Origin of the sequence: Lederbergia ruris, from assembly GCF_018332955.1 — a bacterium.
Taxonomy (GTDB): domain Bacteria; phylum Bacillota; class Bacilli; order Bacillales; family Bacillaceae_C; genus Lederbergia; species Lederbergia ruris.
Genome location: NZ_BORB01000005.1, coordinates 1 through 115,343 on the forward strand (window position 1 = coordinate 1; position 115,343 = coordinate 115,343).

At 37.6% G+C, this 115,343-nt stretch carries 116 protein-coding genes, 1 other RNA gene, 2 pseudogenes, 1 riboswitch and 1 other annotated feature (1 of these 121 running past the window's edge); of the genes and pseudogenes, 101 read left to right on the plus strand and 18 right to left on the minus strand.

The genetic code is table 11. From position 1 onward, the window contains the following. From KI363_RS03980 to purU, 28 genes and pseudogenes are all read left to right on the plus strand, one after another. Positions 1-407 (plus strand): annotated as a pseudogene (locus KI363_RS03980) (IS21 family transposase); the annotation flags it as partial. Continuing rightward, the gene (gene istB / locus KI363_RS03985) at positions 407-1,129 is read left to right on the plus strand and encodes an IS21-like element helper ATPase IstB (protein WP_057989004.1); all 723 of its coding nucleotides are present in this window, start codon (positions 407-409) and stop codon (positions 1,127-1,129) included. The pseudogene KI363_RS03980 and the gene istB, both read left to right, overlap by 1 nt. Positions 1,130-1,250: 121 nt before the next feature. Then, on the plus strand, positions 1,251-2,582 hold the full coding sequence (locus KI363_RS03990) for an ABC transporter substrate-binding protein (RefSeq protein WP_212965578.1): 1,332 nt from the start codon (positions 1,251-1,253) through the stop codon (positions 2,580-2,582). A 274-nt stretch (positions 2,583-2,856) separates the two neighbouring features. Next, a complete protein-coding gene (locus KI363_RS03995) occupies positions 2,857-3,453 on the plus strand; it encodes a YphA family membrane protein (RefSeq protein ID WP_158322303.1) in 597 nt (198 codons plus the stop codon). A 201-nt stretch (positions 3,454-3,654) separates the two neighbouring features. Then, complete coding sequence (gene der / locus KI363_RS04000) at positions 3,655-4,965, plus strand: ribosome biogenesis GTPase Der (protein ID WP_158322304.1); 1,311 nt, start codon at positions 3,655-3,657, stop codon at positions 4,963-4,965. A 30-nt stretch (positions 4,966-4,995) separates the two neighbouring features. Then, on the plus strand, positions 4,996-6,051 hold the full coding sequence (locus KI363_RS04005; protein ID WP_158322305.1) for an NAD(P)H-dependent glycerol-3-phosphate dehydrogenase: 1,056 nt from the start codon (positions 4,996-4,998) through the stop codon (positions 6,049-6,051). 270 nt (positions 6,052-6,321) lie between these two features. Next, positions 6,322-6,522, plus strand: coding sequence for a DUF2768 domain-containing protein (locus KI363_RS04010; protein WP_158322306.1), 201 nt, complete (start codon positions 6,322-6,324; stop codon positions 6,520-6,522). A 51-nt stretch (positions 6,523-6,573) separates the two neighbouring features. Beyond that, positions 6,574-7,275 (plus strand): YphF family lipoprotein, encoded by a 702-nt coding sequence (locus tag KI363_RS04015; RefSeq protein WP_158322307.1) that lies wholly within the window; start codon positions 6,574-6,576, stop codon positions 7,273-7,275. Between the two features lie 153 nt (positions 7,276-7,428). Further along, complete coding sequence (spoIVA, locus tag KI363_RS04020; RefSeq protein WP_158322308.1) at positions 7,429-8,907, plus strand: stage IV sporulation protein A; 1,479 nt, start codon at positions 7,429-7,431, stop codon at positions 8,905-8,907. A 304-nt stretch (positions 8,908-9,211) separates the two neighbouring features. Continuing rightward, positions 9,212-9,484 carry a non-specific DNA-binding protein Hbs gene (gene hbs, locus KI363_RS04025; protein ID WP_057988285.1) on the plus strand — a complete coding sequence of 91 codons (273 nt, stop codon included), beginning with the start codon at positions 9,212-9,214 and terminating at the stop codon, positions 9,482-9,484. Between the two features lie 172 nt (positions 9,485-9,656). Further along, positions 9,657-9,881, plus strand: a complete 225-nt coding sequence (mtrB, locus tag KI363_RS04030) for a trp RNA-binding attenuation protein MtrB (protein ID WP_158322309.1) — start codon at positions 9,657-9,659, stop codon at positions 9,879-9,881. A gap of 101 nt (positions 9,882-9,982) precedes the next feature. Then, entirely contained in the window at positions 9,983-10,780 is a 798-nt protein-coding gene (locus tag KI363_RS04035) for a heptaprenyl diphosphate synthase component 1 (RefSeq protein ID WP_158322310.1), read from the plus strand. Next, positions 10,780-11,487 (plus strand): demethylmenaquinone methyltransferase, encoded by a 708-nt coding sequence (locus KI363_RS04040; protein ID WP_158322311.1) that lies wholly within the window; start codon positions 10,780-10,782, stop codon positions 11,485-11,487. Before KI363_RS04035 ends, KI363_RS04040 begins: the two co-directional genes overlap by 1 nt. Before the next feature lie 19 nt (positions 11,488-11,506). After that, positions 11,507-12,469, plus strand: coding sequence for a heptaprenyl diphosphate synthase component II (gene hepT / locus KI363_RS04045; protein ID WP_158322312.1), 963 nt, complete (start codon positions 11,507-11,509; stop codon positions 12,467-12,469). An 86-nt stretch (positions 12,470-12,555) separates the two neighbouring features. Continuing rightward, positions 12,556-13,002: a nucleoside-diphosphate kinase gene (gene ndk / locus KI363_RS04050; RefSeq protein WP_158322313.1), complete on the plus strand. Its 447-nt coding sequence runs from the start codon at positions 12,556-12,558 to the stop codon at positions 13,000-13,002. A 70-nt stretch (positions 13,003-13,072) separates the two neighbouring features. Then, positions 13,073-13,846, plus strand: a complete 774-nt coding sequence (locus tag KI363_RS04055; protein WP_212965579.1) for a CheR family methyltransferase — start codon at positions 13,073-13,075, stop codon at positions 13,844-13,846. An 83-nt stretch (positions 13,847-13,929) separates the two neighbouring features. Continuing rightward, a complete protein-coding gene (aroB, locus tag KI363_RS04060) occupies positions 13,930-15,024 on the plus strand; it encodes a 3-dehydroquinate synthase (RefSeq protein WP_212965580.1) in 1,095 nt (364 codons plus the stop codon). 115 nt (positions 15,025-15,139) lie between these two features. Beyond that, the gene (locus KI363_RS04065; RefSeq protein WP_212965581.1) at positions 15,140-16,027 is read left to right on the plus strand and encodes a hypothetical protein; all 888 of its coding nucleotides are present in this window, start codon (positions 15,140-15,142) and stop codon (positions 16,025-16,027) included. A 25-nt stretch (positions 16,028-16,052) separates the two neighbouring features. Beyond that, the gene (locus KI363_RS04070; protein ID WP_212965582.1) at positions 16,053-17,315 is read left to right on the plus strand and encodes a tetratricopeptide repeat protein; all 1,263 of its coding nucleotides are present in this window, start codon (positions 16,053-16,055) and stop codon (positions 17,313-17,315) included. 26 nt (positions 17,316-17,341) lie between these two features. Beyond that, positions 17,342-17,899, plus strand: a complete 558-nt coding sequence (locus tag KI363_RS04075) for a ReoY family proteolytic degradation factor (protein ID WP_158322318.1) — start codon at positions 17,342-17,344, stop codon at positions 17,897-17,899. A 131-nt stretch (positions 17,900-18,030) separates the two neighbouring features. Next, complete coding sequence (locus KI363_RS04080) at positions 18,031-18,480, plus strand: YpiF family protein (protein WP_158322319.1); 450 nt, start codon at positions 18,031-18,033, stop codon at positions 18,478-18,480. A gap of 530 nt (positions 18,481-19,010) precedes the next feature. Further along, a complete protein-coding gene (locus KI363_RS04085) occupies positions 19,011-19,523 on the plus strand; it encodes a QcrA and Rieske domain-containing protein (RefSeq protein WP_158322320.1) in 513 nt (170 codons plus the stop codon). A gap of 17 nt (positions 19,524-19,540) precedes the next feature. Beyond that, positions 19,541-20,215: a menaquinol-cytochrome c reductase cytochrome b subunit gene (gene qcrB / locus KI363_RS04090; protein ID WP_158322321.1), complete on the plus strand. Its 675-nt coding sequence runs from the start codon at positions 19,541-19,543 to the stop codon at positions 20,213-20,215. A 36-nt stretch (positions 20,216-20,251) separates the two neighbouring features. After that, complete coding sequence (locus tag KI363_RS04095) at positions 20,252-21,031, plus strand: menaquinol-cytochrome c reductase cytochrome b/c subunit (RefSeq protein WP_158322322.1); 780 nt, start codon at positions 20,252-20,254, stop codon at positions 21,029-21,031. Positions 21,032-21,102: 71 nt separating this feature from the next. Then, a complete protein-coding gene (gene lhaT, locus KI363_RS04100; protein ID WP_246516748.1) occupies positions 21,103-21,699 on the plus strand; it encodes a lipoprotein heptaprenylglyceryl N-acetyltransferase LhaT in 597 nt (198 codons plus the stop codon). 73 nt (positions 21,700-21,772) lie between these two features. Beyond that, positions 21,773-22,561, plus strand: coding sequence for a sporulation protein YpjB (gene ypjB, locus KI363_RS04105; protein ID WP_212965583.1), 789 nt, complete (start codon positions 21,773-21,775; stop codon positions 22,559-22,561). A gap of 66 nt (positions 22,562-22,627) precedes the next feature. After that, a complete protein-coding gene (locus KI363_RS04110) occupies positions 22,628-23,314 on the plus strand; it encodes a zinc metallopeptidase (RefSeq protein ID WP_212965584.1) in 687 nt (228 codons plus the stop codon). A gap of 129 nt (positions 23,315-23,443) precedes the next feature. Then, the gene (gene purU, locus KI363_RS04115) at positions 23,444-24,346 is read left to right on the plus strand and encodes a formyltetrahydrofolate deformylase (protein WP_212965585.1); all 903 of its coding nucleotides are present in this window, start codon (positions 23,444-23,446) and stop codon (positions 24,344-24,346) included. Between the two features lie 86 nt (positions 24,347-24,432). On the opposite strand, the gene KI363_RS04120 is transcribed toward purU, so the two are convergent. Beyond that, on the minus strand, positions 24,433-25,308 hold the full coding sequence (locus tag KI363_RS04120) for a YitT family protein (protein ID WP_158322373.1): 876 nt from the start codon (positions 25,306-25,308) through the stop codon (positions 24,433-24,435). A 265-nt stretch (positions 25,309-25,573) separates the two neighbouring features. Between KI363_RS04120 and KI363_RS04125 the strand changes: the two genes are divergently transcribed. From KI363_RS04125 to nth, 15 genes are all read left to right on the plus strand, one after another. Beyond that, complete coding sequence (locus tag KI363_RS04125; RefSeq protein WP_158322326.1) at positions 25,574-25,915, plus strand: nucleotide pyrophosphohydrolase; 342 nt, start codon at positions 25,574-25,576, stop codon at positions 25,913-25,915. After that, positions 25,912-26,715 (plus strand): 4-hydroxy-tetrahydrodipicolinate reductase, encoded by an 804-nt coding sequence (gene dapB / locus KI363_RS04130; RefSeq protein ID WP_212965586.1) that lies wholly within the window; start codon positions 25,912-25,914, stop codon positions 26,713-26,715. The genes KI363_RS04125 and dapB overlap by 4 nt, the downstream gene beginning before the upstream one ends. A 71-nt stretch (positions 26,716-26,786) precedes the next feature. Beyond that, positions 26,787-27,503, plus strand: coding sequence for a bacillithiol biosynthesis deacetylase BshB1 (gene bshB1, locus KI363_RS04135; RefSeq protein WP_212965587.1), 717 nt, complete (start codon positions 26,787-26,789; stop codon positions 27,501-27,503). Further along, on the plus strand, positions 27,500-28,627 hold the full coding sequence (bshA, locus tag KI363_RS04140) for an N-acetyl-alpha-D-glucosaminyl L-malate synthase BshA (protein WP_212965588.1): 1,128 nt from the start codon (positions 27,500-27,502) through the stop codon (positions 28,625-28,627). The genes bshB1 and bshA overlap by 4 nt, the downstream gene beginning before the upstream one ends. A gap of 27 nt (positions 28,628-28,654) precedes the next feature. Continuing rightward, complete coding sequence (locus KI363_RS04145; RefSeq protein ID WP_212965589.1) at positions 28,655-29,872, plus strand: CCA tRNA nucleotidyltransferase; 1,218 nt, start codon at positions 28,655-28,657, stop codon at positions 29,870-29,872. Further along, entirely contained in the window at positions 29,833-30,813 is a 981-nt protein-coding gene (locus KI363_RS04150; RefSeq protein WP_212965590.1) for a biotin--[acetyl-CoA-carboxylase] ligase, read from the plus strand. The genes KI363_RS04145 and KI363_RS04150 overlap by 40 nt, the downstream gene beginning before the upstream one ends. Before the next feature lie 295 nt (positions 30,814-31,108). Continuing rightward, the gene (panB, locus tag KI363_RS04155; RefSeq protein ID WP_158322332.1) at positions 31,109-31,942 is read left to right on the plus strand and encodes a 3-methyl-2-oxobutanoate hydroxymethyltransferase; all 834 of its coding nucleotides are present in this window, start codon (positions 31,109-31,111) and stop codon (positions 31,940-31,942) included. Position 31,943: 1 nt separating this feature from the next. After that, the gene (gene panC / locus KI363_RS04160; protein ID WP_158322333.1) at positions 31,944-32,795 is read left to right on the plus strand and encodes a pantoate--beta-alanine ligase; all 852 of its coding nucleotides are present in this window, start codon (positions 31,944-31,946) and stop codon (positions 32,793-32,795) included. 12 nt (positions 32,796-32,807) lie between these two features. Further along, entirely contained in the window at positions 32,808-33,191 is a 384-nt protein-coding gene (panD, locus tag KI363_RS04165; protein WP_158322334.1) for an aspartate 1-decarboxylase, read from the plus strand. Positions 33,192-33,309: 118 nt separating this feature from the next. After that, positions 33,310-36,111 (plus strand): ATP-dependent DNA helicase DinG, encoded by a 2,802-nt coding sequence (gene dinG, locus KI363_RS04170; protein WP_212965591.1) that lies wholly within the window; start codon positions 33,310-33,312, stop codon positions 36,109-36,111. A 201-nt stretch (positions 36,112-36,312) separates the two neighbouring features. Continuing rightward, entirely contained in the window at positions 36,313-36,792 is a 480-nt protein-coding gene (locus KI363_RS04175) for a cell wall elongation regulator TseB-like domain-containing protein (RefSeq protein WP_158322336.1), read from the plus strand. A gap of 17 nt (positions 36,793-36,809) precedes the next feature. After that, positions 36,810-38,000, plus strand: a complete 1,191-nt coding sequence (locus tag KI363_RS04180; RefSeq protein ID WP_158322337.1) for a pyridoxal phosphate-dependent aminotransferase — start codon at positions 36,810-36,812, stop codon at positions 37,998-38,000. 39 nt (positions 38,001-38,039) lie between these two features. Next, positions 38,040-39,332 carry an asparagine--tRNA ligase gene (asnS, locus tag KI363_RS04185; protein WP_158322338.1) on the plus strand — a complete coding sequence of 431 codons (1,293 nt, stop codon included), beginning with the start codon at positions 38,040-38,042 and terminating at the stop codon, positions 39,330-39,332. 139 nt (positions 39,333-39,471) lie between these two features. Continuing rightward, on the plus strand, positions 39,472-40,164 hold the full coding sequence (locus KI363_RS04190; RefSeq protein WP_158322339.1) for a DnaD domain-containing protein: 693 nt from the start codon (positions 39,472-39,474) through the stop codon (positions 40,162-40,164). Positions 40,165-40,173: 9 nt separating this feature from the next. After that, on the plus strand, positions 40,174-40,824 hold the full coding sequence (gene nth, locus KI363_RS04195) for an endonuclease III (RefSeq protein ID WP_158322340.1): 651 nt from the start codon (positions 40,174-40,176) through the stop codon (positions 40,822-40,824). Between the two features lie 117 nt (positions 40,825-40,941). Here the strand turns inward: nth and KI363_RS04200 are convergent, their stop codons facing one another. Continuing rightward, positions 40,942-43,596 (minus strand): penicillin-binding protein 1A, encoded by a 2,655-nt coding sequence (locus KI363_RS04200; protein ID WP_212965592.1) that lies wholly within the window; start codon positions 43,594-43,596, stop codon positions 40,942-40,944. A gap of 24 nt (positions 43,597-43,620) precedes the next feature. After that, positions 43,621-44,232: a Holliday junction resolvase RecU gene (gene recU, locus KI363_RS04205; RefSeq protein ID WP_158322342.1), complete on the minus strand. Its 612-nt coding sequence runs from the start codon at positions 44,230-44,232 to the stop codon at positions 43,621-43,623. Between the two features lie 413 nt (positions 44,233-44,645). Between recU and KI363_RS04210 the strand changes: the two genes are divergently transcribed. The 3 genes from KI363_RS04210 to KI363_RS04220 all read left to right on the plus strand — a co-directional run bounded on the left by KI363_RS04210 (position 44,646) and on the right by KI363_RS04220 (position 45,911). Continuing rightward, positions 44,646-44,846 carry a hypothetical protein gene (locus tag KI363_RS04210; protein WP_158322343.1) on the plus strand — a complete coding sequence of 67 codons (201 nt, stop codon included), beginning with the start codon at positions 44,646-44,648 and terminating at the stop codon, positions 44,844-44,846. Between the two features lie 189 nt (positions 44,847-45,035). Then, entirely contained in the window at positions 45,036-45,398 is a 363-nt protein-coding gene (locus KI363_RS04215; RefSeq protein ID WP_158322344.1) for a YppE family protein, read from the plus strand. 57 nt (positions 45,399-45,455) lie between these two features. Further along, positions 45,456-45,911, plus strand: coding sequence for a YppG family protein (locus tag KI363_RS04220; protein ID WP_212965593.1), 456 nt, complete (start codon positions 45,456-45,458; stop codon positions 45,909-45,911). 95 nt (positions 45,912-46,006) lie between these two features. On the opposite strand, the gene KI363_RS04225 is transcribed toward KI363_RS04220, so the two are convergent. After that, positions 46,007-46,468 (minus strand): Hsp20/alpha crystallin family protein, encoded by a 462-nt coding sequence (locus tag KI363_RS04225; protein WP_212965594.1) that lies wholly within the window; start codon positions 46,466-46,468, stop codon positions 46,007-46,009. A gap of 452 nt (positions 46,469-46,920) precedes the next feature. Here KI363_RS04225 and KI363_RS04230 point away from each other — a divergent pair, with 452 nt between their 5' ends. From KI363_RS04230 to KI363_RS04245, 4 genes are all read left to right on the plus strand, one after another. Then, positions 46,921-47,205, plus strand: coding sequence for a CotD family spore coat protein (locus KI363_RS04230; protein ID WP_212965595.1), 285 nt, complete (start codon positions 46,921-46,923; stop codon positions 47,203-47,205). A gap of 136 nt (positions 47,206-47,341) precedes the next feature. Continuing rightward, complete coding sequence (gene gpsB, locus KI363_RS04235; RefSeq protein ID WP_158322348.1) at positions 47,342-47,647, plus strand: cell division regulator GpsB; 306 nt, start codon at positions 47,342-47,344, stop codon at positions 47,645-47,647. A 73-nt stretch (positions 47,648-47,720) separates the two neighbouring features. Then, positions 47,721-48,105, plus strand: an RNA gene (rnpB, locus tag KI363_RS04240) — RNase P RNA component class B. A gap of 111 nt (positions 48,106-48,216) precedes the next feature. Then, positions 48,217-48,387, plus strand: a complete 171-nt coding sequence (locus KI363_RS04245) for a hypothetical protein (protein ID WP_191967466.1) — start codon at positions 48,217-48,219, stop codon at positions 48,385-48,387. A 52-nt stretch (positions 48,388-48,439) separates the two neighbouring features. Here the strand turns inward: KI363_RS04245 and KI363_RS04250 are convergent, their stop codons facing one another. Next, complete coding sequence (locus tag KI363_RS04250; protein WP_212965596.1) at positions 48,440-49,528, minus strand: bifunctional 3-deoxy-7-phosphoheptulonate synthase/chorismate mutase; 1,089 nt, start codon at positions 49,526-49,528, stop codon at positions 48,440-48,442. Between the two features lie 510 nt (positions 49,529-50,038). Further along, positions 50,039-50,266, plus strand: a binding site (T-box leader). A 46-nt stretch (positions 50,267-50,312) separates the two neighbouring features. Here KI363_RS04250 and aroC point away from each other — a divergent pair. The 10 genes and pseudogenes from aroC to KI363_RS04300 all read left to right on the plus strand — a co-directional run bounded on the left by aroC (position 50,313) and on the right by KI363_RS04300 (position 62,553). Further along, the gene (gene aroC, locus KI363_RS04255; RefSeq protein WP_212965597.1) at positions 50,313-51,485 is read left to right on the plus strand and encodes a chorismate synthase; all 1,173 of its coding nucleotides are present in this window, start codon (positions 50,313-50,315) and stop codon (positions 51,483-51,485) included. A gap of 17 nt (positions 51,486-51,502) precedes the next feature. Further along, positions 51,503-52,579, plus strand: coding sequence for a histidinol-phosphate transaminase (gene hisC, locus KI363_RS04260; RefSeq protein WP_212965598.1), 1,077 nt, complete (start codon positions 51,503-51,505; stop codon positions 52,577-52,579). Positions 52,580-52,598: 19 nt separating this feature from the next. Then, the gene (locus KI363_RS04265; protein ID WP_212965599.1) at positions 52,599-53,702 is read left to right on the plus strand and encodes a prephenate dehydrogenase; all 1,104 of its coding nucleotides are present in this window, start codon (positions 52,599-52,601) and stop codon (positions 53,700-53,702) included. Positions 53,703-53,714: 12 nt separating this feature from the next. Further along, on the plus strand, positions 53,715-55,004 hold the full coding sequence (aroA, locus tag KI363_RS04270) for a 3-phosphoshikimate 1-carboxyvinyltransferase (protein ID WP_158322353.1): 1,290 nt from the start codon (positions 53,715-53,717) through the stop codon (positions 55,002-55,004). Between the two features lie 47 nt (positions 55,005-55,051). Further along, positions 55,052-56,133 (plus strand): annotated as a pseudogene (locus KI363_RS04275) (type III polyketide synthase). Between the two features lie 2 nt (positions 56,134-56,135). Further along, the gene (locus KI363_RS04280) at positions 56,136-56,651 is read left to right on the plus strand and encodes an isoprenylcysteine carboxyl methyltransferase family protein (RefSeq protein WP_212965600.1); all 516 of its coding nucleotides are present in this window, start codon (positions 56,136-56,138) and stop codon (positions 56,649-56,651) included. Between the two features lie 129 nt (positions 56,652-56,780). Beyond that, a complete protein-coding gene (locus KI363_RS04285) occupies positions 56,781-60,386 on the plus strand; it encodes a dynamin family protein (RefSeq protein ID WP_212965601.1) in 3,606 nt (1,201 codons plus the stop codon). A gap of 12 nt (positions 60,387-60,398) precedes the next feature. Beyond that, positions 60,399-61,232, plus strand: coding sequence for a sulfurtransferase (locus tag KI363_RS04290; RefSeq protein WP_212965602.1), 834 nt, complete (start codon positions 60,399-60,401; stop codon positions 61,230-61,232). A 96-nt stretch (positions 61,233-61,328) separates the two neighbouring features. Then, positions 61,329-62,237, plus strand: a complete 909-nt coding sequence (locus KI363_RS04295; RefSeq protein WP_212965603.1) for a 5'-3' exonuclease — start codon at positions 61,329-61,331, stop codon at positions 62,235-62,237. A 25-nt stretch (positions 62,238-62,262) separates the two neighbouring features. After that, the gene (locus KI363_RS04300; RefSeq protein WP_246516749.1) at positions 62,263-62,553 is read left to right on the plus strand and encodes a DUF6123 family protein; all 291 of its coding nucleotides are present in this window, start codon (positions 62,263-62,265) and stop codon (positions 62,551-62,553) included. Positions 62,554-62,564: 11 nt separating this feature from the next. On the opposite strand, the gene KI363_RS04305 is transcribed toward KI363_RS04300, so the two are convergent. Further along, entirely contained in the window at positions 62,565-62,954 is a 390-nt protein-coding gene (locus KI363_RS04305; protein ID WP_158322359.1) for a reverse transcriptase-like protein, read from the minus strand. Between the two features lie 82 nt (positions 62,955-63,036). Here KI363_RS04305 and KI363_RS04310 point away from each other — a divergent pair, with 82 nt between their 5' ends. Both KI363_RS04310 and KI363_RS04315 read left to right on the plus strand, forming a co-directional pair. Then, entirely contained in the window at positions 63,037-63,711 is a 675-nt protein-coding gene (locus KI363_RS04310) for a reverse transcriptase-like protein (protein ID WP_212965604.1), read from the plus strand. Positions 63,712-63,715: 4 nt separating this feature from the next. After that, positions 63,716-63,901 carry a zinc-finger domain-containing protein gene (locus KI363_RS04315; protein WP_158322361.1) on the plus strand — a complete coding sequence of 62 codons (186 nt, stop codon included), beginning with the start codon at positions 63,716-63,718 and terminating at the stop codon, positions 63,899-63,901. Positions 63,902-63,937: 36 nt separating this feature from the next. Here KI363_RS04315 and cspD read toward each other — a convergent pair whose 3' ends face one another. Next, a complete protein-coding gene (cspD, locus tag KI363_RS04320; protein ID WP_057988184.1) occupies positions 63,938-64,141 on the minus strand; it encodes a cold-shock protein CspD in 204 nt (67 codons plus the stop codon). A gap of 237 nt (positions 64,142-64,378) precedes the next feature. Here cspD and mntR point away from each other — a divergent pair, with 237 nt between their 5' ends. From mntR to KI363_RS04375, 11 genes are all read left to right on the plus strand, one after another. Then, on the plus strand, positions 64,379-64,819 hold the full coding sequence (mntR, locus tag KI363_RS04325; protein ID WP_158322362.1) for a transcriptional regulator MntR: 441 nt from the start codon (positions 64,379-64,381) through the stop codon (positions 64,817-64,819). Between the two features lie 62 nt (positions 64,820-64,881). Beyond that, positions 64,882-66,780: an ABC-F family ATP-binding cassette domain-containing protein gene (locus tag KI363_RS04330; protein WP_158322363.1), complete on the plus strand. Its 1,899-nt coding sequence runs from the start codon at positions 64,882-64,884 to the stop codon at positions 66,778-66,780. 109 nt (positions 66,781-66,889) lie between these two features. Then, complete coding sequence (locus KI363_RS04335) at positions 66,890-68,011, plus strand: conserved virulence factor C family protein (RefSeq protein ID WP_158322364.1); 1,122 nt, start codon at positions 66,890-66,892, stop codon at positions 68,009-68,011. A 74-nt stretch (positions 68,012-68,085) separates the two neighbouring features. Continuing rightward, entirely contained in the window at positions 68,086-68,517 is a 432-nt protein-coding gene (locus KI363_RS04340) for a BrxA/BrxB family bacilliredoxin (protein WP_212965605.1), read from the plus strand. 350 nt (positions 68,518-68,867) lie between these two features. After that, the gene (locus KI363_RS04345) at positions 68,868-69,950 is read left to right on the plus strand and encodes a Gfo/Idh/MocA family protein (RefSeq protein ID WP_212965606.1); all 1,083 of its coding nucleotides are present in this window, start codon (positions 68,868-68,870) and stop codon (positions 69,948-69,950) included. 24 nt (positions 69,951-69,974) lie between these two features. Next, positions 69,975-70,697, plus strand: coding sequence for a ThuA domain-containing protein (locus KI363_RS04350; protein ID WP_212965607.1), 723 nt, complete (start codon positions 69,975-69,977; stop codon positions 70,695-70,697). Between the two features lie 53 nt (positions 70,698-70,750). Continuing rightward, positions 70,751-71,947 (plus strand): Gfo/Idh/MocA family protein, encoded by a 1,197-nt coding sequence (locus tag KI363_RS04355; protein ID WP_212965608.1) that lies wholly within the window; start codon positions 70,751-70,753, stop codon positions 71,945-71,947. A 271-nt stretch (positions 71,948-72,218) separates the two neighbouring features. After that, positions 72,219-72,818: a YpjP family protein gene (locus KI363_RS04360; RefSeq protein ID WP_246516750.1), complete on the plus strand. Its 600-nt coding sequence runs from the start codon at positions 72,219-72,221 to the stop codon at positions 72,816-72,818. Positions 72,819-73,273: 455 nt separating this feature from the next. Continuing rightward, complete coding sequence (locus KI363_RS04365) at positions 73,274-73,960, plus strand: anthrax toxin lethal factor-related metalloendopeptidase (RefSeq protein WP_158322369.1); 687 nt, start codon at positions 73,274-73,276, stop codon at positions 73,958-73,960. 20 nt (positions 73,961-73,980) lie between these two features. Beyond that, positions 73,981-74,775 carry a thymidylate synthase gene (locus KI363_RS04370; RefSeq protein ID WP_212965609.1) on the plus strand — a complete coding sequence of 265 codons (795 nt, stop codon included), beginning with the start codon at positions 73,981-73,983 and terminating at the stop codon, positions 74,773-74,775. After that, entirely contained in the window at positions 74,772-75,257 is a 486-nt protein-coding gene (locus KI363_RS04375; protein WP_158322371.1) for a dihydrofolate reductase, read from the plus strand. The genes KI363_RS04370 and KI363_RS04375 overlap by 4 nt, the downstream gene beginning before the upstream one ends. Before the next feature lie 95 nt (positions 75,258-75,352). Here the strand turns inward: KI363_RS04375 and trhA are convergent, their stop codons facing one another. Continuing rightward, complete coding sequence (gene trhA, locus KI363_RS04380) at positions 75,353-76,003, minus strand: PAQR family membrane homeostasis protein TrhA (RefSeq protein WP_158324413.1); 651 nt, start codon at positions 76,001-76,003, stop codon at positions 75,353-75,355. A 139-nt stretch (positions 76,004-76,142) separates the two neighbouring features. Here trhA and fakB point away from each other — a divergent pair, with 139 nt between their 5' ends. The 8 genes from fakB (at position 76,143) to KI363_RS04420 (ending at position 82,016) form a co-directional block, all read left to right on the plus strand. Then, complete coding sequence (fakB, locus tag KI363_RS04385) at positions 76,143-76,985, plus strand: DegV family protein (protein WP_158324412.1); 843 nt, start codon at positions 76,143-76,145, stop codon at positions 76,983-76,985. A gap of 157 nt (positions 76,986-77,142) precedes the next feature. After that, on the plus strand, positions 77,143-77,934 hold the full coding sequence (locus tag KI363_RS04390; protein WP_246516751.1) for an SGNH/GDSL hydrolase family protein: 792 nt from the start codon (positions 77,143-77,145) through the stop codon (positions 77,932-77,934). Positions 77,935-77,962: 28 nt separating this feature from the next. Further along, positions 77,963-78,550 carry a YpmS family protein gene (locus tag KI363_RS04395; protein ID WP_158324411.1) on the plus strand — a complete coding sequence of 196 codons (588 nt, stop codon included), beginning with the start codon at positions 77,963-77,965 and terminating at the stop codon, positions 78,548-78,550. A gap of 118 nt (positions 78,551-78,668) precedes the next feature. Then, on the plus strand, positions 78,669-78,833 hold the full coding sequence (locus KI363_RS04400) for a YjcZ family sporulation protein (RefSeq protein ID WP_158324410.1): 165 nt from the start codon (positions 78,669-78,671) through the stop codon (positions 78,831-78,833). A 253-nt stretch (positions 78,834-79,086) separates the two neighbouring features. After that, positions 79,087-79,317, plus strand: a complete 231-nt coding sequence (locus KI363_RS04405) for a YozE family protein (RefSeq protein WP_158324409.1) — start codon at positions 79,087-79,089, stop codon at positions 79,315-79,317. A gap of 39 nt (positions 79,318-79,356) precedes the next feature. Continuing rightward, positions 79,357-79,530 carry a YozD family protein gene (locus KI363_RS04410; protein WP_158324408.1) on the plus strand — a complete coding sequence of 58 codons (174 nt, stop codon included), beginning with the start codon at positions 79,357-79,359 and terminating at the stop codon, positions 79,528-79,530. A 98-nt stretch (positions 79,531-79,628) separates the two neighbouring features. After that, positions 79,629-80,330 carry a purine-nucleoside phosphorylase gene (deoD, locus tag KI363_RS04415; protein ID WP_158324407.1) on the plus strand — a complete coding sequence of 234 codons (702 nt, stop codon included), beginning with the start codon at positions 79,629-79,631 and terminating at the stop codon, positions 80,328-80,330. Positions 80,331-80,528: 198 nt separating this feature from the next. Then, entirely contained in the window at positions 80,529-82,016 is a 1,488-nt protein-coding gene (locus KI363_RS04420; protein ID WP_505744237.1) for a lmo1851 family serine protease, read from the plus strand. A gap of 390 nt (positions 82,017-82,406) precedes the next feature. Here KI363_RS04420 and KI363_RS04425 read toward each other — a convergent pair whose 3' ends face one another. Beyond that, a complete protein-coding gene (locus KI363_RS04425; RefSeq protein WP_158324182.1) occupies positions 82,407-82,652 on the minus strand; it encodes a DNA alkylation repair protein in 246 nt (81 codons plus the stop codon). Positions 82,653-83,053: 401 nt separating this feature from the next. Between KI363_RS04425 and KI363_RS04430 the strand changes: the two genes are divergently transcribed. Beyond that, entirely contained in the window at positions 83,054-83,812 is a 759-nt protein-coding gene (locus tag KI363_RS04430) for a CAP domain-containing protein (RefSeq protein ID WP_158324181.1), read from the plus strand. A gap of 63 nt (positions 83,813-83,875) precedes the next feature. On the opposite strand, the gene KI363_RS04435 is transcribed toward KI363_RS04430, so the two are convergent. Continuing rightward, entirely contained in the window at positions 83,876-84,439 is a 564-nt protein-coding gene (locus KI363_RS04435; protein WP_212965610.1) for a GNAT family N-acetyltransferase, read from the minus strand. 400 nt (positions 84,440-84,839) lie between these two features. Here KI363_RS04435 and KI363_RS04440 point away from each other — a divergent pair, with 400 nt between their 5' ends. Together KI363_RS04440 and KI363_RS04445 are read left to right on the plus strand one after the other, a co-directional pair. Beyond that, positions 84,840-85,178 carry a DUF4870 domain-containing protein gene (locus KI363_RS04440; RefSeq protein WP_158324185.1) on the plus strand — a complete coding sequence of 113 codons (339 nt, stop codon included), beginning with the start codon at positions 84,840-84,842 and terminating at the stop codon, positions 85,176-85,178. Positions 85,179-85,547: 369 nt separating this feature from the next. Beyond that, complete coding sequence (locus tag KI363_RS04445; protein ID WP_212965611.1) at positions 85,548-85,994, plus strand: hypothetical protein; 447 nt, start codon at positions 85,548-85,550, stop codon at positions 85,992-85,994. On the opposite strand, the gene KI363_RS04450 is transcribed toward KI363_RS04445, so the two are convergent. Then, positions 85,984-87,819 (minus strand): DNA ligase D, encoded by a 1,836-nt coding sequence (locus KI363_RS04450; protein ID WP_444543501.1) that lies wholly within the window; start codon positions 87,817-87,819, stop codon positions 85,984-85,986. The two genes, KI363_RS04445 and KI363_RS04450, sit on opposite strands and share 11 nt — an antisense overlap. 142 nt (positions 87,820-87,961) lie before the next feature. Here KI363_RS04450 and ku point away from each other — a divergent pair, with 142 nt between their 5' ends. Both ku and KI363_RS04460 read left to right on the plus strand, forming a co-directional pair. Continuing rightward, positions 87,962-88,789, plus strand: a complete 828-nt coding sequence (ku, locus tag KI363_RS04455; protein ID WP_158324177.1) for a non-homologous end joining protein Ku — start codon at positions 87,962-87,964, stop codon at positions 88,787-88,789. Positions 88,790-89,123: 334 nt separating this feature from the next. Next, entirely contained in the window at positions 89,124-89,324 is a 201-nt protein-coding gene (locus KI363_RS04460) for a cold-shock protein (protein WP_158324176.1), read from the plus strand. Between the two features lie 91 nt (positions 89,325-89,415). On the opposite strand, the gene KI363_RS04465 is transcribed toward KI363_RS04460, so the two are convergent. The 4 genes from KI363_RS04465 to KI363_RS04480 all read right to left on the minus strand — a co-directional run bounded on the left by KI363_RS04465 (position 89,416) and on the right by KI363_RS04480 (position 95,018). Then, entirely contained in the window at positions 89,416-90,456 is a 1,041-nt protein-coding gene (locus KI363_RS04465; protein WP_246516752.1) for a ribonucleotide-diphosphate reductase subunit beta, read from the minus strand. Beyond that, positions 90,432-90,875 carry a flavodoxin gene (locus tag KI363_RS04470; RefSeq protein ID WP_158324174.1) on the minus strand — a complete coding sequence of 148 codons (444 nt, stop codon included), beginning with the start codon at positions 90,873-90,875 and terminating at the stop codon, positions 90,432-90,434. Before KI363_RS04470 ends, KI363_RS04465 begins: the two co-directional genes overlap by 25 nt. Next, positions 90,860-93,136: a ribonucleoside-diphosphate reductase subunit alpha gene (locus tag KI363_RS04475; RefSeq protein WP_212965613.1), complete on the minus strand. Its 2,277-nt coding sequence runs from the start codon at positions 93,134-93,136 to the stop codon at positions 90,860-90,862. The genes KI363_RS04470 and KI363_RS04475 overlap by 16 nt, the downstream gene beginning before the upstream one ends. 152 nt (positions 93,137-93,288) lie before the next feature. After that, positions 93,289-93,476, minus strand: a riboswitch (cobalamin riboswitch). Positions 93,477-93,836: 360 nt separating this feature from the next. Further along, entirely contained in the window at positions 93,837-95,018 is a 1,182-nt protein-coding gene (locus KI363_RS04480) for an ROK family transcriptional regulator (protein WP_212965614.1), read from the minus strand. Positions 95,019-95,149: 131 nt separating this feature from the next. Here KI363_RS04480 and xylA point away from each other — a divergent pair, with 131 nt between their 5' ends. The 4 genes from xylA to panF all read left to right on the plus strand — a co-directional run bounded on the left by xylA (position 95,150) and on the right by panF (position 99,847). Next, positions 95,150-96,475, plus strand: a complete 1,326-nt coding sequence (gene xylA / locus KI363_RS04485) for a xylose isomerase (RefSeq protein ID WP_212965615.1) — start codon at positions 95,150-95,152, stop codon at positions 96,473-96,475. A gap of 27 nt (positions 96,476-96,502) precedes the next feature. Beyond that, entirely contained in the window at positions 96,503-98,002 is a 1,500-nt protein-coding gene (xylB, locus tag KI363_RS04490) for a xylulokinase (RefSeq protein WP_212965616.1), read from the plus strand. 157 nt (positions 98,003-98,159) lie between these two features. Then, entirely contained in the window at positions 98,160-98,420 is a 261-nt protein-coding gene (locus tag KI363_RS04495; protein ID WP_158324184.1) for a YhdT family protein, read from the plus strand. Beyond that, on the plus strand, positions 98,417-99,847 hold the full coding sequence (gene panF, locus KI363_RS04500) for a sodium/pantothenate symporter (RefSeq protein ID WP_158324169.1): 1,431 nt from the start codon (positions 98,417-98,419) through the stop codon (positions 99,845-99,847). Before KI363_RS04495 ends, panF begins: the two co-directional genes overlap by 4 nt. Before the next feature lie 3 nt (positions 99,848-99,850). On the opposite strand, the gene KI363_RS04505 is transcribed toward panF, so the two are convergent. Further along, positions 99,851-101,119: an MFS transporter gene (locus KI363_RS04505; protein ID WP_212965653.1), complete on the minus strand. Its 1,269-nt coding sequence runs from the start codon at positions 101,117-101,119 to the stop codon at positions 99,851-99,853. 356 nt (positions 101,120-101,475) lie between these two features. On the opposite strand from KI363_RS04505, the gene KI363_RS04510 reads away from it, so the two are divergent. Beyond that, on the plus strand, positions 101,476-104,319 hold the full coding sequence (locus KI363_RS04510; protein WP_212965617.1) for a 2-oxoglutarate dehydrogenase E1 component: 2,844 nt from the start codon (positions 101,476-101,478) through the stop codon (positions 104,317-104,319). 46 nt (positions 104,320-104,365) lie between these two features. Then, positions 104,366-105,607: a 2-oxoglutarate dehydrogenase complex dihydrolipoyllysine-residue succinyltransferase gene (odhB, locus tag KI363_RS04515; protein ID WP_212965618.1), complete on the plus strand. Its 1,242-nt coding sequence runs from the start codon at positions 104,366-104,368 to the stop codon at positions 105,605-105,607. Between the two features lie 132 nt (positions 105,608-105,739). Here odhB and sda read toward each other — a convergent pair whose 3' ends face one another. Continuing rightward, positions 105,740-105,862 carry a sporulation histidine kinase inhibitor Sda gene (gene sda, locus KI363_RS04520; protein ID WP_158321883.1) on the minus strand — a complete coding sequence of 41 codons (123 nt, stop codon included), beginning with the start codon at positions 105,860-105,862 and terminating at the stop codon, positions 105,740-105,742. A gap of 343 nt (positions 105,863-106,205) precedes the next feature. On the opposite strand from sda, the gene KI363_RS04525 reads away from it, so the two are divergent. From KI363_RS04525 to KI363_RS04535, 3 genes are all read left to right on the plus strand, one after another. After that, positions 106,206-106,688, plus strand: coding sequence for a Rok-like winged helix domain-containing protein (locus KI363_RS04525; protein WP_158321882.1), 483 nt, complete (start codon positions 106,206-106,208; stop codon positions 106,686-106,688). Positions 106,689-106,788: 100 nt separating this feature from the next. Beyond that, on the plus strand, positions 106,789-107,670 hold the full coding sequence (locus tag KI363_RS04530; RefSeq protein ID WP_158321881.1) for an ATP-binding protein: 882 nt from the start codon (positions 106,789-106,791) through the stop codon (positions 107,668-107,670). 39 nt (positions 107,671-107,709) lie between these two features. Beyond that, on the plus strand, positions 107,710-109,626 hold the full coding sequence (locus KI363_RS04535; protein ID WP_212965619.1) for a vWA domain-containing protein: 1,917 nt from the start codon (positions 107,710-107,712) through the stop codon (positions 109,624-109,626). Between the two features lie 215 nt (positions 109,627-109,841). On the opposite strand, the gene KI363_RS04540 is transcribed toward KI363_RS04535, so the two are convergent. Then, a complete protein-coding gene (locus KI363_RS04540; protein ID WP_212965620.1) occupies positions 109,842-110,594 on the minus strand; it encodes a TPM domain-containing protein in 753 nt (250 codons plus the stop codon). 238 nt (positions 110,595-110,832) lie between these two features. Between KI363_RS04540 and KI363_RS04545 the strand changes: the two genes are divergently transcribed. The 6 genes from KI363_RS04545 to KI363_RS04570 form a co-directional block, all read left to right on the plus strand. Further along, positions 110,833-112,125 carry a molybdopterin molybdotransferase MoeA gene (locus tag KI363_RS04545; RefSeq protein ID WP_212965621.1) on the plus strand — a complete coding sequence of 431 codons (1,293 nt, stop codon included), beginning with the start codon at positions 110,833-110,835 and terminating at the stop codon, positions 112,123-112,125. Beyond that, a complete protein-coding gene (gene mobB, locus KI363_RS04550; protein ID WP_212965622.1) occupies positions 112,095-112,607 on the plus strand; it encodes a molybdopterin-guanine dinucleotide biosynthesis protein B in 513 nt (170 codons plus the stop codon). The genes KI363_RS04545 and mobB overlap by 31 nt, the downstream gene beginning before the upstream one ends. A 160-nt stretch (positions 112,608-112,767) precedes the next feature. Further along, a complete protein-coding gene (gene trhO, locus KI363_RS04555; RefSeq protein ID WP_212965623.1) occupies positions 112,768-113,739 on the plus strand; it encodes an oxygen-dependent tRNA uridine(34) hydroxylase TrhO in 972 nt (323 codons plus the stop codon). A gap of 317 nt (positions 113,740-114,056) precedes the next feature. Further along, positions 114,057-114,260 (plus strand): DUF1657 domain-containing protein, encoded by a 204-nt coding sequence (locus KI363_RS04560; RefSeq protein ID WP_158321875.1) that lies wholly within the window; start codon positions 114,057-114,059, stop codon positions 114,258-114,260. A 54-nt stretch (positions 114,261-114,314) separates the two neighbouring features. Beyond that, positions 114,315-114,521, plus strand: a complete 207-nt coding sequence (locus tag KI363_RS04565; protein WP_158321874.1) for a DUF1657 domain-containing protein — start codon at positions 114,315-114,317, stop codon at positions 114,519-114,521. 59 nt (positions 114,522-114,580) lie between these two features. Further along, a protein-coding gene (locus KI363_RS04570; RefSeq protein WP_158321888.1) for a DUF421 domain-containing protein crosses the window boundary here: on the plus strand, positions 114,581-115,343 show its 5' portion. The gene runs 68 nt beyond the window's last position; 763 of the gene's 831 nt are visible here — the first part of the coding sequence; it begins with the start codon at positions 114,581-114,583; its stop codon lies off the right edge, out of view.

Consider the following 115,343-nt stretch of genomic DNA (forward strand, 5'->3'; position numbering starts at 1 on the left):
GAATCTACGGAAATGCATCAAAATCAATGGTATGGCAACCCTACCTATCTCTTATGGCCACAAGGCCAACAGCTTTGAAATATACGACGTTCTATGGCCAATTACCGGAACGCTGGCGAAGCTATTTAAATGAATGCACCGTTGAGGAGAAGAAAGAAGCTCTCAAACTATTATCAACATTACTGAAAGAACATAGTTTAGAAAAGGCAACAGAAGCGTTGGAGATAGCTTCTAAAAGGATCCATCCATCTTCCGAATCAATCAAACAGGTTTTCCATCAACTTATTCACGGGCGGGGTTATCGTGATACGTTGGAGATGAAGCCTAGCATCCCAGTCATGCCAGTCGCTGAGCGAGGGATTAAGAAATATGATGTCTTCTTTTCCTCTAAAAGGAGGCAGGCATAATGCATGAAATGATTCAGGAGTACGCAAAGCGATTAAAACTCAGCTGGATTCGTGAGAATTTCCATACGGTGAACATAGAAGATCCTCAACAATACTTATTAACACTTTTTGAAAAGGAAGTGAAGCAGCGTGAGGAGCGTAAGATAAACCTATTATTCAAAACGGCAACGCTGCCGAACGTGTCTGGCAATCCTTTTGATTGGACAGATATTCAATTGGGTCAGGGGTTAAGTCAAGAATCGGTATTAGAAGGAGAATTTATCGAGGCAAAGGAAAATATGATTTTTTATGGTGGAGTAGGTGCAGGTAAAACCTACCTCTCTACGCTCATAGGAATCAATGCCATACAGAAGTATGGCAAGCGAGTGAAGTTCTATACCGTTGCTTCATTGGCAAATGAGCTGTTGGAAGCGAATGAAAAAGGTACGTTGACCAGGCTGTTTAACAGAATAGATAAGCTTGATCTATTAATATTAGATGAGCTAGGCTATATTCCATTGCATAAGCAAGGTGCAGAACTACTGTTTCAAGTGATATCTATGTGTTATGAAAAACGGAGCATTATCATTACTACCAATCTTCAATTCGGACAGTGGAACCATGTCTTTGGCGATCCAATTCTAACGGAAGCCGTAGTGGATCGCCTAATCCACCACTCCCACCTCATTCTGTTTGGGGGTGAAAGTAAACGAATGAAGGAGTCTATGATGATGAAAAATTAGAGGTTGGCAAGTGGTTTACAAAAAGGGCTGCCGTTTCATGCATTTTACACTTGCCAAATACAGTTGTACTATTTCTATATGAATGCGCTTTCATAAAAAAGGAACAAAAGGGAGGAAAATGATGTCAAAATTCACGAAACTATTTGCTGTTTTTGTGCTGGGAGTAATGCTTATGTTAGCTCTGACCGCCTGTAAATCGGAACAAAGTGTAACGAAAGGTGAGGGTGAGAATAATGATGCTGGAGCAAGTGAAGATGATCCCATAGAAAATATTACTTTAAACATTGTTTATCCTGAAGCATGGGAAGAAAAGCGATTTAATGAGGAGATTAAAGAGCCGGTTGAAGCGGCATTTCCTCATATTAAACTAAAGTATTTAGATCAACCTATTGAGGATCTGCTGGCCAAGAAAATTATGCCCGACATTATCTTTTTGGGTAATCCTTCTGGTCTCCCTAATTTTACGGAACATGGATTAACGATGGATATGAGTGATTTAATTGAGAAACACAATTTTGATTTAAGTAGAATCGAACCAAGCCTTTTAGCTGAGTCACGGATGTTCGCCGATGGCAAACTTTACACGTTACCGTATACTCGAGGCGCCACGGTGTTGCATTATAATAAAGATATTTTTGATATGTTTGGCGTGGATTACCCAAAAGATGATATGACTTGGGACGAAATTATCGATTTGGCCGCTAAATTGACTGGGGAAAAGAATGGTGTGCACTACTACGGATTACAAATTCCGTATGCAAGTATTATGTTAGACCAGCGCGGCGTTCCAAAAGTGGATCCAGAAACAGATGAGCCTGCTTATACGAGTGAGAAATACATGCCACTTTATCAAGAGTATTTAAGAAAGATGGAACGTGTGTATTCGATTCCGGGTAATGTCCCGGAAGGAGATGATGATAGGGATCCTAGTATCGGACCGTTTTTCGGGGACCGGAACGTGGCGATGAATCCCATTTGGTCGCAGGTTGAACTTTTTTCAGAAGATGAAGATTTTAACTTTGATATTGTGACCTATCCTGTTTGGAAAGACCGCCCTGGTATTTCCCGGCCTTCAAGATCTGGAAATATCGGTGTCGCAGCATCTTCTGAACATCCCGATGAAGCATTTAAAGTAATCGCGTACTTGTTCACAGACGACGTCCAACGGGCGACGGCTCGAAAAGGTCGCGCATCCTCATTGGCCGACCCAGCAATAAATGATGACTTCCTAGGGGACTTAATCGAAGAACGCCCATGGATGGAAGATTTGAATATCAATGCATTGACAAAGCATTCCTATCCGACGGATTTAGATCACTTTTCTCCGTATGAGGAGGATGCCTATGCGGCTTTAGAAGAGAGGTTGCTAGATGGGGTAGATATTAATACGATTTTAAGAGAAGCACAAGAGGAAGCGGAAACATTGGTAAAGGAAGCGAAGGAAAAGAAATAGAAGAATCTTTACAAAAGTTTGAAAGTGCTAACCCAGGGCGCATAAAGTGAATGGGAAATACTTGAGTTTTGCATCCCAAAAACAGGCGCGAACACTGTGACTTATGATGGAATTTCTTAAGGTGTGCATCCTTTAAGTAGCAATAATTATTATGTTAACAGCCACTTGCTTTAGAGGTGGCTGTTTTAGGTTATATTCATTCTTTGCCTTCACCGAATTAAAAAACTGATTAAATTCTGTTTTCCTTTCCTATAATGGGAAGGGAGGTGGTTAAATGCCGGGAAGCATATTTTTACTTTTTGTTTGGATAATATGGATTTTTGCTACCTTTTTAATGGACAAACAAGAAGAACACCGATGGAAGATCGCTTTATTTGCACTTGTTATGATTATTTGTCTGCCGTTAAAAATTTCTTTTAATGGCTTTATGATGAGCGGACAAGGTCTTATTGTATTAATTGCTTGCTATATGATCATGGTAAAGCTATCATTTAAAAAGCAATTTATCTTACTCATCTCTATCTTTTCGCTCCTATTGGGATATACGGGACTCCGATTATTCGAATTATACGATCCAATTTTAATGATAGTGGACAGAAAAATTTTACTGGCCTTTTTATTAATCGTAGTAAGCTATTTTGTTTTCCCGTTCAATTTTTTGGAAAGAGTCTTGTTGGTTTGTCTCGGTGTTTTACAGGGGGAGTTTTTACTGGCCCTTATTTTATCTAAATGGAGAATCCCTTATTTAATTGGCTCTTTGGAAGTATTTGATATTTTATCCATCACTATTTTTACGATGATGATTGGTTTTATTTTTTCAAAGATTTTTGTATTAATGAAAGTAACTAAAAGTAAAAAAGTTTTGCATTAAATCGTCAATTTTTTATTTTCGTTGTTTAGAAATTCATAAAATGGTATATTGTGGATTATACGTCTAGCTTGAATATGTGTAATATCAGTAAGTGACAGGGTGCTAGCTGGTGAGCATGAAGAGAATAAAATGTATTTTGAAACTTGACCGAAACATGTATAAAAAAGATTTTGAATTTGACTTGAAGTGAGTGATGATGATATGGCCAAAGCTACCGTTGCAATTGTAGGGCGTCCCAATGTAGGGAAGTCTACAATTTTCAATAGAATTGTTGGGGAGCGGATCTCCATTGTAGAAGATTCACCAGGTGTAACCCGAGATCGGATTTATGGAACGGGTGATTGGCTTACACACGAGTTTCATTTAATTGATACGGGTGGAATCGATATGGGAGATGCTCCTTTTTTAGTCGAAATTCGTGAGCAAGCTGAATTAGCAATTGAAGAAGCAGATGTGATAATTTTTATAGTAAGTGCTCGAGAAGGTGTCACATCTACAGATGAGGAAGTTGGAAAAATATTATTCCGCTCGAAAAAGCCTGTCGTTCTAGCTGTTAATAAAGTAGATAATCCGGAGATGAAAGCAGATGTTTTTGAGTTTTATTCATTAGGTTTCGGCGAACCCTTCCCAATATCGGGCTCTCATGGACTCGGGTTAGGAGATATGCTAGATGAGGTTGTTCGGCATTTTCCTAGTGATTTGGAAGAAAGTGAAGATGAGGATATCATCAAATTTAGCTTAATTGGTCGTCCAAATGTTGGAAAATCGTCGATTGTGAATGCGTTACTTGGTGAAGATCGAGTAATTGTGAGTGATATTGCTGGTACAACACGAGATGCGACGGATTCTGCCTACGAGTTTGAAGGTCAGAAATATACGATTATTGATACTGCTGGGATGCGGAAGAAAGGAAAAGTTTATGAGAAGACAGAAAAATATAGTGTTCTCAGGGCTTTAAAAGCGATTGATCGCTCAGATATAGTTCTAGTTGTGTTGAATGGGGAAGAAGGAATCTTGGAGCAAGATAAAAAGATTGCTGGTTACGCCCACGAAGCCGGTAGGGGAATCATCATTGTTGTCAATAAGTGGGATGTTGTTGAAAAAGATGATAAAACTATGAAGAATTTTGAAGAGCAAATCAGAGCCCACTTTCAATTTCTTGATTATGCACCGATTGTCTTTGTATCGGCTAAAACGAAGAAGAGACTTATAACGCTGCCTCCTGTTATTAAAATGGCTAGCGAGAATCACTCTTTACGTGTCCAATCAAGTGTCTTGAATGAGATTATTATGGATGCGATTGCCCGTAATCCGGCACCAACAGATAAAGGCCGTAGGTTAAAAATCTTATACGCTACACAGGTTGGAGTCAAACCACCAACTTTTGTTGTTTTTGTGAATGACCCCGAACTTATGCACTTTTCTTATGAAAGGTTTTTAGAGAATCGGATTCGGGAAGCATTTGGATTTGAAGGAACTCCTATAAAAATGATTGCTAGAGCGAGAACATAAGACTTAACAACTATAGAGTAGGTGAACAATTTGGCTAATAAAAAAGAAAAACTTGCGGTGATTGGCGCTGGCAGCTGGGGGACAGCTCTTGCCCTAGTATTAGCTGATAATGGGCATGAAGTAACACTTTGGACGAGAAATGATTTGCAAAAGAAAGAAATCAATAGAAAACATGAGAACTCAAAATATCTTCCGGGAATTTCCTTGCCGGAAAATATTGTTGCTTCCACCTCACTGGAAGAGGCACTAGAAGAAGTAGGGACCGTTATCGTGGCTGTCCCTACAAAGGCAATCAGAGAGCAAATGAGAGCGATTCTTAAATTTCAACAAAAACCTCTCATTTTTGTTCATGTGAGTAAAGGAATAGAACCGGATACACTGTTACGTATTTCGGAAATGTTGGAAGAAGAGGTCCCAAATAAAATTCTTAAGGACATCGTGGTTTTGTCAGGACCGAGTCATGCGGAAGAAGTTAGTTTAAGACATCCTACAACGGTGACGGTTTCTTCTAAAAATATGGAAGCGGCAGAGTATGTTCGTGATCTATTTATGAATCAAAACTTCCGCGTTTACACAAACCCAGACATAGTTGGGGTAGAGATCGGGGGCGCCTTAAAGAATATTATTGCGCTTGCAGCAGGAGTGTCTGATGGTCTAGGCTTCGGTGATAATGCTAAGGCTGCCCTCATTACGCGGGGATTGGCTGAAATTTCTCGTCTTGGAACAAAGATTGGGGCAAATCCACTAACATTCTCCGGTCTGGCAGGTGTGGGCGATTTAATTGTTACATGCACAAGTGTCCATTCAAGAAATTGGAGAGCAGGAAATATGCTCGGACAAGGGCAAAATTTAGAAGATGTACTCCAAAATATGGGGATGGCCGTGGAGGGTGTAAGAACAACAAAAGCGGCTTATCAACTTGCTCAAAAGTATCATTGTCAAATGCCAATTACCGAAATGTTATATCATGTTCTGTTTAATAACGTGGACGCAAAAGAAGCTGTCGAAAGGCTAATGGCGCGACTAAAGAAAAATGAAATGGAAGACCTTGTGGATATTTTAAGTGCGCAAATGGAACAACATTAAGTATGGGCAAGAGATGATGCGTTATTAATTTTGATGCATATACTAAGTCTGAAGCGATATGCTTGAACTACTGGTATGGGTATTGGGTTGTCGTTATGGAGCAGGGGGGTTAAGCCTTGCTTCATATTTTTATGTGAAAATAAATAGTAATGGAAGTGTCATTAAGTTTTTATTTCTAGTTGACGAAAAATGTTATAATGAAAAAGACCTAAAGATTTGGCTTCTAGACAAATGTCAATCCATGAGAAGAAGAGTAACGGAGGAAAGATGATGTCAGTTTCAATGCAAAAAATGTGGATTTCCATTATAGGCATGGGATTATTCGCAGTAGCTATGTTTGCTATGTACCTAGTTCGTTATAAATTAAAAAATAAGTGGATGAAAGTGATAGCAGGTATTGTTGGTTGGGTTTGTTTAATTTTCGGAGGTTTTATTACATTATTTATTGTCCTGTCAGGACCGACTTACTAAATTTCACTAGATTCTTATGATTGGCGTACGCAGTTGAAAGGATGAACATCGATGCAATTACGGTTTATTATGCCATTATTACTTATATTAATATTATCAGGTTGTATGTATCCTGATGAGAGAAAAGCAGAAAATAAAATCCCGTACGAAGACCAACTTGAGTCGGTACAAAAGGCAGTGGATCAATACCAAGATGAAAAAGATGGGATTTTACCGATTAAAACTCGTGATCAAGATACACCTATATACATAAAATACCCCATTGATTTTTCGAAAATTGTTCCGAGTTATCTATCCTCTCCCCCGGGAAATTCTTTTGAGAGTGGAGGGATTTTTCAGTATGTACTAACCGATGTGGAAACAGATCCTACTGTAAAGTTAGTGGATTTAAGAATGGCTGAAAAAATAAGAGAAATAAAAATCAGGCTTCAATCACAAAAATATCCTCCATTTAAAGAAACGCTGGCAGATAACGTTTACTCGATTGACTTTTCGAAGTTAGGCTATAAAACCGAACCATATGTTACTTCTCCTTTTAGTCATAACAACTTATCATTCGTTATGGATGGAAAAGGAGAAATATATGTTGATTATATAAGTGATTTGTATCAATCGATAAAAGGCGATAATGAATCCTATCAAAATGGTGATAATATAATCGATATTCTTACGAAAGATTCTCCATTTGTTCCAGCTTATTCTTTGCCTTACACAGTGGATGAAAACAATGAACCGATTTATATGGCTAAATAGGAATATTCCTTCTTTCACTAAATATAATGTGGAAGAAGGATTTTTTAATTGGCAATAATTATGGTCATATGAGAATCGGACAACATCATAAACATATATTGACGAGCGTCTATTATGGTTTGTCCCTTGAACTTAATGATAGGAGGGAACCTCTTGGAAAAGGTGGATATTTTTAAAGATATTGCGGAAAGAACGGGCGGGGACATCTATTTGGGAGTAGTAGGAGCTGTTCGTACAGGTAAGTCCACATTCATTAAGAAGTTTATGGAATTGGCTGTTCTACCGAATATTAAAAGTGAAGCAGATCGAGCACGGGCACAGGATGAACTTCCACAAAGTGCCGCAGGAAGAACCATTATGACGACTGAACCGAAATTTGTCCCCAATCAGGCAGTCACTGTTCAGGTGGATGAGGGGCTAGAAGTGAATGTAAGGCTTGTAGATTGTGTTGGATATACAGTACCAGGTGCAAAGGGCTATGAAGATGAAAATGGCCCGAGAATGATCAATACACCGTGGTATGAAGACCCGATCTCATTTCACGAAGCAGCTGAGATTGGAACAAGAAAAGTGATTCAGGAACATTCAGTTTTAGGTGTTGTCATTACAACAGATGGCACGATTGGTGAGATTCCACGTAGTGATTATATTGAAGCGGAAGAACGCGTGATAGATGAGCTTAAAGAAGTTGGGAAGCCATTTATAATGGTCATCAATTCTTCCCGTCCGCATCATGCTGAAACAGAGGCACTGAGAAAGGAATTAGAAGATAAATATGATATACCTGTGCTCGCTATGTCTGTTGAAGGGATGAGAGAAGAAGATGTGATGAGTGTTCTTCGGGAAGCACTCTATGAATTCCCAGTACTTGAAGTCAATGTGAATTTGCCAAGCTGGGTAATGGTTTTAAAAGAAGATCATTGGTTAAGATCTAACTATCAAGAGGCTGTAAAAGAAACGGTGAAAGACATCAAACGGTTGCGTGATGTTGATCGTGTTGTCCAGCAATTCTATGAATATGATTATATCAATAATGCTGGATTGGCAGGAGTAGATATGGGGCAGGGGATTGCAGAGATTGATTTATTTGCTCCAGATGAACTTTATGATGATGTGTTAAAGGAAATAGTCGGAGTCGAGGTAAGAGGGAAAGACCATTTGTTAGAATTAATGCAAGACTTCGCGGATGCAAAGAGGGAATATGACCAAATCTCGGACGCTCTCATCATGGTGAAACAGACGGGGTATGGTATTGCCGCACCGTCCTTAGCCGATATGAGTCTGGATGAACCTGAGATCATTAGACAAGGGTCAAGATTTGGTGTTAGATTAAAAGCGGTGGCTCCTTCTATTCATATGATTAAGGTGGATGTGGAGTCTGAGTTCTCGCCAATTATCGGTACAGAGAAACAAAGTGAAGAACTTGTCCGCTATTTAATGCAAGACTTTGAAGATGACCCATTATCGATTTGGAATTCAGATATCTTTGGCAGAAGCTTAAGCTCACTTGTAAGAGAAGGTATTCAAGGGAAAATTGCCATGATGCCAGAAAATGCTCGATACAAGCTAAAAGAGACGCTAGAAAGGATTATTAATGAGGGATCAGGCGGCTTAATTGCCATTATTTTGTAAGGAAAAAGAGAAGCTTGTAAAGTAAATGAAATATGCATGTCTCGCCGCCAGGCGCTTGTGTTTTTCTTAAAAAGATGCCGAATTTGACGAAATTCGGCATCTTTTCCATTTTTCGTCGCATTAATTCTTGCTAACCGATATTTTATATGTTAATCTTTTAAACAGAATTGTTGATGAACCCCGATTATCAGCAGTTTTGATAGGATTTCTACCTTTTAATGTTTAGAAATTCATAAAATTGTTTACAAATGTAATAGTAGTTGAGGAACTTGTTTTCTCTATTTCTTAGGAGGAGGTGAATGGCATGAACAAAACTGAACTTATCAATTCTGTTGCTGAAGCAGCTGAGCTTTCCAAAAAGGATGCAACTAAAGCGGTTGATGCCGTATTCCAATCTATTCAAGATACATTGGCTAATGGCGATAAGGTAGCATTGATTGGTTTCGGAAACTTTGAAGTGCGCGAACGTGCGGCTCGTAAAGGAAGAAACCCACAAACCGGTGAAGAAATTGAAATTGCAGCTAGCAAGGTACCAGCTTTCAAACCAGGTAAAGCATTAAAAGATGCTGTCAAATAATATTTTTTACATACATTCTTGAGAAAGAATGTAGGAGGGAACTGTCCTATTTAGGCAGTTCCTTTTTATGTGCAAATCATTTGTGTTACTATGTACAGTAAAATAACTGATATTTTATGAAGATGATTTTACGATGGGCTCTTGATAAGTAAAAAACTAAGGGGTGTAATGATTGAAGGAACAATCGGATTTTATTATTATTAAATCGTTAGAAGACGGTGTGAATGTGATTGGATTAACAAGAGGTTCGGATACAAAATTCCATCATGCTGAAAAACTAGATCAAGGGGAAGTAATGATCGCTCAATTTACTGAACATACTTCTGCTATAAAGGTTAGAGGAGAAGCCAAGATTTTAACGGCTTTCGGTGAAATAAATAGTGAAAGATCTAAGTAGCTTCTTTATAGACAATCGCCATACACCATACCATTATGTTATAATAAAATTTGTGCACAAAGGAACATATTGATTAATGTGATAGAAATGAGGCTTAATTTATGGCGGTTTTTGATTATGAGCAACAAATTCATAACTTAAAGAAAAGGGTTGAAAAAAAGAGTTTTCATCCTTATTTCAGTCAATACGTAAAACCGTCGGTGATTGATGAAGATCGAATCCTTTTTTTGGCCTATTCTTTGCGAAATGCAGATATTTCAACAGAGGAAATGGATACATATATTTCTGCCGCCATGCTTGCTCATTATGCAATTGATATGCATGAGAAGGTAACAGAACGCGAGCTGACATCTGTCAAAGAAAAGCAATTAAAGGTATTGGCCGGTGACTACTATAGTGGCCTTTACTATAGTCTATTAGCAGGATACCAAAATATAGAGTTAATCAAAGACTTAGCAGATGCGATTAAGATTATCAATGAACAAAAAATAAATATTTTTCAGATGGGTGAGGGAAACAGTCATCTATTTATGAACAGCATAAAACAAGTAGAATCCATCCTTCTTACGAAGTTTAGTGGTCATTTTAATCAATCATGTCTTTATAATGAATTAATCGAGGAATTTCTATTCTTAAAAAAATTGTTAAACGAAATCAAAATGATGAAGCTGGGCAAAAAAAATCTCTTTTTCAAAAGCCTAGAAAATTGCTTCCTGCCTCATGTTCCGACAATAACTGAGCTTGAAAGTCTCTGTTTTAAGTATGCTACAGAATCAAAAAAGAAGCTTGAAGATATGATGATATCCTTACCTAACTTACCTTCAATTGTGGAAACACGATTGAATCAGATGAATAGTCATTACATAGATCTCTCAAGCCCGCGGGTGGAGGAAAGATAATGGTACAACCAAAAGAAGAGCATGTTCATAGTGTTTTTGAAAATATTTATCAAAATTATGACAAAATGAATTCTGTTATAAGTTTCCAACAGCATAAAAAATGGCGTAGGGAAACCATGAAAAAAATGAATGTCCAGCCTGGACAAGCTTGTTTGGACTTATGCTGCGGTACAGGGGACTGGACCATCGCTCTTGGAAAAGCAACAGGGACTGAAGGGAAAGTATTCGGACTTGATTTTAGTCATAATATGTTGCAAGTAGCGCAGGAAAAAATAAAGGCCGAGCAATTAGCAAATATTGAACTTATTCAGGGAAATGCAATGGAACTCCCTTTTGAAGATAATCAGTTTGATTATGTGACAATTGGTTTTGGGTTAAGAAATGTACCTGATTATGTGCAAGTGCTAAAAGAGATGGAACGAGTTTTAAAGCCAGGTGGGATGGCCGTATGCCTTGAAACATCTCAACCGAATCTCCCGGTGTACCGGCAAGCCTATTATTTTTATTTTCGCTTCTTGATGCCGCTGATGGGCAAATTCTTGGCGAAAAGCTTTAAAGAATATTCTTGGCTACAAGAATCGGCACGAGATTTTCCGGGAATGAATCAATTGGCACAATTGTTTTGGAGAGTAGGATTCGTGGATGTAATATACAAATCCTTTACCGGCGGAGTAGCGGCGGCCCATATCGGAATAAAAAAGAAATAATGACCCAGGTGGAAATGAAATGAAACTTAATTTAATAAATTCTCCCTTAAAAGCAGATTTAGAATTGATTGAAAATGAATTGGAACAGTCGATTCATTCCGATATTGATTTACTGCAGGAGGCGTCTATTCAATTATTAAAAGCTGGGGGGAAACGAATTCGCCCGATCTTTGTTCTCCTATGTGCTAAATTCGGGACCTATGAGATACATACTGTTAAAAATATAGCCATTGCGTTAGAACTGATACATATGGCTTCTTTAGTTCATGATGATGTGATTGATGAAGCGGATATAAGAAGAGGTCGCCCGACGATTAGCTATACTTGGAATGACAGGGTTGCAATGTACACCGGTGACTATATGTTAGCAAGATCACTCGATTATATGACGAATATTGAAGAGCCGATTGCACATCGTATTTTAGCAAAAGCAATTGTTGAAGTGTGTAAAGGAGAAATTGAACAAATTAAAGATAAATATCGATTTGATCAAAATATTCGGGATTATTTACGACGGATAAAGCGGAAAACAGCTTTATTAATCGCTGTGAGTTGTGAGCTTGGTGCTATATCAGCGGGTGCAGATGAAAAAACGTATAGAACCCTTTATCGGTTTGGCTACTGTATTGGAATGTCTTACCAGATCATTGACGATATCCTTGACTTTACGGCTACAGAAGAAACCCTTGGCAAACCTGCCGGAGAAGATTTAAGACAGGGGAATATTACTTTACCTGTCCTATATGCGATGGAAGATAAGCAGCTTCGAGAGCGAATTTTAAAGGTCAGTGAAAATATTGATAAAAAGGAAATGAAACAAATTATTAGCCAAATCAATAATTCCGATGCAATCGATAAATCATATGATTTAAGTCAAAAATATTTGAACAAAGCATTGGTTTTACTTCGTGATCTTCCCGCAAACTCCGCCAAAAAAATGTTACAAGACATTGCAAAATATATCGGCAAGAGAAAATTTTGATAGGATTGCCAATAATAGGAAAGAATGATATTATTTTGATAAGTTTTGTCAATTGTAATCGATTTTTTGCGGGGGGATAAATAAATATGGAAAAAACATTTTTAATGGTAAAACCTGATGGTGTTCAAAGAGGCTTGATTGGAGATATTGTATCGCGCTTTGAATCAAAGGGCTTTCAATTAGTTGGTGCAAAACTAATGTCGATTTCTGAAGAACTAGCAGAAAAACACTATGAGGAACATAAAGAACGTCCTTTTTTTTCGGACCTCGTTCAATTTATTACCTCTGGGCCGGTGTTTGCGATGGTCTGGCAAGGAGAGCATGTCATTGCAACGGCAAGACAAATGATGGGGACGACCAATCCCCAAGAAGCGGCACCGGGTACAATCCGTGGAGATTACGGTTTAATTGTTGGGAAAAATATTATTCACGGCTCTGATTCTGTGCAAAGCGCCGAAAGAGAAATAAAACTTTTCTTCCAAGAAGAAGAGCTTGTAGAATATTCAAAGCTAATAAATAATTGGATTTATTAATCTAATGCCGCCTGTTTCATTACAGGGGGCTTTTTAATCTGATTATACATAGATAGACGAGGGGAAAAACTTGAATCAAGATTATGAGAATTTTATTAGATTAATGAAATCGAAGACGGGAATTGACTTGTCTTTGTATAAGGAAGCACAAATGAAAAGAAGGCTTACCTCCCTTTTTCAAAAGAAGGGATTTCAATCTTTTCAGGAGTTCTTTAAAAATTTAGACCGGGATCAAGAACTTTTACAAGAATTTTTGGATAGGATGACAATCAATGTGACGGAGTTCTATCGGAATAGAAGTAGATGGGAAGCATTAGAAAATAAAATATTGCCCCGTTTGCTAAAGGAAAATCGCTCATTGAAAATTTGGAGTTCAGCATCTTCAACTGGTGAGGAACCCTATACAATCTCTATGATTTTATCTCGGTTTATGTCAATGCCTCAGATTTCTATCCTTGCGACAGACATAGATGAAGGAGCACTTGAAAGAGCGAGACATGGAATTTATGCAGAACGTTCTCTTGCTGAAATGCCAACTGAAGATAAAAAGAAGCATTTTGTCAAAGATGGGTCTGTTTATAAGATCAGCAATGATATAAAGAAAACAGTTCAATTTAAGAAGATGAATCTTTTGTCCGATCCTTTTGGTTCTGGCTATCATCTGATCATTTGTCGAAATGTTCTTATTTACTTTACAGAGGAAGCAAAAGATATCTTATATCAGAAATTCTCGCAAGCACTTGCTCCAGGTGGAGTGCTTTTTGTCGGTAGTACAGAACAAATCTTTAATCCAGGGCAATATGGATTAGAGGTGGAGGATACATTTTTTTACAAGAAAGTGTAAGCTCTTCGCTATACATGGGTTATTGTTTGTAAATATAGAAAAAAAGATTTTGAAAAAGAAGATTAATAAAGGAGGAGAGAAATATGTTGATCCATATTCAAACCACATCAAAGACGTATCCTGTTTTCATTGGTGAAAAGGCCCTCCAAACACTTACGGATCATTTAGAAAAGGCAGATTATACAAAGATTCTTATTATGACAGATTTCACGGTAGGTCGTTTACATTTGGGCGAATTGAAATCTTATTTATCCGGAGTGGTTGAATATTGTGTCTATAAGGTGCCTGTCGGTGAAAAAGCAAAACAGTTCTCTGTTTACGAGGAGGCCCTTACATTTGCGTTGGACAATGGTCTTGATCGAAAATCTTGTATCATTGCTTTTGGCGGAGGAGCTGTTGGGGATTTAGCGGGTTTTGTTGCAGCAACTTTTATGAGAGGGATTCGTTTCATACAAGTTCCGACAACAATATTAGCGCATGATAGTGCTGTCGGTGGAAAAACAGGAATTAATCACCCTCTCGGTAAAAATATGGTCGGAGCTTTTCATCAGCCTGAAGGTGTTTATTACTTCACCGATTTTCTAGATACACTTCCATTATCAGAAATTCGTTCGGGCTTTGCTGAAGTGGTCAAGCATGCTTTCATAGCTGACAAAGAACTTCTTGATTTTTTAATGAATTCTATTACGGACTTAACAAAAATTAGCAAGCAAGATTTAGGCTATATATTAAAGCGGGGAATCGAGATAAAGGCAAATGTTGTCCATCAGGACGAGCGAGAAAATGGGCTTCGTGCTGTTTTGAATTTTGGACATACATTAGGTCATGCAATTGAAGCTAATGCTGGTTATGGAACGGTGACACATGGTGAGGCGATTATGACAGGGTTGGTATATGCCTTATATCTCAGTGAATCTGAAACGGGTCTTGCTGTAGATATACATCGTTTTGAACAATGGCTAGGAACGTTAGGGTATCAATTGGAAATTTCGAACCAATTCGATTTTGATAAAGCAATCACTTCCATGAAAAGAGATAAAAAATCATTTGCCAACAAACCAAGATTTATATTGCTAGAAAAGATTGGCCAACCAGTTATAAAAGAAATAGCGGAAGATCAATTAAAAAAAACCTATGAGAAATTCATTTTAACAACACAATTACAAAGAAAATCATAAAAGAAAGTGTTCAAAAAAAGGTAATTGAAGTTTTCGCATGATTCCTTCCAATCAAGCATAGTTTGTGATAAGTAGCTTTTTTGTGAATCCACTCTTCACAGAAAGGAAGGAATCAATGCACTATTTTATGGAAGATGTGACTTTCTTAGTTGATAACCAAATTAAAAAAATCTCTCTACTTGTTCAAAAAAATGAAATACGCTATATTGGTTACTCACCACCAAAATTTAATGTGATGAAATTAAATGTACAAGCTTTTTTTCTTACGCCTTCATTTGTTTTTTATTCTCCAAACATTCCTAGTTTTTCCTTCGAAACATTTAAAACGTATTTTTCACGAGAATATTTGTTAAAAGGCTGTGGCTGTATATTGACTGATTTTGCAATCCAGTATCAGCATCAATTTATAGAAAAGCTAGAGAAAAAGCGATTAGAACTCTTGAATAGTCCGATTGATTATGTATTAGGTGTCAAATTAAAGGCGAATATATTGACCCAAAAAATTATTCAAATGTGTAATAGAGAGACGATCCCTGCACTATTTATAGAATTGGATAATGCTCAAGAATTAGAGGGAATTCCCTGGGGATGGATACGGGAAGCTGCTTATCCTAATAAACCACTACTCATTCCTGATGTTTCTAGTGTGGTGAAACCTTTACAACAAAGATATTTATTAAAAAAGTGGTGTGACATTCTTCAGAATGAAAAGATCAATCATCTGCCAAAACCCCTACCTATAAACAAGCCTTTAAACCTCGACATTCTTAAGAAAATCGGTTTGTATCCGAAAAAAGGAGTTTTGAAAGCGGGTGGCGAAATTAATTATAACCTTATTTTAAAACAAGAAAAACAAGAACATGATTCAGCCTGGAATGATAACAAAATCATTCCTCATATCTCTGTTAACAATGGTGAGTTTGTGATTATGAACCAAAATCCAATCTTTCGTCCTGGTTTTGGTAAGGAAATTGCGATTCATCAAACTGGACTTTTTGAATAAGTACTGATTAGAAAGGAATTTTATAGTGAATGCAGCAGAGCGAATGATTCAATACTTACAAGAAGAAAATATTGTAGAAGCTGAAAAACAATTAGAACTAGTTATTTCAAAAGGAACAGATGAGGAAAAATTATTATCAGCTGAGGAATTGGCAAGGTTTGGATACTTATCTGAATCCAAGGAATTGTATGAAAGTTTATTAACAGCCTATCCAGATGAAAGTGAACTCAAACTACGCTTAGCAGAATTAAGCATTGAAATGAATGACGATGAACAGGCTTATGCATATTTAGAGACGATAACATCAGATGACCCTGAATACGGTGCTGCACTTTTAATCGAAGCTGATTTATACCAAATGCAGGGGTTATACGAAGTAAGTGAACATAAACTTTTGCTTGCAAAAGAACTTTTGCCCCATGAATCTGTCATTGATTTTGCTTTGGGGGAGTTGTATATGACTCAAGGTCGCTTCCTAGAAGCCTCTAGATATTATTCCCTCCTTTTGGAAAAGGGAGAGCTCGAATTTGCGGGTATGAATGTTCACTCTCGCATGGCAGAAGCTTTAAGTGCGGGAGGAGCATTTGAGGAAGCTTTACCATTTTATCAAAAAGCATTGGATCGAAAAATAGAGGCAAACACACTTTTCGGCTACGGGCTTACATCTTTTCAAGCGGGACAATATCTATTGGCCATTAAAGCATTTAAACAGCTAAGGGAACTGGACCCCGATTATCATTCTCTTTATCTTTACTTAGCCAAAAGTTTCGAACACGAGGAGCAACTAGATGAAGCACTAGAGGCTGTGCAAGCGGGTATTGAACTAGATGAATTTAACAAAGATCTTATTTTTTATGCTGGAAAACTCTCATTAAAAGTTGGGGATGAGCTTCAAGCTGAGAACTATTTTAGAAATGCCCTTGCATTAGACCCTGAATTTATTGAAGCTGCTACAACTTTAAATAAACTCCTACTCCACCAAGAAAGATATGAGGATGTTCTGGAAATATCAGAACTGTTTATTCAAGGAGGTGGTGTCGAACCACAATTCCATTGGGATTCGGCTATAAGCTTTCAAGCGACGGAAAAATATAAAGAAGCATTAAAACAGTATGAACTTGCATATAATGATTTTAAAAATAATCAGGACTTCTTAAAAGATTATGGGTACTTTTTGTTAGAGGAAGGAAGAAAATCCGAAGCAGTTAGTGTGTTTAAGCGATTAGCAAAGAAAGAACCAACAAATGAGGAATGGATTTCTATTTTGGAAAGACTGAATGAAGAATAGTCTGAATCGCAGAGGAGGGATATTAAATGGAAACCCCTGTATCTGTCAACGAGAAGAAGGAATTTATCCGCTGGTTTCTAAATCGTTATCAATTAAAAAGAAGGGAGTCCGTTTGGATTCTAAATTATCTAATGAGTCATGAGCAACTTCTGCAAAAAGTTCATTTCGTTGAAGATGCACAATTTTGCCCTAGGGGGCTCGTCATGTCTACGCATTGTTCAAGAGAAGTGCCTTTTCGTTTCTATAAAGAAAACATTATGACGACAGATGCGGAAAAATCCTTTCATGATATTAGATTAAATCGTGATGAAGAAATTTATATTCAGATTAATTTTAGGGCAGCTCATTTATCTTATCAATATGCTGCTGTGTTGGAAGAAAATCCATATATACAAACAAAAGTGTTGTTATCGGAGAAGGATAAAAAGTATGCGGAGGACTTTTTGACTCAAAGTATCCTGTTGCACCAAAAAGAAAAATTACAAAAAGAAATTGATGCTGCCTTAGATCAACGAGATAAGGTCAAATTTGAACAGCTTGTTCTACAGTTAAATAACTTGCAGAATTCTAAACCTTCTCCTTAAGGGAAGGTTTTTAGTTGTTCATGTAATTTAATTTTATGGAATGGATTAGAACATCATGCCTAATCCTGTACAAGCAATTAATATGAATGATAAGATACAAACAAGAACATATTAGAAAAGAGGGTTATTTTTTGAAATGGAATGTGAAAGATATTGAACTTTTTATTCGCGAAAAAGAGTATGTGGATACGGCTCTTATTCCTGTATTGCCCGTAGAGTTTGAATCGAATATGAAGCGAGCGGCAGAGCAAGGTGAGTTTATTCAATTACTTTCTATGCATCTTGAAAGGCAGTTTAAAGGAAGATTGGTTTTATTCCCGGCGTTTACATATCTTCGCGAGCCAGAGGCTGAGTGGGATTTATTATCAAGTTGGAGAACTCGTGCAAAGGAAGGCGGTTTCGCTCACGTTTTCTTTTTAACAGCAGATAAACGTTGGAGCTCTCTTGGAGAAGAAAAATTGGGATCTTTTTTTTATGTCCCTAGCATTCCTCTTGAACATATGGAAGAAAAATATAAACATGCAGCAATGGAAGATCAATTAAAAACTTTGATTCCTAAAATGATTAAAAATTGGGGATAATAAGAAAAGCGCAAGCGCCTGTTCAGCGACGTACAAATTTAAGGTAATAAAGTTGAACGGCTAAAGACGCGCCGTCCTGGCGCAACGCCGTTCTGACCAACATCCTGTTGGCCTGAGATAAAGGAAACACAGTGAGCCACGAAAAGCGGAAGGCGGTTGTTCAGGGGCGACAAGCAAATGTTCTGGAATCTGGAAGGGCGTTCTTTCCCTTCCAGGATTCCAGGTTATTTGACCTCGAGCCCCTACCGCCTGCAGCTAGACACTGAAAAGCGAACTGATGTTGACTTATCGTAGGAAGAAGACGTAAATTTGCTAGTCGCTAGGCGCTGGAGCTGGATCCAGCATGAGCTCAAATTTATAATTTCTTATCCTTTTTTAAAATGTGACGAATTTGCCACATTGTTGACAATGTTTGCCTTCCTATATGATTGACCTCTCGCGTTTATTGATATATCATAATGATGTCCTAGTTTGAATAATGTGCATGAATTGTCCGTTGGACTTACCTTACTGACAGAGGGGGGATAAGGATGAGCAAGAATCCTGTAACAAGACGTCAATTTTTAAGCTATACGCTTACCGGAGTTGGTGGCTTCATGGCAGCCGGAATGTTAATGCCGATGCTTCGTTTTGCCATTGATCCAGTTTTGCAAGTGAAAGCATCTGGTGATTTCAAAATGACGGATAAGAAAATTGCCGATATAACGGCTGAACCAGTCCGTGTCGATTTTGAATATGATCAAGTTGATGCTTGGTATGAATCAAAAGTTACGAATTCGGCGTGGGTTTACAAGGATGATAGCGGCGAGATTGTTGCGCTTTCACCAATTTGTAAACACTTAGGCTGTACGGTTAACTGGAAAGGGAGCGATAAACATCCCGATATGTTCTATTGCCCTTGCCATGGTGGCCTCTATGAAAAGAATGGAAAGAACGTTCCAGGGACTCCACCGAGAGGACCATTGGATGCTTATCCAACACAAGAAAAAGATGGCTTTTTGATGCTGGGAACACCTATTGAAAATCCATTCGTCAAAAAATAGTAAAGGAGGCTAATATCTTGCTGAATAAAATGTACGACTGGATTGACGAGCGTATGGATATTACGCCGATATGGAGAGACATCGCAGATCATGAAGTGCCAGAGCATGTAAACCCGGCTCACCACTTTTCTGCTTTTGTTTACTGTTTTGGCGGATTGACATTTTTCATAACCGTTATACAAATTCTTTCAGGTATGTTTTTAACTATGTATTATGTACCTGATATTAAAAACGCTTGGGAATCCGTATTTTATTTGCAAAATCAAGTTGCTTTCGGACAAATTGTTCGTGGTATGCACCATTGGGGTGCTAGTTTGGTTATTGTCATGATGTTCTTACATACATTGCGCGTATTCTTCCAAGGAGCTTACAAAAAACCACGTGAGCTTAACTGGGTAGTTGGTGTGCTTATCTTTTTCGTTATGCTTGCCCTTGGCTTAACAGGTTACTTGCTTCCTTGGGATATGAAGGCATTGTTTGCGACAAAAGTAACGCTAGATATTGTTGAATCTGTTCCACTTGTGGGAATGCATTTGAAAACGTTAATTGCTGGAGACCCTACCATTGTTGGGGCGCAAACTTTAACACGTTTCTTTGCAATCCATGTATTTTTCCTACCAGCTGCACTTATCGCCTTAATGGCAGCTCACTTTATTATGATCCGGAGACAAGGTATTTCTGGACCATTGTAAAAAATATTACCAAATGCACATAAAGGAGGGGACAGAATGCATCGTGGAAAAGGAATGAAATTTGTTGGTGATTCCCGTATTTCGGCAACACGAAAGTCGAATTTACCAAAAGACTATTCCGAATATCCGGGAAAAACGGAAGCTTTCTGGCCGGACTTTCTTTTGAAAGAGTGGCTAGTCGGGGCCGTTTTCTTGATTGGATTTTTATGTTTAACTGTGGCTCATCCAAGTCCACTAGAAAGAATTGCTGATCCCACAGATACGGGATATATCCCTGTACCTGATTGGTATTTCATGTTTTTGTATCAGCTAATCAAATATACTTATACTTCAGGACCTTATAATATTTTAGGTATATTAGTCATTCCAGGACTTGCTTTTGGCGCACTTATTCTTGCTCCATTTATTGATCGTGGTCCGGAACGCCGTCCGTCTAAAAGACCTTTTGCAACTGGCTTTATGCTACTAGCTTTTGCGGCAGTTTTCTATCTTACTTGGGAAGCAGCTGCAAACCATGACTGGGCAGCAGCAAAAGCTCAAGGAGCAATCGAAGAAAAAGTAGATGTTGAAATTGACAAAGAAGCAGAAGGATATAAAGTATATGCAGACCAAAGTTGTATAAATTGTCATGGGGAAAATCTAGAGGGTGGTCCTGCTGCACCAGCGCTAGTAGATACGGGTCATTCAGTTGATGAAGTGAAAGACATTGCTCATAACGGAATTGGCACCATGCCTGCTGACCAATTCGATGGTTCAGACGAGGATCTCGATAAGCTTGCTGACTTTATTGCAAACTTGAAAAGTGAAGAAGAATAAGTAATTCGTTAAAGCCGGCTAGGTAGCCGGCTTTCTTTCTGTTACACTAAACATTCGGAGGAATATCGCTAGTGAGCTTTTTATATCTTATTTTAAGAAACCGCTTATTTTTATGGATGTTATTGATTATTAATATTTTGGGAACAGTTTATGGTTATATTTGGTATGGATATCAATTGTCTGAAACGCCTACTATTTTTATTCCATTTGTTCCAGATAGTCCAACTGCAAGTCTATTCTTTGTTTTTGTTTTATTTGCCTTTCTTTTAAAAAGAAATTGGCCATTCTTTGAAGCTCTTGCCTTAATTACCCTTGTTAAATATGGAGTTTGGGCTGTAGTTATGAATATTTTGACCTTAAAAGTTACAGGGAATCTTCCCTGGGAAGGGTATATGCTGATTATTTCACATGGGGCGATGGCTGTTCAAGGATTACTGTACGGTGTGTTTTATAAAATGAAATGGTGGCATATAGCCATTGCTGCCATTTGGACCTTGCATAATGATGTGATTGATTACGTGTACATGCAGTACCCAAACTATCCTGGGTTAGAGGGATATATTAGCCATATTGGTTATTTTACGTTCTGGTTAAGTATTCTTACCATCGCCATCGCATGTTACTTCGCTCGTCGATATCAACAAAATCGAACGCTTACTATTTATTAAATTTCATTCCTATAAAGGTCTATTCTTGTCCTTTTTATCATACAGTTAACAGTAGTATGAGGAGGGACAAGGTATGAAATTTAGAGTTATTATCCTTCTGTTCGTTTGCACAATCTTTTTTAGCCACTCCGTAATGGCGAAACCGCAATCGACAATGACAGAACTGAATCATTTAGCCGATGAGGCATTACAATTAACAAAATTTGGCCGATTCGAGGAAGCGAAGAATCTATTAGAGCAATTTGGAGAGATTTTTGCGAAGCAAGGTCCTTCATCGAACAAATTAACCATGGATGAATTACGTGTAGTCACGGCTGTTCATCATGAGGCATTAAAAGCATTAACGAGCGTTACTTTAAGTCATGAAGATAGAGTCAAACAGGTAACAGCATTTCGCTTGGCGACAGATGCGATCACCTCTCAATATCAACCATTATGGTTTGGTATGGAAGATACCATTATGGATTCTTTCCAAAATGTAAAGAATGCCGCCTTGGAAGGGGATACAGTTTTATATAACGAAGAATTAAATGATTTTCTGACAAAATACGCTATGATCCAGCCGAGTTTGAAAATTGATCTGTCTGTTGAGAAAGTCCAAAAAGTAGATTCTAAAATCACCTACATCGATCGATATCGTTCTTCCTTTGCAGAACAGACCTGGTTAAAAGAATTAGACCAAATTGAAAAAGAACTTAAAAGCCTTTTTTCTGGAGCTCAAAAAGATGATACAGATCCCTCGATTTGGTGGGTCATCATGATGACAGGGGGAATTATTGTCACGACTTTATCTTATGTAAGTTGGAGACAATATAGAGGAGAAAAAAAGTTCAAGAAAAGTTCAAAAAAACGTAAGATCTAAATGATTGACCATTCTTGTCCTTTAGAATAAAATAGAGATAATCTCAACTTGATATGGAGGATATAAATGGGACTAGGACCGTATCTAATTTATTTGGTTATTATTATGTTAATACCGATTTGGGCGCAAATGAGAGTGAAGAGTACCTATTCTCGCTTTTCAAAAGTTCCAACATCTGCAGGGATGAGTGGAGGAGAAGTAGCTAGAAGGATTTTGGATGCCAATGGGCTTTCAAACGTAGCTGTTGTAGAAACCAAAGGTGTTTTAAGTGATCATTATAATCCGATGACAAAAACCGTTCATCTTTCTTCAGAAAACTACCGTAAGCATTCTGTTGCTGGTGCTGCTATCGCCGCTCATGAAGTTGGACATGCTATCCAAGATAAAGAGGGCTATGCGGCATTACGCTTCCGACATGCTTTAGTACCACTGGTAAATATTAGCTCCAACATGGCATGGGTATTTATTCTAATCGGTTTATTTTTTACCACGCTTTCTAAGTTAATGCTTGTAGGGATCATTCTGATGGCAGTAGGAGTCTTATTCCAAATTGTGACTTTGCCTGTTGAATTCAATGCCTCTTCAAGAGCAATGAACCAAATTGTGACTCTAGGGCTAATTAGTAATGAGGAGGAACGCGATGCAAGGAAGGTTCTAAGTGCTGCTGCTATGACTTATGTAGCTGCGACGGCTGTTGCAGTCCTTGAACTATTGCGGATGATCCTCATTTATACAAGTAGTTCTAGAGACTAGTTACTCTATTTAACCCGGAGATTCCGGGTTTTTTCTTTGTGATCTAATAAATATAGATACTGGTGTCTTGCGCTTTTTGTGTTTTTTGTTAAAATACTTTAAATAAGATTACAGTTAGAGGGGTACTAAATGCTAAAAGACTATCGAAAAACATTAGAAGAATATCGTCAAAATAATTTAGATCGGGCAAGACTACTTATTAAGTGTCCAGACCAGCCAGGGATTGTTGCAGCTGTTTCAACATTCTTACAAAACCATGGTGCAAACATTCTTGAATCTAACCAATATTCCGAAGATCCTTTAGGGGGAACCTTTTTTATCCGCATGGAATTTGCTTGCCCAGGATTAACAGAGAAAAAAGCAAGGATAGAAGCAGAGTTTGCTGAGATTGGTTCTCGTTTTAATATGAAATATGAATTTCGTTATGTAAGTTCTCTCAAAAAGACCGCCATTTTTGTATCGAAGGAACCACATTGCTTAAGGGAGTTATTGTGGGAATGGCAAAACGGCGATTTAATGATGGAGATCTCCTGTATCATTAGTAATTATGAGGATTCACGAGAATTGGCCGAGTCACTTGGGATTCCTTTTTATTATATTCCGGCGAATAAGGAAATTCGAAATGAAGTTGAAGAAAAACAGTTAAAGATTTTAGAGGAGCATGGAATAGAGTTAATTATCTTAGCAAGATATATGCAAATTTTAACTCCCAATTTTGTTTCCCATTATCCAAAACAAATCATTAATATCCATCATTCATTTTTACCTGCATTTATTGGTGCGAGACCGTATGAAAGAGCTTTTGCCCGTGGAGTTAAATTAATCGGTGCAACTTCGCATTATGTAACAAATGATCTAGATGAGGGCCCGATAATTGAGCAGGGAGTAGAACGAGTTAATCACCGTGATCAAGTACAAGAATTAAAGAAAATCGGAAAAAATATCGAAAGAAGTGTACTAGCCCGTGCGGTAAAATGGCATTTGCAGGACCGTGTGATTGTAACAGGTAATAAAACGATTGTGTTTGATTAATAAATTTGAAAAAACCTTCCCATAGCGGGATAGGTTTTTTCCGTGTCTAGGGGGTTAAGAAGGATGCTCTTATCAGATTTTGCGGGTTATACATCGAGCGGCCTTTTATTCTCATCCAAAGTAAAGCCTTCTCCCATCACATCATGAACTGTTGTGACAGAAACAAAAGCGATGGGGTCAACAGCATTGACGATCTTTTTCAAATGGACGATTTCGTTACGGGCAACAACACAATAGAGAATTTCTTTCTCATGCTTTGTAAATGATCCGTATCCTTTTAGAACGGTTACCCCACGTCCCATTCGTATTAAAATCTCACTGGCAATTTTATCATGTTGATTCTCAGATATTATGAATACACCTTTTGCCGCATAGGAACCTTCTTGAATAAAATCAATTACTTTTGCTGCTACAAAAACGGCTACAAGGGTATACATTGCTTGAATATGATTTAAATACGTTAATAACGATACGGTAATCACAATCGCATCAAACATGAACATGGTTTTTCCCATACTATAACCTTTATATTTCAGAAATAGTCGAGCGATAATATCGACACCACCGGTCGTTCCACCGTATCGAAAGATTATCCCTAAGCCAATCCCAATAAAAACACCAGCAAATAAAGCAGCTAAAAACATATCATTGTTTAAAGGAATAGCAAAATGGAATCTTTGAAAAATAAATAAAAAAACAGAAACAGCAACTGTACCAAGAACCGTATAAATGAATGTTCTCGGTCCAAGTAGCTTCCACCCAATAAGGAATATTGGAATATTCAATACAAGGTTGGAGATAGATGGATCGATACCAAAGACAAAATACAGCAAAAGAGTGATTCCAGTAAATCCCCCCTCCGCTAAATTATTTTGCATATTGAAATGAACAAGTCCAAATGAGAAGATTGCTGCGCCGACCAAAATAAACAGCACGTTTTTAAATTTTACTCCAAACACGATTTTTGCCTCCAAACATCAAATTGAAGTCTATATGCTTATAGTATGTAAAACAGTTTATTATAACCACTCTGCCCTTAGTATAGCAAACAGGATCACATATAACCTTACGCAAGCGGTAATATTTGTATATAAAAAAAGAATTCGATAATATAAAGTGAAGCATCCTAAATTGTTTTACTTAATCCATACCCTTTGTCTGCTTCCATAACCATAAATAGAAACGCTCAGGCTTAAATAGTGATCATTGTTGGAAAGGTTGATACATATGCATAATCAAAAGACAATACAAGAGCTACAAAAAGAGGTAGATGATTATATCAGCCAATTTAAAGAAGGATATTTTAGTCCACTAGCTTTAACAGCTCGATTAACGGAAGAGTTAGGTGAACTAGCCCGCGAGATTAATCATTATTATGGTGAAAAGCCAAAGAAGTCTTCGGAAGAAGAAAAAACAGTAGAGGAAGAATTAGGAGATGTATTATTTGTTTTGATATGCATGGCTAATTCGTTAGAGATTGATTTGCAAACCGCTCACGATCGAGTGATGAATAAGTTTAATACAAGAGATAAAGATAGATGGACAAAAAAAGAGGGGGAAATACAATGACTGATGTAATTAAGATTGTCGTGGCAGGACCACGGGGAAGAATGGGAAGAGAAGCAGTCAAACTTGTAGAAGATACAGAAAACTTCCAATTAGTAGCAGTAATCGATCATAAACATAATGGAATGAAGTTAGCGGATATTTTAGAAACATCAAAATCCCAGGTAATGGTATACACAGATATAGAAGAATGCTTGCAAAATGAGCAAGCTGATGTGCTCATTGATTTAACGACACCTGAAACTGGCTATTTACATACAAAAACGGCTTTAACCTATGGTGTTAGACCTGTTGTCGGTACAACTGGATTTTCCCAAGAAGAATTAATAGAGCTGAAAAGCTTAGCAGAAGCAAAAGGACTAGGCTGTATCATTGCTCCTAATTTCGCTATTGGAGCCATTTTAATGATGAAATTTTCACAAATGGCGTCGAAATACTTTCCAGATGTTGAAATTATGGAAATGCATCATGATCAGAAATTAGATGCGCCTTCGGGAACTGCGGTAAAAACGGCAGAAATGATCAAAGAAAATCGCCCATCTCATCGCCAAGGGCATGAAGATGAAAAAGAAACAATCGAAGGGGCAAGAGGTGCGAACTACGATGGAATGCGAATTCATAGTGTTCGTCTTCCAGGCCTTGTTGCTCATCAACAGGTGTTATTTGGGGCGGAAGGACAAACCCTTACTCTACGTCATGATTCTTATAATCGTGCTTCGTTTATGTCAGGTGTAAAAGTTTCTGTCGAAACGATTATGTCTTTGGATTCTTTAGTCTATGGTTTAGAGCATATTCTTGTATAGATATAAAAAAGCAATTTTTGCAATACGAGAAGAAAAGCAAGATCTTTTTTTCTTATAGTGGGGGTAATAATATGAATGAACAAGGTATAGATGTCCTTGCTTTTGGAGCCCATGCAGACGATGTCGAGATCGGGATGGGTGGGTCCCTGGCAAAATGGGCAAATGAGAAAAAAGAAATTGTTATATGTGATTTGACGGAAGCTGAGCTTTCATCAAATGGCGATGTGGTCACTAGAAGAGAAGAAGCCGAAAAAGCGGCTAATACGCTTGGTGTGAAGGAAAGATTGAATCTTCGCTTTCCGGACCGTGGGTTGAGCATAGCAGATAAATATATTCGAGAAATGGTACGGGTGATTCGCGAATATAAACCTAAGATTATTTTTGCACCATACTATAAAGACCGGCATCCTGACCATGAACATTGTTCGCAACTGGTGACCGAGGCTTTTTTTTCGGCGGGCATTAGAAAATATACGGTGACAGGTGAAGCAAAGGCTCATAAACCTGCTTTTTTATATCACTATATGATTAACGGTTTTACAACACCAACTTTCATGGTGGATATTACAAACCATGTAGAGCAAAAGGTACAAGCTCTTCAAGCATATCAGTCACAGTTTTTTATGCCACAAAATGGTGTACAAACACCTTTAACAGAAGGATATATTGAAACGGTAACAGCAAGAGAAAAATTATTCGGAAAAGAAGTGGGTGTTCCTTTTGCGGAGGGATTTGTAGCCAATAAACCACTATTATTACACAATGATGTATTCGGTGAGAAATCATGAAGATTGGTATTACTTGTTATCCAACTGTTGGTGGTTCTGGTGTGATTGCGACGGAACTAGGGCAATTATTAGCTGAAAGAGGACATGAGATTCATTTTATTACTTCTAACGTACCGTTTCGTTTAAATGTTTTACATCCTAATATATTTTTTCATCAAGTATCGGTCAATCAATATTCTGTATTTCAATACGCTCCATATGATATTGCTTTGGCGAGTAAAATGGCTGAGGTGATAAGAAGAGAAAAGCTTGATCTTCTGCATGTTCACTATGCTATTCCTCATGCAGTTTGTGCAATCTTAGCAAAACAAATGGTAGATCGGGACGTTAAAATTGTGACAACTTTACATGGTACGGATATTTCTGTGCTCGGATATGATCCTACTTTGGTTGAAGCGATTAAATTTGGAATAGAGAAATCGGATGCTGTGACAGCAGTGTCTCAAGCCTTAAAGATGCATACAAATGACCTAATCCATCCTGATAAAGAAATAGGTGTTATTCATAATTTCATTGATGAGCGAGTTTATCATAAAGTGAATGCAGAAAGATTAAAAGAAGCTTACGGCATTCTTCCAGATGAAAAGGTGTTAATCCATGTTTCTAATTTTCGACCGGTCAAAAGAGTCGATGATGTCGTATCAGCATTTGCTAAAGTTGCCCAAGAAACGCCAGCTAAGCTATTGCTAATCGGGGATGGACCGGAAAAATCAACATTATGTCGTTTAACTAAAGAGTTGGATATTGAGGACAAGGTATTATTTTTAGGAAAGCAAGACCATTTAGAAGAATTATATTCGATTAGCGACCTCATGCTACTTTTATCGGAAAAAGAAAGTTTTGGATTAGTGGCATTAGAAGCAATGGCCTGCGGTGTACCGTGTATTGGAACGAATACCGGTGGAATACCTGAGGTGATCATGGATGGTTTTAATGGTTTTGTATGCGAGATTGGAGACTTAGATGCGATCGCTGAAAAAGCGATTTTAATCCTGAAGAACCCGACTTTGTACAATCAATTTTCCGAAAATGCGATCGTTACCCCTGAAAAATATTTCCCTTCTCATATGATTGTGGAACAATATGAGCAGTTATATGAATCTCTGATCCAAAAGGTAGAATAAGGATGTTCAAAAAAGGAGTTTATGATGATGGACAGATTATTCATCCAGGCAAAGCCAATCATTGAACGGCTAAAGGCTGCAGGCTATGAAGCATACTATGTTGGTGGTGCCGTGAGAGATTATATTCTTAAAAGAGAAATTGATGATGTTGATATTGCGACTTCGGCCACTCCATTGGAAATAAAATCCGTTTTTTCTAATACGGTTGATGTAGGGATTGAACATGGAACTATTTTAGTCATCCATGAGAGGCGGGGTTATGAGGTCACGACATTTCGGGCAGAAACCAATTATGTTGATTATCGTAGACCCGAGAGTGTCACATTTATTCGTTCTTTAAAAGATGATTTAAGACGTCGAGATTTTACGATCAATGCAATCGCTATGGATGAAGAGGGCGTCATGATCGATCCCTTTAACGGCAGGGAAGCTATTAAAAAGAAATGCATCAAAACAGTCGGTTCCCCAACAGAACGATTTGGAGAAGATGCTCTCAGGCTAATGAGAGCCGTGCGTTTTGTCAGCCAACTTGGTTTTAAACTCGATAATAGAACAGAAGAAGCATTAATTCAACAAGCCCCCTTACTCCAATATATTGCCATAGAAAGAATCTTCTTGGAAATGGAGAAACTCTTGAAAGGAAAACATGTAAAACGAGCTTTGAAAATAGCAAGAAAAGCAAAATTAAATGATTATTGGCCGTCTATTTTTAATCAAGAGCAGACAATAGAGCAAATCATCAATATGCCAATTGAGGGATTAGACCTAATGGAACTATGGTTATTAGCTCTGTATTTAGAAAAAGCTAAAGAGCCGCAAAAACAATTAAAAAAATGGAAGATGCCCACAAAGGATATGAAGACACTTCTACGGGCATTAACATTCTTAAATTGGCGCAAGGACAATAACTGGACAAATATTCAACTATACAGAGCAGGTAAGGAGATTGCTGTAATGGTTGAAAAGATCGTTTGTGTTCTACATCATGAAAAGCCTCAAGCCATAACAGTTAAAATATATGAGAAGTTTGCTGAATTTCCAATTACAGAACGTTCCCAATTGGCAATCACTGGAACAGATGTCTTAGAATGGACGCGGAAAACTCCTGGCCCATGGATTAGTCAATTATTTACCCAACTTGAAGAGGAGATTCTCAATAAAAAGATCCCAAATGAGCGGGAAATGATTCGGAGGTGGGTTGAGAAATGGGGAAATCCATCAAGCGACAAATGTTCGAAGCATTAGCGGAAGCAGATGGTCAATATCTATCTGGTCAACGCCTTGCCGATCTGATTGGTTGCTCGAGAACTGCCATCTGGAAAAATATAGAGGAATTAAGAAAGTCAGGCATTGAAATTGAAGCCGTGCGAAAAAAGGGTTATCGTTTAATCCATTTACCAGATGGACTAACTGAAAATCAAATTTTATATGGATTAGATACAAATATATTAGGAAAAAAAGTGATTCACTTTGAAACAACACCTTCGACTCAGTTGATTGCCCATCAAGAAGCAACAAAAGGTGCTCCCGAAGGCACGCTCATTGTTTCTGAGGAACAAACAAGTGGGAAGGGAAGAATGTTACGTGAATGGCATTCATCCAAACAAAAAGGGATCTGGATGAGTTTAATATTACGTCCCACTTTACCTTTAGAAAAAGCGCCACAATTTACTCTCATTGCGGCCATTGCCATTGCAAAGGCGATTGAAGATGTGATCGGGTTGGAACCTGAAATTAAATGGCCTAACGACCTGTTATTGAACGGAAAAAAGGTTACAGGTATTTTAACGGAGCTACAGGGAGAAGCTGATCAAATCAGATATTTAATTATAGGAATGGGAATTAATGTGAATCAAGAAAGCCAGGATTTTCCTGACGAATTGCAAGATAAAGCAACATCTTTATTAATTGAATCTGGAAAAAAAATAAAGCGAAAAACAGTTGTACAACATATTTTGAAAAATTTAGAGAAATATTATTTGATATACATAGAAAAAGGTTTCGCACCACTTAAGATTATTTGGGAAGAGTATGCGGTTAGTATTGGTAAAACAATAACCGCACAAACAAGCAGAGGGAATATAACAGGTATTGCGGAAGGAATAACAAATGATGGAGTTCTTATGATTCGCGACAGAAGCGGACAACTTCATTATATTTACTCAGCGGATATTCTCATCCACTGATAGTCAGATGTTAAAGATTTTGTTATAATTTATTTGGGCAGTATCTAAACGAACTGCACCACCTATCATGCAATCATAATAAGTTTAGATGGCTCTTGTACCTACATACCGGTACTCGTGCTGTACTAATCTGCCTTGATCCAATTTTGTGACTGGGACAGAGGACCTGAAATAATGAATGAGAGATGTTGGAGTCCTTCTGTTTATTTGCAGAGGACTCTTTTGCTAATTTAGCAAGTTTTATTCCTCATCTCGCATTTTATTACGGTATCCTCGCCAAAAAGGAGGAGACGAATTGAAGAAAACAACAGATTTTCAAAAAATGAAGCTAGCGAGAGAAAAAATCGCTATGGTGACGGCTTATGATTTTCCACAAGGCAAATTGGCTGAGAAGGCGGATGTCGATTTGCTGCTTGTCGGTGATTCATTAGGCATGGTGGTTTTAGGTTATGACTCTACTGTACCTGTGACCTTGGAGGATATGATTCATCATACAAAAGCGGTTAAAAGAGGAGCAAGGGATACGTTTATTGTCGCCGATTTGCCGTTTATGACTTACCATATTAGCAAGGACAAGGCGATGAAATCTGCTGCCATGCTCATGCAAGAAGGTGGGGCACATGCCGTTAAGATTGAAGGGGGCGGCGAGGTGATTGAAATCATCCGTGCTTTAACGACTGCCGGTGTCCCTGTAATGGGGCATTTAGGGCTCACGCCGCAAACAGCCGGTGTGTTAGGAGGGTATAAGGTTCAAGGGAAAACCGCGGCAGCCGCATCCCTTTTAGTAGAAGAAGCAAAAAGATGTGAAGAAGCTGGAGCATTTGCCCTTGTGCTTGAATGCATTCCACAACAACTGGGACAGATTGTAACCGAGAGTATTTCGATTCCGACAATTGGCATAGGAGCGGGAAATGGGACAGACGGCCAGGTACTTGTTCTCCATGATTTAGTCAATTTTGGCGTTGATCGTGTCGCTAAGTTTGTCAAACAATATTGTGATACAAACCAACTCTTCGAAACGGGTCTTCGTGAATATATCAAGGATGTAAAGCAAGGCACGTTTCCGACTGAACACCATTCATTTACGATGAACGAAAATGAACTCGAATTATTGTATGGGGGAAAATAAAATGGAGATTTTCACCAGCAAAAAAACATTGCAAAAGCGGATACAACAATTGAAAGATAATGGAAAGTCTATCGGATTTGTTCCCACAATGGGTTTCTTACATGAGGGGCATTTAAAATTAGTGGAAGAATCCGTTGCGGAGAATGATCTCACGGTTATGAGTATTTTTGTTAATCCATTACAGTTTGGACCTCAGGAAGATTTTCATGACTATCCAAGGAATCACGAACAAGACCGAAGTCTAGCTGAAAGTGCTGGTGTCGATATTTTGTTTATGCCAGATGTTGCAGAAATGTATGACCAAGAACGTTCATTCAAAATAAATGTACTACAACGAACGGATCAGCTTTGTGGGAAAAGTAGACCTGGGCATTTTGATGGAGTTGCGACCATCTTAATAAAGTTATTCCATATTGTGAATCCACAGCGGGTATATTTTGGGTTAAAAGATGCCCAACAAATAGCAGTCGTTGATTCACTTATTCAATATTTTGATTTTCCAATCGAACTCGTTGCTGTGGATACAGTAAGGGAACAAGATGGTTTAGCCCGAAGCTCTAGAAATGTGAATTTAACTAGTTTAGAGCGTAAAGAAGCTCCCTCTCTATATAAGGCTTTGCAAGTCGGCAAGCAACGCATTTGCCAAGGTGAAAGAAATATAGAGAAAGTTACAAGGGAAATTTATGACTATATAGAAAAAAATACAAGCGGGAAAATCGATTATATTGAGCTCCTTCGTTTTCCAGAATTACAGCCATTACAAACGATTGAGGGGAAAGTGATTTTAGCGATAGCGGTCCAGTTTTCCAAAGCACGGTTAATTGATAATATTATTCTTAATGTTGGGAAGTAAGGAGGGGATTTGATGTTCCGGACAATGATGAACGGAAAAATTCATAGAGCAACCGTGACGGAAGCGAATCTGAATTATGTTGGCAGCATCACGATTGATCGTGATATTCTCGATGCTGTTGATATGGTAGCAAATGAAAAAGTACAAATTGTAAATAACAACAATGGGGCACGCTTTGAGACCTATATTATTGAAGGAGAAAGAGGTTCTGGTGTCATTTGTGTAAATGGTGCGGCAGCTCGACTCGTCCAACCTGGTGATGTGATTATTATTATCTCCTATGCACTTATTGCAACGGATCAATTGCGATCCCATCAACCTAAAATTGCGATTATGACTAAGGATAACCAAATTAAAGAATTAATTCATCATGAACCAGAGTCAACTTTTTGTTAATGGATCAATATCTTGCCAGTCCTTAGAATAAAGGGACTGGTTTTTTCCTATGCTTAGAAAGATATGGTACAATGATGAAGATTAAGAATGGGCTAGATGCAAAAAAGGTGAGATTAGCATGTCACAAAAATATGTTGTGGTTGATTTAGAAACAACAGGAAATATGTGGGAAAAAGGAGATCGCATTATTCAATTATCCGCAGTCGTGATTCAACATTCCCAGATTATTGATCAGTATACAACTTTCATTAATCCAGGGATCTCCATTCCTCCCTTTATTGCTGAACTAACCGGCATTGAAGATGAAATGGTAGAAGATGCACCTTATTTTTTTGAGATTGCTGGAAAAATTCAAACGTTACTTCGCGATGCTGTTTTTGTTGCACATAACGTCTTGTTTGATTTAGGATTTTTACGAAAAGAAATGGAAGAAGCAGGATATTTTAATGTTTTTTCAAATGCCATTGATACAGTAGAATTAACAAAAATTCTGATGCCGGAATCTCCAAGCTATAAATTATCAGAGCTCTCAGATGTATTAGGTTTTGATCATGATCGTCCTCACCAAGCTGATAGTGATGCCTTAGTTACAGCAGAGTTGCTGTTAATGCTAATTGAAAAAGTCAAACAATTACCTATCGTTACGTTAGAAAAATTAACGGAGCTTGCCTTTTATTTAAAGAGTGATATAGGGCCCTTATTTCATGAACTTTTACATGAGCAAGAAGCAAAGATAGAAAATTTAGCAGAAGATTTGGAAGTACATCGTGGCATTGCCCTTAAGAAGAAATGTAAACCGATAAATAACCAGGACAAAAAAGATCATCCATATCCACTGACAGAGGAAGAAAAAGTCCAATTGCTCTCCCCTCATATAAATGGTTTCCAAGCCAGAGAAATGCAGTTTGATATGATGGATACCATTTATGAAGCTTTTGTTGATCAGAAACATACGGTGATTGAAGCAGGAACCGGGACAGGAAAGTCATTAGCCTATTTAATTCCTGCGCTTTATGTTGCTGTTGAAAAGCAACAACCCGTTGTGATTAGTACATATACGACGCAAATGCAAGAACAAATACTAAACAATGAAATCAGGAGATTAGCTAAAGCTGTTCCATTCCCAATACAGGCTTGCATTGCAAAAGGGAGAAATCACTACATTCATTTATTAAAATTTGAACAAACCTTACGTGAAAAAGAAAAACACCCTGACATCGTTCTGACTAAAATGCAAATTTTAGTTTGGCTTACAAGAACCGAAACGGGTGACTTAGATGAACTCAATTTTACCAGTGGAGGTCATCTGTTTAGATACAGAATTCAACATGATGGTTGGTTTATGGATAAAGAAAAGGACTCTTGGCTATCAAGAGATTTTTACCTTTTTGCACGTGAAAAAGCTCTGCAATCCAATATTATTATTACGAATCATTCCATGTTACTCTTGGACACAGAAAAGCAAATACTTCCTAATTATCAATACGTGATAATAGATGAGGCTCATCATCTTGAGAGAACTGCAAGAAAATCTTTTGGTGAAAAATTAGAATATAATTCGGTGAAATATTGGATTGGTCGATTAGGAACGTTAGAAAAGGACTTTTTCTTTAAAACGTTAGAGTCACTAATCAAAAATAAAAAATTGACACCGACTACACATTCTATGGAGTTAGAACAGGTGATCCTGCAAATGGATGAAGAGTTAGATATTTTATATGCCCAATTAGGGAAATTACTAGTTAATTCAACGGAAAATAAAACGGTGCAAACGAGAAAAGAATTTTTCCGTATTACGAATGAAATGAAAGAAAATCTTACATGGCAATCGATTGTCATGTGTGCAGAAAGAGTTTATGATCAACATCAATTGATAAAAAAAGGATTGGAAGAACGACTCGTATTAATAAAAAATCATAAAGAAAAACTAGCTATAGCCGAACAAGCTTTTATTGAGGAAATGAATAGTTTTATTCAAGAATGGACGGCTATTGGTGGCAGGATAAAAGACATCTTTATTTCCCCTGCTGAAGAAGATATTTTATGGTTGCAAGGTGATGTTAAGGCACTGCCTAATAGCATTACGGTTCGAAACGAGCCTACGGAAATTGGCCCTATCTTAAGAGAACGATTATTTCAACAAAAAAATTCGATTGTTTTAACATCAGCTACCTTGTCTATTCAAGGGTCTTTTCACTACTTTTTATATGAACTGGGGCTTACAAAGGATGAGATTATTCAGAAAATCTATCCTTCTCCCTTTAAATTTGAAAAAATGGCTAAACTCCTTATCCCTACAGATTTACCTGAAATTCGTGGTCAGGTTATGGATCGTGATATCGAAATGATCGCTAGCCACCTGTTGGCGATTGCCGAGGTAACGAATGGCAGAATGTTAATTCTCTTTACTTCTTATGATATGTTAAAAAAGACGTATTACTTGGTAAAAGATGCAGGGTGTTTGGAAGATTATGCGATTTTAGCGCAGGGGATTTCAGCTGGAAGTAGGTCGCGGTTAATTAAAAACTTTCAACAATTTCACAAGGCCATTCTTTTTGGTACTAGTAGCTTTTGGGAAGGTGTAGATATACCTGGAAAAGATTTATCCTGCCTTATCATCGTAAGGCTTCCTTTTGCACCTCCCGATGAACCCGTGACAGAGGCAAAATATGAAAGGATAAAGGAAAAAGGGATGAATCCTTTTACTACGTATGCCTTACCACAAGCTGTACTCCGTTTTAAACAAGGATTCGGGAGACTAATACGAGGTGAAGAGGATCGTGGCGTCGTGGTGGTATTTGATAAGCGACTAGATACAACTTCTTACGGAAAGGTATTTTTGCAATCCATCCCTCCGATCCCGATTGAAAGGGGATCGTTACCTGTCATACTGGATCAAATCCAGCAATGGCTTGATTGAGGCTGCAGTACGCTACAGCCTCAATCATGTGGGCTAAAATTTATTTTTAAAACGCAAAATCCATCATTTTTCAACAAAATTCCTGTTATAATGATGGGAGACATTGCTTACCTAATAGTATGACCTTTTTATTAAGTGATATGATGACATTTTCTGTGTGAAGGAAAAAAGCAAAGGAATGATGGTAGTGAGAAGGCTCGTATGAAAAAATGGATTTTAATTGTCATAGCTAGCACGATTCTTTTGGCTTCTGGATTCTTTCTTTACGTCTACCAAACAAGTCGAGCTCCAGTGAAGGATATGAAAGCATATGCTGAAGAAAGAGCAAGAGCGGAAGCCAAACTAACAAAAATCGATGAATTTTACTTATATAATGGCACCGAAACACATTATGTCATTGTGGGAGAAAACAAATCTGGAGAGAAGCTTGCTGTTTGGATCCCCGAAAAGAAAGGGAAAAAAATAGTCGAAAAAAAAATGGCTGATGGCATATCTAAGCAGGATGCCATTGCAAAATTAAACCAAGAAGAAAACCCACAAAAAATAATGGGAGTAAGACTTGGGATGGAAAAGGATTTACCACTTTGGGAAATATCCTATTTAGACGAACAGTCAAACCTCAATTATTATTATATTCATTTTGATACTGGAAAATGGTGGAGGAAAATTGAAAATTTATAGTAGAGAGAGGAATTATCATGACAATTCATTTGGCAAATCGCGTTGAAACATTAACCCCATCCACAACTTTGGCCATTACTGCAAAAGCAAAAGAATTAAAAGCGCAGGGGATGGATGTCATTGGGCTTGGAGCAGGAGAACCTGATTTTAATACACCTAGTAATATTATTGAGGCAGCCTATAGATCAATGAATGAAGGGAAAACAAAGTATACACCTGCTGGGGGATTACCGGAACTAAAGCAAGCGATCGTGACAAAACTAAAAAATGACCAAGGTCTTGAATATGCTCCGTCTGAAATAATTGTAGGGAATGGGGCAAAGCATATTCTCTACACATTATTTCAGGTTCTTTTAAATCCTAAGGATGAAGTTATTATCCCAACACCTTATTGGGTTAGTTATCCTGAACAAGTAAAATTAGCGGAGGGAGTACCTGTTTTTGTAGAAGGTAAAGAGCAGCAAGACTTTAAAATCACACCAGAACAGCTGGAAAAAGCCATTACACCTAATACAAAAGCATTTATTCTTAATTCACCTAGCAACCCTACAGGTATGCTCTACACCAAGGATGAATTGACTGCTTTAGGGGAAATTTGCTTAAAACATCAAGTATTAATTGTATCCGATGAAATTTATGAAAAATTAATTTACGGAGACAATACTCATACAACGATTGCGGAGATTTCACAGGAATTAAAAGAGATAACAATTCTAATTAATGGTGTTTCCAAATCACATTCTATGACAGGATGGAGAATAGGCTATGCAGCTGGGGACAAAAAGCTAATTGCGGCCATGACAGACCTTGCTAGTCATTCTACCTCTAATCCGACAACTACCTCGCAGTTTGGTGCAATTGAAGCTTATAATGGACCACAAACGGCTGTAGAAACAATGAAAACAGCTTTTGAAGAAAGACTAAATATTATTTATCCAAAACTGATCTCTATACCAGGAGTGAAATGTAAAAAGCCGCAAGGGGCTTTCTACTTATTTCCTAACGTAAAGGAAGCTGCGACATTGACTGGTTATGAATCAGTGGACCAATTTGTTGCAGGGTTATTAGAGGAAGCGTTAGTAGCGGTTGTACCGGGGTCTGGATTTGGCTCACCTGATAACATCCGTTTATCTTACGCAACATCTTTAGAGAATCTAGAAGAGGCGATCAAAAGAATCCACACATTTGTTCAAAATAAAACGAAGTAAGGATAAAAGGAATTTTTGCATTATGAAAGGACGACCAATATGAAAGTATCGATTTCAGAAGTAAATAAATATGTGGGACAAGAAGTGACAATTGGGGCGTGGTTGGATAATAAGCGTTCAAGCGGAAAAATTGCTTTTTTGCAATTACGCGATGGAACAGGGTTTATTCAAGGGGTCATGGTTAAGAGTGAAGTGGATGAATCCATTTTTCAAAAGGCCAAATCTTTATCACAAGAAACCTCTCTATTTGTAACAGGTGTTATCCAAGAGGATAGTCGTTCTTCATTCGGATATGAATTATTAGTATCAGATATAGAGATTATTCACGAAGCATCGAATTATCCTATTACACCTAAAAACCATGGCACTGAATTTCTGATGGATCATCGTCATTTATGGCTACGTTCACGCCGTCAACATGCTGTAATGAAAATTAGAAACGAAATCATCCGTGCCACTTATGAATTCTTTAATTCACACGGATTTGTTAAAATTGACCCACCGATTTTAACGGGAAGTGCTCCGGAAGGAACGACAGAGCTTTTTCATACAAAATATTTTGATGAAGATGCCTTCCTATCGCAAAGTGGACAGCTTTATATGGAGGCCGCAGCAATGGCGCTCGGCAAAGTATTTTCTTTCGGCCCTACGTTTAGAGCCGAGAAGTCAAAAACTCGTAGACATTTGATTGAATTCTGGATGATTGAACCTGAAATGGCTTTTTATAACTTTGAGGATAGTTTAAAAGTGCAAGAAGAATATGTCGCGTTTATCGTACAATCCGTATTAAAGAACTGTTCTTTAGAACTAGAAAGACTGGGGAGAGATACAACGAAGTTAGAAAAAGTAGTGGCTCCATTCCCACGCATTACGTATGATGATGCGATTGAATTTTTACATGAGCAAGGTTTTGATGATATTCAATGGGGCGATGATTTTGGTGCTCCTCATGAAACCGCCATTGCCGATCATTTTGATCAACCTGTATTTATTACGAAATACCCAACGAAAATAAAGCCATTTTATATGCAGCCGGATCCTGCAAATGATGAGCTTGTCCTTTGTGCTGACATGATTGCCCCTGAAGGTTATGGAGAAATAATTGGTGGATCGGAAAGAATTCATGATTTCGAATTAATGAAGAAGAGAATGGAAGAACATCAATTGCCACTAGAAGCTTACGAATGGTATTTGGATATTTCACGGTATGGTTCTGTACCTCATTCCGGATTTGGATTAGGTTTAGAACGAACTGTTGCCTGGATAGCTGGCGTCGAACATGTTCGAGAAACGATTCCATTCCCACGTTTATTAAACCGTCTGTATCCGTAAAGACCAAAGATTTAAATTAGTTAGGAAACCATACGGCTCGTTTATGAAAGCACCAAGAAAAAGAGACTATCCATGATGGGTTAGTCTCTTTCACTCATATGGATTTTTTCCTAGATAACACAAAGCGAGGTGTCACAAGATGGATCAAGACATGATGGTATCCTGGATTGAAGCAGGAACAATTCAAATTCCTGTTTTGCTCATGCAAAAATATCGAAGCTTAGGCTTGGATGAGAAGGAACTTTCCTTAATCCTTCAAATTTTAGCTTATAAAGAAAAAGGAAATGTATTCCCTACGCCTGAACAAATTGCGGAGAACATGACGATTACTCATAATGAATGTTCATCCATTCTACGTAAACTTGTTCAACATGAGATGTTAAAGATTGAACAGCAAAGCGATAAAGGGTTAGGATTTGATCAATATTCTCTTACACCTCTATGGTATAAGCTCGCAGAAGAAATGATGAAAGAAAGAAAACAAGACAATTTTAGAAATGTATTAGAAGCCGAACAAGATTTATACACGATTTTTGAGAATGAATTTGGCCGGCCTTTATCTCCAATGGAATGTGAATCCTTAGCGATGTGGATCGATCACGATGGCCAAGATCCAACATTGATAAAAGCAGCTTTAAAAGAAGCTGTCATGTCCAATACCCTTAATTTTCGCTACATTGATCGGATATTATTTGAATGGAAGAAAAATGGTATACAGACAGTTGAGCAAGCAAAGATTCATAGTTCAAAGTTTAGACAAAAAACAAAAGCCAGCAAACCGACGCACTCAACATCAAAGACAATGCCTGTTTATAATTGGCTTGAGCAATAAGGTGATGGAATGTTAAATAAACAACAAATCCGATTCTGTTTGGACGAGATGGGGAAAATGTTTCCTGAAGCTCATTGTGAACTCAATCACTCTAATCCTTTTGAGCTTGTCATTGCCGTTTCCCTATCTGCGCAATGCACGGATGCATTAGTCAATCGGGTAACAGAGAAGTTATTTAAAAAGTATAAAACACCGGAGGATTATTTAGCTGTTCCTTTAGAAGAACTGCAAATGGATATCCGTTCGATTGGATTATTTCGTAATAAAGCAAAAAATATTCAAAAGCTAAGTAAAATGCTGTTAGAGGAGTATGGGGGGGAGGTTCCCACAACTCGGGAAGAACTTGAGAAATTACCCGGTGTAGGAAGAAAAACAGCGAATGTTGTTTTATCAGTCGCATTTGGAATCCCAGCCATTGCTGTAGATACCCATGTAGAGCGAGTCAGCAAACGTCTAGCTTTTTGTCGCTGGAAAGATAGCGTGCTAGAGGTCGAAAAGACTTTAATGCGCAAGGTTCCGGAAGATGAGTGGTCCGTTACGCATCACAGAATGATTTTTTTTGGTCGCTATCACTGTAAAGCGCAAAATCCACAATGCCCAACCTGTCCTTTGAACGAGATATGCAGAGAGGGAAAGAAACGATTAAAAAAGAAGGCATAAGGTTTTTATAAATTGGCGGACTAGCTTCTATTGAATAAAGAAAAAAGCGTCAAGCGTCTCTTATGTAAGAGAGCTTGACGCTTTTTTGTAAACTATAGGGCATCCCGCCAAAAAACTTCACTCTGCTTCATCGGAGTTTGAAACTTCTTGGTCCGGATTATCATCTGGTTCATCGGTATTTGTCGTTTGTTCTTGTTTATCTTTTTCCCCATCTTGTTCATTGTTGTCCTGTTTTTTGTCTTGCTCTTGCTCATCATTTGCTTCATTCTCATCTGGTTGCTCTGCTTCATCTTCTTTCTCTTTCTCTTCGTCTTCCCGTTCCTGCTCCTGTTCATTGTTATCTTCAGTCTCTTCGGTGTTATCATCCTCAGGAGGTGTAACTTCTTCCTCTTCCTTCTCCTTCTCATCTTCTTGTTTTGGTACCGTAACACTTGCGGTGCCTGCACTACTTTTTTGTCCTCCAGAAATAGCTATGACTTCTATACTATATGTTTTTCCAGGTTCTACATCTTTTAAAACATAGTTCCGATCCGATAAACCGCCGAGCGATTTTTTCTCACCATCTATTTTTATTGAAACATCAAATACGAAGTCTTTTTTATCGCGATCTGGGTGATCCCAACTAAACTTAACTTCATTGGCATCTTCATGATATGCACCACTTACGGACGGAGAATCCAATTTATCGAAGTTCGTAGACGTTTCTTTAGGTTCCGTTCCGGCTACAAAATATTCATATACAATATTACTTTCCGGTGTATATTTGCTCGGCTTTTTCGCTGGATTGGACCCTTTTTCAACAGCCGCCTTCACGACACTCTTCGGCATGGTGAAGTCCGGAGTATCGATCCCTTGAGAAACATGGGCCATTAAGTTTTTATACAATTCTTTCGCGATTTGTTGATCACTTCCAGCCCTTAAAGGCTTTTTGCGATCCTCATAACCGGTCCATACAGCAATCGTATAGTTCGTTGTATAGCCTGCGAACCAAGCGTCGGGAACATCCTTTTGGTCAAGGCCCCAATCTAGAATTTGTTTTTTAGTGTAATTAGTCGTACCTGTTTTTCCTGCTGCCGGGAGACCAGGTATAATCGCACCACTTCCGGTTGCTCCAGGTTTGCTTGAGATGACATCCTTGAGCATGTTTGTAATCATAAAGGCGGTTGAATCCTTTATTGCAAGTTGTGGAGAAACTTTATTGACAATTTCTGTTTCATTGTCTTTTAGAATAATTTTCTTCACGGTATGTGGTTTATTATAAATGCCCTCATTTCCAAACGTTGCATAAGCTCCGGCAAGTTTTAATGGAGAAATGTCTTCAATTGCTCCAATGGAAGCTGATTCATTCTCAATTTTGTCATATTCCAATCCGAGTTTAGCGGCAAAGTCGCGGACTTTATCATTTCCTACAGCTTGAAACGCCTTAAGGGCTGGAATATTCCGCGATTTATATAAAGCTTCACGAATAGACATTTGACCTTCGTATGTGTCATTCCAGTTTCCAATCGATTCGCCGGTACTATACTGATAAGGTTCATCGACGATTTGTTCATACGTAGACCAATTCAAATATTCAATCGCAGGTCCATAGTCGAAAATAGGCTTAATCGTGGAACCCGGTTGTCGTTCTGAGAGTGTCGTCGCAAAATTTCTCCCACGTTTGACATCTTTGTAACGATTTCCACCAATCGCACGAATTTCACCTGTTTTTGTATCCGTGAGCACAAGACCAGCTTGCATTTCTTCATCAGGAAACTGGACAACATCATTATCAAAAAACATTTTTTCCGTATATTCCTGTGCATCTGGATCAAGCGTGGTGTAGATCGTTAAACCATCTGCATACACATTATAGTCTCCCATTTCTTCCACTTCGCGAATAACTTGATCAACAAAGGAATCATATTTATAAGGTGTACCTTTGTTTTCTTCTAATGGAATAAGGGTTTCTGTAACAGATTTCTTTTTAGCTGCTTCCATCTCGTCCTTACTAATTTTTCCATGCTGATACATCAAGGACAAAACCACATTTTTTCGTTTATCTGCTCGTTCAGGATTTTTATAAGGTTCATAGTTATTAGGTGATTGGGGGAGACCAGCTAAAAAGGCTCGTTCTTGTAACTCCAATTCATCTAAATTCTTATCAAAATAATATTCAGCAGCTGTAGCAATTCCGTGAACACCATTACCATAAAAAATTTTGTTCACATAAATTTCGAAAATTTGTTCCTTAGAATATTCTTTTTCTAATTTAATGGCTAACCAGGCCTCTTGGGCCTTTCTTTTTAACGTTTTCTCTTCAGACAAAAACGATAATTTTACAACTTGTTGTGTAAGAGTAGAGGCACCCTCTGAGCCAAACCCTCGCGTAACATTTGCTAAAATAGCTCCAGCCAGTCTTCTGAAATCAATCCCGCCATGTTTAAAGAAGCGGACATCTTCAGTTGCTAATACAGCATCAACAACTTCATCCGGAATCTTATCAAATTCGACATAATCGCGATTCTCTGTACCAACGGTGGCAAACACATCGCCATTAATATCAAGTAAATCTGATGCGACAGGGTCAATTAATAGTACATCATCCACCGGAGGGGCATCTTTTGCATAAATAGCAAAGGTCGTTCCCCCAGCAATGACACCGACAAGACCAAGAATAAAAATCGTTAAGAAGATCGTTTTGAAAATTTTTCTTGCTTTTTTAGGTTGTTTCTTTATATTTGAAGGTTGTTTTTTCCTGCGTTCAACTCGGCTTTGATAATTTTCTGCCATATGGAGTCCTCACTTTCAAAGATGTTAAAGAAGGTTTAATTCCTGGATTTTTTTAATATAGTCAATTCTCGGATGCAATCCATATGGGATTTGATGCCCATTCTGTATAATCTCATCCTTCTTTATTGATTTTCTCCCTCCATTCATCATCCGTTCCCAATAAAAGAATAAAATTTTCCCTTCAAGAAGAAAAATTTCATCTGTTGTTGCAAATCTTAATATAACAAACGTAATTCCGCCCTGCTGAACTACACTTTTCATATGCTCAATTTGGTGTTCATGAAAATTACTTAAAGGAAAAGAGCTATTACTTCTTGTTTCTTTTGCTTCAAAATCAATATATTTTCCATTCCAAACGCCATTATAATCTGTCGTAGATGCTTGTCTAAAATAGGCTTCTTTAATGACAGCTGCACTTCTTGAAGGATAATCTACATTTACAATTTGAATAGGGATCGGCTTCTTATGAATGACCGCTATATTATGGGTTCGATAATATAGATTGGTTTCATTCAGATCCTCCTCTAATGTCATGCCTCTGTTACTATACGAGTTTTGTTTGTTTAACTTCTTTTCTTCCTTTTTTACGTTCGTATTTCCTTGGTACTTTCTCCCATTGGGATAATGTAAAACCATGCAGATCCACCTCTCCCCAATTATATCATACCCTTCATAAAGGAAAAATCTTACATATGGGAGTATAGCTTTTTTTCCCTCGTTTGTATATACGTTTCATCTGCCAAAAAGATACATGAAGTTCAGTTAAATGGACACGTTATAAACAAGAAAAAGAAAGGATGATAAATATGGCAAAAAACAAACAAAATGAAGAAAAGAAAAGAATTAAAGATCAACCGACAAAGGCAGGGGAGGGGAATCCTAAACTGAATGGTCCTAATCGACCGTCCACTTAGGATTTGTCGAAGAAAAGAAAAATTTAGAAAGAAGCCACTTTGTTTGGCGAAACCCTTCTAGTTTTGTCAGCCTTGCAGGATTAGTCAAGACAATGGTGAAATACTAATGCAAAGGGTGAGGATGGAGGAAGGAATGTGACTAAAAAAGAGTTGTTAAACCGGTTGGAAGATATTCAAATGCAGATGAATCAAGTGGAACAAATGCTGAAAGAGAAATCTGTACTGAGTAAAAGACAGGTTACCCGAGATGACAAACAAGGAGAACAAGTCCAGGCTGTCATCAGTCTAGAGCAGAAAAAAGTAAGAGTTGAAACAGCGTTCGCTTTAGCGGAATAGTCATTCATTTATTATTGTAAGATTCGTTTACTTTGCTTCGGTATCTGAATAGCAGTAAAATGAAAAAGTAGCGGAATTATAACCAGCTACTTTTTCGTTATGGGCCAAAAATGTCTAATTTAAAGGGCAATCATCATGATTTAGTAAAGAATATTTTATGATAACTGGTAAAGACAGGGTGAGGTAAGAATGGAAAGGATTCATTTGAAAAACTTAACTGCACAATTATATAAATTCAATAACGAGGCACATGAGACTTTTCTTAAACATAGGGAAACAGGTGAAAAAGGCGATTTTTTTCAAGAGGTAAAGCCTTTTGCGGATCAAGTGAAAGTTTGTTGTGATGAATGGGAACCACTTGCGGTCAAGTGGTCAGTGCAAGAAAAGCCCAAAAATCTACATCCAATGCAAATTCGTAATACGGCAGAAAATATCCAAATGGTTTCGATTCGCGCTTTTTTTCCTGAATCCAGTTTGAAGCGATTTATTTCTCATATTCAATCCATCGATTTTATATTGCGTAGAATGCTAGAAGAATTAGATGGCGAGTAGCACTTTTTTCTATGGTTGGGCATAAGGTGTATTAGAAATTCAGAAAGGAGGGATAAAATGCAGCCATTTCCGATCTTAAACGGTCAGCAGCGATTTTATAGAAATGCCTATCCCTATATTAATCCTTATCCTCCTAATCAGTATCCCACAAATTATCAACCGGGCATTCAGTACGGAATGAATATCCCTTATGCTGCACCATATCCAAGTCAACCGCCAATGGGATTTTTACCACAAAAGCAACATAAAAATTCCGCCTTTCTATTTCAAAATCCTTTACAATCTGAAGAGGATTATCAGTATAATAACCAACCAATCCCCTATACAAAAAAACATGCGCAATTACAACCAGCAAAACCAGCTACACCATTGAATTCCATATTCCAATCATTTAAATCCCAAGATGGCTCCTATGACTTTAATAAAATGGTGAGCACTGCTGGACAATTATTCAATGCTATTAATCAAGTTTCTGGAATGGCAAAGGGAATTGGAGGTATGTTTAAGCTTTAAGAAGGAATCGATTCTATATGATCGATTCCTTCTTCCATTATTTCAACATCTTTTGTTTTCAATATGGCCGTTCTTCCAAAGCCAACAATCAAATCTTATTCAATCGATAATTTTTTTCCTTTCTCTTTTGGAATTCTAATATTCAGAATACCATCTTTATATTGGGCAATAGCTTTGTGTTGGATTGTAGGCTTCGAAAGTGGGATCGTTCTGGAGGATTTATTCCATATTCCTTTCCTATAAAAAGCTTGTTTTTTTGTATCTTCTTTTTCATACTTTTCTTCTTGGTGAACAGTGATCGTAACATATTGTGGCAGAATTTCTAATTCAATTTGCTCTTTTTTCACACCTGGAAGTTGTGCATTAATAACATATTCCTTGCTATTTTCAGTAAAATCCACTGGAAACCCTCCAAATGGTTTTGCTTGAGTGAAAAAATCATCCATACTTTGTAAAAGACCGTTGTTTGGTGATTCTGTAAATAGGCGATCCATGCTCCGGATTAAATGTTGAAATGATTCACTTATATTATTCATATTACTAGGCTTTTCCTTCAATCTTTACACCTCCTATTTAGTCTGTAGTATCGTATGACAAGTGATTTTAAAGAGTTCAATAAAAATACCCATTTCCCGCCTAAGTGGGGAATAATCGCCTTAATATGTACGCTTCATTTCCCGGGCAAGCGCATATTTCGACTAGTTTTATTAAAAATTTATTATCAAAAAGAAATTGCAGAAGAAATTTGTTGATTTTTGGCCACAGGATGTGGGTCAATACGGTGTTGCGCCAGGACGGAGGCCAACAGGATGTTGGTCACAAAGGCGTTGCGCCAGGACGGCGCGCCTTTAGCCTTTGATCCACAACTTAGCCTGTTTATCTTTTCTTCAACCTTAAAACATGCGCTTATATTTTTCTAAGAAATTTGGGTTTTATGATTAGTACATGTATCCGTTTATTTTCATAGGCTATAAATGAAAGGAAAAGATGACAAGAGAGGAGATTTTTTATGTATAAAAATTGTTGTAATCAAGTTTTACCGGCTATTGTTCACCCGACAAAGTGTTGCGTAAAACATACGTGCCAAAACTATATCATTCCGGAAATCCATCCATCCCATACCACAACAGTGAATCATGAAAATTTTGTGCATGAACACTATTTTCCGCATACTGAATCTGTAGTAAATGAAGTAACGAATCAACAGGTGATGATGCCAGGACCAGGACCTATGCCAGGGCCATGTTACGGACCACGTCCAGGGTTTGGCCCAAGACCCCCTTTCCCATACTAAGCTTACCTGAGCGAGGACGTTATGTCCTCGTTTTTGTGTGAAATTATAAATTATACCATCTTGAAAAATTGACAAAACGGCATTATTTTGGAAGAATAATGATATGGTAGTGTGAATTTTAAGGTGGTGTTTTGGAATGTTAGCAGATCGACTAAAATTAACTGCTAAAGAAATATTAGAAAAAGAATTTAAAACAAAGTTCCGCGGTTATAAACAAGATGAGGTAGATCACTTTTTAGATCAAATTATTAAAGATTATGAAACCATGCATCAAGTAGTGGAAGAATTGCAACAAGAAAATATTAGATTGAAAAAGCAAGTAGGAGATCAATCACGTCGACAGCCGCCACCAGCACAACCCGCTGGAACGACTAATTTCGACATTTTAAAGCGTCTTTCTAACTTGGAAAAACATGTATTTGGAAGCAAACTGGACGACTAATTGTCTATTCCATTTTTTACCACTTGCATGTAAGCTAAAAAAGAGATAAAATAGTATCTTGGTATGAATCATAACATCTGGGTAATCGCTGCTCAATGCAGAGGAAAGTCCATGCTCGCACGGTGCTGAGATGCCCGTAGTGTTCACGCCTAGCGAAACAATAAGCTAGGGCAGCTAAGATCAATCTTAGTTGACGGCAGGGAAAACACCTACGTTATTTATATAATATGGTGTTGGTACCTTTAAAGTGCCACAGTGACGGAGCTTTGTTGGAAACAACAAAGGTGGAACGAGGTAAACCCCGTGAGCGAGAAACCCAAATTTTGGTAGGGGAACTTTTTCGCAGGAAATGAACGAAGAAAAAGGCAAGATCAACTTGCAGATAGATGATTACCACCGGAGTACGAGGTTGGCCTATGACCGTTTGAGTACAATGGAACAGAACATGGCTTATAAGATGTTATGATGGGCTCTCACCTTTTATTAGGTGAGTTTTTTTGTTGTCAAACATGAATAAATCCTTCCTTTTGGGAATATACTGTCAGTATATAAGGGAGGGGGACTGCTTTATGACAAATAAATTAACGGAGTTTGAAGCAATTTCCAAGGCTCTGCAGTCGACATATCGTTTAGTTGGTAGGAATGAACAATATGGGCCATTGATGGAGGGTCTAAAGGAAGCGGAAGATTGTCTAAACAAAGCGATTGATTACACGTTATTTCATAGAAAAGAAAACTAAGCTTTTTACATATTTGGAAACAAGAAACAGCCCTGTGCAGGGCTGTTTCTTGTTAAAGAGCAGGTGTTTTTTGAATGATTTCTGCGAAACCTTTTACTTCCGCCATAAATTGGTTGAATTCATCAATATCCATTTGTTGAGCTGAATCAGAAAGAGCCACAGCTGGATCCGGATGAACCTCAGCCATTACTGCATCTGCACCAATCGCTAAGGCCGCTTTTGCTGCCGGCAGTAACAAATCTTTTCTGCCTGTAGAGTGGGTGACATCTACTAATACAGGTAAATGGGTTTCTTTTTTCAATATAGGGACAGCCGAAATATCTAACGTATTACGTGTTGCTTTCTCATAGGTTCTAATTCCTCTTTCACAAAGCATAATTTGGCTATTACCCTGAGAAATAATATATTCAGCTGCATACATGAATTCCTCAATCGTTGCAGATAATCCACGCTTCAATAAAATCGGCTTTTGGACTGAACCAACTAACTTCAGTAATTCGAAATTTTGCATATTACGAGCACCGATTTGAATAACATCGACATAATCTAAAGCCGATTCCACATCTCTTGTATCCAAGATCTCACTAATCACAGACATGCCTTCTTCGTCTGCAACGCGACGGAGAATTTTTAAGCCTTCAAGCCCCAACCCTTGGAAGTCGTATGGAGAAGTCCGAGGTTTATAGGCACCACCCCGCATTAAAGATAGGCCTTGCTTCTTCATGGCTTGGGCAACAAGCTTCACTTGCTCATAGCTTTCTACAGCACATGGTCCCATAATAAAATGTTGGCTTCCATCCCCAATATTCAAATTGTTGACGTTGACAACCGTATTTTCTGGCTTTTTCTTACGTGATACGAGTAATGCCTTACGGTTGTCATCCTCTTGAAGTTCCAAGCTTGCTTTTAAAATTTGTTTAAAAATATGTTGAAGGGTGGATGTTTCAAATGGCCCTTTATTATGGGCTGCAACCATATCCATTATTTTTCGTTCTTGAACAGGGTCGAATCGTTTCACACCTTGTGTTTCCTTCTGCCTCCCAATTTCTTGGGCAATTTCTCCCCGTTCATTTAGCAATTCAAGGATTTCAAGTGTTTTCTTCTCAATCTTATCACGTAATACTTCTAATTCCGACATCATTAGTCCTCCCTAATTTTATTGAATATCTCTTCAACACTTCAACGCTGTAAAGCGTGTTAGAAATTTATAAGTTGTTAGCTCAATACGATAGACCGAAACAATTAAATTGTCAATAGAAAATAAGATAAAAATTATAATATGATTACAATTCTATGTGATAAAATAGAGATTGACAATCAAAAAAGTAAAAAAACATCCGGAAAGCGTTAACATTAAGATTATTTTAGAAAATAACGAAATTTTACTTTACAATGAATCAACATTATGATAAAAATTAAATTTAACAATACTAAAAAGCGTGTTCAAAAAGGAGGATAAAAAGGACCAAGAAGTTCGAGGCGGTGCAGTTTCGAGCAGCGGACTTGTACAGGATGTACTGACTTCCGTGTTGCCCACAGGACGTGGGCGGTTTTAACGGAAGATCCTTATCACCTGATACATGAGCAGCGTAGAAACAAGCCAACGAAGAAATTCGAAGTGTCATTTTTACCGGACGTTTTGAACATCCTCTTAAAAGCAAAGACGGGGCATAGTAGCTTCATGAATTTGTAGTGGCAGAGAACTGATGGGTGGTGTGAATCAGTACAAACATGAATGTGAATTACTCTCCCGAGCTTCTTTTTCGAACATTTGAATTCTCAAATTAGTAAAAAAAGACGGTAACAGCCGTTATTTTATAAGAGAGGCGGACATGAGTCCGCAAATTAGGGTGGTACCGCGTAACATAACGTCCCTGCTTCGGCAGGGGCGTTTTTTATTATTTTATCTTTGGGAGGAATAAAAAATGAGATATTTAACTGCAGGGGAATCCCATGGTCCACAACTTACAACGATTTTGGAAGGTGTGCCAGCTGGTCTTGAATTAACAGAGGAAATGATTAATACGGAATTACAAAGAAGACAAAAAGGCTATGGCCGTGGACGAAGGATGCAGATTGAAAAGGATCAAATCCAGATTACGAGTGGGGTCCGACACGGAGTGACAATCGGTGCTCCGATCGCCTTAATTGTGCAAAATAATGATTTTAAACATTGGAGAAAAATCATGGGTGCTGCACCGATCAGTCCTGAAGAACAAGAAGAAGTAAAAAGAAAGATTACTCGCCCGCGCCCTGGTCATGCTGATTTAAATGGAGCAATCAAGTACGGTCATCGGGATATGAGAAATGTACTTGAACGTTCCTCAGCAAGAGAAACGACAGTTCGAGTGGCAGCAGCAGCTGTCGCTAAAAGAATATTAGCGGAAGTTGGCGTAAAAGTTGGCGGTCATGTGCTGGAAATTGGTGGAATAAAGGCACAAAAGTTGCATTATTCTACGTTAGAAGAATTACAGGAAAAAACAGAAGCCTCTCCTGTTCGGTGTCTTGATGAGGAAGCTGGAGAGAAAATGATGCAAGCCATTGACGATGCCAAGAAACAAGGAGATTCCATAGGTGGGATTGTCGAGGTTATTGTCGAAGGGATGCCGATCGGCGTAGGCAGCCATGTTCAATATGATAAAAAGTTAGAAGCAAAACTAGCAGCAGCCATCATGAGTATTAATGCCTTTAAAGGTGTCGAAGTGGGAATTGGCTTTGAGGCAGCCCATCGACCAGGAAGCCAAGTTCATGACGAAATTCAATGGACGGAAGAAGAGGGGTACACGCGCCGAACAAACAATGCTGGTGGATTTGAAGGTGGGATGACAACGGGGATGCCAATCGTCATAAGAGGAGTAATGAAGCCTATTCCAACTCTTTACAAACCACTCGAGAGTGTTGATATTGATACGAAGGAACCTTTTAAAGCGAGTATCGAGCGTTCTGACAGTTGTGCTGTTCCTGCCGCTAGTGTGGTAGCAGAAGCCGTTATTGCCTGGGAATTAGCTGTTGCGGTCTTAGATCAATTCGGTCATGACCGGATGGATTCGCTAAAGGATTCGGTTGAAAGACATCGCAAATACTCTAAAGAATTTTAATAAGGTGGGAAAAAAATATGAATGTGAAATCTCAGCTTTCAACGTTAAAAGCATACACACCTGGTAAAACAACAGATGAAGTAAAAAAAGAATATCAGTTAGAAAAGATTGTGAAATTAGCATCCAATGAAAATCCTTATGGTTGCTCTCCAAATGTTTTAAAAGCTATCTCGCAAACTAATACATTAGCTATTTATCCAGATGGTGCTGCAGCAGAATTAAAAAAGGCTGTTGCAGAACATCTTGGAGTCGATCAGGCTAAATTAATTTTTTCGAGTGGATTAGATGAATTAATTCAAATTATTAGCAGGGCCGTGTTAAGTCCTGAAGCCAATACCGTAATGGCTAGCGAAACATTTTCACAATATCGCCACCATGCCATCATTGAAGGGGCCGAAGTAAGGGAAATTCCTTTACTAGAAGGTGTCCATGACTTAGATAAAATGGCTGAGGCGATTGATGAAAATACAAAACTTGTTTGGATATGTAACCCTAATAATCCAACAGGCACATATGTTGCAAAAGAAGATTTGTTACGATTTTTAGACAAGGTTCCCAATAACGTCCTTGTAGTAGTCGACGAGGCTTATTACGAATACGTCACGATAAATGACTACCCACAAACCATACCGTTGCTAGATAAGTACGAAAATTTACTTGTCATGAGAACTTTTTCAAAAGCCTATGGTTTAGCTGGGATTCGGATCGGCTATGGCGTAGCCTCTCCTGCGCTAATTAACAAGCTTGATATTGTTCGCTTACCATTTAATACTTCTTCTTTAGCACAAACGGCGGCGATAGCGGCTTTGGAAGATCCGGAGTTTATCGAAGAATGTGTCATTATCAATACTAATGAATTGCAGAAGTATTACCATTTCTTTGATCAGCAGCAAATATCTTATTACCCATCGCAAACAAATTTTATTTTTCTACAATTATCCAAACCCGCTATCGAGGAAATGTTTCAACAGTTGCTTGAAAAAGGTTGGATTGTAAGAAAATTTCCAAAGGGTATTCGGATTACAATTGGTACTGAACAGGAAAATGAAGAATTATTGAAAATTTTAAAGGAAGTTATTCCATGCATACAATAGATAAATGAGGCTGTGTGAAATGAACGAAAGTAAGATTGTTTTATTAATAGGTGTCGGTTTGATTGGTGGGTCTGTCGCTCTAGCTATTAAAAAGGAGCATCACGCCCGTGTGATCGGGTATGATGTCAACATTGATAATTGTAAGCTTGCTCAAAAGTTAGGCATTATTGATGATTACACAGAAACATATGAAAGGATCGCAGAAAAGGCTGACTTAATTATCCTTTCCTGTCCCGTAGAAATTGCCGAGTGCTTCCTTGAAAAGTTATCAAAGCTTGCTTTAAAAGAGGATGTTCTTATTACGGATGTTGGTAGTACAAAAGGGCGAATAATGGAAAAAGCGGAACTTCTTTTTGGTCATTCAAATGCTTATATTGGTGGACATCCAATGGCGGGCTCGCACAAAGTTGGACCAGGAAGTGCCAAAGCCCATTTATTTGAAAATGCCTACTATGTCTTAACACCTTCCCAAAACGCGAATGGGAAGGTGGATCAATTAAAAGAATGGCTGAAAGGTACCAAAGCTAATTTTATTATTATGGATCCTAAACAGCATGATCTAGTGACAGGCGTTGTTAGCCATTTTCCGCATGTGGTGGCGGCAAGCCTAGTTCGGCAAGTACAGGGCCATGCTGCACAAGATAAAAATGTACAGTTTCTTGCAGCAGGTGGTTTTCGGGACATAACACGTATAGCTTCCAGTAGTCCGGTCATGTGGCGGGATATCGTTCAACATAATCAACCTATTTTACTCTCCCTGCTTGAAGAGTGGATAAATGAAATGAGAGAAGTAAAGCAATTAATTGAGCGTGGCGATGGAGAACAGTTATTTACTTATTTTGATGGCGCAAAGAAATTCAGAGATTCATTACCTGTACGCGCTAAAGGGGCCATTACATCGTTTTATGATTTGTATGTGGATGTTTTGGATAAACCGGGTGTCATTTCGGATATCACAACGATTCTTGCCGAGAAGTCGATTAGCATTACCAATATACGGATTATTGAAGCCCGGGAGGATGTATATGGTGTCCTTAGAATCAGTTTTCAAACCGAAGAAGATATGGAATCTGCTAAACAATCTTTAGAAAGTGAAGGGTATGAAACGTATATTAGTATGTAAGGAGCGAAGGGTATGGAAACAGATAAAACCAATATAGTTCCACTTAGGGGCACCGTGAAAGTGCCTGGTGATAAATCGATTTCCCACCGGTCGATTATGCTTGGGTCTATTGCTAGTGGAAAAACGACGGTTCATGGACTTTTGACAGGAGACGATTGTCTCCATACAATTGAATGCTTTAAGCAGTTGGGCGTTAACATTTATCGTGATGGAGAATATGTCGAGATTGAGGGAAAAGGATTAGCAGGGTTAGCCGAACCCACCGATGTACTAGATGTTGGAAATTCAGGAACAACCATTCGCTTGATGCTTGGGATACTGTCTAGTCTTCCATTTCACTCTATTATAAAAGGTGACCGTTCTATTGCAAAAAGACCAATGGATCGAGTGTCGAATCCTTTGAGAAAAATGGGAGCAAAAATTGACGGACGTCACGATGGTACGTTTACTCCATTAGCTGTGAGAGGGGGAGAGTTATCGGGTATTGACTATATTTCACCTGTTGCAAGTGCCCAAGTAAAGTCTGCGATATTACTAGCTGGGCTCTTTGCAGAAGGGATAACGAGTGTCACAGAACCAGAAGCATCCCGTGACCATACTGAACGAATGATTCAAGCATTTGGAGGAGAAGTGACAACGACTGGCTTAAAAAAATCGATCCGTGGGAAACAGCAATTAGTAGGAACCACGATTTCGGTACCTGGTGATATCTCTTCTGCGGCATTTTTCCTTGTGGCCGGCTCCATTATCCCAGATAGTCAAATCACATTGAAAAATGTAGGTGTTAATCCTACCAGAAGTGGAATTTTAGATATATTATGGGAAATGGGGGCAGATATAACCGTTGATCATCTTCACGATCAAGTTATGGAACCCTATGCAGATCTTACAGTGAGCGCCTCTTCATTAAGCGGGGTTACTATAGAAGGGGATATGATTCCTAGACTGATTGATGAAATTCCGATCCTTGCTTTAGCCGCTACACAAGCTGAAGGGACGACCATTATTAAAGATGCGGCAGAATTAAAAGTAAAAGAAACGAATCGAATTGACACAGTTGTGGAAGAATTAAAGAAAATGGGTGCAAATATTGAAGCGACATCAGATGGGATGATTATTTACGGTAAATCGTCCCTACACGGGGCCAATGTTAATAGTCATGGCGATCACAGGATTGGCATGATGTTGGCAATTGCCAGTTGTCTAACGAATGAGAAGGTAGAAATACAAGATAAAGAAGCGATTACCATCTCTTATCCAGGATTCTTCCAGCAATTGAAAGCTTTAACGCATTGCCCGTGATCGTCTTTGCCCCATTAAACGTAACAGTTTAAAAGGAGACTCATCAGATGCCCCGTATTATTTCAGTTGGAACCGCAACACCGGAATTTGCTGTTCAGCAAGAAGAGACAATGCAACTTGCCAAAAGGTTATTTTCTGATTCCATGAAAGATATTGATCGTTTGTTAAAAGTGTTTAAAAATGGGGAGATTAAAAAAAGACATTTTGTTAAGCCTTTAGAATGGTATACAGAACCGCATTCCTTTTCTGAAAAAAATAAGGTGTTTATTGAATCAGCAGTAGGACTTTGTCTTACTGCTATTCGGAATTGTTTTGCTCTGGAAAAGATGAAAAAGGAAATAGCTTATGATGAGATTGAAGCTATTTTTCTGATTAATACGACTGGTCTATCCACCCCCAGTTTAGAGGCGAGAATCATCAATCAATTGCCATTTTCCTCACATACGAAAAGAATTCCCATTTGGGGCTTGGGCTGTGGAGGAGGTGCTAGTGGCCTGTCAAGAGCTTATGAATATTGTCTTGCCTATCCGGGAGCAAAGGTCTTAGTTGTGGGAGTAGAATTATGCAGTCTCACATTTCAATTGAATGATATAAGTAAAAGTAATCTTATTGGCACTTCGCTTTTTTCAGACGGAGCAGCTGCTGTCTGGTAGGAGGAGACGGTGTGCCCTACGATGACCTGCTGGATTCCCCATTGCCAACTATTTTAAGCACGCAATCGACCCTCATGAAACATTCACTTGATGTGATGGGGTGGCAATTTGAAGATGATGGATTTTATGTCATTTTTTCTAAAGACATTCCGACTCTCGTCAAAAATTGGCTTCAGCCTGTTATGTTACAATTTCTTGAGCAAAACAAGCTAAACGAATCTGAAATTGATCATTTTATCGCCCATCCCGGTGGAAAAAAAGTAATTATGGCGTATGAAGAGGCTCTACATTTGCCAACAAATAAAACCGCTCAATCACTAGAAATATTAAAGGAATATGGAAATATGTCCTCTGTGACCGTTTTCTTCGTCTTGGAACGTTTTATGAATCAACCGGTATCTTATGGCGATTATGGTATGATGGCTTCTTTAGGGCCAGGATTTAGTTCTGAATTGTTGTTATTAAGGTGGGAGTAGAGATGTTTTTCCTAATAATCCTTACTTTTTTGGTGATTCAAAGATTAATTGAATTATACATAGCCAGCCAAAACGAAAGATGGATGTTACAAAAAGGAGCAATCGTATACGGTCAAAAACATTATCCCTATATGATCATCCTGCATGTTTCTTTTTTTCTGATTTTAATCGTTGAGGTCGTTTTATCTGGCCAAGAGCCAACACGTTTTTGGCCGATTCTTTTGGGCACCTTTTTTCTGCTCCAATTAGCGCGTTATTGGGTCATTTTCACACTAGGGAAATATTGGAATACGAAGATTATTGTTTTACCTGGTGCTGATCTTATTGAAAAGGGACCTTTTCAATATATGAAACATCCGAACTACATGATCGTTACATTGGAATTATTGGTTGTCCCGCTTATGTTTCAAGCATATATAACCGCTATACTATTTTTCTTCTTAAATCAGTGGATGCTTCTCATTAGAATTCGTGAGGAGAATCAGGCTCTACAGCAAAATTTGGCTGGAGACAAGTAAAATACATATTGGTTTTGTCGCGGTCTTGCGACAGTCTGTGATTTCGGGAATGCTTTTAAGTTGAATGATTTTCAGGTAGAATTAGATTTAATTGAATGAAAAGTAATAAAAGAGGAGTTTACTTAATCCATGGATAACGTTTTACTAACTTCAAGCCGGGAACAACAGCTTGAACAGGCTCTAACATTATTGGAGCGCTTCAAGCAACATGAAGATCAGGAAAGAGTTGAAAAAACACTAAAATTAATCGAAAAAATATATATGAATGAAACAGTGATCGCTTTTAGTGGTCATTTTTCAGCCGGTAAATCGACGATGATTAACCACTTAGCAGGGGAGAATATATTACCATCAAGCCCGATTCCAACGAGTGCAAACATTGTGAAGGTTCATCGTGCGGCTGAGGATTTTGCTAAAGTGTATAGTCATAATGCACGCCCTTTACTTTTTACCGCACCATACGACTTCACGGCAGTGCAGAACTATTGTAAAAAGGGGAATATGACTGAGGTTGAAATTGGTCGCAAGGATTTAAAGCTTCCTGATGGTTTAACAATCATGGATACTCCTGGTATTGATTCAACCGATGAAGCACATCGTTTTTCCACAGAATCCGCTTTACATATTGCGGATGCTGTTTTTTATGTAATGGATTATAACCATGTTCAATCAGAGCTGAATTTTATGTATACAAAAAGTCTTTTGCGACATGGTGTTAAGCTATATTTAATTATCAATCAAATTGATAAGCATCAATCTGAAGAATTATCTTTTCAATCTTATAAGCAATCAGTACTTGATGCGTTTGCATTTTGGGATGTACAACCCGCTGGTTTCTTTTTTACATCCTTAAAACAAATGGAGCATCCGGAAAACGAATTTGCTTCGATTAAAATGGTGATTCAAGATATTTTCTCACACCAAGATGAATGGAGTTCAGCTACTTTTACCTCTTCTTTTAAGAAATTGGTAGAAGAACATGAGGAATGGCTTGATGAAGGCTTTCAAAATGAAGCTGTAAGCTTAAAAGAGGAAATTTCTCTCTATGCTCAGGGCCATGAAGATATTTTTCAAACGGAGGAAAGGTTAAAAAACGAAAAAAAACAGATAATAGCTGAATTAGCAACAGTCGGGGATGAGTATTCAAGAGAATGTGAGAAGATATTGCATAATGCTTATTTAATGCCATATGAAACGAGGGAACGTGCAGAACAATTTCTTCAAGCAAAACAAACTGATTTTAAAGTCGGTCTATTATTTAGCAAGAAGAAGACAGAAGATGAGCGGAAAAGGCGACGACAACAATTTACAGAAGCTTTAGCGAAACAAGTGGAGTCTCAAATCGTCTGGCATTTACGACAGTTGGCAAATACTGTCCTTGATAAGGAAGAGATCCATAATAGTGAATGGCAAATAAACGCGCAGTCTCTACAGATCAACTGGTCTGAAAACCTTTTAGATGAAACGGTTAAAAAGGGAGCTGGCGTAAATGGTCAATATGTACTGCATTATTGTGAGGAAGTAGCGGGAAAAATAAAGCGGCTCGCCAAAAAAGAGTGGGAGCAATTTATGGAGCCCATCATCATCCACAAACAAGAAAAAGTGACAAATACACTTGAGAAGCTGGATGAGCAAATTGCCGCCATTTCAAAAGCATCTAGAGCGAAACGGGAGCTCAATCAATTAGAAGATGTATATACAAAGATGAGGCAGGAAATCACAGTTGTAACAGGTACAGAGGCAAATACCTTGCAAAAACTGCGCGAACAGTGGCAAAAAGATGCAGAGAACTTCATCATTTATCAAGCGAATGACCAGGAAGAAACTCGAAAGAAGGACATCAGTCCGAGCAATCCAACGCATACGGATGTAGCACAGGGAAATGTACTTGAAATGTCTCAGGTAATTCAGCATTTAAAACATGCGATCCAGTTATTGAAAGAAGATCCGTATTTTAAAAGAATGACTTCACAATTACAGGATAAAGTACAAACATTGACTGAACGAAATTATACGATCGCTTTATTTGGTGCATTTAGTGCGGGAAAATCTTCTTTTGCTAATGCCTTGTTGGGGAAAGCAGTACTGCCGGTTTCTCCTAATCCGACGACGGCCGCGATCAATCGAATTTGTCCACCAACAGCAGAATATATACATGGTACAGCACTGGTTTGTTTAAAAAGTGAACAGGATATGTTGGCTGATGTAAATAAGGCATTATCGTATTTTGATCAACCTTGTTTATCTTTAACAGATGCTTACCAAAAAGTACGTACATTAACCATTTCTACGAATCAAAATGAAAAGGAGAAAGTCCATCTTTCGTTTTTAATGGCTTTCCAAAAGGGATTTCTCGACCATCAGTCTCAATTAGGTCAAACATTCAAAACAGACATGGAAAATTTCCGGCATTACGTAGGCAATGAGGCACAATCCTGTTTTGTTGAATCGATTGATTTATATTATTACTGCTCATTTACAAGGCAAGGAATTACGCTTGTGGATACACCTGGCGCAGATTCGATTAATGCAAGACACACTGGGGTAGCTTTCGATTATATTAAGAACGCAGATGCTGTGTTGTTTGTCACCTATTATAATCATGCTTTCTCAAAAGCAGACAGAGAATTTTTGATCCAGCTCGGGCGGGTGAAAGATAGTTTCGAATTGGATAAAATGTTTTTTATCGTTAATGCAATTGATCTAGCTGATTCACAAACTGAAATGGAGGAAGTGCTCGATTATGTTAAAGACGAACTCATTCAAAATGGGATTCGCTTTCCAAGAATATTTGGTCTTTCAAGTAAGTTAGCTCTCGATGATCTGGAACGAAAAAAATCACAAATTGATCAGTTCCAAACTGCATTTGATCAGTTTCTCCAATCTGATATGCAGCAAATGGCACTACAATCCGCGAAAATAGAGTACAACCGTGCTTTACAATTTCTAGATCAGCTAATAAAAACAGCGAATGAGGATGAAGAACATAAAAATGAGCGTCGAAGAGAGTGGCAACAAGCAAAAACAGCAATGCTAGATATATTGTCTAACGATCATTTTAAAATTTTGTCACAACAAATGGAGCAAGAGGCAGAAGAATTAACCTTTTACGTGAAGCAAAGAGTTTTTTATCGGTTTTCACAATTTTTTAAAGAAGCGTTTAATCCTGCTGTTTTAAAGAAAAACGATCAGAATTTGCTTAAGAAATGCTTACAAGAACTCTTGGAAGCTGTTGGATATGATTTTTCGCAAGAAATGCGTGTAACCTCTCTAAGAGTGGAGAAACATACGCAAAAATTACTAACTAACTATTATTCAAATTTACAAAAAGACTTACAAGCCATTAAAGCAGATATCACTTTTTCGCAAGTGGAATGGACTACTATTCCAACACCTGAATTTGCAGCAGCTTTTGCTGACAGTGAACGAAAACCATTTGAAACACAGTTTAAGTATTTTCGTAATCCAAAAGCTTTTTTTGAGCAAGATGGAAAGAAAAAAATGGAGGAGGGTTTTCTGGAAATTCTTTCTCCTTTAGCAGATGAATATTTACAGCAAGAATATAAACGAATTAGCGAAGTTTATTTACAGTATCTTACTCAGGAATATGGAAGATTAATCGCTCATGTGGAGCAGGAAGTCATAGACCAGTTTGATTCTTGGTTTGAAGCTTTAGAAGGTCAAGAAAATTTAGCTAAATGGGTAAAAATACAGGAATCTTTAACATTTATGTAGGGAGGATATGCTATGCAGTCCATTAAGTCTATACAATGGCTTTTTGATCATCTACATTCAGATTCATTGTGTGTGATCGATTGCCGCTTTTCACTAAAGGACTCTTCTTACGGCAGGAAGGCTTATCAAGAAAATCATATTCCTGGAGCCGTCTATTTTGATCTTGAGCTCGACTTGTCTGGCCCCGTTGAAAAACATGGGGGGAGACACCCTTTACCGAATGTTCAGGAATTAGTAGAAAAACTGGAAAACAAAGGGGTTAGTCATAAAGATACGATCATTATTTATGATGATGGAGAAAGTTGTTTTGCTGCACGATGCTGGTGGTTATTAATCTATTTAGGCCATGAACAAGTTTTTATTTTAGATGGAGGGCTGAAAGCGTGGAGGGAACGTGGTTATCCTCTAACAAGCAAGCCGACGGTTAAGAAAAAAGTGAAGTTTATCCCTTCTCTTAAAACAAATATGTTAGCTACCTATAAAGAGGTAAAGCAGCGAAGTCAAGATCAACAGGCAATATTAATCGATTCACGAACAGAAGAACGTTATTTAGGAATTGTCGAGCCGCTGGATCGCATTGGTGGGCATATTCCAAATGCCCTCAATTATGATTGGTCACAAGGGTTAGAAAATGGCAGGTGGAAAACTACAGAAGAACAAAAACAAAGATTCGCTTCCCTTGATCTAGAGAATGAAGTGATAGTTTATTGTGGATCAGGTGTTACGGCAACACCAAATGTTCTTGCTTTAATGGAAAGTGGCTTTAAAAAGGTAAAGCTTTATGCTGGTAGTTATTCAGTCTGGGTTTCTTATCCAGAAAATCCAGTGATTATAAGCAGAAAATAAAAACCATACTATATTTTTATAAGGAACCTTTGTCCAGACGTCAGTCCATACTTATGGTATAATAATTATTTATTATGCTGAAAAGGGGTTCTATAATTGAAACATCATCTGTTATTAGTGGATGGAATGGCGCTATTATTCCGGGCGTTCTTTGCTACAGCTGTACAGAGAAATTTTATGACCAATAGTCAAGGGGTACCAACGAACGCTGTTCAAGGTTACTTAAAGCATTTATTAACAGCGGTCGATCATGTGCAGCCGACACATATCGCGATTTGTTGGGATATGGGGAGTGTCACCTTCCGGAATGAGATGTATGCGGAATATAAAGCAAATCGGCAAGCACCACCTGTTGAAATGGTTCCGCAATTCGATTTGGCAAAAAACGTGACAACAGCGTTAGGGATTTTAAATATCGGAGTTAAGGGTTATGAAGCGGATGATTGCATAGGAACTCTTTGTCACGATTTAAAGCAAGATGAGGAGCTAGTTTTAACCGTGCTAACAGGTGACCGCGACCTCCTGCAAATTGTTGACGAGAAAGTGAATGTTTTATTGCTTCAAAAAGGAATTGGCAATTACCTTCATTATACGAGAGACGTTTATGTCGATGAATTTCAAATAGAGCCTAAGCAATTCATTGATGTCAAGGCATTGATGGGGGATCCAAGTGACGGATATCCAGGTGTAAAGGGGATTGGTGAAAAAACAGCTTATAAGCTAATGAGAAATTATGAAACAATCGAAGGCTTATTCGCGAATTTTGATCAACTTACTCCAACCATTCAGAGAAAATTACAACAAGACGAGGAAATGTTACACCTTTCAAGGAAGCTGGCAACCATTCATTGTAATGTTCCTTTGGACTTTTATTTAGAACAAGCTAAATGGCAATTAGATCCAACTAAAACAATGACTGTCATAGAGGAGTATGAATTAAGAAGTGTGCGAAACACTTTATTAAAACTTCATCAAACAACAGCACAAACAAGTTTGCCGCTTTGATAGAGATATAAAAGGAGTAAGATCATTGATTGGAAGAAACGATCAGCTTGGAAATTACTTACTTCGTTTAGAGGAGAAGGGTTTTAAATTTGGCGAAGATATCATAATCTTTATTTATTTTGGTAAGCAATCAACAGGTTCATCGGATTACTTAGCAGCATTATCCATTGAATTAACATTGAAATGTCAAAAGCGTTTTGATCCAAGTTTTTATTTATCGTTCCTCGAAAGACTACAAGCACACAAAATTACAACGAAAAAACAAGCTTATGCACTTGCAAATCAGTTAGGATTATTAGCGGTCCAAGAGACTTAAATCTTGGATCGCTATTGATTTAGATGAATGGCTTTTTTGGCAAGAGCATCAGCTTGTTTATTTTCTTTTGATGGAATCCACTTAATAAAAAACAGTTCAAATCCTTCTATTGCAAGTAAAATTTCGCTTAAAAGCAGCCGATATTTTTCGTTACGGACAAATTGTTTCTCAACAGCCTGAACAACCGCAGATGAATCGGATCTTACGGAAACAATCGAAGCCTCGGCTTTAACACAAATTTCTAATGCTTGTAATAAGGCGTGAAATTCGGCTTCGTGATTTTCCATTTCTCCAAGTGGAATAGAATATGATTGGGTTTCACCATTGTTTTTAATGAAAATTCCAGCACCGGATGGGCCAGGATTGCCGGCACTCGCACCGTCAATATACACTTCTATCAATATTTGACCACTCCTATGGTTAATTTTTTCGAAGAGGGGAACGATTTTATTAAGAAGAATTTGCGAACAGGATGTTGTCCTTATGAAAGTAAAAGTAAAATTTATTTATAAAACCTCCCCACAGATTGCTATTCCAATGGAGTCGGATTGGTTCAATCTGAATTTAATTGAACGATTCTTAATGGATTTACAAAATACGGGAAGAGCTCATGATATTATTATTATGGACGAAATGGAAAGAGAATGGAATCAAAAACAATTTACAAAGTTACAAAAAAAGATGGAAGAAGAGCCGACTGAGCCTGTCGTCTACTTTGATGGTGGCTATAACAGGGATTTAAGGAAAGCAGGAATTGGGATTGTGATCTATTATAAAAGAGGAAACCGTTCTTATCGGGATCGCATGAATAGTCTTTTGGAAGAATTGGAAAGTAATAATGAAGCTGAATACGCCGCCTTATACAATTCACTTCTTATATTAGAGGAAATCGGTTTTAAGAATGTACCCGTCCTTTTTAAAGGGGATGCACAAGGTGTGATGAAACAACTTAAGGGGGAGTGGCCATGTTATGAAGAAGTGCTTAATAGATGGCTGGAGCGAATAGAGCAGAAAATCAAATCTTTGGGGTTAAAAGCGAAGTTTGAGATCATCCCTCGAAAAGAAAATAAAGAGGCTGATATCCTTGCAACGCAAGCGTTAGAGCATAAAAATATACGAAGTCATACAGAAATAGATGCTGGAAAATTAAAGGATTGATTGAATGCAGCGCATAGAGCTATTAAATGAAATGGATCAAGTGTTGGATACTTATTGTAAAGACTGTTTTCTTAAGAGCCATTTTAGACAAACGTATGGGAAAAATTATGCCCATCGATTTTGCATACAAAATTGTACAGTCGGCCAAGAACTACAAAAATTAGGCCATACCCTAATGAAAAAATATTAAAAGGCTGGAGAAAGACTCCAGCCTTACATTTATATATTATGATAATTTAACTACATTAGCTGCTTGAGGTCCACGGTTTCCTTCCACGATTTCAAAAGAAACTTCTTCGCCTTCCTCTAGTGATTTAAAACCTTCGCCTTGAATTGCAGTGAAATGTACGAAAATATCTTCTCCGCCTTCTACTTCAATGAAACCGTAGCCTTTTTCGTTGTTAAACCATTTTACTTTACCGTTTTGCATGTACCTTTTTCCTCCTAGACTTAAGCACTTATGTGCCTTGAAAAAATATTATCATCAAAGAAATATAAGAAAACCATATTAAATTAGATGATAGTTTTACTATACACTTAATTATGGGGAGAGTCAAGGAACAAAAGAAGATAGCGGGAAAGAATAATCAAATACGATCCTAACTTGTTAATGCGAACACATTATAGTACACTTTTATTGAATGAATGGAGACAGGAGGAATTTTTATTGCCAACTCCCAGTATGGAAGACTATATAGAACAAATCTTTTTATTAATTGAAAATAAAGGTTATGCCAGAGTATCCGATATAGCAGAGGCGTTGGAAGTTCATCCTTCCTCTGTAACAAAGATGGTACAAAAACTTGATCGAGGAAATTATTTAGTATATGAGAAATACCGCGGGTTAATTTTGACCTCTAAAGGAAAGAAGATTGGTAAGCGCTTGGTCGAACGTCATGATTTGCTTGAAGATTTTTTGCGCATTATTGGTGTAAAAGAAGAAAACATTTATCATGATGTTGAAGGGATTGAACACCATTTAAGTTGGAATTCCATTGATCGAATTGGCGATTTAGTTCATTTTTTTGAAAAGAATCCAGATCAAGCCGAGGCATTGAAAGTTCTCCAAAAAGAGAATGAGCAAGACATTGACAAAGAACCCATCTAACCGGTTCTTTTTTCGTCGTTTAGGAAAAAAATTAGATTCTAACTTTCGATTGGATGATAAAGATGAATATTTTTTCGGCTGAAAATATTACAAAGACTTATGGGGAGAAACAATTATTTGAAAATATTACTTTTCATATTGAAGAAAAAGAAAAGATTGGGATTATCGGTATCAATGGAACAGGAAAATCAAGTTTATTGAAGTTAATCGCAGGGCTGGATGATCCTGATGCCGGTTTTTTTGACCACCCTAAAAAGTATTCCATTGCATATTTGCCGCAGACCCCGGAATTGGATGCCAATTTAACCGTATTGGATCAAGTATTTCAAAGCAATGCTCCTGAAATTCAATTAATGAATGCCTATGAATATACATTGATTCAATTAGAGGAAGATCCACATAATCGCCCATTACAAAATAAATTATTGGAACTACAAAAAAGAATGGATGCGGAAGATGGATGGATCGCTAGCACAAATGCAAAAACCATTCTAATGCGACTAGGTATTCATGATCTCACACAATCGATTGGTTCATTATCAGGTGGGCAAAAGAAACGTGTTGCACTGGCACAGGTATTAATAGAGACCCCTGATTTATTATTATTAGATGAACCTACCAATCACCTTGATTATGAAACGATTATTTGGCTAGAATCTTATTTAAATAATTCGCCTCATGCTGTGATGACTGTAACCCATGACCGCTATTTTTTGGATCAAGTCGCAACACGTATACTAGAGATTGATCAAGGTCGTTTATTCTCTTATACAGGTAACTATGCTTCATTTCTTGAAGCTAAAGCGTTAAGAGAAGAACAGGAGGCAAAAGAAGCCGGAAAGAAGAAAAATATATATAGACAAGAGCTTGCCTGGATGAGGCGAGGCGCAAAAGCGAGATCAACAAAACAAAAAGCTAGAATTCAACGTTTTGAAAAACTTGAACAAGAAATGGGAAGTAAGGGTAAAAATGAAGAGCTCAATCTTACCCTAGAAGGAAATAGATTGGGGAAGCAGGTTTTTGAATTAAGAAACGCAAGTCAAGCATTCTCAAATAAAACAATCTTAGATGATTTCCACTTATTGGTGAATCGGGGCGATCGTATTGGGATTGTTGGAAAGAATGGGAGCGGAAAATCGACACTATTAAATATTTTAGCTGGTCAAGTTTCTCTCGATCATGGGGAATTAATTGTCGGACAAACAGTAAAATTCGCTTATTATACACAGGAAACTGAACCAACCCCAAAAGATCAACGAATGATTGCTTATATTCGAGAAGAAGGAGAAACAGTCGAGACAAGCAATGGGGAAGTGATTTCTGCTACCCAAATGCTGGAGAGATTTCTATTCCCGGCACATACTCATGGAACATGGATTAGCCGTCTATCTGGAGGCGAAAGAAGACGATTATTTTTATTAAAACTGCTTATGGGGAAACCGAATGTGCTTCTGTTAGATGAGCCTACCAATGATCTAGATACAGAAACATTGACGGTTCTTGAAAACTACATTGAAGATTTTCCTGGGGTGGTAATATCCGTTTCTCATGATCGCTATTTTCTTGATAAAACGGCGGACCAATTGCTCATTTTTCAAGGAAATGGAAAAATTGATACTTTTATAGGAGCATATACTGAATACTTACAAGAGTCCGAATACCGTGATCGAGAAGAGAAGAAACAGCAGGCGAACGAGAAGCAATCCGTAAAGCAAGCAAAAAAAGATACTAAAGAAGAAAACAAAAAGAAAATGACTTATAAAGAGAAAATCGAATGGGAAACCATTGAAGATAAAATAATGGAATTAGAGCTAAAAATAGAACAAATGCAATCTGAATTAAATGAAGTCGGAAGTAATTATGAAAAAGCAGAACAGTTATCAATGGAAATTGATCAAGCAAATAATCAACTAGAGGAACTCATTGCACGCTGGACTTATTTATCAGAGCTTAGTGAATAATGGAAGCATGGCAAAACGGTTGGAATATTAGAGAGTGTGTAGCCGATATGATACAATGTTTTCAAATCCATATTATAATTACGCATCATGTTGAGAGGGGGAAGTGGTCTTGAATATTAAATCGATCGAACCAACGCCTAGTCCAAATACGATGAAAATTAATTTAGATGAGGAATTACCTGCTGGTAAGAGTAATAATTATAAGAAAGAGCATGCGCATGAAGCCCCACCTCTAATAAGAAAAATATTAGAAATTGAAGGTGTAAAAGGTCTTTACCATGTAGCTGATTTTCTTGCAGTAGAACGGAATGGGAAGTTTAGTTGGGAGGAAGTACTGCCTCAAGTTAGAAAGGTTTTTGGAGAAGAGAATGTAGAGACAACAACACAGCTAGGTGAGGCGGACGAACATTTTGGTGAAGTAAACGTCCAACTTCAAACATTCAAAGAAATTCCTCTACAAATAAAATTAGTAACGGCGGATGAAGAAAAGCGTTTTGGCTTGCCAGACCGATTTTTAAAGGCAATGCAAGAAGCCCAAAAAGAAGACGATAACTATATTATGTTAAGAAGATGGAAAGATATGGGCGTACGTTATGGAGATCTCGAGCAATTAGGAGAACAAATAGCGGAGGAGATTAATGCAGCGTATCCAGATGAACGATTACAATCACTCGTTGAGCGTGCCCATCGCCCGATCACAGAATTGCCGAAGCGAACATTAATAAAGCTAACACCCCAAATGTTAGATAATCCAGACTGGCGTAAACGATTCCAGCTTTTAGAACAAATGGAAGATCCAACACTAGAAGACCTTCCAGTGCTGGAAAAAGCTTTGGATGATGAAAAATCCTCCATCCGTCGCCTCGCAGTTGTTTATTTAGGGATGATAGAAGATAAGCGAGTTTTGCCGCTTCTCTATAAAGGTTTACAGGATAAAACTGTACCGGTTAGACGAGCTGCTGGTGATTGTTTATCAGATCTTGGTTTTCCAGAAGCAATGCATGAAGCAAGTAAAGCACTAGCTGATAAAAGTCGAATCGTTCGCTGGAGAGCAGCAATGTTTCTCTATGAAGTCGGAGATAAAAGTGTCCTTCCCGCTTTAAAAGAAGCTGAGGACGATCCCGAATTCGAAGTTCAATTACAAATAAAAATGGCGATAGAGCGAATTGAAGGAGGACAGGCGGCGAAGGGATCCATTTGGAAACAAATGACAGAAGCGAGAAATAAGTGAGCTTGTCTCCGGACCAAATGGATACCGATTGTTGCTGTCACTTAGCCATAAGTAAAAGATAGGAGTGAATGAAAATGTCTATGGCATATGAAGAATATATGAAGCAAATTGTTCAACCCATGAGAGAAGAATTAACAAATGCTCAGTTTAAAGAATTATTAACAGAAGAAGATGTTGTCCATTTTATGGAAGAAGTGAAGGGAACCACTTTAGTCGTGATCAATTCTGTTTGTGGTTGTGCGGCGGGGCTTGCACGACCAGCGGCCATTCATGCCGTCTCTACCAGTAAACAAAAGCCTGATCACCTTGTAACAGTTTTTGCTGGACAAGATCGTGAGGCAACGATGAAAATGCGAGAATATATCAAGGATTATGAACCATCTTCACCATCGATGGCTCTTTTTAGAGGAAAAGAAGTGATTCATTTTATTCCGCGAGAAGACATTGAAGATCATGATGCCGAAACCATAGCTCAAAATCTGATGGAAGCTTTTGCTAATTTATAATAATATCAATAGCTAGACGGTACTAACCTAGAATAAGATGCATCCCCTAAAGACTTTCCCTTTTGTACTTCACATATAGCTCCATTTTTAGCGAAGTCAGCAGGAAACTTTGTGTTGGATGCTTCTTTTTTATAATTAATAAGCAAATAATATTGACTATTGATACTATTTATTTTACTGTAAGGATATACATTCTTTGTATAACCGTTGAACAAACTTGATTTAAGATTCGTTGGGTTAGCACTTGTTTAAATTTGGAAGATGAAAAGAATAAAAGTTTAGTATTAACCAGTTTACATTATGAATGAATATGGCATCGCTTACAGTAAAACGAGTATGGAGGAAACAGGATGAGAAATGTAAAAGTCGGCATTATCGGATGTGGAAATATAAGCAGTATTTACTGCCAAGCTGGTAAAAAGTTTGAATGGATAGAGATTCTCGCTTGCGCAGATCTCGATTATTCTCGTGCTCAAGCACGGGCTGATGAATTTAATATTCCAAAAGCTTATACAGTCGAGCAACTATTAGCGGATCCAGAAATTGAAATTGTGATTAATTTGACGATTCCTCAAGCGCACGCAGAAATTTGCATTCAGGCACTTGAAGCAGGAAAACATGTTTATGTGGAAAAACCGCTTGCTATTACACTTGAAGACGGCAAAAGGATCCTGGAAATTGCTGAAGCAAAAAACTTAATGGTAGGTGGTGCACCGGATACCTTCCTTGGTGGTGGCATTCAAACATGTCGTAAGCTGATTGATGAAGGAGTGATCGGGGATGTAGTAGCGGCTACAGGCTTTATGATGTCACCGGGACATGAATCGTGGCATCCAGATCCTGCGTTCTACTATCAGTATGGTGGCGGTCCAATGTTTGATATGGGACCATATTATATTACGGCTTTGATTAACTTAATAGGACCGATTCGTAGAGTGACGGGTTCTACAAGTATTACTTACAAAGAGAGAACGATCACAAGCAAGCCAAAATATGGCGAAAAAATAACAGTTGAAGTTCCAACCCATGTAACAGGTTTGCTTGATTTTGAAAACGGAGCCATTGCTACGATTATTACCAGTTTCGATGTTAATGGTTCGACACTTCCAAATATCGAAATATATGGATCAAAGGGAACCATTATTGTCCCAGATCCTAATACCTTTGGTGGTCCCGTTCGGCTAAAAAGACAAGGTCATTCAGAATGGGAAGAAATTCCGTTATCACATGGGTTTACAGATAATAGTCGGGGCATAGGTGTAGCCGATATGGCAAAAGCACTCAGGAATGGAGAAAAACACCGGGCAAGTGGTTTATTAACACTTCATGTATTGGAAGTGATGCATGGGATCCACGAGGCTTCTAATAAGGGTGTCCATTATAATCTTACGACAACTTGTAAACAGCCAAAGGCTTTACCAGTTGATTTTTAAAATTAATGAGGGAGATGTATATACATGAGTAAGAAGGCATTAATTGTATGGGGTGGCTGGGTCGGTCATGAACCCGAACAAATAGCAGATCTTTTTAAAAAAATTTTAGAGAAAGAAAATTTTGAGGTGGAAGTGTCTAATACATTAGATGCTTACGCAGATGGGGAAAAGTTGAAAACACTCGATCTCATCGTTCCTCACTGGACGATGGGTAAAATTGAAAACAAATATGTACGCAATGTCTCAGAGGCCGTTATAAGTGGCGTGGGATTGGCAGGCTGCCACGGGGGCATGTGTGATTCATTCCGAAATGATGTAGACTGGCAATTTATGACAGGGGGGAATTGGGTGGCACACCCCGGAAATGACGGGGTAGAGTACATGGTGAATATTAAGCATTCTTCCAGCCCATTGTTAGAGGGGATGAGTGATTTCAAAGTGGTGAGTGAACAATATTACTTACATGTTGATCCTGCCGTTGAAGTATTGGCTACAACACGATTTCCTGTTGTTGAAGGTCCACACTCAGCGAATAAGTCGGTAGATATGCCGGTCGTATGGACAAAGCGGTGGGGTGAAGGGCGCGTGTTTTACAATTCGCTTGGACATCACGCTGACATTATTGCCAAACATGAAGTGACAGAAATAATGCGAAGAGGATTTTTATGGGCGGCTGAAGGAAAGAGATTAGTAGATGAATCTTTAAGAAAAGTAGCATTTTATTCCGGAATGGGAGATAGTCAATAGAATATATTGAACAAATCGGTTCATAAAATTACTAGAGAAGGGAATGGTAAAGGATGGCAGAAAAGAAACAATTAAGAATTGGGATGGTTGGTTATAAGTTTATGGGAAGGGCCCACTCCCATGCCTACCGTGATGCAGCTTTTTATTTTGATCCTAAGGTAGAACCTGTCTTACAAGCGATATGTGGACGAAATGAAGAAAAAGTGAAGGAAGCTGCCGATCAATTTGGCTGGAATTCTTATGAAACAGACTGGCGTGACTTAATTAAACGTGAAGATATTGATTTAATCGATATCGTGACGCCAAATTATAATCATGCTGAAATCGCCATCGCTGCTGCAGAAGCAGGGAAACATGTCTTCTGTGAAAAGCCATTAGCTCTTAACTTGGAACAAGCCCAACGTATGCTGGAAGCGGTTGAGAAAAATAAAGTGCTTCATATGATTAATCATAATTATCGCTTTGCACCCGCAATCCAATTTGCGAAGAAGTTAATCGAAGACGGGCGACTAGGAAAAATTTATCATATTCGTGCAACCTATTTACAAGATTGGATCATGGATCCCCAATTTCCACTAGTTTGGCGTTTAAATAAAGATGTTTCTGGATCAGGTTCGCATGGTGATCTTGCCGCTCATAGTATTGACCTAGCTAGATTTCTAGTAGGGGAATTTAAAGAAGTGACCGGCATTTTAGAAACATTTATTAAACAACGTCCACTTGTAGAAGATAGCGACGGTTTAAGTGGTAAAGCATCACGTGACAAAGTTGGAGATGTCAACGTTGATGATGCTAGTGTATTTATAGCGCGTTTTGCTAATGGGGCTATCGGTACCTTTGAAGCTACTCGGTTTGCGGGTGGAAACAGAAATGGAAATCGATTTGAGATTAATGGTGAAAAGGGATCGATTCGGTGGGATATGGAACAGATGAACAATTTAGAAGTTTACTTCCATGATGACGAGCCAGGGATTCAAGGATATCGAACGATTACTTGTACGGAAGAAATACATCCATTTGCAGCAGCTTATTGGCCAGCTGGTCATATTATCGGCTATGAACACACATTTATAAACCTTGTAGTGGAATTACTAAATGGAATAGAACAGGGCTATAGTCCGTCACCAAACTTCTATGATGGAGTAAAAAACCAAGCTGTTTTGGAAGCAGTTGAACAATCTTCTCAAACGAAACAATGGATAGATATTCCAGATGTTATTCAAAAACTTGAACCAGTATCAAAGGAGTAGTGAGAGGTGAAAAAAACAGCTCTGGGCGATTGCCCAAAGCTGTTTTAATCCGCTATTGCTAAATAAACGAAGTAAGCAATCATAATAAAAGCCCCAATTGTAATAATTGAACTAGTCACAATCATAGCCTCCCTACATGATTTGAGATACATATATTATAACTGAATTTATTTTTTTTACCATTTTTAATAATTTTGTCATCTTTTTATAGCTATACTAATGGAAAATAGTATAGAATAGACATATATATAGAAGAAGGGAATCGTTATTTATGAGAGCATGGATAAGGAAATCACTGATTATATTAGTTTCAGTTCTTACTTTCGGTGTCGTCACCCCTTCCCACGCATTTTGGTCTCAAAACCAAGAATTACCAAAAAGTTCTAACTCAAATACAACTTCCCAAAGTCGTTCATCTGAAAATGAAGTACAAATGCCCGTTACTTTTTCAGAAAAAGATCCCGAGGATGAAATTGTAGATGCTTTGATTGGAAAGGCCGAGCAGCAAGCAATGTTAAAATTCGGTCCGAAAATTTCCCATGTTATTGAATCTGAATTTAACGAAGTGATCATGCCGCGTATCATTGAGGCTATTGAAATGACCGCAGCTCAATATCCGGGGGATGAACTTAAGAATCTAGCAATCACTGAAAAACCGGGGGGCGGAGTAAGCGAAAAAATCTTTAATGTTTATCATGCTGAGACAGGTAAGGATCTTATTTTATTTCATGTTCGAAGAGAAAAGCCACCTTTAGCAGGCTACCAATTTAATTTTCATTACCACACTTATCATGATCAATTTCAGACACACTATGCAATGGGCACGATTTACTGGAGCAAAGACACTCCCCCAAATTGGCAAACCGTATAAAAAAGCAAGTTCGCTAACTTTATAGTCGAACTTGCTTTCTTGTGGTCGAGGAAATTATAAAATTCTCGACTTGTGGATAACTGTTTACGTTGCGGTTTGACATCCAGCTCCAGCGCCCAGCGACTAGCAAACTTTCGGTGCCTGCTTGCGTAAGTCAACATCGATTCACCCTTCGGTGTCTAGCTACAGGCGGTAGGGGCTCGAGGTCAAATAACCCTGAACCTAGGAAGGGAAAAACCGCCTTTCCTAGGTTCAGGAACATTTGCTTGTCGCCCCTAAGCAACCGCCTTCCGCATTTCGTGGTTCATCGTGTTTCCTTTATCTCGTCAGGCCCCTAAAAAGTTTGTACGTCGCTAAACGGGCGCTTGCGCTTTTGTTCCATTTTCCATTAGTGCACTTAAATGATCATGATATAATAATATATAGATAGTTTTAATCGGAAGTAGGAATTAAAAATGCGAAAATGGCTCATTATTCCAATCATTCTTTTGGCTGTTTTTTTTGCATCGGATAAAACCCGTGCTGATTATAAGGGGATATTATTGGGCGAAAGCGATTTATACCGAACATTACAGCTTCACTCTGGCGATTTACTTAAGGAAATCGTTGTGCTGCCAGAAACTCCTTACAACTACAATGATGCCAAAGAAATCATCTTTAGGTTGGATCAGTTACCACAATCTATTTTGCAAAAAACAGCTCAGCACCATATAAAAATAATCTTGTTTACTGGGAAACTAACAGATAATGATAGTGTCTCCTACCTTCAAGGACAAGTACCCAGAGGCTATACAGAGCCGGTTGTTTGGGATAATATCCCAGGGATAGGAGGTTCTGAATTTGTTTATGTGAAGATTGGTCATAGTGAAAGAGGAAAAGGACATGGATCTGTTAATTTAGAGTATCATGAGTTTGCCCATTCCTTAATGAATTTAGTGTATAATGATACAATAGTTTCTAGTGAAATAAATAATCTGTGGTCTCTTGAAGCTGAATCAATTTTTCCGGGAAATGAGTACTTTTTAAAGTATAAAGAGGAATATTTCGCGGAATGCTTTGCCTATTATTTTTTTTCTCCTGAAACAAGGAGTATTTTACAACAAAAGGCCCCTAAGACATATGAATTTTTTAATAAGTTATAAGTAGTGAGGATGTGGACGTATTGGAACAATATTTGAATTTGTGCAAGAAAGTATTAGATGAAGGTCAAACGAAGGAAGATCGAACAGGAACTGGTACAATTAGTATTTTTGGACATCAAATGCGATTTGATTTGCAAAAAGGTTTTCCATTATTAACGACAAAAAAGGTTCATACAAAATCAATTATTCATGAACTTTTATGGTTTTTAGCTGGTGATACAAATGTACGATATTTACAGGAAAATGGCGTTAGAATTTGGAACGAATGGGCTGATGAGAATGGAGAATTGGGCCCGGTTTATGGAAAACAGTGGCGTTCTTGGGAAGTGGCTGATGGTAGAACCATTGACCAAATTAAAGATGTTCTTCAGCAGATTAAAACAAATCCTGATTCTCGAAGAATGATCGTGAATGCTTGGAATGTAGGTGACATTAATCAAATGGCTTTGCCACCATGTCATTGCTTATTTCAGTTTTATGTGGCAGATGGGAAGCTTTCATGCCAACTTTACCAGAGATCTGCGGATATATTTCTTGGGGTCCCTTTTAATATTGCATCCTATGCATTGCTTACAATGATGATGGCTCAGGTTACAGATCTGCAACCAGGAGAATTTATTCACACTCTCGGTGATGCCCATATCTATTCGAATCATCTCGACCAAATTAAATTGCAGTTACAGCGAGATCCTCGGCCACTGCCACAGATGAAGTTAAATCCTGAAGTAACAGATTTGTTCCAATTTAAATATGAAGATTTTTCCCTTGAAGGATACGATCCTCACCCAGCCATTAAGGGAGTGGTAAGTGTATGATCTCCTTTTTATGGGCGGAAGACGAAAATAGACTAATTGGTAAGGATAATCAGTTGCCATGGCGACTTCCAGCTGATTTAAAATATTTTAAAGAGACGACAATGGGTCATCCCATTGTGATGGGGAGGAAAACCTATGAATCGATTGGGAAGCCACTACCTGGAAGGACAAACATTGTTTTGACAAGAAATCCTTCTTTTAAAGTGGATGGATGTGAGGTTTTACATTCCAAGGCAGATTTTTTATCATGGGCTAAAAAAACAGATGAAGAAATATTTGTGATTGGCGGGGCAGAAATATATCGTTTATTTATTGATGAAGTAGATCAATTATATGTAACGAAAATATTTGAACAGTTTGAAGGAGACGAATATTTTCCTAAAATAAACTGGGAAAACTGGCAATTAGTCTCAAAGAAACCCGGAATAAAGGATGAAAAAAATCCTTATGATTATGAGTTTAGAAAGTATGTACGCAAATAGATGAAAACTAGAAAATCAAAGTGTGGGATAGTTGGTTAAAAAATTAAAAAACTGGCTTGAGTTTTTCTTCAAGCCAGTTTTGTGTTATTCAAGGTTTAAACATAAAACAAAACACAAAAGTACATAAAGGCACTTCCAGCAATGACAAACAAATGCCAAATTGCATGTGAATATGGTAAATTACGCCATATATAAAAGATTGCTCCAACTGAGTAAAAGATTCCACCTGTTAACAACAAATAAAAGCCAGTTGGACTTAGACTTGTATATAGTGGTTGTATAGCAATGATAATAAGCCATCCCATCAGTAAATAAAATATAGTAGATAAGACTCTGAATTTATTCACTAAAAAGCACTTAAATGTGATTCCAGCCACGGCGAGTCCCCAAACGATGCCAAACAATGTCCAACCTAGCGCTCCATTTAAACTAATAAGAGCAAGTGGTGTATAGGTTCCCGCTATTAAGATGTAAATGGCCGAGTGATCTAAGATCGCAAACACATTTTTTACTTTAGAGGGTTTAACACTATGGAGCATTGTGGAAAACAGGTAAAGTAAGATCATCGAAACGCCAAAAATGGTAAAACTCACCACGTGCATAGCATTTCCATTATTAACAGCGGAAACAATTAAAACAACAAGGGCCGGGATACTTAACAGAAAGCCAATTCCATGTGTGATAGCATTCGCAAGCTCTTCTTTCCAATTAAAAGTTGCACCATCTGTGTAATAAGAGGTTTTCATCATCATTCCTCCATTCTTCTTCATCATAGTGGTTTCTAAGGATAATAGCAATTATTATTTTCGATTAGAGAATTTTTATTCTATCGTTTACGGCTATAAACCTGTATAATTAACATAACAATCATGGGGATGTGAAGCATTGAAAAAAATAAAAATTGTAACAGATTCAACATTGGACTTAACTGTCGAAGAGATTGAATATTTAAATATACATGTCATTCCATTATCAATCTTTATTAATGGAGAGACATATACGGATAGAGTAGATATTACTCCGGAAGCGTTTATGAGTAAAATGAAAATGTCTCCAGAATTACCGAAAAGTTCACAGCCAGCTATTGGTGAATTTATCAAACTATATGATGAGCTTGGAAAAGATGGCAGTGAGATTATTTCCATCCATATGACTGGTAATATGAGTGGGACAGTAGAAACGGCTAAATGTGCTGCTCAGATGTCTAGTTCTAAAGTAAAAGTAATTGACTCTAAATTCATTTCCAAAGCTTTAGCTTTTCAAGTTAGAGAGGCTGCCGCGCTCTCTAAATTAGGACATAGTTTGGAAGAGATTCTTGCAAAATTAAAAAAAGTCCGCGAAAACACGAAATTATATGTGGCTGTAGATACTTTAGAAAACCTAGTAAAAGGTGGAAGAATTGGAATGGGAAAGGCAATGATCGGTTCTTTATTAAATATTAAACCTATCGCTTATTTAGATAATGGTGAATATTCCCCTATTGCCAAGGTTAGGAGCAAGACTCAAGTATTGAATTTTTTAATGAAACGGTTTGTGGAAGATATAAAAGGGAAAAGAATTAACAGTATTGGAATTACCCACGCAGAAGGCTCAGAGCTTGCTGTGAAATTGAAAGAGAAAATCGAAGAGATCACAGGTTTTGCCAAAGTAGAAATCGATTATACGACACCGGTTATTAGTACACATACAGGTCCTGGAGCGATAGGATTTATGTATTATTTTGATTAACGTTAATAAATCGGAACGATCTAATTTTAGATCGTTTTTTTATAGGTAAAAATGCTCTAAAAGCCTTCCGTTTTTTCCCTCAATATAGGTTATGATTGTTTGTTTAATTTGTTCATATGTTATAATGAAACTCGATTTTAGTTCAGGGGGTAGTGAAATGATGAAAAAAATTTTTATATTATTATTCTGTACCATGTTTATGATTTCCGGTTGCTCAACCCCCTTTAAAGAGCAAGAGGTACGTACTATTGAACACGGATATAAACAGATGCCACCAGATGATTTTATCCCGAAAGATCTTACGATTGTCTCGATAGGGGATTCATTAACACAAGGAGTTGGGGATATAAAAGAATTAGGTGGTTATATTCCCTATTTGAAAGAAAAATTGGAAAGTCAAAAAGATATAAGAACAGCTGACTTCATAAATTTTGGTATAAAGGGTAATCGATCCGATCAGTTGTTAAAGAGACTGGACCAGTCAAAAGTACAAACGGCCATTCAGAATGCTGATATTGTCATCATTACAATTGGTGGAAATGACGTTATGAAAGTTTTCAAACAAAACCTTACTCATTTAAAAATGGAAACATTTCTTCAAGAAGAAAAGTATTATCGAGAGAGGTTAACCAATATCATTGAGACGGTCTCTACTTATAATAATCAAGCAACAATTATTCTAATGGGCATTTACAATCCTTTTATGAGATGGTTTGCGGATATTAAAGAAATGGATCAAATCATTTCAACTTGGAATGATACTAGTTCACAAGTTGTGGAAGAATTTGAGCAAGCATACTTTGTGCCAGTAGCGGATATTTTTAATAATTATGAAGAAGATCTTCTATACACAGATTATTTTCATCCTAATAATAAGGGATATGAATTAATTGCTGATCGTTTTTATACTTATTTTAATGAACATAGCATTGTTGAAAAAGCCTTTTAAAATGGCTAAACGTTAGGAGTAGAATGAAATGGAAAAGAAGAATGTTTGGAAAGTCCTATTTTTTGCCCTTTTATCAATAAATATTCTTTTCTTTTTCGCTATAGGTTTATTTTTATTTCTTGCAGGGGAAGAACAGCCCATTCCGGAATCACCAGCCGAAAATACGAAAAAAATGTCGGAGTTTTTGATCCAAACGAATAAAAATGATCTAAATGAATTAATTAACCACTATATTGAAAAAGAAAATTTAAATGGGCCGATTGATTATTCCATCGTATTATCAGACGAAGTGGAATTAAATGGGGAACTCAATGTGTTCACAAGCACATTGCAACTAAAAATGACCTTTGAGGCCTACGCCTTAGATAATGGCGATTTACTTCTTGAACAAAAATCACTTTCGCTAGGTGGCATAAGGCTTCCTGTTTCAGAAATTCTTAAGATTATTCGAAGTGCCTACAAGTTGCCGGAATGGGTGATTATCCAGCCCAGTGAGAAGCAAATTTATGTATCCTTACAAAGCATGCGACTCAATAATGATATCCAAATACGGGCAGAAAAATTTGATCTTACCGAAAATGAAATTGTGATGAAAATGTTAGTGCCTGTTGAATAATGAAAGAGAAAGATCATGTATATTAATTTTTAAAACTTCTAGGCAAACACACAAACCGCCCACCCACTCAATACATATGCTGTAAGCGTAAGACTATAGAATCGAGGGGTGGATGATTATGTATTATGGCGGATACGATGGATGCTGCGATGGTGGCTATCCGGCATATGGCTATGGCTATGGCGGAGGTTGCTGCTATCCGGCAAGAGGTGGCTTTGCGCTGATTGTTGTCTTATTTATTTTGTTGATTATCATCGGTGCTTGCTGGTGCTTTCCTAATTAAATGAACAGCAACCTTATCACTCTGTGGTAAGGTTGCTTATTTATTGTGACCGCTTTTCACTTTTTGGGAGTTAGCATTCATGCATGATTAGTCTCCACCTGCATACATTATTATTAATATTCTGCGTGATTAAAGATATTTGCGTAGCCGATTCAATCCGCTATACTGATTAAATAAAGAAGCTCCATTCAGTGAATGTTTTTTATGTGCAAGTGAGTGGAACATCGAATCAGTCAGAAAGGCGGTATCTGTTATGGAAAAATCTTTTTATCATTTTTTAATGAAGTTTCGTCAGCATTCTGCAGGTGACGATATCAGTCAATTTGCCAATAACGCTTATCAGGATCATAGCTTTCCTAAGTATTCCAGTAACTATCACGAGCTTAGCAATTATTTAGAATTACAAGTAGATTACTTACCCACTGTTTCTCTTTTTGACCAGGTTTGGGAGTTATACGTAGAGTCCGAGAATAAAAATAGTTAAATTCAAAGGGATAGAAAATTCAGAAGGGAGCGAAAAGGATTGGGAGAGAGGGAGGTTATTATCGATACAGAGGAAATTGCTGAATTTTTCTATCGTGAATTAATAAAAAGAGGATATACACCTGGTGAAAAGGAGGTTTTGGAATTAGCTGATATTACGTTCGATTATTTAATATCAAAAAATATAATAGAGGAAGAATGGGAAGAAAGTTAAGAATTAATATTGCCTATTATATGCTATTTTCACTCACAGTGTTAGTTGCATAGCTGGGAAGAAAGAATTAAAATGGTGAGAGATAGGAGGCGGTGTGATTGAGTATTCATATTGGGGCCAAAAAAGGCGAAATCGCGGATACCGTATTATTACCTGGTGATCCTTTGCGGGCTAAGTATATCGCAGAAACTTTTTTAGATGATGTGAAATGTTATAATGAAGTAAGAAATATGTTTGGCTACACCGGTACATATAACGGAAAGAGAATATCTGTTCAAGGAACAGGGATGGGAATCCCATCTATTTCAATCTATATTGATGAATTAATGCGGGAATATGGCGTGCAGAATCTTATTCGGGTTGGAACATGTGGAGCGATCCAAAAGGATGTGAAAGTCCGTGATGTGATTTTGGCTATGACAGCATCAACGGATTCTCAGATAAATCGTTTAACTTTTGGAGATGTAAGTTATGCTCCAACAGCTTCATTTGCTCTATTAAAATCAGCCTATGAGCAAACTATTGAGGAAGGTTTAAATGTGAAAGTTGGAAATGTATTTACAGCCGATATGTTTTATAATGATAATGCAGAACATGAAAAGTGGGCAAAGTACGGCATTTTAGCGATTGAAATGGAAACAGCAGCTCTTTATACTCTTGCTGCAAAATACGGTAGAAATGCTTTGTCCGTATTAACAGTGAGTGATCATATCTTAACAGGTGAAGCAACGTCGGCTGAAGAAAGACAAAGCACATTCAATGACATGATTCACGTTGCTCTTAAAACAGCAATAAAGTAAATGAATTTTGACGAATTTGTGAAAAGCTAGGTTCTTTCTTAACATAAGAACCTAGCTTTTTTCGCATTCCACATTATTTTCCTAAAACAAATTATACGATTAGTAGCAGCTTCTTTCAAAATTTAGCAAAAACTGTTAGAATGAAGAGGTTGTAGGGTTAAAAATAAACAAGAAACTGAATTTAATTGGAAGATGAAAGTGGTGAGGAAAGTGGAAGATGAAAATCAGACAAAAGATCATTCTCCCGAACACAATAGCTATATTCATATGAAGAAATTTAAATTTATCATGCTTATATTCATTTTGATTTTTGCTACAGCGGGTGTGACGCTACTAGCATTATCATTAGGAGGGGAAAGTCCTGCTAATGTTATTATCCAAGAAAGAAAAGAATTTAATAAGCTATACCAAGCGTATGACGAATTGGATAAGAACTACTTCCAGGAAATCAATTCAGAAGATCTGATTAATGGTGCAATTGATGGCATGGTGAATGCGTTAGGAGATCCGTATTCTGATTATATGACGAAAGAAGAAAATGATCAATTTGAAGAAAGCATCACCTCTTCTTTTGAAGGGATTGGCGCAGAAATTCAGGAGCGAGAGGGAAATATTGTTGTCGTTTCACCAATCAAAGATTCTCCCGCGGAAAAAGCCGGAATTCAACCAAATGATAAGATTATCAAGGTAGATGATAAAAGCATTCAGGGGATGAGTTCAAATGAGGCTGTTTTATTAATCCGTGGAAAGAAAGGTTCAAAGGTAGACCTCACCATTTTAAGAGGAGAGAAGGACAAGGAAATTAAGCTCACACTAACAAGAGATGAAATTCCAATCAACACGGTATATGCTGAAATGTTAGAGGATGGAGTAGCTAATATTCAGATCACAAGTTTCTCACAGCATACAAATGAGGAGTTAGAGGAAGCTTTAAATGAAATGAATGATAAAGGCATGACCTCTTTAATCATCGATTTAAGAAGGAACCCTGGTGGTTTGTTGGACCAAGCAATCTCCTTATCTGAGCTTTTTGTACCAAAAGGGCAAAAAATTGTACAAGTAGAAGATCGAAATGGAGCAATGGAAGAAACTATTGCTAAAACAGCTGATAAAATAGATGTGCCAACTGTCATGTTAATTGATGAGGGGAGTGCCAGTGCTTCGGAAATATTAGCGGCAGCTGCTAGTGAAACAGCGAATATCCCTTTAATTGGGGTAACCTCCTTTGGGAAAGGAACGGTTCAAACACAGAAGAAGTTTTCAGATGGCTCGAACGTAAAATATACCATTGCCAAATGGTTAACACCGAAGGGGAATTGGATTCACGAAAAGGGCATTAAGCCTGACTACGAGGTAAAGCTTCCAGAATATGCGAATTTGCCATATATTAGCCCTGATGACGAATGGAAAGTTTCTTCCACTTCTGAAGAAGTAAAAGCAGCAGAAGAAATGCTGAAAGTATTGGGCTATGACCCAGGAAAAGTAGATGGTTTTTTTGATGAAAAAACGGAGAAAGCTATACAAAAATTCCAAAAGGACGAAAAACTAAAAACTACGGGCGTTCTCTCTGGAGATACAACTGTAAAGTTAATGACAAAGCTAAGCGAACACCTAAAAAAAGAAGATCCTCAAGTGAAAAAAGCTGTTGAAGTATTAACGAAAGATAAAAAGAAAAAAGCGTCTTAAGAACAAAAGCGCAAGCGCCTGTTCAGCGACGTACAAATTTGGATCATAAGGTTCAAAGGCTAAATACGCGCCGTCCTGGCGCAACGCCTTTGTGACCAACGTCCTGTTGGCCTGAGATAAAGGAAACACGGCGACGAAGGAGCCGATGTTGACTTATCGTAGGAAGAAGGCGTAAATTTGCTAGTCGCTAGGCGCTGGAGCTGGATGTCAACCGCGACATAAGCAGCTTATCCACAAGCTAGAATTTTATAGTTTCCTAAGCAATAAGAAAAGCGCAAGCGCCCGTTTAGCGGCGTACAAATTTGGATAATAAGGATTGCCTAAAGCAATAAAAAACGAAGCTATAACCTGCGTTTACCTTGTAGGTGCTAGCTTCGTTTTTTATGTGATTTACTCTTGGATTTCCCCGAACTTTATAAAAGACCTTTCATCCTCGATTAACCCACAAGAACCACATTGAACTCTTTTGACTGGTCCCTGGTATTTCGCGTGTAAAGGCCCTGGATCTCTTCCGTTATAATCCTCAATGACCTCTCCTGATTGGGGATCTAAGCGAACAGCATTTACCACTTGATCAATAATATTAAACCGAGAACGATTCGTTTTGCAGTTAGGACAACGGTAAGGATTCATCATTGTAAACCTCCTCATATAATGGTGGATATCATTAGCTTAACCGAAATGACCAAATAATATAGGGATTGCGTCCAATTCTAGCGCAGGGTAGTTAAAAAGTTAAAGATGATATTATTTTGTAATAAAAGTCATATAACGTCTGGCCTCAAAAGTTGTCAATATTAAATTTAAGCCAGTTTTTGGGAATCGCTCCTAAATATAGGCTTTACTGGAAATGATTGCCATAAAAGAAAATGATCAAAAAGTCGTTTGTTTTAAGAACTTATTTAAGAGAGTACAAGTGAAAAGGTGAAAAACAACCCTTCATTCTACTAATTGGGATTTTCTCCCTTAAATATTACATAGAATCATATGGTACTATACTTGTGCAAGCAAAAAAGAAACAAAGGGGAGAAACAAAAATGAAGAAAGATATTAAGAAAGTTATTCTATCTACGGTTGCTGCTACGGCCTTAATGGCACTGCCTTTTGCAGGAAACGCGGATGCGGCTGAAAGAACAGATCAAAGCCCAGCTAAAGTTTTCTATATTAAAGGTGATCTATCAAACTATAATAACTGGTGTGACTATATTTTTGAGTTTGATTGGAATCAATCAAATAAAGGTCACAATGATCATAAGCAACCTAATCAATCTAAGCAAAAGCAAGATACAAGCAAGGATGAACAAAATAATCAAACTCAACCTCCAAAGGTTGAACAGCCTGAACAACAACCATCACAACCGGTTCAAAATCCTTCAGAATCAAAGAATGATAATCAGGCCACTGAATCAAATAGTCAATTAAATGAGTTTGAACAACAAGTAGTAGATCTAACAAACCAAGAAAGAGCTAAAAATGGCCTTTCAGCATTAAAAATAGATCCAACACTAAGTAAAATGGCTAGAGAAAAATCAAGAGATATGTCCGCAAATAACTATTTTGATCATAATAGCCCAACTTACGGATCTCCGTTTGATATGATGAAGCATTACGGTATTGATTATCGTTCAGCAGGAGAAAATATTGCGATGGGTCAACGTACACCACAAGAAGTAGTAGATGGTTGGATGAATAGCCCAGGACATCGTGCTAATATTCTGAACGCGGATTATACTCATATCGGTGTTGGTTATGTTTCTAATGGAAACTATTGGACTCAAGAATTTATCGGAAAATAAGAATCTACTAAATAAAAGCACCAGCCGTCACTAAATAAGATGGCTGGTGCATATTTATTCTCTTTACGCTTCCAATTGTTGTAGGGAAGTTTTTGTTTCAGTTTCTCTTATATAGTACATAGTAAATAAATCTCTTGGAATCTCATATAAATCGTATAGGTGATAGCGTGGATTTAATTGTTGAAAAACGAATGGTTTAGTCTCATTTGCCTTTAAAACATAGGGTAATTTTTCCGCTGCTTTTCGAGAACGGTTATTTTCCGTTTTTATTCTCATATAGACAGTTTCTATTTCATTTTCAAAGAACAATTCTTGTAAGAACAATTCTTTTGCTAATGAATTATACCCTTTACCGTGGTAGGGTTTTCCCATCCATGTGCCTAGAAACCCTGCTCCATAACTAACATCAAATAAATTAATCGTGCCAATTGGATTTTCCCATTCATCTAAGATCGTCCTGGAATATAATTCTCCTCGCTCCTCAGCTTCTATTGTTTGCTTTGTTGTAAATAAGAATTCCTCAAAGGAATATGCTTTTTGACGCACAAAAGGGAAGACATCCGGGTGCGTCATTAATTCATAAAGAACTTGACATTCATGCCCGTTTAATTCACGTTTTTTGAGCATAATGAACCCTCCTAGTCGGGGCAGTCCCGAAAATTCGATTCTGCCCCACGAAATTTTTTAAAGTTGCATAAAAAATTTCGGGGTGGGAATCGAACCCACTAGAACCAGTCAATCACTGGTGGCGCACCATTTGCCTTCCCTCAATTATGAGCGATATGAAATTGTAAATCTTCGTAATGACATCATACAAAAAAAGTTCCAATTTGCATAGTAGCAAATACAACTAAAAGTCATTTTTTTTGCAGGAAATGTATAAAATTTGATGAAGTAAGAAGATGAACGTACGAAAAAGGACAAAAGCCATATTTTTTCAAAAAAGAAAGTGAAAATATTTGAAACTTATAATATAGTTAATACGTAGAATAAATAAGAAATGGAGGGATTTGAAGTGGAAACCAACATGGATAACAAAGTGGAGAATAATAATAATGACAGGGTCCTGGCTGCGGTTATTTACATCATTAGTTTCTTTTCAGCATTTATCGGTCCTTTAGTCATTTGGTTAATCAAAAAAGATGAATCATCTTTTATTGATTACCACGGGAAAGAATATTTGAACTTTTTCATCTCTTATGCAGTGTATGCGATTGTCGCTTCCATTTTAATGATTGTTTTAATTGGATTCGTCCTTTTACCAATTGTTGGTGTAGCAGCAACTGTGTTTACCATCATTGCTGCTGTCAAAGCCTATGATGGTCAAGCATATCGTATTCCTTTAATCTTCCGTCTTATTAAATAGCAGGAAGATTTTGATCAGTCCTTGATAAACACTTTATCAAGGGCTGTTTTCTTTATCTTGTCATATGCTTGTCTACCTTTTCATATAATTAGTTGTAGACTATATAAAAAGGTGAATCAAATGAATATAAGGGATTATTACTCAGGAATGTCAAAGTTATATATTCATCAAAGTATTTTATGTGTGATTGTGTTTCTATTCATCATTTTTCCGGCCTTACGGATAACAAGTTTTTTTCCGACGAGCTCCGCGAGTATCTTATTACTCTTCATGCTTATATATTATGTTCTCCGCCATATTTACTTTGTATATAAAAGCCACAAACTTCCTAATCCAGCCATCTTTCATGATAAAGGGGAAGTTTTACTTATGTTAGAACCCTCACCTGTTACTGCATATCAAGGGAAATTATTCTCTGGAAGCGGATTTTGTGCCTTCTCTATTAAACCAGGGAAGAAAAGGGGAAGGGAAACGCTTTTTACTGTAACAGATCATCGGAAAAATACGTTTTGGGTTGCCCAAATGAATGATTTAGGTTTGCAATTATTAAAAACTGGCAAAAAAAATTCCTTTAGAGCATTAAAAAGTGATAAACGTGAATATCGTACAACGGATGGAGAATATTATCGGATCGTGAAATCGGTGTACACATTTTCTATCAAGAAGAATGGGAAAAAAATCATGACTGTTTCTAGAGGATTAATGCCAATTAGTATGCAGCGCATCTTCTCGGCAAGTACACCGATTATAAAATTTGATCGGCAAACAAACGAAGAAGAGCGCATTTTTTGTTTCCTGCTTTATTTTAGGAGTTAAAGGAATCCTTTTGAATGGACTCGAGAACTTGACCAAAGGGTTGTTGTTTTTTACTAGAGAAGAACCCTGAAAAAGGGTTTCCTATGTTTTCTACCCTTTTGCTTACTTCATCCATTGTGAAGCTTTTTGGATTTAACTTTTCATTTATTTCATGCCAATATAATGGGGTGGCCACAAGTCCCTTAGAAGGTAAACGAACAGAGTACGGAGCTATAATTGTCTTCCCTTCGGCATGTTGAATAAAATCGACATAAAGCTTTCCATCTCTGTTTTTTTTCAAGCGTTCAATGGTAAATAAATGGGGGTTATAAGATACAAGGAACTTCGCCAAAAATTCCGTAAATACTCTTGTGTCTTCCCAAGTGTACTGAGAATCCGGCAAAGGAATGTAAACCTGCATTCCCTTATTTCCAGAAAACTTCACAAAGCCGATTAAAGAAAAAGAATCCAACACTTTTTTAATAATAAGGGCCGCTTCTACAGCCATCTGAAAATACTCTTGAGATGGTGGATCTAAATCCATCACAATTTCGCTGACAAAGTTATCGTTAATTGTTTGAAAAGGTATGTGATACTCAATCGCGAGCTGATTTCCAAGCCAGATCAATGTTTTTAAATGATTGCAAACAATCATTTGATTATCATCATATGGAATCGATTCGACAAAATCCGGAGCACTGTCAGGTTTATTTTTTTGGTAAAAAAATTCACCAAATTCTCCATGTGGAGCACGTATGACGGTTAATAATCGGTTTTCTAAAAAGGGTAATAGATAAGGAGCTACCTTCCTTAAATAACGTAAAAAGTCGATTTTTTTCACTGCGTTTTCTTTCCATAAAGGCTTTTCTGGATGTGTGATTTCAATTTCTTCTGGAAAAGCTGCATCCTGGATAAGAAATTGATGAAATGTACATTGATCAGGTGTTAGGTCCAAACGCAACTGCTTAAAAAAAGGTTCTCTTAATTGTTCACCTTTCCACTCCAAAAAGTAAAGCTCTATACAAATAGCTGGCTCCATTAAAAAAATGGACCCTTTTTTAGACCGGGAATTATTTATGACGGTCTGTCGAAGGGCGTTTTTTGTTTCGGTATCTAAGCCATTGACAAATCCACCTAGTGGCAGAATCGTTTGCTCTTCTTTATATACCCCTAAGTAAAAGTATTGGTTTTCCTCATCATATCCAGTGATAAAACAAGAGACCGTTTTCCAATTTTTTATTTTTACCCATTGTCTACTTCTTGTTCCTTCCTGCCAAATACTAGCTGCTTGTTTGGCTACAATGCCTTCACTATTATATTCGTACATTTGCTTTGCAAGTTGATCATAGTCCGCTACATTCGGAAGAAATTGAATCAGTTTTTCCGCTCCGTATGATGGGGATAAAGGCAGATCAAGCTGTTTAAAAATAGAGAATAGCTGTTTTTTCCTGCTGACATATGCCATTTGTGTTTTCGATTGACCCGTCATTTCTAATAAATCAAAAGCTAAGAAATGACAGGGTCTGAGGACGGAAACTTCTTCTATCTTATTTTTTGTGTTTAAACGCCCTCGTATCTGAATTTGTGAAAAATTTGCTTTATAATCATTTTCAAGAATCACTAGTTCTCCATCGATTTTCAGGGGCAGCCATGGACTGAATTTTTCTTGAAGAAATTTTAAATAGACCTCTAGTTCTGGAAATTGGGGTAATAAATTTTTTCCATTACGGCTCCACAGAAAACATTCCGTTTCTCGCCAATCAAGTATGCCACGGAATCCATCATATTTCATTTCATACAACCATTTTCCTTGTTGTGGAGGATCAAAAACTAACGTCGGAAGCATTGGTTTCAATATGAGCACACCTTTGTTTTAATTGTTGAATTTAGTATACCCAATCCTTATGAATTTTTCCCAATTGTTACTGGGGATAACTTTTCCTTCAATGTAAATTCTATTAAAAAAGACTAAGAAGAAGGTGTTAAAGATGCATACGATGTGGAAAGGAAGTATAAGTTTTGGACTTGTGAATATTCCGATTAAATTACATGCAGCAACAGAGGATAAAAATATTAAATTCCGTTCCCTTCATAACAAATGTAACACCCCAATTAAATACGAAAAAATCTGCCCAGTATGTGAAGAGGAAGTAAAGTCCGATGATATTGTAAAAGGATATGAATTGACAAAAGGAAAATATGTTGTCGTAGAACAGGAAGAACTAAAAGCGTTGGAAGGGGATAGAGGAGAGAAAGCTGTAGAGATCATCGATTTTATTCATTTAAATGAAATTGACCCCATTTATTTTAACCGAAGCTACTACATGTCCCCAGACGGTGGAGCAAAAGCTTATGGTCTTTTGCGTAAAGCTCTTACAGAAACCGGGAAAGCTGGCCTTGCTAAAATAATTATTCGTTCAAAGGAGCAATTAGCCGTTATTCGAGTATATGAAAAAACACTACTAATGGAGACCATTCATTACCCTGATGAAGTTAGAAATGTTACTGAGGTTCCTAATGTGCCAAGTGAGGACGGGGTGTCTAAAAAGGAAATTGATACAGCTATTTTATTAATTGACCAACTAACGACTGCATTTGAACCGGAAAAATACCAGGATGAATATCGAAACAACGTATTGGAGCTTATCCAGAAAAAGCAAAAAGGGGAGAAAACAGTCACAGCTCAGGCGGAAAAACCGACAGAAAATATTACAGATCTGATGGCTGCTTTACAAGCTTCCATCGACAAATCAAAACCTGAAAAGAAAACAACTAAGCGGAAAAAGACAACTAAAAAAACAGCGGAATCTAAATAGGAAAGATTCTCATATGCTAGTAGGTAATAGGTGTAACACCCTGGATAATTAAGAATTTTGGCGAAAAAAGACGAAAAAGTTTTTCGCCAATTTCTTGATTTTTCCATATTTCTCATGTATGATTAAAATGCTTAGCCCAAGCTGAATTAAAGTTTAATATTTCTAACTAATTATTTATGGCAAATACCGGCCACAGCTTTATTTTTGGAGTTAAAATTCACATGTTATAATGAATATCTGCTCCTAAAAGTGGGTATTGATTATAATATGTGATTTTTTATTTACATGGTAAATATGAAGAACATATTAAAAATTTTTTGGAGGTTTTATACGAATGGCAACAGGTACAGTAAAATGGTTTAACAGTGAAAAAGGCTTTGGCTTCATCGAAGTTGAAGGCGGAAATGATGTATTCGTTCATTATAGTGCAATCAATGAAGAAGGCTTCAAAACGCTTGACGAAGGTCAACAAGTTGAATTTGATATCGTTGAAGGACAACGTGGGCCACAAGCTGAAAACGTTGTGAAACTATAATACAAAAAACCTAACTCATCTTGATGAGTTAGGTTTTTTGATTTTGCACTTTATGCGTCACTTGCTTGTAGTATCTAAAATATTCTTATCCTTACAGTTCGTCAAATCCATTTAAATCACTGGTTTTTGTATATTGTCTTGATTTTTGTTCGAAAAAATCTGTTTTGGTGTCGTCAAAATTATCAACGTAAGCCCGAATCCATTTCATTGGGTTTTCCGTATGATCTTCATAAATTTCACTCAAGCCTAATAAACGCAGCATTTTATTTGCGCGGTATTTAATATAACCTTCCATTTCCAATAAATCGATGCCATCAATGTTGGCTAGAATGTAATGACTCCACTTTGTCTCCTGTTCAACAGAATGACGGAATTGCTCATAAACCCAATCTGTCAATTCATTTGTATTAAGCTCTGGATGTTCCGCCAATGTGGCACGAAAGAGTTCACTAATAAAACGTCCGTGCTGCAACTCATCTCTATTGATATAACTTATCATCGTAGAGGTGCCAACCATTTTTTGATCTCTAGCTAAGTTGTAAAAGAAAGCGAAGCCGGAATAAAAGAATAGGCCTTCTAATAGTGAAGTATATACCATGGCTTTTAACACATTTAGTATCGTAGGATTTTGCGCAAATTCATTATAGACTTCCATAATGCGGCTGTTTCGCTCTAATAACACTTCATCCGTTCGACCGGTCTCAAACGATTCGTTTTGTTTATCTAAAGTTGTCACAGAAGAAAGAACATAGGCGTAGCTATGATTATGTTCACTTTCCTGATCGGCAATGGTTGCCATCACTGATTTGACAGATGGGTCTGTTGAATATTGAGCAATTCTAGCTGCCATATCGGTTTGTGGGCCATCTAAAGTAGCGAGTAGCCCAATAATTTTTAGGAACGCTGTTTGCTCTGGGGTCGTTAAATTTGGAAATTGTTTCGTATCATGTGTCATATCGACCTCACTGGCTCGCCAAAAGAGGGCACGAATTTGCTCACGATGTTTATAAAAATGAGGATATTTTAAATCATTCCAATTCAAAATTCCGCTTGCTTTCCCACCGAAAAGTGCTGTAGATCGGTTTGGATTTATTGGGTCTAAGATCTTTACTTTACTGAGTATAGTGGACAATGTTTGATGACTCCTTCCGTCCATTTGGTCACTTTTTCCTCTTGAAATCCTCTTGGACTTTGTTCGATTTTTAAAGGGGGGAGGGGAGAGTGATAGAATTTAGCCAATTTTACAGCTGCATGGCAAAATAGCTCATCTCCACCAAATTGAGTATCACCTGTTCCAAAGACAAAAACATAGGGAGGTTTATATCCAATTTCGTACACAAAATCTTTTACCTCTTCAGGTGTTCCGCCCTTCCCCCACGTAAAAGTACCTATAAGCATAGCATCGAATTCCGCTGGATCTGGAATTCTACCTGTACCAATCCAATAGCGTTCCGTACTAAAACCTTCCTGTTTCAGCTTATGATCAATTAATTCAGCGACTTCCTTTGTATTACCACTATAACTGGCATAACAAATTAAGATTCGCACCATTCACACTCCTCAATATCTGAAGCCGTAGAGCGGACATAATAAGTAGTTTTTAACCCGGAATCCCAAGCTTGTAAATGTAAATCAAGCAACACTTTTGCCTTGATATTATTTGGTACATAGAAATTAAAAGAGATCGATTGATCAATATGGCGTTGTCTAGCAGCGTTTTGCTGTACAGACCATCTTTGATCCACAATATAGGCTGAACGTCGGTACACATCATACGTATGATGATTCAGATCCGGTGCAACGAATGGTAATTTATAGTCTTTCTTTTCTTCATAATAAAAAGGTTTAAAAATTGGATCAATACTCGCTGTTGAACCTGCAATGACTGAAGTGCTGGAATTTGGAGCAACGGCCATTAAATAACCGTTTCTTAAACCATAGGTTGCTGCTTCCTCTTTGATAGAATTCCATTCCTCGTCATTTTCATATCCACGTTGTGTAAAGTATTCTCCAGTTTGCCAGTCACTTCCTGCAAATAGCGGATAGGCTCCTTTTTCTTTTGCTAAATCAATGCTAGCTTTAATGGTTAACTTAGAAATATGTTCATATAATTGGTCAGCAAACTCCACAGCTTCCTTAGATTCCCATTTTAAGTTTTTAAGAGCCAATATATGGTGCCAACCGAAAGTGCCTAATCCAATAGCACGATATTTTTTATTCGTGATCATCGCTTGCTTTACATCAATTGTGTTAAGGTCAATCACATTATCTAACATTCGAACTTGAATAGGAATTAACCTTTCAAGTGTCTTTTGTTCTCCATCTAATTGAATAGTTTTACCAAGGTTTATAGATGAGAGATTACAAACGACAAAATCGCCTGGTTTTTTATAGGTAATAATTGTTCCGTCTTCTATAATTTCTTCTGATTGAACAGTAGGAGACATATTTTGCATAATTTCTGTACACAAATTACTAGAATAAATCATTCCCGCATGTTTATTTGGATTTTTCCGATTGACCTCATCACGGTAAAACATAAAAGGTGTGCCAGTTTCAAGTTGCGATTTCATAATGCGTACCATAATTTGAATCGCAGGTATTTTCGTTTTCTTTAAATCTGGGTGTTGCACACATTCTTCATATTTTTCTCGAAAACTACCATTTCCTTTTTGCTCATCATAATAATCTTCAAGAGAAAAGCCCATCACATTTCTTACTTCATGTGGATCAAATAAGAACCAATCTTCACGATTTTCTACTTTCTCCATAAAAAGGTCGGGGAGACATACACCTGTAAAAATATCGTGTGCTCGTTGTCTTTCATCACCATTATTTAATTTTAAATCCAAAAATGACAAAATATCAGCATGCCAGACATCTAAATAGACGGCGATAGCGCCTTTTCTTCGTCCAAGTTGATCCACACTAACAGCGGTATTATTTAGTTGCTTAATCCATGGAAGGACTCCAGAAGATGCTCCTTTAAAGCCTTTTATAGAAGAACCTCGACTTCTAACCTTCCCCATATATACTCCAATACCACCGCCATCTTTAGAAAGACGGGCGACATCTGTATTGCTATTGTATATGCCAATAAGGGAATCTTCGACGGTATCAATAAAGCAGCTAGATAACTGTCCATGAGCAAGTCCAGCATTTGCTAATGTTGGGGTGGCTACAGTCATATAAAGATTAGATAAAGCCCAGTAAGCCTCCGCGACAAGTTCAAATCGCTTTTCCTTTGGCTCATCTTGCATCAAATGCATGGAGATCACTAACCACCGCTCTTGTGGAAGCTCATATGTATTTTTTTGATGATCCGTTGCTAAATAACGTGTGGCCAAAGTGTGTAAACCAATGTAATCAAATAAGAAATCTCTATCAGGATTTATTAAAGTGGCAATACGTTCAATTTCTTTTTTCTCATATTTTTCTAGAATCCGCGGGGAATAAATGCCCTTAGCTGTTAACTGTTTTAATAATGAATAGAAATCACCGTACTTCTGTTCCTGATCATATCCGCGATGTAAACTCGCTTGTCTATAAAGTTTGTGTAAATAGATTTTTGCCGCTTCAAAACTCCATTGGGTATTGACTTCATCAACATTTTCCAAGGCTGTATTAATTAAAATAGAAGTAATCTCGTCAGTGTTGATTTGCGTTTTTGATCCAATGGCGCGGATTACTTTATTAATGTATTCCTGAGATTGAATAGAGGTAACTTTTTGAATGTATGCTTGAATTCGCTCCTGATTAAAGTGGGTAGGGTTTGTTTCTTCTTGCTTTGAAATAATTGTAGTCAATGACATTCACCTTTCTATCAATTTAGTAAAAGACAAAAACATAAGTGCCTCGTCTCTGAAGACAAAAAACAAATTCGCCCCGGAAAGAGGCGAATTAAACGATAGGAAAGAAAGGCCCTATTCACTATCGCTTCACCTTCTCGTTCCCCGAAGAAATGAAACTCCGACAAATAAAGGCAGGTCTCCTGACTTATGCATCAACCTAATTGGGCCTTCCCGGTTCGAATAATTGTCGAACCAGTGGCTAATCCACTTCGTTAGCATTTACAGTTGCGGGGACAGTCCCGGATTTCCACCGGATTCCCTATTAAACCCATCAATGGGTACCTTTATTTGTTGAAATCAATATATAGTATGGTGTAATCAAGGAAAACACTAAATGTTGTGTCAACAATGATATTACCATGTTTATTTATGAATAGCAACCATTCCCATTTTTTAATTTGTCCAAAGCCAATCATGCCATTCTTCTACAATATTTGGCAATTAATTTGATTGCCATAAACCTAATTATATCGAAAAAGTTGCTGGTGTTCATAGAAAATAATCGAAAAGAGCTAGGAGCATCCAAAAGTCACGATACTAGCTTTTGGATGCTCCTTGGCGAAAAAATCCTTTTAAACTGGGGCTGTTGGTTCTGCAGAAGCCACGCGCTTTCCGTGGGCGAGTGGCAATTTCCTGAAGGCTTTATCCCTCACTCGTTTTTTTAATTCATACGAACCTGTAAAAAATTTTCTGTGGAAAAGGCTGCGACTCCCAGTGCGGCAGAGTAGGAAGAAAGATTCGAGAATTTAATTTGCAAATCATGTTCTTGAAAGAATTGAATACGATCAGCTAATTGTTTTTCTAATGATGATTGAATCCATTTTTTTGTACTGGCCATTCGATTTCCAATGACAATCTCCTGCGGATTAAAAATATTTATTATATTATTTAATCCTACTCCTAGATACTCCCCAATTCGATTAAATAAATAAATGGCTTTTTCATTGCCACTTTCGGCTAGGTCTAATAGATATTCAAGTGAAAGGTCAGTTTGATCAGCTGGAAGGAGATTTAACTTTTTTGCTTGTTGAATCAATGCTTGTTCTGAGGCATATAACTCCCAACAACCTTCATTTCCACACCGGCAGAGATCCCCTTTTACATTGATCGACATATGGCCAAGCTCTCCGGAAAACCCATTATTACCCTTATATAATTGGCCATTTAAGATCATTCCTACTCCAATTCCTATCCCGACACTGACATAAATTAAATGGTTTGAATTTTTGCCTACCCCATACTTTTTTTCGCCATACGCCCCAGCATTGGCTTCATTTTCTATGATTGTCGGGATTTGAAATTCTTCTTCTAATATGGATTGAAGTTCTATATTTTTCCAAGATAGGTTAGGGGCGAGCAATACTTTTCCGTTCATATTAACCGTACCCGGGACACCGACTCCTATGCCGATAACTCCATAAGGACTTTTTGGTGTAGCTTGAATTAAATCTTGTATCATGGAAAAAAGTTTATCTTTCCAAACTTCAAAAGATTGAGTATCAATATTTGTCTGTTTTTCTAAATGGATATTCCCATTTAAATCAGTTAAAACACCAAGTAAATAATTGACACCAATGTTTATTCCGATGGAATAGCCAGCAGTCTCATTAAAGAGAAGCATAACGGGTCTTCTTCCACCGCTGGATTCACCAGGGCCTGATTCATGAATAAATTTTTCTTCTATTAATTCGTGAACAAGGGAAGAAACGGTTCCTTTATTAAGTCCAGTTTTAGTTGCTATTTCCGCTCTTGAAATAGGAGAGGATTGAATAATCGTTTTAAATACTAAAAATTTATTTTCCTTTTTGACAACATGTTGATTCCAGGTTTTTTCACTCTTCAAGTTTTTCCACTCTTTCAATTTTAATATAATTTAGTATACACTTAGTTTATTCGATAGACAAACTTTAAAATGATTGTTATAATACATTTGCAAGCATTTACATGATACTTAAATTTCAAGGAGGTTTCAATATGAGTTACTTTAACAACATTGGTAAAATTAATTATGAAGGACCAAAATCGACAAACCCATATGCTTTTAAATTTTATAATCCTGAAGAAATAATCGGTGGTAAAACAATGGAAGAATACCTTCGATTTGGGGTTGCCTATTGGCACACATTTGTTGCGGATGGTTCAGATCCATTTGGAGCAGGGACGATGCAAAGACCTTGGGATCAATATGAGGGAATGGACCTTGCGAGGGCGCGTCTTGAGGCAGCCTTTGAGTTCTTTGAGAAATTAAATGTTCCATATTTTTGTTTCCATGATGTAGATATAGCACCAGAAGGCGATAGTTTAAGAGAAACCTATAAAAACTTAGACACTATTGTTGCCAGTATGAAAGATTATATGAAAGATAGCAAGACCAAACTACTTTGGAATACAGCTAATAATTTCACACACCCACGTTTTATTCATGGCGCTGCTTCCTCCAATCATGCAGATGTCTTTGCCTACTCTGCAGCAAAGGTGAAGAAAGGATTAGAAATAGCCAAAGAATTAGGAGCGGAAAACTATGTATTCTGGGGAGGGCGTGAAGGATATGAAACTCTTCTTAATACGGATATGAAATTTGAATTGGATAATCTTGGCCGTTTCTTCCATATGGCTGTAGACTATGCAAAAGAAATTGGTTTTGATGGTCAATTCCTGATTGAACCAAAACCAAAAGAGCCAACCACACACCAATATGATTTTGATGTGGCAAGTGGTTATGCTTTCCTACAAAATTACGATCTGCAGGACCATTTTAAATTTAATATTGAAGCGAACCATGCGACACTTGCAGGTCATACGTTTGAACATGAATTACATTATGCACGTATCCACGGGATGCTAGGTTCCGTTGATGCTAACCAAGGTCATCCGCTACTAGGTTGGGATACAGACGAATTTCCAACAGATCTTTATTCTACAACTCTTGCTATGTATGAAATTATTAAAAATGGTGGTTTAGGAAAAGGTGGTTTAAACTTTGACGCAAAGGTTCGCCGTGGTTCCTTCGAACCCGAAGATCTATTCCACGCCCATATTGCTGGAATGGATGGATTTGCTGTCGGTCTTAAAGTGGCTCAAAAATTAGTCGATGATAAGGTGCTTGATGAAGTGATTGAAGATCGCTACAGTAGTTTTAAAGAGGGAATTGGACTTGAGATTGTTCAAGGAAAAGCTGATTTCCATCAACTAGAAGAATATGCATTAGGGCTGAAGGAGATTCAACATCAATCAGGACGTTTAGAAAAGATTAAAGCAACCATTAACCAGTATTTACTAACAGCATTTGCTGGTGAGTAAAGCTAGTACAAGAATGAAGGTGACACTATGAAATATGTGATTGGTGTTGATTTAGGCACAAGTGCTGTGAAAATTTTATTAGTGAACCAAATAGGTGAAGTGGTAGATGAAGTTTCCAAGCCTTATCCACTCTATCAAGAGAAAACAGGCTATAGTGAGCAAAATCCACAGGATTGGGTTGATCAGACGGTCGAAGGATTGTCTGATCTCTTAAAGAAATTCACTGGCGATGTAGAAGAAATTGAAGGAATTAGCTTCTCTGGGCAAATGCATGGGCTTGTATTGCTGGATAAAAACAATGAAGTTTTGCGAAATGCCATCCTTTGGAATGATACCCGGACAACAGCCGAGTGTCAGCAAATTTACGATGAAATAGGTGAAGAACGCCTACTCGCCATTACAAAAAATCCTGCATTAGAAGGATTTACATTGCCAAAAATTTTATGGGTGAAAAAGCATGAACCAAAAATCTTTGCGGAGACTACAACCTTTGTACTACCAAAGGATTATCTACGGTACAGATTAACAGGAAACATTCACATGGATTACTCGGATGCTGCTGGGACACTTTTGCTCGATATACGTGAAAAAACGTGGAGTAAGGAAATGTGCGACTTAGTTGGGATTAATGCTGAACTTTGCCCACCATTAATAGAAGCTTATGACGAAGCGGGCACGATTACTGCGGAAATGGCAAAGGCAACTGGACTATCACCTTCTACTCGCGTGTTTGCAGGTGGAGCAGATAATGCCTGTGGTGCGATTGGTGCAGGAATCTTAGTGGATGGCCAAACGCTTTGCAGTATTGGGACATCCGGTGTTGTATTGTCTTATGAAGGGAGCAACGAGAAAGATTTCCAAGGGAAGGTTCATTACTTTAATCACGGTGCCCCTGATGCTTATTATACGATGGGTGTTACGTTAGCAGCTGGTTATAGTTTAAGCTGGTTTAAAGATGTATTTGCGTCAGAAGAATCCTTTGATGATTTGTTAGCAGATATTCATACGGTGCCAGTAGGTTCGAAGGGCTTACTTTTCACCCCGTATTTGGTAGGGGAGAGAACTCCTTATGCGGATGCCGCGATAAGAGGTAGCTTTATCGGGATGGATGGTTCTCACAGGCGGAAAGATTTTGTTCGTGCTGTATTAGAAGGTATTACTTTTTCACTGAATGAATCGATTGAGATCTTCCGAAAAAACGGGAAACAGATTGACACGATCATCACGATTGGCGGAGGAGCAAAAAATGATGAATGGCTACAAATCCAAGCGGATATCTTTAATGCAAAAATCGTAAAATTAGCTAGTGAGCAAGGGCCCGGAATGGGAGCCGCTATGTTAGCTGCCTATGGTTGTAATTGGTTTGATTCCTTGAAAGAATGTGCCGGTACATTCTTAAAGGAAGAGAAGGAAGTTGTACCGAAGCAAGAAAATGTAGAGAAATATAAAAAATTATTTGCTGTTTATCAAGAAATTTACCCGCAAACGAAAAAAATGAATGAACAACTTACAGCATTTCGAGCATAAAAAGCATTGGCCTCAGGCTAGTGCTTTTTTGTTAGCAGGAATCTTAAGAAGTTGAGTGATCTCGGTAGTTTCTATATAATAAAACAAGAAAATTGGATTATATGTTGGAATCTAGAACAATACTGGAAGGAGTAAGGAACTGGTGAAGAAGCTGGGAATGAGCGAGGAACAGATACGTATTTCTCGAAGGGAAGCATGGATCGGAGTTGGGCTAGTGATCTTTCATTTCCTTTGGTGGTATGGATTTGCATATGGGTTAGGAAATAAACCAGTAGAGGATTATCAATACATATTAGGTTTTCCGGCTTGGTTTTTTTATAGCTGTATTCTAGGTTTTATCATAATTTTTTTATTCGTGGTCTTTTTTGTAAAAATATTTTTTCATGATCTACCTTTCGAAGAGGAGGATGAGGATTGAATCTCCAAGTTATTACCCCATTACTTCTCTTTCTGGTGATTATTTTTATTGCTGGCTTTTATGCAGCGAGATTTGTCAAAACCTCTGATTCTTTTATACAAGAATACTTTTTGGGAAGTCGGCAATTAGGTGGCTTTGTTTTAGCGATGACGATGGTGGCGACTTATGGAAGTGCCAGTAGTTTTTTGGGTGGCCCTGGGGCAGCTTATCATTATGGCTTAGCATGGGTATTGCTTGCCATGTCCCAAGTAGTAACAGGTTATTTTATTTTAATGGTTCTTGGTAAAAAGTTCGCCATTATGTCAAGAAAATATAAAGCTGTTACGATCACCGATTTTTTACAAAGTCGCTATCAATCGAAATGGGTCAGTATTTTATCAGCCTTAAGTATTACGATTTTTTTATTTTCTGCGATGATCGCTCAATGGGTGGGCGGAGCGAGGCTGATTGAGTCCGTTATCGGTGTATCTTATTTTTCCGCCCTTGTTATATTTGCGGTCTCTGTTTTAGTTTATGTTATCATTGGCGGATTTAGGGCTGTCGCGATTACCGATAGTATTCAAGGACTTATCATGTTAGGTGGAACGGTGATTTTGCTGATTGCAGCCATTATCGCTGGTGGCGGTATCGATACGATTATGTCTGAATTAAGAAGTGAAAACCCCAACTTATTAAGTCCATATGGATCAGATCGTAGTTTGACCCCTTTATATGTATCTTCCTTTTGGATATTAGTAGGGGTTGGTGTAGTTGGTCTACCACAAGTGGCAGTGAGGGCGATGTCTTATAAAAATTCGAATGCTATGCATCGAGCTATTATTATCGGAACTTTTGTCACTGGTGTGATTATGCTTGGGATGCATTTAGCTGGTGTGTTTGCTAGGGTGATAATCCCAGGTCTGGAAGATGCAGACACAGTCATGCCATTACTGACTCTTGAGATATTACCTCCATGGGCTGCTGGTATTGTGTTAGCAGCTCCCATGGCAGCGATTATGTCTACAGTGGATTCTTTATTGTTATTAGTTTCATCAGCCCTTGTGAAAGATCTTTACCTAAACTTCATTAATCCAAATGCTAAGATAGCTAAAGTAAAGAAAATAAGCTTCTGGATTACAGCTATTATTGGAGTGTCAGTTTTCTTTTTAGCAATTCAACCCCCGGATTTCTTAATTTGGCTCAATCTATTTTCCTTCGGAGGCCTAGAGGCCGTATTTATTTGGCCCATTGTGTTAGGTCTGTATTGGAAAAAGGCAAATAAATATGGTGCAATTAGTTCGATGTTCGCCGGGATGGGCACTTATATCTGTTTCCATCTTTTTTGGCCAAATGCATTAGGGATGCATACTGTCGTACTTCCTGTACTTATTTCTTTAGTGGTCTTTGTGCTCATATCAAAGATAACAAAACCTGCTTTAACCCTATAGCTTTTATTCTAAGACAGGCTTAACTTTAGGGGCCTGTTTTTCTTTTTCGGGTTTTATGGCTTTAAAGGAAAGCCAAGCTCCAACCACGCTTAGGGTGCCTAATACTATAACCATATCAAATATTTTTCCCTTCATGAGCAAAGCAATAACTGGTGGTCCGGCAGCAACACCTAGGAAACGCATGGAACTGAAGATAGAAGTGATTGTTCCTCGCATTTCTTTTTCAATGCTTTGCGTCAAAATCGAATCAAGACAAGGTAAAGCAGCGCCAATTCCGATCCCACAAATTAGAAAAACGACAATTAAGTAAATAAACTTTTCAGATAACATAGTGACACCAATGGATATACCTGTCAAAACAGTGCCACAAAACGTGATCCATTTCATCCTTGTTAAATTGTCTTTAATCATCTTTCCAGCTATAAAAGAGGCGATACACAAGGCAGCTAAAGGAATGGCGAGCAAGAATCCTTTTTTAACTCCATCATAATGATATTTATCCTCCAAGATAGAAGAAAGATAAAAGAGTAAGCCAAATAAAATAAACATAAGAATAGCTCCAATCATAAAAACTGCAATAAGCCATCTCCAATGCTGTTTAAATATCTCTTTTATATTTTTAGTGAAACGACCAAAAGAAAGTTCATGATGATCTCCCTTAGGTTTTTTTACAAAAAAAACAATTAATAATAAAGAAAGGAGGCTTAGGATTGGGATAGCAAAAAAAGGCATAAACCAAATAATCCCGGCAATCAATGAACCTAATATCGGGCTTAGTACTTTCCCAAAAGTATTGGAAGTTTCAATTATTCCAAGGGAGGCACTTGCTTCCGCTTCTTCCTTACATATATCGCCAACTAAAGGTAAAACAATTGGAAAAGCGCCTGATGCCCCAATTCCTTGGAAGACTCTTCCTATAATAATCCAAGTAAAAGCAGAATTGAGTTGCCATGCTGCCCAACCACAAATAATTCCGCCAATCCCAGTTAAGATCAACGAAGGGATGATCACTACTTTCCGTCCGTATTTGTCGGAAAGAAAACCAGCAACTGGAATTAAAAAAATGGAAACGATAGAATACACCGTTATGATCAAGCTAGACTGAAATTTAGAAATATTGAGTTCCTTTTCCATTAAAGGTAGGATGGGAATTAACATTGAATTCCCTAGTGTCATGATTAGTGGAATAGATGCAATCGCCATAATGGCTAACTTTTTATTGGGTTTCGCATTAGTGCTATTTAATTCTATTTGTTTGTTATTTGTCACCATCATTTTTTCCTTTCAATCATGATAATTTTACTATTAACTGATTTTCTCTTTTTATCCTGGTGAACCCATCTTTTTAAGAAAACAAAAATTCGGGTAAACTGGATATAAATGTAAACAAGAAAAAAAGAAAAAATGACCAAACAAAATCATTGCATTTTTATGGAATAATAGTAAGATTGATATGGTTGAATTTTCTATTAAAACCCTAATCAACAAACTATTTTAGAACCTTCATAAATTAGACAAATTTCCTTTAAATTATGCAAATACAGTGCTAAAATAATGATAGGGTTTTATATTTTTAATGGATGATTTATTCAAAATAAATTGGTTGCAATCGTGGAGGCGTATCACAAATGAGTAAAAACTCTTCATATCAAGCGTCGCCCTGGCAGAAATTTTCAGGTCCGAATCTTGGTTATGTAATGGAAATTTACGATGAGTATGTCAATGATCCCAGTAGTATTGATCCTGAGCTAAAGACATTATTTGATCAATGGGGCGCACCCCAGGCAGTAGAAGCAAGCGGAACAACAAAAGGTCAGGTTGATGTTTCTTTTCAAATTCCGGAAAGCCCTGACATGTACAGTAAAATTGCTAGTGCTATTAAGCTTGCTGATAATATTCGTACATACGGGCATTTAGCTGCAGACATTAGGCCTTTAAACCTTCGGGATATTGATGCAAGATATATTGAACCATCTCAATTTAATTTAACGGAAGAAGATCTAAAAAATATCCCACCATCCTTAATTTCTCCGAATGCACCAGCGGATTTAAGAGATGGACTAGAGGCCATTAATCATTTGAAAAAAGTATATACAAAGAAAATTGCTTTTGAATACCATCATGTTCATGAGTTAGAAGAGAAAAATTGGCTTCAAGAGCAAATTGAATCTGAGAGTTTTTATCCTTCCCTTACAAAGGAAGAAAGAATCAAAGTATTCCACCGTCTTTCAGAAGTAGAAGGATTTGAAAAATTTATCCATCGGACATTTGTTGGTCAAAAACGTTTCTCTATTGAAGGATTAGATACACTCGTTCCTTTAATTGATAAAATTATTAATTCTACAGTGGAAACGGGAACGAAAACAATTAATATTGCAATGGCACATCGTGGACGACTAAATGTTCTGGCCCATGTCCTAGAAAAACCTTACAAATTAATATTCTCTGAATTCCAGCATGCACCGAATAAAGATTTGATCCCATCTGAAGGATCCATCGGGATTACATATGGTTGGACAGGAGATGTAAAATATCATCTTGGCGCTGATAAAAGAGTAAAACGAGGTGATACAACCCAAACTCGAATTACCCTTGCGAACAATCCTAGCCACTTAGAAGTCGTGGGGCCGGTTGTTGACGGTTACACTCGCGCTGCCCAAGAAGATCGAAGCCAACCTGGTATTCCACAACAAGATATGTCAAGTAGCTTAGCGATTTCTATTCATGGAGATGCCGCGTTTGCTGGAGAAGGAATTGTCCAAGAAACATTAAATATGGGACATCTAAAAGGCTATGATACGGGTGGAACCATTCACATTATTGCCAATAATATGATTGGATTTACAACAGAAAGTTCGGATTCAAGGTCGACAAAATATGCGTCTGATATTGCAAAAGGGTTTGAAATTCCAATTGTTCATGTGAATGCGGATGATCCAGAAGCTGTATTAGCGGCGGGTATTTTGGCTTATAAATATCGACAGAAGTTCCATAAAGACTTCGTCATTGATTTGATTGGTTATCGTCGTTATGGCCATAACGAAACGGATGAACCGATGGTGACAAATCCTGTAATGTACAATGTCGTAAATAACCATCCAACAGTAAAAGAAATTTATGCTGAACGTTTAATTGAAAAAGGGATTCTCTCAAAGGAAGAAGTGAAAAAGATCGACGAAAAAATCTTTCAAACACTCCAAAGGGAGTATGATGGTGCGGCTAAAAGTACGGACGAACCAGATATCTCCATGAATCCACCTGAAAATGTTATGGCAGCTTTACAGGATGGACCAACAACAGTTTCGGAAGAAGATTTGAAAACCATCAATAATGCACTATTAGACTGGCCTAAGGATTTTCATGTTTTCCAAAAATTAAGCAGGATATTAAAAAGAAGAGAAGCCGTTTTCTCTGGTAAGGGTAAAATTGATTGGGCACATGCAGAATCCCTTGCGTTTGCCACCATTTTAAGAAATGGTACTCCAATTCGCTTTACTGGCCAGGATACACAAAGAGGGACATTTGCACAACGCCATCTTGTCTTACATGATGAGAAAACTGGAAAAGAGTTAATACCAATGCATCATATTCCTGATGCTCGAGCTTCTTTTGCCGTGTATAACAGTCCATTAACAGAAGCTGGCGTAGTTGGTTTTGAATACGGTTATAATGTTTTTGCTCCAGAAACCCTTGTACTGTGGGAAGCGCAATTTGGAGATTTTGCCAATATGGCACAGGTATATTTTGACCAATTTATTTCGTCAGGAAGAGCAAAATGGGGTCAAAAATCAGGACTGGTTTTACTTCTTCCTCATGGATATGAAGGACATGGGCCTGAACATTCAAGCGGAAGAGTGGAAAGGTTTTTACAAAGTGCGGCGGAAAACAATTGGACGGTTGCTAATCTTTCAAGTGCTGCGCAATATTTCCATTTGCTTAGAAGACAAGCAGCATCCCTTGGTAAAGAAAATGTGAAACCACTTGTGATTATGACACCGAAATATTTATTGCGACATCCACTGGCTTCTGTAGATATACAGGATCTTGTAAAAGGAAGCTTCCAAACCGTCATTGAACAAACTGGGCTTGGTCAGAAGAAAGAAGCTGTAGAAAGAATCGTTCTTTGTAGTGGGAAAATTAGTATTGATTTGGCCGAGCAATTGGAAAATGAGAAGAATTTAGATTGGCTTCATATTTTAAGAGTAGAAGAATTATATCCGTTCCCATCCGAAAGGATTAAAGAAATATTAGCCCAATATCCTAATGTTAAGGAACTCGTTTGGGTACAGGAAGAACCAAAGAATATGGGTGGATGGACACATGTTGATTCATATTTGCGCAAGCTAGCTCCAACTGGCGTTGAGCTTAAATATACTGGTCGTAGAAGACGGTCTAGCCCATCTGAAGGAGATCCGACTGTTCATAAAAAAGAACAAAAGCGCATCATTAGAGAAGCATTAAACAGATTATAAATTATATAACACAAATGTATGGTAACCATTAGAGGAGGATTTCAAAGTGGCTGAAATTAAAGTACCTGAATTAGCAGAATCGATTACGGAAGGTACAATCGCACAATGGTTGAAACAACCGGGCGATCATGTAGATAAGGGAGAATATATTGTAGAGCTTGAAACGGATAAGGTTAATCTTGAAGTCATTTCTGAAGAAGAAGGAATTGTAAAGGAATTAATAGCAGCAGAAGGGGATACCGTTCAGGTCGGTGAAGTGATTGCGATTGTCGAAGCCGGGGAAGGGAAAGCAGATAACAACGACGCTCCGGCAAATGAACAGGTAGAAGAAAAGCCGAAGGAAGAACAAACGGTAGAAGTTGCAACGGAAAAAGAGACTGAAGAGAAAAAAGAAAGAACAATCGCTTCTCCTGCGGCTCGAAAATTAGCTAGAGAAAAAGGCATTGATCTTTCACAAGTGCCAACTGTTGATCCAATGGGACGTGTTAGAAAACAAGATGTTTCGTTATATTCCAATCAGCCGAAACAAGAGGCGACGCCTGCACCAGCGCAAAGTCCTGCATCCCCTGCTGTTCCAGGAGATGAAAAGCCGGTTGAAAGAGTGCGTCTATCTAGACGTCGGCAAACAATTGCCAAGCGTCTGTTAGAAGTGAAACAAAATACAGCGATGCTGACTACCTTCAATGAAATTGATATGACAGCCGTTATGGATTTACGTAAACGTAAAAAAGATAATTTTGTAAAAGAACATGATGTTCGCTTAGGATTTATGTCCTTCTTTACAAAGGCTGTTGTAGCAGCTCTTAAAAAATATCCAGCTGTCAACTCTGAACTTGATGGTGATGAGTTAATCATGAAAAACTTCTATGATATTGGTGTTGCTGTTTCAACTGATGAAGGATTAGTTGTTCCTGTCATCCGTGATTGTGATCGTAAAAATTTTGCTGAAATCGAGGCAGATATTTTAGCTGTTGCGAATAAGGCAAGAGATAATAAATTAACCCTAAGTGATTTATCTGGTGGAACATTTACGATTACAAATGGTGGGGTGTTTGGTTCCCTTTTATCAACTCCTATTTTAAATGGTACACAAGTAGGGATTTTGGGAATGCATACCATTCAAACACGACCGGTTGCAATTGATGCTGAACGCATGGAAAATCGACCAATGATGTATGTAGCCTTGTCTTATGATCATAGAGTCATTGATGGAAAAGAAGCTGTAGGTTTCCTCGTAACCATCAAAAAACTGTTAGAAAATCCTGAAGATCTTCTTCTGGAAGGGTAATGATACGTATTTAGCAAAGGGCCGACATTTTGTCGGCCCTTTGTGTACAACTACTCATTGTCCAAATTAAAAGGCGTGCCAAATAGAATTGGCACGCTACTATATTTATAGATATATGGTTATATATATAAGTTAAGTTTTTAATCCACGTTTTTTAATTTCTGACTTCAGTAACCTAATCCATTCACTTTCATGGTTATTTTTCTTTGCATCTCGATAGGCAGCGACCAGCAGTTCATTACTCATAATTTTCATTGCTAGTAAAACCTCCTCGTGAAATTGGATTATTCAATTGTCATAACTTATTTTACCTTTTTTAGAACGAAAAGGAAAGGGGTTTGCTTAATTTGTTTCGAAATTAATGAAGCGCTTTATATAATGGATGTGTGAGACGTATCTTCAAAAAATTAACGCCATTAATCGAAAAAATGGATGGGTATGATGTAATCAGGCATATCCTGATTTTAAATTGAAACACACGACTTTTTTCATGATAGATAATTTTCTAAATCATCTTGCCTTTCTTATCAATTTTGCCCATAATCTAAGATAGAGAGTAAAATATAATAATTGGCACGGGGACTAGGAGGGAATAATGTTGTTTGATGAAAGGAACGCATTAAAAACTAGACTAGAGCAAATGGACAATATGGAGAAAAAGATATTAGAAGATATACACAAAGAGAGAAGTTTTATTTTTAAACGGTTAAGAGAATTAGATGAACAGGATACAACGGAGCAGATAGACAATGAACAACATGAAAAAAGTAATCCAACAGGAAACCAACCGGATGATGTTAAAAGTACTTCGGTCCCTATACCAAGGAAAAGAAAAGGGCGACCTTCAAGAAGAAGTAAAACAACTAAATTAAGGGAAATTGCGATTGATATATTAAAGGAAGCAGACTCCCCTGTACGTGGAAAAGATTTAAAAGATAAAATTGAGGCTGCTGCTGGTTCACATATCGCGAATATGACAACATTTATGAATACAATCCGTGAATCAGATTACCATATTATCAAGGTAGGAAGAGGCCTTTATGTATATGATCAGGGACAACAGAAATACTCGAATCAGTAAAAACTTCATATTTACTTAGGCTTGCTTATGAGCAAGTCTTATTTATTTTTGTTAAAATAAATAGATGTGAGTTTTTACTATTTTAGAGAGGACATCATGCATGAATACATTATATTTACCACAGGCAATAGAGCGAGTCATTAAGGAGCGACATGAGAAGTTTTCGCAGCAAACGAATATAGATCAATATCAGATAACCCAATTTTTATCGGAGGATGATGAATTATTATCGGATGCCGTCATCTCTTTGGCATTAGGGAAAAATCTTTTGCTTAAAGGACCTACAGGGTCTGGCAAAACGAAGTTGGCGGAAAATTTATCACAAATCTTCAAGCAACCCATGCACAGTATTAATTGTTCTGTAGATTTGGACGCTGAAGCATTTTTAGGTTTTAAAACGATTAATGAAAAAGATGGAAAACAGATCATTGAATTTGTTCCTGGTCCAGTCGTTAAAGCGATGAAAAATGGCCATCTATTGTATGTCGATGAAATCAATATGGCAAAGCCGGAAACATTACCGATTTTAAACAGCATTCTAGATTATCGTCGATCTGTTTTTAACCCATTTACTGGGGAAACGATTCATGCCGAAAATGGCTTTGGCGTGATCGCGGCTATTAATGAAGGGTATATTGGAACGGTTCCTTTAAATGAGGCGTTAAAAAATAGATTTGTTGTTCTCGATGTTCCCTATATTCAAGGGGATATTTTAAAAACGGTTCTAAAGACAGAAAGTATTTTAAAGGACGAAGCGTTAATAGATAAGTATGTATTATTATCTGAGGATTTAATCACACAGGTGCGTAATGGACAAGTACCGGAAGAGGCAGCTTCGATTCGAGCTTTGATAGATACCTGTGACTTATCAGCCTATTTACCACCATTAAGAGCGATTCAACGTGGAATCGCCGATAAGTTTGAAGAAGAAAGAGAAAAAGCTGCCATCATGAATATTGCGTCTACGTTATTCGAAGTCTAGCTACAGCGCTTGTGCTCATTCTATAAGGGAGTGAAAAGAATGTATCGTTTCATCGATTTTAATGATGAAAAAATTGATTCACTACTCGTGATGGAATTGTCCGATCTTGCCAAAACACTTGTAAAAGATTCAGAATATGAGGTTGAACTACGTGTTCATTCGTATTTAGATACCGCGGACAAAAAAATATATGCCAGTCATTTCTGGAATCATCGTTCAGAAATTTATATGATTTCCGGGATGAAGAGTGATGTTTATTTACGAGCATTGGGGAATTACTATTTTACAGACCAAAAAGTAGTCCATAAATTTATAGATTGGTCGCAATCCACAAAGCTTCCTCGTTTTGCGAAGCAATTATTTGCACTTGCAGAGGATTTAAGATTAGAAGAAATTTGCAAAAGAAAAAGGCCAGGAATGAGAAGGGAATTTACTAATCGTAGGAAAGTTTATTTAGGTTTTTTTCAGAATCAGTGGAAAGTAAATATGGAAAGAAGTTTATTTACTGATGTCCTTTTTAATCTTGCTTATCTCGTATGGAATGCGCAAACACCGCTTTTCGAAATACCGGGAATCCATGCTGATATCAATCCAGTTTTATCTCCGTATCGAAAAAAATTAGAATACTTGTTCGATGCTCGTTCAACGAATGATGTCGCTAAAAACTGTATGCAAATTGTGACGCTATTAGAAGATTTTGTAAAACGGGATTTATTAAATGATTATTTTCACCTTCATAATAGTGAAACGCAGGATCAACATATAAATTATCGAGATTTATTAAGAAAGGATAAGCTCATCAATGATGATCAATCGGAAGAGAAAGCGGCAGGAGATGAGGAGTTTTTTAAGGAAGAAATGAAAACCTGGCATCGTGAAACAAGTGAACCCGGGAAAAACTTTTTACAATTTGACCTTGATCAAGGTACACAAACAGACATCTTTACAAATGAAGCAAGGGAAGGAGAAGCTGGTGATCAAGCGCTAGCGATTGTAAAAGGAAAAGCAGGGAAGAGTCAATATAAGGATTATTCCGATATGGAAGATTTGGGAAGGAAAAATGATGGGGGTGATCCTGTTCATGCCCCATATGGATTGGAAAATCGGTATGCAGAGGCCATTTTTCTTTCGCCTTCCTTGCCAAAAAATGAAGAAATTAGTCAATATCAACTTTATAAAGAGTCGATGACTTTGTATCAAAAAAAGTTAAAACGGACAATTGATATGACTCTTGAACATAAAAAACAGCTTCCACGTACCCGATTACAAATAGGTCGTCTGAACAAAAATGTAATAGACTTTTTCACAGATGACCAAAAAAGACTGTTTTATAAAAAGACGGAAAAATCGACTAAGATCGATGCCGTTTTTAGTTTGCTAGTGGATTGCTCTGCTTCCATGCAAGATAAAATGGAGGAGACAAAGAAAGGCATTACTTTATTTCATGAGGCTTTAAAATCTGTTCGTGTACCTCATGAAATAACAGGCTTTTGGGAAGATGCCAATGATGCGACTCAAGAAAGACAACCCAATTATTTTTTTCAGCCTATCACTTTTTCAAATTCACTAAAGAGGAAAACAGGCCCCGAAATTATGCAATTGAAAGCGGAGGAAGATAACCGCGATGGGTTTGCCATTCGAGTAATGACCGAAAGATTATTAAGTAGAGGAGAAAAACAAAAATTTCTAATCGTATTTTCTGATGGGGAACCAGCTGCTTTCGGATATGACCAAAATGGGATTATTGACACTCATATGGCCGTGATAGATGCTCGAAAAAGGGGAATCGAAGTGATCAATATCTATTTATCTGTAAATGGAGTGGGGGACGAACAACGTAAGGTTTTCCAAAATATTTATGGGGCTTACAGTTTAATTTCACCTTCAATCGAAACTTTGCCGGAACTACTCTTTCCATTATTAAAGAAATTGCTTCTTAAATCTTTAAACGAATAAAATCATTGGTTATATAAGAAAAGCGCAAGGCGCCCGCCTATCGGCGACAAGCAAATGTTCTGAACCAAAGAAAGGTGCTTTTTTGCCTTTCATTGGTTCAGGTTATTTGACCTCGAGCCGATGGCGCCTGGAGCTGGATCAAGCATTAGCCAAAATTTATACTTTCTTATCTTTTAAAAAAGCTATCCCGCTGTTAAAACAGCCTGGGGATAGCTTTATCTTCTATATCTTTCTCTTACTTTTACTCTTTTTGCTTGATCATGACTGGAAGTGCCTCCTTGTTGCTTCTTTTTTTTCCGTCGTCGCAAGGGAGACGTTAAAATTCGCAGAAGAGCAAAACACAATGCACCGCCTAAAAATTTAAAATCCAAGAAGACGACTCCTAAGAAAACAAACATAAAAATAAGAATAGTGAGAAGGGAGGATCCACCTTGGCCATATTCATATCCTTTTGCGGAAGCTCGCTTATCAAGCTCATATTTAATGGCGATTTCATTAAATAATTGGTTATATGTATTTGAAATGGCTACTTGAAAATTATCTTTTTCTAAAAAGGGAAGGGTATAGGCATCCAATATTTCCCCGATCCTCCCGGGAGGAAATGTTGCCTCCAACCCTTTACCAACTTCTATGTATATTTTTCGGTCTTGAACTGCAAGTAATAGCAAAATACCATTCTGTTTATCCTTATCTCCCAGCTTGTACTCGCGAAATGCTTTCTCTGCGTAATCCTGTACAGGTGTGTTTTGGAGGGAAGGAACGGTCAGCACACTTAGCTGTGCTCCAGTTTGTTCATCAAGATAAGTGCCAAGTTCTGCCATCTCTTTCTTTACCTTTTTCGGTAACAAATCAGCAAAATCTTGAATATAAATATCACCACTTGGCTTAGGTATATCTTCTGCTGAAACTTTTTGGAATGATAAAAAGACCAAAGGGATTAGCAGGATACCATAGATCCATTTCTTCATGATTACATTTCCTTTCATAATCAGATCTCTATTTTAGTGTTTACTAGATTAAGAAATAAGTCTATCCTTCTTTTCGACTAATTTCAATATGTATTAGAAATTTGCGTTTGCTTTTGAGATGCAAAATGATTGTTATTAGTGTTGTTTTTCAAAAAATGATAAACTTAAAATACAATCCATAAAGAACTATTCTTTTACATACTCAGTTGAACATAAGAGCAGAGAGGAGATCAGAATCTTGGTAGAAAATAGAAAGCCCATTTGGATTAAAGAAGCAACAGAGATGGTCATGCATTTCAAAAAAAGAGGCTCTTTCGAAAAAGTATCCCTTGATGATTGTGACGGTCGATTTCTTGCGCAACCGTTAAAAGCTGATCATGATGTCCCGCCATTTAATCGTTCACCATACGATGGTTTCGCTTTAAGAGCAAGTGATACAATCGGGGCTTCCAGGGAAAATCCCCTTACATTTGAAGTGGTGGATGAAATAGGGGCCGGTTCAGTGAGTCATTATGAACTAGGTTCGATGGAATCCATTCGTATTATGACTGGAGCTCAAATTCCTCAAAATGCTGATTGTGTCATTATGTTGGAACTTGTTCAAGAGAAAAAACATTCAAATGGGAGACAATATATCGTTCTGAAAAGACCTCTACAAAAGGGTGATAATATATCTTTTCAAGGAGAAGACGCGAAATTAGGAACTTCTTTAATCAAACAAGGGGAAAAAATTAATCCGGGTGTAAAAGCATTATTAGCAACTTTTGGTTATCCTGAAGTCCCTTGTGTCAAACCCCCATTGGTTGGAATCATAACAACCGGTAGTGAATTGTTACGACCAGAAGAGGACTTAGTCCCTGGGAAAATTCGTAACAGTAACGGTTATATGATTGAAGCCCAGATAGTGAGAGCTGGTGGGCTTTATAAACGATATGGATCTGTTGCTGATCAATTTAAAGATTTACTCTCGATCGTTAAAAAGGCAATGACAGAATGTGATATTGTGATCACAACGGGAGGGGTATCTGTTGGAGACTATGACTATATGCCAAAGGTCTATCAATCACTAGGGGCGGAACTTTTATTTAATAAGATTGCGATGAGACCAGGAAGTGTGACAAGCTGCGCCCAAAAAGATGGAAAACTTTTTTTCGGCCTTTCCGGAAACCCCTCTGCTTGCTATATTGGTTTTGAATTATATGTACGTCCATATATTCGTTATTGGCTTTATTCAAGTAAACCATATTTAAAGAAAATTACGGGGAAATTGAAAAGCGATTTTCCAAAGGCTAATCCATTCAGTCGATTTGTTAGATGTAAGCTTTCCATAGAAAATGGACATGTATATGCTAATCCAGTAGGGTTAGATAAGTCGGGTGTGGTAACATCATTAGCTTGGGCAGATTGTTTAGCCGTACTACCCGGAGGGACAAAAGGATTCGCAGTTGAAGACTCCGTTGAGATTTTAATGTTAGAGGACCAAGAAGGTAGTGAGGATCCATGGATCGAATCAAGATTTTCCAAATTGTAGGCTTTCAAAATAGCGGAAAAACAACCTTGTTGGGAAAACTAATTGCGTATGGAAAAAAACAGGGCTTTCGAATCGGTACAATAAAACATCATGGCCATGGAGGACCACCTGAGGGAACCATTCAGCAAAAAGATAGCAAAAAACATCTAACCGCAGGGGCTCTGATTTCTGCTGTTGAAGGAGATGGGATTTTACAATTAGCGACACAAAACTCTCTTTGGAATTTAAAGGAGATTGTTTCCATTTATCAGGCTTTCCCTATTGATCTTCTTCTCATTGAAGGATATAAAAAGGAAAACTTTTCAAAGTTTGTGTTAATCCGAAATGAAAATGATCTAGAACATTTGAAGGATTTATCCAACATAAAGGCCATTATTTCTTGGATTCCTATTGCTTCGCTTTCGAAAATACCTGTTTATTCCATTCATAACTGTGATGCTTTTGTGAAAGATTTCTTTTCCGGGTATTTATTCGAGGAATAATGAGCAAACCTGTCTTACTCTTGACTAGATGTTGATTTTTTGATTTAGAATCGGTAAAATAGGAATGTAAGAGTAAAGTGTATATATTCGGGAAACCGAAATCGAATCCTCCTAAACACGTTTATATCTTGCAAATATAACAGGATAGGTGGTATTTTTTGTGGAAAAAAATCCAAAGTTTAGAGTATTGTTGTACTATCAGTATGTAGAAATTGAAGAACCAGATGTATTTGCGAAAAGACATTTAAAGTTTTGTAAGAACATTGGGTTAAAAGGGCGAATTTTAGTAGCTAGTGAGGGGATTAACGGAACCGTTTCTGGTACATGGGAACAAACAGAAACATATATGAATGAGATGAAAAAAGATCCGCGCTTTGAAACGATGGTCTTTAAAATAGATGAGTCTGATGGCCACGCCTTTAAAAAGATGCATGTTCGTCATCGCCCCGAACTTGTTACACTGCGTTTGGAAGATGATATAAACCCACATGAAATCACTGGAAAATATCTTGAACCATCCGAATTTTACCAAGCGATGCAAGATGAAGAAACCATTGTGCTTGATGCTCGCAATGACTATGAATATGATCTTGGTCATTTTAGAGGCGCTATCCGTCCTGATATTAAAACATTCCGTGAGTTGCCTGATTGGGTTCGGGAAAATAAAGAAAAACTGGAAGGAAAAAAAATCCTTACCTATTGTACAGGCGGGATCCGTTGTGAGAAATTTTCTGGATGGCTTAAGAAGGAAGGCTTTGAAGATGTCGCCCAACTACACGGTGGTATTGTGACCTATGGAAAGGATCCTGAGGTTCAAGGGGAACTTTGGGATGGTCAATGTTATGTATTTGATGAGAGGATTTCTGTTCCGGTTAATCAAAAAGAACATGTCATTGTTGGACGTGACTATTTTGACGGCACTCCATGTGAACGTTATGTAAACTGTGCAAACCCTGAATGTAATAAACAAATTTTGTGTTCGGAAGAGAATGAACATAAATATATGAGAAGTTGCACTGACGAATGCCGCGTTCATCCAAGAAATTTATATATTCAAGAACATAATCTCAGTGAAGATGAAGTAAAAGAAAGAATAGAAAATCTAAAACATGATTTAGAACCAAGTGTTTAATCGTATTTGAACTAAAACAGCGTTGCTATTGTTAAAGCAACGCTGTTTTTTTATGATTAAGAAAATTATAAAATTGTCGCCTGTGGATATGTTGCAATTTTGACTTTCGTCGTCTAGCTCCAGGCGCCATCGGCTCGAGGACAAATAACCTGAGCCAATGAAAGGCAAAGAACGCCTTTCTTTGTCTCAGAACATTTGCTTGTCGCCGATAGGCGGGCGCCTTGCGCTTTTGTTATTCCCATTTTTTTCATAGCATGGCTTGCCATAAGGATCACATAATATAAACGTTCCAAAAAAGATTGAGGGGGCTAAGGATTATGACTGTTATTACAAAAGTGCAACAAACATTAACCGGATTGAAAACAGCACAGGCAAGTTTTGAAGGATTTGCTTTAGATACCGACAATCAACAAGCAAAACAACTTTACAAAACATGCGCTCAGCAAACTCAGTCTATCATTGATACACTGGAACCGCGTGTTCAAGAAATTTTGCAGGAAGAACCGCAATATAACCAATAATTAAAAAGGAACAGAGTAGCACTCTGTTCCTCCTAATACTAGGAGGATAAGAACATGACTGTCTTTGCTAATGTGAAAGGAACATTTGCATCTGCAAAAGCCATTCAAGCGGAATTTAGTCGTCTAGCCGAAATAACTTCCGATGAAGAAGCGAAAAGAGTTTTTCACGAATGCATGGAGGATATGAATTCCGTGATTCTTGATTTACATCACCGTATTGAATTTATGAAAGCCGAAGAACAGCAATACCGAAATTCGTAAAGGAGGAACATGAAGTGGATATTCCTAATTGGCTTGAAATCATCCTTCGTTCTTCATCTATGGTCCTTATCTTATTTTTATTAACAAAATGGTTAGGAAAAAAACAATTATCGCATCTATCCTTTTTTGAATATATAGTTGGAATTACAGTTGGTAGTATAGCTGCAGAAATCTCCTCAGGATTAGAAACCCATTTCATGAACGGGGTGTACAGTCTTTTAGTGTGGACAGCCATTCCTTTTATAGCAGGGATTATTGGCCTAAAAAACAAAAAAGTTCGTAATTTTATAGAAGGTTCATCCACTGTTGTCATAAAAAATGGGAAAATCCAAGAGGAAAACCTATCGAAGGAACAGTATACGGTTGATGAATTATTACAACTCTTAAGAAAAAAGAATGCCTTTCAGGTTGCGGATGTGGAATTTGCTGTTTTGGAATCGAATGGGGATTTAAATGTGATGTTAAAAAAAGATAAGCAACCGATTACCCCCGCTGATCTTCAATTAGAAGTTGCTCCAGAAAAAATGCCTCAGGCTGTCATCATGGAGGGAAAAATCATCGATGGTGGCTTATCATCAAGAGGACTAAGCAGAGCATGGCTTGACACCGAGTTAGAAAAATTGGGTGTAACCCTTGATAATGTTTATTTAGGTCAAGTGGATACATATGGTCAATTAACTGTGGATATATATGATGATAAGAAACAAATACCCGAAACAAAACCAAGGCAATCCCTTTTAACATCTTTGAAAAAGTGCCAAGCTGATTTAGAGTCATTCTCACTTGAAACGGATTCACAAGAAGCAAAACAAATGTACAAAA

What these genes read in the sequence shown, in the direction of transcription:
- istB (WP_057989004.1), top strand. Translation starts at nt 407, where the DNA reads ATGCATGAAATGATTCAGGAGTACGCAAAGCGATTAAAACTCAGCTGG.
- KI363_RS03990 (WP_212965578.1), top strand. Translation starts at nt 1,251, where the DNA reads ATGTCAAAATTCACGAAACTATTTGCTGTTTTTGTGCTGGGAGTAATG.
- KI363_RS03995 (WP_158322303.1), top strand. Translation starts at nt 2,857, where the DNA reads ATGCCGGGAAGCATATTTTTACTTTTTGTTTGGATAATATGGATTTTT.
- der (WP_158322304.1), top strand. Translation starts at nt 3,655, where the DNA reads ATGGCCAAAGCTACCGTTGCAATTGTAGGGCGTCCCAATGTAGGGAAG.
- KI363_RS04010 (WP_158322306.1), top strand. Translation starts at nt 6,322, where the DNA reads ATGTCAGTTTCAATGCAAAAAATGTGGATTTCCATTATAGGCATGGGA.
- KI363_RS04015 (WP_158322307.1), top strand. Translation starts at nt 6,574, where the DNA reads ATGCAATTACGGTTTATTATGCCATTATTACTTATATTAATATTATCA.
- hbs (WP_057988285.1), top strand. Translation starts at nt 9,212, where the DNA reads ATGAACAAAACTGAACTTATCAATTCTGTTGCTGAAGCAGCTGAGCTT.
- KI363_RS04035 (WP_158322310.1), top strand. Translation starts at nt 9,983, where the DNA reads ATGGCGGTTTTTGATTATGAGCAACAAATTCATAACTTAAAGAAAAGG.
- KI363_RS04040 (WP_158322311.1), top strand. Translation starts at nt 10,780, where the DNA reads ATGGTACAACCAAAAGAAGAGCATGTTCATAGTGTTTTTGAAAATATT.
- hepT (WP_158322312.1), top strand. Translation starts at nt 11,507, where the DNA reads ATGAAACTTAATTTAATAAATTCTCCCTTAAAAGCAGATTTAGAATTG.
- ndk (WP_158322313.1), top strand. Translation starts at nt 12,556, where the DNA reads ATGGAAAAAACATTTTTAATGGTAAAACCTGATGGTGTTCAAAGAGGC.
- aroB (WP_212965580.1), top strand. Translation starts at nt 13,930, where the DNA reads ATGTTGATCCATATTCAAACCACATCAAAGACGTATCCTGTTTTCATT.
- KI363_RS04065 (WP_212965581.1), top strand. Translation starts at nt 15,140, where the DNA reads ATGCACTATTTTATGGAAGATGTGACTTTCTTAGTTGATAACCAAATT.
- KI363_RS04075 (WP_158322318.1), top strand. Translation starts at nt 17,342, where the DNA reads ATGGAAACCCCTGTATCTGTCAACGAGAAGAAGGAATTTATCCGCTGG.
- KI363_RS04085 (WP_158322320.1), top strand. Translation starts at nt 19,011, where the DNA reads ATGAGCAAGAATCCTGTAACAAGACGTCAATTTTTAAGCTATACGCTT.
- KI363_RS04095 (WP_158322322.1), top strand. Translation starts at nt 20,252, where the DNA reads ATGCATCGTGGAAAAGGAATGAAATTTGTTGGTGATTCCCGTATTTCG.
- ypjB (WP_212965583.1), top strand. Translation starts at nt 21,773, where the DNA reads ATGAAATTTAGAGTTATTATCCTTCTGTTCGTTTGCACAATCTTTTTT.
- KI363_RS04110 (WP_212965584.1), top strand. Translation starts at nt 22,628, where the DNA reads ATGGGACTAGGACCGTATCTAATTTATTTGGTTATTATTATGTTAATA.
- purU (WP_212965585.1), top strand. Translation starts at nt 23,444, where the DNA reads ATGCTAAAAGACTATCGAAAAACATTAGAAGAATATCGTCAAAATAAT.
- KI363_RS04125 (WP_158322326.1), top strand. Translation starts at nt 25,574, where the DNA reads ATGCATAATCAAAAGACAATACAAGAGCTACAAAAAGAGGTAGATGAT.
- dapB (WP_212965586.1), top strand. Translation starts at nt 25,912, where the DNA reads ATGACTGATGTAATTAAGATTGTCGTGGCAGGACCACGGGGAAGAATG.
- bshB1 (WP_212965587.1), top strand. Translation starts at nt 26,787, where the DNA reads ATGAATGAACAAGGTATAGATGTCCTTGCTTTTGGAGCCCATGCAGAC.
- bshA (WP_212965588.1), top strand. Translation starts at nt 27,500, where the DNA reads ATGAAGATTGGTATTACTTGTTATCCAACTGTTGGTGGTTCTGGTGTG.
- KI363_RS04145 (WP_212965589.1), top strand. Translation starts at nt 28,655, where the DNA reads ATGGACAGATTATTCATCCAGGCAAAGCCAATCATTGAACGGCTAAAG.
- KI363_RS04150 (WP_212965590.1), top strand. Translation starts at nt 29,833, where the DNA reads ATGGGGAAATCCATCAAGCGACAAATGTTCGAAGCATTAGCGGAAGCA.
- panC (WP_158322333.1), top strand. Translation starts at nt 31,944, where the DNA reads ATGGAGATTTTCACCAGCAAAAAAACATTGCAAAAGCGGATACAACAA.
- panD (WP_158322334.1), top strand. Translation starts at nt 32,808, where the DNA reads ATGTTCCGGACAATGATGAACGGAAAAATTCATAGAGCAACCGTGACG.
- dinG (WP_212965591.1), top strand. Translation starts at nt 33,310, where the DNA reads ATGTCACAAAAATATGTTGTGGTTGATTTAGAAACAACAGGAAATATG.
- KI363_RS04175 (WP_158322336.1), top strand. Translation starts at nt 36,313, where the DNA reads ATGAAAAAATGGATTTTAATTGTCATAGCTAGCACGATTCTTTTGGCT.
- KI363_RS04180 (WP_158322337.1), top strand. Translation starts at nt 36,810, where the DNA reads ATGACAATTCATTTGGCAAATCGCGTTGAAACATTAACCCCATCCACA.
- asnS (WP_158322338.1), top strand. Translation starts at nt 38,040, where the DNA reads ATGAAAGTATCGATTTCAGAAGTAAATAAATATGTGGGACAAGAAGTG.
- KI363_RS04190 (WP_158322339.1), top strand. Translation starts at nt 39,472, where the DNA reads ATGGATCAAGACATGATGGTATCCTGGATTGAAGCAGGAACAATTCAA.
- nth (WP_158322340.1), top strand. Translation starts at nt 40,174, where the DNA reads ATGTTAAATAAACAACAAATCCGATTCTGTTTGGACGAGATGGGGAAA.
- KI363_RS04200 (WP_212965592.1), bottom strand. Translation starts at nt 43,596, where the DNA reads ATGGCAGAAAATTATCAAAGCCGAGTTGAACGCAGGAAAAAACAACCT.
- recU (WP_158322342.1), bottom strand. Translation starts at nt 44,232, where the DNA reads ATGGTTTTACATTATCCCAATGGGAGAAAGTACCAAGGAAATACGAAC.
- KI363_RS04215 (WP_158322344.1), top strand. Translation starts at nt 45,036, where the DNA reads ATGGAAAGGATTCATTTGAAAAACTTAACTGCACAATTATATAAATTC.
- KI363_RS04220 (WP_212965593.1), top strand. Translation starts at nt 45,456, where the DNA reads ATGCAGCCATTTCCGATCTTAAACGGTCAGCAGCGATTTTATAGAAAT.
- KI363_RS04230 (WP_212965595.1), top strand. Translation starts at nt 46,921, where the DNA reads ATGTATAAAAATTGTTGTAATCAAGTTTTACCGGCTATTGTTCACCCG.
- gpsB (WP_158322348.1), top strand. Translation starts at nt 47,342, where the DNA reads ATGTTAGCAGATCGACTAAAATTAACTGCTAAAGAAATATTAGAAAAA.
- KI363_RS04245 (WP_191967466.1), top strand. Translation starts at nt 48,217, where the DNA reads ATGACAAATAAATTAACGGAGTTTGAAGCAATTTCCAAGGCTCTGCAG.
- KI363_RS04250 (WP_212965596.1), bottom strand. Translation starts at nt 49,528, where the DNA reads ATGATGTCGGAATTAGAAGTATTACGTGATAAGATTGAGAAGAAAACA.
- aroC (WP_212965597.1), top strand. Translation starts at nt 50,313, where the DNA reads ATGAGATATTTAACTGCAGGGGAATCCCATGGTCCACAACTTACAACG.
- hisC (WP_212965598.1), top strand. Translation starts at nt 51,503, where the DNA reads ATGAATGTGAAATCTCAGCTTTCAACGTTAAAAGCATACACACCTGGT.
- KI363_RS04265 (WP_212965599.1), top strand. Translation starts at nt 52,599, where the DNA reads ATGAACGAAAGTAAGATTGTTTTATTAATAGGTGTCGGTTTGATTGGT.
- aroA (WP_158322353.1), top strand. Translation starts at nt 53,715, where the DNA reads ATGGAAACAGATAAAACCAATATAGTTCCACTTAGGGGCACCGTGAAA.
- KI363_RS04280 (WP_212965600.1), top strand. Translation starts at nt 56,136, where the DNA reads ATGTTTTTCCTAATAATCCTTACTTTTTTGGTGATTCAAAGATTAATT.
- KI363_RS04285 (WP_212965601.1), top strand. Translation starts at nt 56,781, where the DNA reads ATGGATAACGTTTTACTAACTTCAAGCCGGGAACAACAGCTTGAACAG.
- KI363_RS04290 (WP_212965602.1), top strand. Translation starts at nt 60,399, where the DNA reads ATGCAGTCCATTAAGTCTATACAATGGCTTTTTGATCATCTACATTCA.
- KI363_RS04310 (WP_212965604.1), top strand. Translation starts at nt 63,037, where the DNA reads ATGAAAGTAAAAGTAAAATTTATTTATAAAACCTCCCCACAGATTGCT.
- KI363_RS04315 (WP_158322361.1), top strand. Translation starts at nt 63,716, where the DNA reads ATGCAGCGCATAGAGCTATTAAATGAAATGGATCAAGTGTTGGATACT.
- cspD (WP_057988184.1), bottom strand. Translation starts at nt 64,141, where the DNA reads ATGCAAAACGGTAAAGTAAAATGGTTTAACAACGAAAAAGGCTACGGT.
- KI363_RS04330 (WP_158322363.1), top strand. Translation starts at nt 64,882, where the DNA reads ATGAATATTTTTTCGGCTGAAAATATTACAAAGACTTATGGGGAGAAA.
- KI363_RS04340 (WP_212965605.1), top strand. Translation starts at nt 68,086, where the DNA reads ATGTCTATGGCATATGAAGAATATATGAAGCAAATTGTTCAACCCATG.
- KI363_RS04345 (WP_212965606.1), top strand. Translation starts at nt 68,868, where the DNA reads ATGAGAAATGTAAAAGTCGGCATTATCGGATGTGGAAATATAAGCAGT.
- KI363_RS04350 (WP_212965607.1), top strand. Translation starts at nt 69,975, where the DNA reads ATGAGTAAGAAGGCATTAATTGTATGGGGTGGCTGGGTCGGTCATGAA.
- KI363_RS04355 (WP_212965608.1), top strand. Translation starts at nt 70,751, where the DNA reads ATGGCAGAAAAGAAACAATTAAGAATTGGGATGGTTGGTTATAAGTTT.
- KI363_RS04360 (WP_246516750.1), top strand. Translation starts at nt 72,219, where the DNA reads ATGAGAGCATGGATAAGGAAATCACTGATTATATTAGTTTCAGTTCTT.
- KI363_RS04365 (WP_158322369.1), top strand. Translation starts at nt 73,274, where the DNA reads ATGCGAAAATGGCTCATTATTCCAATCATTCTTTTGGCTGTTTTTTTT.
- KI363_RS04375 (WP_158322371.1), top strand. Translation starts at nt 74,772, where the DNA reads ATGATCTCCTTTTTATGGGCGGAAGACGAAAATAGACTAATTGGTAAG.
- trhA (WP_158324413.1), bottom strand. Translation starts at nt 76,003, where the DNA reads ATGAAAACCTCTTATTACACAGATGGTGCAACTTTTAATTGGAAAGAA.
- KI363_RS04390 (WP_246516751.1), top strand. Translation starts at nt 77,143, where the DNA reads ATGATGAAAAAAATTTTTATATTATTATTCTGTACCATGTTTATGATT.
- KI363_RS04395 (WP_158324411.1), top strand. Translation starts at nt 77,963, where the DNA reads ATGGAAAAGAAGAATGTTTGGAAAGTCCTATTTTTTGCCCTTTTATCA.
- KI363_RS04400 (WP_158324410.1), top strand. Translation starts at nt 78,669, where the DNA reads ATGTATTATGGCGGATACGATGGATGCTGCGATGGTGGCTATCCGGCA.
- KI363_RS04405 (WP_158324409.1), top strand. Translation starts at nt 79,087, where the DNA reads ATGGAAAAATCTTTTTATCATTTTTTAATGAAGTTTCGTCAGCATTCT.
- KI363_RS04425 (WP_158324182.1), bottom strand. Translation starts at nt 82,652, where the DNA reads ATGATGAATCCTTACCGTTGTCCTAACTGCAAAACGAATCGTTCTCGG.
- KI363_RS04430 (WP_158324181.1), top strand. Translation starts at nt 83,054, where the DNA reads ATGAAGAAAGATATTAAGAAAGTTATTCTATCTACGGTTGCTGCTACG.
- KI363_RS04435 (WP_212965610.1), bottom strand. Translation starts at nt 84,439, where the DNA reads ATGCTCAAAAAACGTGAATTAAACGGGCATGAATGTCAAGTTCTTTAT.
- KI363_RS04440 (WP_158324185.1), top strand. Translation starts at nt 84,840, where the DNA reads ATGGATAACAAAGTGGAGAATAATAATAATGACAGGGTCCTGGCTGCG.
- KI363_RS04445 (WP_212965611.1), top strand. Translation starts at nt 85,548, where the DNA reads ATGTTAGAACCCTCACCTGTTACTGCATATCAAGGGAAATTATTCTCT.
- KI363_RS04450 (WP_444543501.1), bottom strand. Translation starts at nt 87,819, where the DNA reads ATGCTTCCGACGTTAGTTTTTGATCCTCCACAACAAGGAAAATGGTTG.
- ku (WP_158324177.1), top strand. Translation starts at nt 87,962, where the DNA reads ATGCATACGATGTGGAAAGGAAGTATAAGTTTTGGACTTGTGAATATT.
- KI363_RS04460 (WP_158324176.1), top strand. Translation starts at nt 89,124, where the DNA reads ATGGCAACAGGTACAGTAAAATGGTTTAACAGTGAAAAAGGCTTTGGC.
- KI363_RS04470 (WP_158324174.1), bottom strand. Translation starts at nt 90,875, where the DNA reads ATGGTGCGAATCTTAATTTGTTATGCCAGTTATAGTGGTAATACAAAG.
- KI363_RS04475 (WP_212965613.1), bottom strand. Translation starts at nt 93,136, where the DNA reads ATGTCATTGACTACAATTATTTCAAAGCAAGAAGAAACAAACCCTACC.
- xylA (WP_212965615.1), top strand. Translation starts at nt 95,150, where the DNA reads ATGAGTTACTTTAACAACATTGGTAAAATTAATTATGAAGGACCAAAA.
- xylB (WP_212965616.1), top strand. Translation starts at nt 96,503, where the DNA reads ATGAAATATGTGATTGGTGTTGATTTAGGCACAAGTGCTGTGAAAATT.
- KI363_RS04495 (WP_158324184.1), top strand. Translation starts at nt 98,160, where the DNA reads ATGAGCGAGGAACAGATACGTATTTCTCGAAGGGAAGCATGGATCGGA.
- KI363_RS04505 (WP_212965653.1), bottom strand. Translation starts at nt 101,119, where the DNA reads ATGGTGACAAATAACAAACAAATAGAATTAAATAGCACTAATGCGAAA.
- KI363_RS04510 (WP_212965617.1), top strand. Translation starts at nt 101,476, where the DNA reads ATGAGTAAAAACTCTTCATATCAAGCGTCGCCCTGGCAGAAATTTTCA.
- sda (WP_158321883.1), bottom strand. Translation starts at nt 105,862, where the DNA reads ATGAAAATTATGAGTAATGAACTGCTGGTCGCTGCCTATCGAGATGCA.
- KI363_RS04530 (WP_158321881.1), top strand. Translation starts at nt 106,789, where the DNA reads ATGAATACATTATATTTACCACAGGCAATAGAGCGAGTCATTAAGGAG.
- KI363_RS04535 (WP_212965619.1), top strand. Translation starts at nt 107,710, where the DNA reads ATGTATCGTTTCATCGATTTTAATGATGAAAAAATTGATTCACTACTC.
- KI363_RS04540 (WP_212965620.1), bottom strand. Translation starts at nt 110,594, where the DNA reads ATGAAGAAATGGATCTATGGTATCCTGCTAATCCCTTTGGTCTTTTTA.
- mobB (WP_212965622.1), top strand. Translation starts at nt 112,095, where the DNA reads ATGGATCGAATCAAGATTTTCCAAATTGTAGGCTTTCAAAATAGCGGA.
- KI363_RS04560 (WP_158321875.1), top strand. Translation starts at nt 114,057, where the DNA reads ATGACTGTTATTACAAAAGTGCAACAAACATTAACCGGATTGAAAACA.
- KI363_RS04565 (WP_158321874.1), top strand. Translation starts at nt 114,315, where the DNA reads ATGACTGTCTTTGCTAATGTGAAAGGAACATTTGCATCTGCAAAAGCC.